Origin of the sequence: Achromobacter insolitus, assembly GCF_002209555.1 — a bacterium.
GTDB classification, from domain to species: domain Bacteria; phylum Pseudomonadota; class Gammaproteobacteria; order Burkholderiales; family Burkholderiaceae_B; genus Achromobacter; species Achromobacter insolitus.
In genome coordinates this window covers 847846-963188 of sequence record NZ_NJIF01000002.1, presented here as the reverse complement: position 1 = coordinate 963188, position 115343 = coordinate 847846, and the positions used below count along the sequence as shown (strand labels likewise).

The following is a 115343-nucleotide window of genomic DNA, read 5'->3' as shown; positions in this document are numbered from 1 at the left end:
GCGTCTGCCTCGATTTCGGCCTCGGACGCGGTCATGCGCGCCAGCATGAAGTCGCGCGAAGACACCGCGTCCAGCAGATTCGACTTGGCCTTGTTCCAATCGCTGTTGATGAAGGGCTGGCCCGCCTTGAGCTGCCAGTCGTCACGCAGCTTCTGCACCCGTGTGGCGAACTCGGGCCGGGTAATGCGGCCGGTGAACTTGAGGTCCACGGACGAGACCGTGGTGCGCTTGCCGGAGACAATGCTGATGTCCCAGGTTTCCCCGCCGATATCGGTGCCGGCCTCGAGCTTCACCGTGGGTGAAAAATAGCCCTGGGTGGCCAGGGCCGCCAGCGTCGCGTCGCGCGCGCGCCGGCGCAGGCGGTTGATTTCACCGCCGTCCTGGTCCTCTGCCAGCCGCGCGATCGCGTCGACCGCCTCGGTGATCGCCTGCAGGGCGGCCGGCGGCACGCCGCCGGGATCCACGATGATCTCCGGGCGTTTGGCCAAGGCCTCGCCCGTCATCATGAAAAGTCCTGCCAAGAAGGCGCGGGCTGCCCACCGCATGCGTCAGGTCGGTTGCTGCACGACGATGGACGGGAATTTCCCGGCCATGTCGCGGGGAAGCGCTGCCACGCCAGCCGCCAGCTTGCGGGCGATGCCGCGGTAGAGGGCGGCGGCTTCGCTGCCCGGGTCGGACACCACGGTCGGCGAGCCCGCGTCGGTCTGTTCGCGGATCGCCAGGGTCAGCGGCAGGCTGCCCAGCCAGGGCGTTTGGTATTGCTCGGCCATGCGCTGGCCCCCGCCCTCGCCGAAGATGTGCTCGGCATGCCCGCACTGCGAGCAGATGTGGATGGCCATGTTCTCGACCACGCCCAGGATCGGCACGTCGACCTTCTGGAACATGCGCAAACCCTTGCGCGCGTCCAGCAACGCCACGTCCTGCGGCGTAGTGACGATGACCGCACCCACGACTGGCACCTTTTGCGCCAACGTCAGGGCCACATCGCCCGTGCCCGGGGGCATATCGACGATCAGGTAGTCGAGATCGCGCCAGTTGGTCTGGCGCAGCAGCTGCTCCAGCGCCTGAGTCACCATGGGGCCGCGCCAGATGGCGGGCGAATCGGCGTCGATGAGAAAGCCGATGGAGTTGGCTTGCAGGCCGTGGCCGGTGAGCGGCTCCATGCTTTTGTTGTCCAGGCTTTCAGGACGACCGGAGATACCCAGCATGGTCGGCACGCTGGGACCGTAGATATCGGCATCCAGCACGCCCACCTTGGCCCCCTCGGCCGCCAGGGCCAAAGCCAGGTTCACGGCCGTGGTGCTCTTGCCCACCCCGCCCTTGCCGGAGGCCACTGCAATAATGTTGCGCACATTGGGCAGCGGCTTCAGGCCTTTCTGCACCGCATGGGCAGCGACCTTCCAGGTTACGTCGACCTGAGCGTCGGCCACGCCAGCCGCGGCCAGCGCCGCCACGGCGGCGTCGCGCACCTGCGCGCGCACGGCGTCGGCCGGATAACCCAGTTCCAGCGACAGCGAAACACGCCCACCGTCCAGCTTGATGTCACGATCTCTTACAGAAACACCCAAATCCATACCGGTCTTCGGGTCTTGCGCGGCGCGCAGCGCGGCGCGAATTTGTTCTATCGTTATACTCATGTCACTATGGTTCCGTAGGCAGCGCGGCTTCTGCGGGCCGCCATCCCCTAAAGGATAGCGGATACCCGGGAACCTTTCGCTGCGTTTTGCATCCGATCTTCATGACCAACACACTTATCCGCTTCTTTCGTGCCGTCCTATTCGCCGCCCTGGCCTTGATCGGCATGGCGATGGCGCTGGTGTTCATGCTTTCCACGGCGATCGCCGTGGCGATCCTGTACGTGGTCGCCAAGGTGCGCGGCAAACCTTTCGGCGTGCGCGCCTATTGGAGCCAGCGCCAAGGCGCCCGCCCGGGACCGTTCCAGCCCGCCACCGCCCCCTTCGCCACGCAGCCGCGCGGCGATGTGATCGACGTCGAAGCCCGCGAAATCCGCTGACGGCGGCTTTCCAGCATGCTTGCGCCGCCCCCGGCGCAGGCGGGCCGGGGTTTGATCCGCCCCCTGGCCGAGCTGCCGCATCCGCCGCAGGTTCCCCTCACATTGCAACCCGCCCGATTCGCCCGCCGCGAAGGGCGGGTTGAGCCATAGCAGGCCCCGGCCGGGCAAGTCCCTGCCGTTGCCCTAAAATGGCCGGCTTACCCCCCTTTTTCCCTCAACCTCCAAAGACAACCATGTCTCGCACCCTCTTTGTCACCACTGCGCTGCCCTACGCCAACGGATCTTTCCACATCGGCCACATCATGGAGTACATCCAGGCTGATATCTGGGTTCGTTCGATGCGAATGGCGGGCCACACGGTGCACTTCGTGGGTGCGGACGACGCGCACGGCGCGCCCATCATGCTGAAGGCGGAAAAGGAAGGCATCACGCCGCAGGCCCTGGTGGCCCGCTACGCCGCCGAACGCCCTCAGTACCTGAACGGCTTCCACATCCGCTTCGACCACTGGCATTCCACCGATTCGGCCGAGAACGTCGCGCTGTCGCAAGACATCTACCGCGCGCTGAAGGCCCAGGACCTGATCGAAACCCGCTCCATCGAGCAGTTCTACGATCCGGTCAAGGGCATGTTCCTGGCAGATCGCTACATCAAGGGCGAATGCCCCAAGTGCCATGCCAAGGACCAATACGGCGACTCCTGCGAGGTCTGTGGCGCGGTCTACGCGCCCACTGAGCTGATCAATCCGTATTCGGCCCTGACCGGCGCCACGCCAGTGCTGAAGTCCTCGGACCACTTCTTCTTCAAGCTGTCCGATCCGCGCTGCGTGGAATTCCTGCAGCAATGGACCACCGGCAGCAACGCAGCCGGCGGCAAGCACCTGCAACCCGAAATGCTGGCCAAGACGCGCGAATGGCTGGGCGCGGACGATGGCGAAGCCAAGCTGGGCGACTGGGACATCTCGCGCGACGCCCCCTACTTCGGCATCGAGATCCCGGACGCGCCGGGCAAGTATTTCTACGTCTGGCTGGACGCCCCCGTGGGCTACCTGGCGTCGCTGAAGTCGTATTGCGCGGTCAAGGGCATGGATTTCGACAAACTGCTCGATCCCGCCGGCCCCACGGAACAGGTCCACTTCATCGGCAAGGACATCGTGTACTTCCACGCGCTGTTCTGGCCCGCGATGCTGCAGTTCGCCGGACGCAAGACGCCTGACGCGGTGAACGTGCACGGCTTCATCACCGTCAGCGGCGAAAAGATGTCCAAGAGCCGCGGCACGGGCATTTCGCCGCTGCGCTACCTGGAACTCGGCATGAATGCCGAATGGATGCGCTACTACATCGCCGCCAAGCTGAACGCGCGGGTCGAAGACATGGACTTCAATCCCGAGGACTTCATCGCGCGCGTCAACAGCGACCTGATCGGCAAGTACGTCAACATCGCCAGCCGCGCCGCCAGCTTCATCACCAAGCATTTCGATGGCGTCCTGGGCTATTCGGGCGACACCTCGGCGCTGGCCGCGGAGTACGCCGAACAGGCTGAGTCCATCCGCGCCGCGTTCGAGGCGCGCGAGTACAACCGCGCCATCCGCGAAATCATGGCCTACGCCGACCGCATCAACCAGGCGTTCGATACGGCCCAGCCGTGGGTACTGGCCAAGGGTATCGCCACGGCCGACGAGGCACAAAAGGCAGCCCTGCAGGACATCTGCTCGCGCTCGCTGGCGGGCTTCAAGGCGTTGTCCGTAATGCTGGCGCCGGTATTGCCCGCGCTGGCCGAACGCGTGGCCCTGGAACTGTTCGGCGCCCAGGCGCCCTTCAGTTGGGCAGATGCCTCGGTGCTGCCGCAACGCGTGGCGCCGTTCAAGCACCTGATGCAGCGTGTCGAACCGCAAATGCTGGAAGACCTGTTCGAACCGCCCGCAGCCCCCGTCGTGGTTCCCGGCGGCGAGCCCATTGCCGACACCATCTCCATCGATGATTTCGCACGCGTCGACCTGCGCATCGCCCAGATCGTCAACTGCGAACACGTGGAAGGCTCGACGAAGCTGCTGCGCCTGACCCTGGACGCGGGCGAAGGCCGCCACCGCAACGTGTTCTCGGGCATCAAGTCGGCCTACAAGCCGGAAGACCTGATCGGCAAGCTGACAGTCCTGGTGGCCAACCTGGCGCCTCGCAAGATGAAGTTCGGCGTCTCGGAAGGTATGGTGCTGGCGGCCAGCCACGCGGATGAGGCGGTCGACGCCGGCATCTACGTGCTGGAACCGTTCCCCGGCGCCAAGCCCGGCATGCGCGTGCGCTGATCCCGCAAAGCCCGCGAAATGCAAAGAGCCCGCCTATAGCGGGCTCTTTTTCATTGATGTCCTGGCTTATGCCTTGCTGGGCGCCAGCGCCGGATCCAGCGAGATGCGCTCGTCAAAGACGAAGCACTTGCCGTCGTAACCCGGACCGCCGGTTTCCTCGAAATACTTGAGGATGCCGCCATCGAGCTGGAAGACGTTTTCGATGCCGGCTTCGTTCATATAGATGGCGGCCTTTTCGCAGCGGATGCCGCCGGTGCAAAAGCTCACGACGGTCTTGCCCTCGAGTTCGGCCCGGTGCGCCTGCACTGCTGCGGGAAACTGCGTAAAGCGTTCAATGCGCCAGTCGATGGCGTTCTTGAAAGTGCCCTCATCGACCTCGAAGGCATTGCGCGTGTCCAGCATGACCACGGGCCGCCCTGCATCGTCCGCCCCCTGCTCCAGCCAGCGCGCCAGCGTGCGCGCGTCCACGCCTGGCGCACGGCCCGCCTCCGGGCGGATCGCAGGGTGATTCATGCGGATGATCTCGCGCTTGATCTTGACCAGCAGCTTGCGGAACGGCACCGTCGCGCTGTGGCTGAACTTCACTTCCAGGTCCGCGAAGCGCGGATCCGCGCGCAGCGTGCGCAGGAAGGCGTCGATGCCATCAGCCGAACCTGCCAGGAACAGGTTGATGCCCTCTTCAGCCAACAGGATGGTGCCCTTGAGTCCGGCCAGGCCAGCCTCGTCCAGGAGGCGGGCGCGCAACTCCGGCAAGGAATCCAGCGAAACGAATTTGTAGGCGGCGATATTGACGACGGAAGTCATGGAAAAGCGGAAAAAAGCGGGCGGCGAAAGGCGTAATAGTAATCGCTGGGCGGTTTTCCCCGCCTGCCGCCCGGCTTGATCCCGCTCAACGATTGACGATTTCCTGCTCGACCACCGCGTCCAGCACCCAGTTCAGGGTGGAAGCGTCGGCGGGCGGATTCGGGTTGCTGACTTCGACCACGCGCAGGCGGTAACGGACGCCCGGCTGGAAATTGAAGCCCGTGATTTCGCCGTACCAAAGCTGCCACGGCTGCGCCGCGCTATCACGCACCTGGTAGCACATGGAGCGGCCCGCGCCCGAGCTGCAGGGAACGCGTTCCGAGTTCACGTAGACCAGTTTGGTGGGCCCTTGCTGACCGCCGGCGATGGGGTCGGCGCGGCGGCCAAAGTCCAGCCTGTCGCCCGAGCTGAGCACCCATGTCATGCGCTGGGGATTGTTGGCGCTGTCCACGGAGGAGGCAGTAATGCTGGTCAGCGCGGCCAGGAAGTCCTGCTCGAGTTTCATGTTCTGCGGCGCGCAGGCCATCATCGTCGACAGCGGGCGCCCCTGCACGATCAACAGGCCATTGGCGACGGTATAGGAACCGTTGTACTGGTTGCAGCCGGAAAACCCAGAGATGCGCGGCGAGCCTCGATCATGGACGAAGCTGGCCGTGAGCGGACGCGAATTGGACGACGGGTGTGGAATCTGCCGCAGGGCTCCGCCGGGCAAGGTCCAGCGCGCCAGATCCCAACTGGTCTGCGCCAACATGTCGGACGCCGAAGCCGGCTGAAAGCGCGGGTCCTGCCCATCCGCGGCGCGCTGGGGCGGCGAAGAGCAAGCGGCCAGTCCGATGGGCAACAGGCAAGGCGCCAGCCAGCGCAGGGATGCGGAAAAGGGCATGAGAGTCTCCCGAAAAAACGTGGAATGCCACGCCCGCGCATGGCGGCGGGCCGGACCGCGCCATTGTAGGCCGGGCCCGGCACCGTTTTTCATGACTTGACACGCTTGGACAGGCGTCAAGCCCTACGGATCAAGGAGTAGGAGGGTCCTGGCGCCGCTCGAATTCCAACACGTCGCCGCCGCGCAGATTGAAGGTCAGGTGCCGCGGCGCTCCGCCGTTATCCAGCGAGAAAGTGTCGATCGACGCCAGGCCGCGCAGATAATCCGCTTCCAGGCGGGCACGCTCCGGCGCCGGGCAGGCCATGCGCGTGGCGGCCGGCGCGTCGATGTAAAGCTTGCCGCTGTCGAGCTTGTAGGTGCCCATGTAGCGGTTGCATCCGGAAAAACCATTGACGCGGTACTGCTTGCCTTGCGCCAGGAACGTCAGGCGCACAGGCTCGCCGTTGTCGCCATGCGGGATGTCGCGCAGCGCGCCGCCCGCTTGCGTCCAGCGCACCAGTTCCCAGCTGGTCTGAGCCAGCGAATCCGCGCTGCTGGCAGCGTTGGCCGCGGCGGCGCCTTGCGGACGCGCGCCACCCGTGGATCCGGCGCAACCGGCCAGGGCCGCGGCAAGCAGAGCCAGGCCAAACAAACGGCTACGCGTGGACAAGAGCTTAGGCATGTACGGAACTCCATCAATTTCCATACCCCGACTGTAACCGGCCTTGCGGCCGCGCATGCATGTCCTAAGCCCATAAGCGGTATCCAAAAGCAGCACGGCATGCGGCCGCCACGCTCCAATTGCATGGCCTTGCTGCATCGAAAGCCCCATGGCGGCGCTGCACGCCGACGCGCAGAATCAGTACAGATCGTCACCCTGGTCAAGCCGGCACGCGGGGCACGGGAACCGATTGCAACGACCGCAGGCGCAGGTGTCCGGCCCCCTCTGGGGCCAAGAAAAAGATCAATCCGGGGAGACACGGCGATGGGCTTTCTGAGAACGTTGTTGGCATTGTCGGTAGTGCTGGACCACTTGGGCGGGGGCAACACAGATCATCTGGTGGGAGGCCGCCTCGCGGTACAACTGTTCTACGTCATTTCGGGATTCCTGATTTCCTACGTGCTCACCGCCACCGATCACTACCAAGGCGCGGTGGGCAAGTTCTACGCGAACCGCTTCCTGCGCCTGTTTCCGATCTACCTGGCCGTTGCGGGGCTGACGCTTGCGGCCCACGTGATGAGCGGCGGCGCGTTCTTCCGCATCTACGACGCCCTGCCCTTCAGCGCCGAGCTGTTCCTGGTGCTTTCCAATATTTTCATCATGGGCCAGGACTGGCTCATGTTCTTCGGCATCGAGCATTCCGCGCTGAAGTTCACGGGCAGCTTCGCGCACAGCGAAGTACCGCTCTATGAGGGCTTGCTGGTGCCTCAGGCCTGGACGCTGGGCGTGGAAATGAGTTTCTACCTGGTTGCGCCCTTCATCCTCGGCTCACCGCGCAGGCTGCTCGCCTTGCTGGCCGCATCGCTGGCGCTGCGCGGCGTGTTGATCGCCAGCGGTGTCGGCTTGAGCGATCCATGGACCTACCGGTTCTTTCCGACGGAGCTGGCGCTGTTCCTGCTTGGTTCGCTGTCGCACCAGGTGCTGTTGCCGCGCTACAAGGCCTGGACGCAGCGCATCACGCGCCTGCCCGAGATCGGCACTGCGGTCCTCGCAGCGTACTGTGTGCTGCATTTCTCGATCGCCATGAACCACAACATACGCGACGGCCTGGCGGTGCTGCTGTTCGCGGCGCTGCTGCCGCTGGCCTTCCTGTTTCAGTCGCGCCACAGGCTGGACAAGGCGATCGGCGAATTGAGCTACCCGATCTATATCTGCCACTCGCTGGTGATCATGTTCTTCACGTGGATGCTTGAAGACGCGCACCTAGACCAGCCGCTGCTGTTCTCGGCCCTGGTTATCACGAGCACCATTGCGTTCTCGGCCCTGCTCAATAGTGTGATCGCCGATCCCGTGGAACGCCTGCGCAGCCGCCTGCGCACCGACGACGAGGCGCTGGCGCCCGCCGCCGACGCCCGGCGGCGTCCCGCCAGCGCGCCCGCGCAACCTCTGGGATCTATTCGCCGCGCGCCTTGATGTAGGCGGCCAGCACTTGTTCGATCTGCCGTTTTTCCTGCGAGCTCAGGCGGGCATAGGTGGCGTAGGAGACGGATTCGAAAGGCCAGGCGGCAGGCAGCCCCGCGTGCTCAGTCCCGGACTGGGCACCGTCGGGACCCGGATTCAGCATCGGCCCTTCGCCGGTGCTGAGCCACATGGGATTAACGCACAAGGCCCGGGTCAGCTTGATAAGCGCATCGCTCGACGGCCTGCGGCGCTGCCCGCTTTCGTAGTTGCCGATAGCGCTTTGCGACAGGTTGCTCGCGGCCGCCAAGTCCTTTTGAGTCCATCCCTGAAGCATTCTTGCGTTGCGCAGACGATGGCTAAACGTGTCCAATCGATCAACCCGAGACATTAATAAGAATTTATTTATTTGATTAAAACATCTCAAGACTGACGCCAAATAAACGGATTACGCCCACGATTGCCGGGCTAATCCTCAAATCGCGTCAACTGGCTGCCAACACATGCGCCGCATGTGGGAAAAGCTCGTGGCGCCGCGCTGCCACGCCACGGAAAAAATCATATCTATCATTGACTTGCATTTCCGCGCCAGCATTGCTGCGCGGCTGTCGGCGCGGGCGCCTGAACGCCCCCCGAGGTGAAAAACCTGCGCAAGTTTATGGCGTTTGAAGTATTCAAAATCGAAAATAATGTATCGGCGATACATAATGGTTCCACGGCGGAAACATCGAAACGGACAAGATTTCAAGTGTTTCCATGGCGCCCTGCCCAGGGTTTCTGTTACTGTCAGAAACTACAGAAACGTATCTTCACAAAAAAACACGCCCGTGTTCAAATGAAACACGGGCGTGACTTCCAAGCAGCATCGAAGCATGGGCGGCCATCGGCGAAGGCATGAACCAGGGGCACAACCCCCGGCCACGCGCCCATCCGAACAACACCGTCCGGCGCTCTCGCGTCATGGCGCGCAGCACGGGGAGAGGGGCATGACACGCAACGCCACGCCTAGGCATCAGGCACAGCGGCCATACCCTGCCCCCCATTGGAAGCATCAATGAACAACACGCTGGATGTCATTTTTCTGGTCCATGACGGCGCCAGGCACGCAGGACTCATCGAAGCCTTGTCGCACCTGGGCTTCAACGTCCGCCGCTGCCACGATCTGGCGGACGTCTATGACAGATACTCCCATCACCCCAGCCCGCTGGTAGTGCTGAAGGCGCCCTTGCCAGACATCCACAACGCCGCGGTCCGTCTGCGCGCGGTGGATCGCAGCCTGGGCATCGTCGCGATCGCCGCCTTCACCGATGCGGAAAGCCGCATCCGCACGCTGCTATGCGGCGCGGACGCGTGCCTGCCGCCGGATGTATCCGGACTGGAACTGGCGGCGGCGCTGCAGGCGCTGGTGCGACGCGCGGTAGGCCTGGATGGCACCGATGCGGCGTCCGACGGGCACTCCGCGGATGACCCCATGCATGAAACCTGGCGCCTGACGAACAAAGGCTGGACGCTCATCAGCCCTTCGGGCCGGACTCTCGGGCTGACCACAGGCGAACGCGACTTCCTGTCGCGGCTGGTGAACGCCCCCGACCGCAAGGTCAGCCGCGATGCCTTTTACGCGGACGGCTCGGACGAGGCCGATAGCGGCATCACGCGGCGTCGCTTCGTGGACGTCATGATCAGCCGCTTGCGGCGCAAGGCGGCGGCCAACCAGATGACGTTGCCGATCCGCGCCGTGCATGGCTGGGGCTACATGTTCGCAGCGGATATCACGCTGGACCTGGATTTTCGGGTAACGGGGGAAGAGAGCCGGCAGGAGGCCCAGGACGACTGGCGCCGCGAGACGGCGGACGCGAGCGCGTCCAATTGACGCCTGGCCCGCAACGGGCCCGGCAGCCGGACGAAAAAAACGCGGCGCTGCCTCGAAAGGTTAAGACGCCGCGCTAAAACAACACGTGAACCTGGAGTCATCAGCCGGCACTGATGCCTACTACCTGGATCACGCGATTCCAACATTCGTGCCTCATACTGCTCACGTACGGTCAGACCGTTGAACCCGAGCGGGGTCTCTAGTCCCTGCACAGGCTGCGACGTGATCAACGCCGAGCGATTCGTCCGCCAGGTAAAACAGCGGGCGTCCCGCCCTTATCAGCGGCGTTCCGTATGGATAGCCGCGTGATGCAAGAAGTTTAGGACCTCGGGCAGGAATGCAGTAATTCTTTGTTGATAGCCTTCCATACATAAATGGTATAGGGCGGCATGCCCCCTACAATGCCGGCAAAGGACTTGGGACGCGTTCCCGCCAAACCTCATGCCCACACTGCCCGTTCCCCTCGCGCGCCGACTCCGGAAGGTGCTGGCACTCTTTCCGCCCAACTGGTGCCTGGCCATCCTGGTGGCCCTGGACGGATATGCTTTCATGCACCCCGTGCTGCGCGAGGTCCGCGCGCGCGAATATGGTTTCTGGCTTGCCATCGACAACTGGCACGAGGTGATGCGCGTGGTCGGCCTGCTGGAAATACCGCGCCTGGTGCTGGGCGTGGGACTGCAGGTCATTGCGCTCGGGCTGATCCTCAAGGCCCGCATCGCGTGGGCGTTTTCGCTGGTGCTGCTTATCGGTGTCGGCACATTCGCCATCATGGGCGACAGCGGCCGCGCCGGCCTGGGGATCTATACGCTGGTTCTCGTCATCGCGCTGATCGCCTATTGGCGCCGCTTCGACCGCGCCAGCGTCACCGCGGGCTCCTTGTTCGCCCTGGTCAGCATGCTTTCCTTGCTGATCTATGCGGTCTTCGGCACGCTCTACCTGGGCAATGAATTCAACCCGCCCATCACGGATGCCACCACCGCGCTGTACTTTTCCATCGTGTCCATGTCCACGGTGGGCTACGGTGACATCACCCCGCACACCGGGACCGCGCGGCTCTTCACCGCGTCGATTATCATTCTCGGCATCACTATCTTCGCCACCTCCATCAGCGCGATCGCCGGACCGGTGATCGGCGGCAATCTGAAACGGCTGGTCAAAGGCAGGTTCTCCACCGCCATGCGCAAAAATCACATCATCATCGCGGGCGCGACGCCCCTGGCCATGAGCGTCTACGACGGTTTGCGCCGGCGCGGCGACGAAGTCACCGTCATCGTGCCTGCCGGCGTGCCGCAGGAATATCCCGCAGCCACAGACTTGATCGAAGGCGACCCCTCCAGCGTGGAAGTGCTGCACAACGCGGGCGTGACGCGCGCCCGTTATGTGCTGGCGCTGCGCGATGACGACGCGGAAAACGCGTTCATCGTGCTGGCCGCGAAGGAAGCGGCCGGAGAAGACGGCGCCAAGACTGTCGCGCTCGTCAACACCAGCAAGCACCTGGAGAAGATCCGCCGGGTCAATCCCGACCTGGTGTTCTCGGTGCAGCTGCTGGGCGCCGAATTGCTGGCCCGCGCCATCAACGGCGAACCCATGGACAGCCAGAGCATCACCGATCTGTTCTTCGCCAAGGCCACCCCGAGCGGAAAAAACGCCTGAAGACTAAGCCGCGGCGCCCGGTTGCTCATGGCCGGCGTACCAGCGCACGAACTCGGCAGACGGCATGGGCCGCGCGAACAGATAGCCCTGGATGAACGCCACGCCGCGCGCCTTGAGGTAGTCGAACTGATACGGCGTTTCCACGCCCTCCGCCACCACCGCCAGTCCCAGGCGGTGCGACAGCGTAATAATGGCGTCCAGCACCGGCGCCTCTTCGCCCGCAGGCCCGATGGCCTGGACGAAACCCTGATCGACTTTCAGGTAATCCACCGGGAACTTCTGCAGATACGACAGCGAACAATGGCCCGTGCCGAAGTCATCGATGGCCACGCGCACGCCCTGGGCGCGCAAGGCGTCGATATTGCGACGCGCCTGGCCATTGTCCGTGATCAGGCTGCGCTCGGTTATTTCCAGCACCACCAGCGGCCGCCTGGCCGCGACCTTGACAGCAAAGGCCTGCACATCGGACAGCAGTTCCACGCTGGACAGATGCTCGGCCGCGATGTTCACGCCGATATGAAAATCCGGCGGCGTGGGCCAGGCGCGCATGTCGCGTTCGATCAACGCCAGCAGATGCTGGGTCAGGGGAATGATCATGCCCTCGGCCTCGGCCGCGGCAATGAAGACGTCCGGGCGCACCGGCCCGATACCTGGCCGCTCCCAGCGCATGAGCGCCTCCACGCCCTCGCAACGGCCCGTGGCCTGCCCATATACGGGTTGGTAGTGCACCAGGAACTCGTCCGCGAGGATGGCGCGACGCAACTGCTCCTTGAATGATCGCCTGCTGACCTGCAAACGATGCGTGCCCACGGCCAGCCCGAACCCGAGCAGCAGGGCGACCGGCAGATACGTCGCCATGGACCGCGACCACGCGAGCACCAGGATCTCCGGCGGAGCCAGGACATTGACCCTGATCCCTCCCGCCCCGGCCTGGTCCGTTTTCTCGTGTCGCAACGGGACGGCGCGCGCTGCCGAGCCGCCCCACGAGTCGCTGCGGATAGGCGCGCCGTTCCTGCCCACGACCAATTCCAGCTGCAGGTCGTCCATGGTGGCAACGGCATTCAACAGGTCCTGCACATAACGGCCGTCCACCACAATGATGCCGCCGCGGCCGTCAGCACCGGACTTGCCCATCAGGATGGCCGGGCGCTCCGGCGCCAGGGACGTGCCGGCCACTGAGATCTCCCAGTACTCCGAGACGACATTGAGTTTCCATTTGCTGAAATCGTCGAGCGAGGCATCCACCGGCCCCACGGCCGATGAACAATAGACGCGCTTGTCGCGGACCAGGACCAGTGAGCGGAAATACGGGTTCAGCGTGCCCCAGCGCTGCAACGCCGGCAGCACCTCGGCGCACGGCTTGCCAGCAAGCTCCGCAACCCGCCCCAGCATGTCCCGCGATTGTGAAAGAATGTTCTGGGTCTGGGCGCGCACGATGCGCGCGGCCGTTTCACCGGCGAGCCGCTGCTCGTTGTGAGCCTGAAGCCAGGTCCAGCCCACACAGGCCAGGATGGGAATAACCAATGCCAGTGCCACTGGCAGATAACGCCAGGGCGATGCGCCGCTCGTCACTCCCGATGTCGCCATGTCACCTCGCCGTGTAGGTCGTGCATGGCCGCCACGCGACCAACCTGGATAGGACACCAAGGCGGGCGCAGCGTCAAGGAACTCTGCGCGCGTGCGTCACGCGGGCCCTGCGCGCAGCAGTTCGCAGATAAGCGCCACATGCGCCTGCCGCCGCTCGGGCAGATCAAGGCGTTCGCCTGGCCCCAGCAGCACGGACATGACCAGGGTATGGACGATGGGCGACAGCAGCAGCCAGGGGTGCTTGAGCGCCACGCAGTCGGCGCATAGGCCGCGAGCCCGCGCGCGCTCCAGAAGCCGCGCGATGTCGGCCTGATGCGCTTCGGCGGTCTCCTGCCGCCAGCGCGCGGCCAGATGGGGGACGCGGCCGCTTTCGGCCAGCAGCAGCCGCATGGTGCTGATCATGGCCGGATTGCCCAGGCTGACGTACAGATGGTTGACGATGCGCTCGGCCAGATGGCGCGGCGACTGCGCGCCATCCACCACGGCCTCGATATCGAGTCGCGAGGGACTCAGGTGGCGCGCCAGCAGGGCTTCGAAGACGGCTTCCTTGCTGTCGAAATGCGCATAGAGTCCGCCCTTGGACAGGCCTGCCCGCAGCGCGATGTCATCCATCCTGGCGCCGGCATAGCCCGCCTGCGAGAACTCCTGGAGCGCGGCGTCGAGGATCTGCCCGACGCGCACTGCCGGAGGAAGACGACGGCGCTGCATGACCATCCCTCTGCTCCTGTGCAATGGGTTTCATTAAAAACCGACCAGTCAGTCGTTACTTTGATCCTGGTCAAGGAATGCTCAGCCGCCGCGCCGCACAATACCTACAAGCATCAACCCGGTATCGGGTGCGCCCCGAAGGCGGCGCCACAAGCCTGCCTGCCCAGGGACGCACCCGGCCCCCCGCGCTGGAGAGACCCCGCATGACATGCCGCCCGTTTCCGGCCACGATCGCCACGCGTTTCGTACCCGCAGCCCTGCTTGCGCTGCTGGCCAGCGGCTGCGTTTCCATGGCGCCCGACTACCACCGCCCCGCCCTGCCCGTGCCGGCCGCCTACTCGGCCCCCAATCCTGAAGCCGCGGCAGCGGGAGCCGCGGCGGCAGCCGAAATCGGCTGGCGGACCTACTTCCCGGACCCGGTGCTGCAAACGCTGATATCCACGGCGCTGGACAACAACCGCGACCTGCGCCGCGCGCTGCTGCGCGTGGAGGAAGCCCGTGCGCTGTATGGCATCCAGCGCGCCGACCAGTTCCCCACCGTGGGCATACAGGCAGACGGTTCCCGCTCGCGCGTGCCGGGCGATCTGAACCTCACCGGGCAACCGCTGGTTTCCAGCCAGTATCAGGTCGGCCTGGGCATGGCCAGTTGGGAACTGGACTTCTGGGGCCGCGTGCGCAGCCTGAAAGACGCCGCGCTGCAGAACTACCTGGCTTCCGACGCAGCCGCCCGTGCCGCCACGCTGAGCCTGGTCGCGGAAGTGGCGGACAGCTATCTGTCCTTGCGGGAGCTGGACGAGCGCCTGGCGCTGACCCGCGAAACCATTGCTTCGCGCGAAGAGTCGTTGCGCATCTTCCGCCGCCGTTTCGAGGAAGGCGCGATCTCGAAACTGGATCTGACCCAGGTCGAAACGCTGTGGCAGCAAGCCAAGGCGCTGGGCGCGGATCTGGAACAGACCCGCGCCGCGCAGGCCAGTGCGCTGGAACTGCTGGTGGGAGCCCCGCTGGACCTGCCCAGGCTGCCCGCTCGCCTGGACGATGGCGCCGTCATGCGTGAACTGCCGGCTGGCCTGCCTTCGGACCTGCTGGTCAACCGCCCCGACATCGTCGCCGCCGAGCACCAGCTCAAGGCCGCCAACGCCAACATCGGCGCGGCTCGCGCTGCCTTTCTGCCCACCATCACCCTGACGGGTGCCTTCGGTACCGCCAGCAGTGAACTGGACGGCCTGTTCTCCGGCGCAAGCCGCGCCTGGAATTTCGCGCCCAGCATCAATCTGCCCATCTTCGACGCCGGCCGTCGCTCATCCAACCTGGAGCTGACCGAAGCGCGTCGCGACCAGGCGGTGGCTGCCTACGAAGAAACCATACAGACGGCGTTCAAGGACGTGTCCGATGCGCTGTCGGCCCGCTATTGGCTGGCCGAGCAGGTCGACGTGCTGCGCGCGACCATGGCGGCGCAGAGCGAACGCGCCCGCCTGGCGCAGCTGCGGTATGACCATGGCGCCTCGCCCTATCTGGAGGTGCTGGACGCGCAACGCGATCTGCTGGCGGCCCAGCAGAAACTCGCGCAGACACGTCGCGCGCTGCTGTCCAGCCGGGTCCGGCTGTATGCGGCGCTGGGCGGCGGAACGCAAGCTCCAGCCGCCGCCCAGACCGCGTCCGTCCCCATCCAGGGCGCCAGCCCCCGATAAACCAAGAACCAAGGATTCCCGATGTCCCTGCCCACCCGAAAACTGATCCCCGTCCTGATCGCCCTGGCGGTTGCCGCCGGCGGCTATTACGGCTGGCGGTTGCTGTCCGACAACGGCCCGGGCGTAGGGTTCGTCAGCGGCAATGGCCGCATCGAAGCCACCGAAATCGACGTGGCCGCCAAGCTGGCGGGACGCGTGCAGGAAGTGTTGGCGGTCGAAGGCGATTTCGTCGCCGCCGGCCAGCCGCTGGCACGCATGCAGATCGACACCTTGCAGGCGCAGCGCGAGGAAGCCCGCGCCCAGCACCAGCAAGCCGTCAATGGCGCAGCCAGCGCCAGCGCGCAGGTCGCGCAGCGCGAGAGCGATAAGCTGGCCGCCGAAGCCGTCGTGGTCCAGCGCGAAAGCGAACTGGACGCCGCGCGCCGCCGCCTGGCACGCTCGGAAACACTATCCAAGGAAGGCGCCTCGTCCATCCAGGAGCTGGACGACGACCGCGCCCGCGTGCGCAGCGCCCAGGCCTCGGTGCATGCCGCCCGCGCGCAGGTGAACGCCGCGCAGGCTGCCATCGACGCCGCCCGTGCCGCCGAGGTCGGCGCGCAATCCGCCGTCACTGCGGCGCTGGCCACCATCGCCCGCATCGAAGCCGACATCGCCGACAGCGAACTGCGCGCGCCGCGCGACGGCCGGGTGCAGTACCGCGTGGCGCAACCCGGCGAAGTGCTGGGGGCTGGCGGCAAGGTGCTGAACATGGTGGATCTGTCCGACGTCTACATGACGTTCTTCCTGCCCGAACAGGCGGCAGGCCGCGTGGCGCTGGGGCAGGACGTGCGCATCGTCCTGGATGCCGCGCCCCAATACGTCATCCCCGCCAAGGTGTCGTTCGTGGCCAGCACCGCGCAGTTCACGCCCAAGACCGTGGAAACGGCCAGCGAACGGCAGAAGCTGATGTTCCGCGTCAAGGCCCAGATCAGCCCCGAACTGCTGCAACGTCACTTGAAGCAGGTCAAGACAGGGCTGCCCGGCGTCGCCTGGCTGAAGCTCGATCCCGATGCGCAATGGCCCGCCAGCCTTGAAGTCAAGGTGCCCTGATGGCCTCCCCGGACACCGCGCCCGTGGTGACGCTGTCCGGCGTCAGCCTGCGCTATGGCAAGACCGTGGCGCTGAATGGCATCACGCTGGACATACCCGCCGGCCGCATGGTCGGGCTGATCGGCCCGGATGGCGTGGGCAAGTCCAGCCTGCTGGCCCTGATCGCGGGGTCGCGCGCGGTGCAGGAAGGCAAGGTGAACGTGCTGGACGGCGACATGGCCAGCCGCCGCCACCGCGACGCCGTCTGCCCACGCATCGCCTACATGCCCCAGGGCTTGGGCAAGAACCTCTATCCCACCCTCTCGGTCGAGGAAAACCTGCAGTTCTTCGGCCGCCTGTTCGGCCACGACGAAGCTGAACGCCGCCGTCGCATCGACAGCCTGACTCGCAGCACCGGTATGTCCGCCTTCCTATCGCGTCCCGCTGGCAAGCTGTCCGGCGGCATGAAGCAGAAGCTGGGGTTGTGCTGCGCGCTGATCCACGACCCCGATCTGCTGATCCTGGACGAGCCGACCACGGGCGTGGATCCGTTGGCGCGCGCGCAATTCTGGGACCTGATCAACGAGATCCGGCGGGAGCGCAGCGGCATGAGCGTGATCGTTGCTACCGCCTACATGGACGAGGCGCAACGCTTCGACTGGCTGATCGCCATGGACGAAGGCCGGGTACTGGCCACGGGCACGCCTGCCGAACTGGAGCAACGCACCGGCGCGGATTCGCTGGAAGCCGCCTTCATCGCGCTGTTGCCGGAAGAAAAGCGGCGTGGCCACAAGCCTGTGGAAATCGTGCCACTGGCGATCGACGAGGACGCCGAGGTCGCCATCGAAGCACGCGACCTGACCATGCGTTTCGGTGACTTCGTTGCGGTGGACCACGTCAACTTCCGCATCCGAAAAGGAGAGATATTCGGCTTCCTGGGATCCAACGGCTGCGGCAAGTCCACTACGATGAAAATGCTGACCGGGCTGCTGCCCGCCAGCGAAGGACAGGCGTGGCTCTTCGGCGCCGAAGTCGATCCCCGCAACATCGATACGCGCCGCCGCGTGGGCTATATGTCGCAGGCGTTCTCGCTGTATGGCGAATTGACGGTGAAACAGAACCTGGTGCTGCATGCGCGCCTGTTCCACGTTCCGGAGTCCGATATCCCGGCGCGCGTGGACGAGATGACGCAGCGCTTCGACCTGGGTGAAGTGCTGGATACCCTGCCCGAGAACCTGCCCATGGGCGTGCGCCAGCGACTATCTCTGGCCGTGGCCATGGTGCACAAGCCGGAACTGCTGATCCTGGACGAACCGACCTCGGGCGTGGACCCCGTGGCCCGCGACAATTTCTGGCGACTGCTGATCGCACTGGCGCGGCAGGACCAGGTCACCATCTTTATCTCCACGCATTTCATGAACGAAGCCCAGCGCTGCGACCGCATGTCGCTGATGCATGCGGGCAAGGTGCTGGTCAGCGCTTCGCCGGATGAGATCACCCGCATGCGCGGCGCTAAGACGCTGGAGGAAGCCTTCATCGCCTACCTGATCGACGCCGGCGCGGGCACCAAGCCGGAAGACACGGCAACCGACACGGCTCCGGCCCTGGCGTCCGCCTCCACTGAAGAGCCAGAACGCCGCGGTTTCAGCCTGCAGCGCATGCTGAGCTATATGTGGCGCGAATCGCTGGAGCTGCGTCGCGACCCGGTGCGCGCCACGCTGGCCCTGGCGGGATCTCTGCTGCTGATGTTCGTGATGGGCTTTGGCATCAGCATGGACGTCGAGGACCTGCGCTACGCGGTCATGGACCGCGACCAGACCGGCCTGAGCCAAAACTACAGCCTTAACCTGGCGGGCTCGCGCTATTTCATCGAACACCCACCGATTTCCAGCTACGAGGAAATGGATGCGCGCATGCGGAGCGGGGAATTGTCCTTGGCCATCGAAATACCACAGGGCTTTGCCCGCGATGCCGAGCGCGGCAACGGCGCCCAGATCGGCGTCTGGATCGACGGCGCCATGCCGCAACGCGCCGAGACCATCCGCGGCTACGTGCTGGGCATGCACCAGGGATGGCTGATGCAACAGGCGCGCGAGCGCCTGGGCACGGGCGCCACCCTGCCCGTCAGTATCGAAACTCGCTTCCGCTATAACCCGGACGTGCGCAGCCTGCCCGCCATGGTACCCGCCGTGATTCCGCTGTTGCTGCTGATGATGCCGGCGATGCTGACGGCGCTGGCGGTCGTGCGCGAGAAAGAGCTGGGCTCGATCATCAACCTGTATGTCACCCCCGTGACGCGGCTGGAGTTCCTGCTGGGCAAGCAGGCGCCCTACGTCGCGCTGGCCATGCTGAATTTCCTGCTGATGGCCCTGCTGGCCGTAACGCTGTTCGGCGTTCCCATAACCGGCAGCTTCCTGACGTTGCTGGCCGCCGCCCTGATCTACAACGTGGTGGCTACCGCCATCGGCCTGCTGGCCTCCACGTTTACTCGCAGCCAGATTGCGGCGCTGTTCTTCACCATGATAGGCACGCTGGTCCCCGCCGTGCAGTTTGCCGGCCTGCTCAACCCGGTCTCGTCGCTGGAAGGCGCCGGCCGCCTGATCGGGCAGATCTACCCGGCCACGCACATGCTGACGATCAGCCGCGGCGTCTTCAGCAAGGCCCTGGACTTCTCCAACCTGCAAAGCTCGTTCTGGCCTCTGCTGATCGCCATACCCGTCATCCTGGGCGCCTCGGCGCTGCTTCTCAAGAAGCAGGAGACCTGAGATGCGGCACCTGGCCAATATCTACCGTCTGGGCGTGAAGGAATTGTGGAGCCTCGCGCGCGACCCGATGATGCTGATCCTGATCCTCGTGTCGTTCACGCTGATGATCTACACGGCGGCCACCGCCGTGCCGGAAACCCTGCACAACGCCCCCATCGCCGTGGTGGACGAAGATGTATCGCCCCTGTCCGCGCGCATCACCTCCGCCTTCTATCCACCCCATTTCACTGCGCCAGAGGTGACGACCTCGGCGCAAGCGGATGCCGGCATGGATGCGGGACGCTACACGTTCTCGGTGAACATTCCGCCCAACTTCCAGCGCGACGTGCTGGCCGGCAGGCCTGCGGAAATCCAGCTCAACGTGGACGCAACCCGCATGAGCCAGGCCTTCACGGGCAGCAGCTACATCCAGCAGATCATCAGCGACGAGATCAACGAGTTCGTCAAACGCTATCGCGCGCCCACCGAGCTGCCGGTGGAGCTGGCCGTGCGCATGCGCTTCAACCCTAATTTGACCCAGGCCTGGTTCGGCGCGCTGATGGAGATCATCAACAACGTCACCATGCTGTCCATCATCCTGACGGGCGCGGCGCTGATCCGCGAACGCGAACACGGCACCATCGAGCACCTGCTGGTGATGCCCGTGACGCCCACCGAAATCATGGTTGCCAAGGTCTGGTCGATGGGGCTGGTGGTTTTGGTGTCTGCTGGGCTATCGTTGACTTTCGTGGTACGCGGCTTGCTGCAAGTGCCGATCGAAGGATCGGTGGCGCTTTTCCTGGTTGGAGCGGCGCTGCACCTGTTCGCGACGACTTCAATGGGCATATTCATGGCCACGCTTGCGCGCAGCATGCCGCAGTTCGGCATGTTGCTGGTACTAGTGCTGCTGCCCCTGCAAATGCTGTCGGGCGGCACCACGCCGCGCGAAAGCATGCCTCAGTTCGTGCAGGACATCATGCTGGCCGCCCCCACCACCCACTTCGTGGAACTTGGCCAGGCGATTCTCTACCGCGGCGCGGGCATCAGCGTCGTGTGGCAACCCTTCCTGGCGCTGGCGCTGATAGGTTCGGTCCTGTTTGCGTTTTCCCTGGCGCGCTTTCGCAAGACCCTCAGCCAGATGGCTTGAGGCCTGTGTGTTCGTTACCCCTTACCACTCTTTTAAAAGGACGGATGATGAAGAAAACCACTGCCTCCACGCCCCAGGGCCTCGCCAGCGCCAACGCCGCCTACTGCCAGCGCATGGCCCAGCTTGCGCAAGAAAGCCAGCAACGCTGGATCGAACTGGGCCGCCGCCTGGCCGGCGGCAGCGCCGAGCAATACCTCTCCACGCTGGCGCCCTTGCAGCAATCCGGAAACTGGCAGGAGATTGCCCCCGCGCTGGGCGAAATGACACGCAAGCAATGGCAGTCCCAGCTTGAAGCCAGCCAGGCCATCACGCACGCCCTGCTCGAAGAACAAGCCACCCTTGCCGCCGGCATGAGCGAGGCCATGCGGGGCTGGTTCAAGCAGGCCACGGGCGGCGACATGGGCATGGACGCCACGCCCATGGCTCAGATCTGGAAGACCCTGTCGAACCAGATGGCGTCGGCTTGCTCGGCCATGCGCGAAGCCAGCCAGCCAGGAGCCCACCATGACGGCTGAACGCAAGGCCCTAGTCACGGGCGGCGCCGGTTGCCTGGGCCAGGCCATTGCCCAGGCGCTGCATCAGGCCGGCCACGACGTGATCATCACCTATCACTCCAACGAGACCGCCGCGCGTGATTGGGTGGAATCCGAAGCAGCCCAAGGGCGTCGCTACGCCATGTACCGGGTGGACGTAGCCGACTACGACTCCTGCCAGGCGTTGGCCCGGCGGCTGGAGGAAGACGGCCACCAGATCGACATCCTGGTCAACAACGCTGGCGTCACCCGCGACGCCAGCCTGCGCAAGATGAGCTACGACAACTGGACGGACGTGCTGCGCAGCAACCTGGATTCCATGTTCAACATGACGCAGCCGCTGTGCGGCGCCATGGCTGATCGAGGCTGGGGCCGCATCGTCAACATATCATCCGTCAACGGTAGCAAGGGCGCGTTCGGCCAGACCAACTACGCGGCGTCCAAGGCCGGCATCCACGGTTTCACCAAATCCCTGGCGCTGGAACTGGCCAGGAAGGGGGTCACGGTAAACACTGTGTCCCCGGGTTACCTCGCGACCCGCATGGTGGAAGCGGTGCCCGAGGATGTGCTGCACGAGAAAATACTGCCCCAGATCCCGCTGGGCCGCCTGGGCCGCCCGGAAGAGATCGGCGCGCTGGTCGCCTTCATTTGCAGCGACGCCGCCGGTTTCATGACGGGCAGCAATGTCGCCATGAACGGCGGCCAGCACATGTATTGATGCGGCATCTGGCCGCCGCGGGCTCACTCCCGCGGCGCGCCCAGTTCTTCCAGCAGGAAATCCACAAAGGCGCGCACCTTGGCGACCATGTGGCGGCGCGACGGATACACCGCGTACGCGTAGGTTTCGTCCGGCTTCCAGTCCCGCAGCACCGCTTGCAGGGCCCCGCTGTCGAGGTCCTGCTGCACATACACGCGCGGCACCAGGCTGACGCCAAAACCCGCCCGCAGCGCGTCGCGCACCGCCAGGCTGGAGCTGACCTTGTAGCGCCCCCGCACGGGCACGCGCTCGGCCTGCTCTCCGCGCTTGAAGGTCCATTCGTCCGCGTGGCCGGACAGCGTGAACTGCACGCATTCCATGTCGCGCAGCGCCAGCGGCGAGGCCGGCACGCCGTGGCGCTCGAAGTAGGCAGGCGCGCCGCAAAGCACGTGATCCAACGTCATCAGCTTGCGCGCCACCAGGCTGGAATCCTCCAAGCGGTCAGTGCCGCGTATGGCAAGGTCGTAGCCCTCCTTGACGATGTCGATGCGGCGATCCTCCAGGTTCAGGTCCAGCGACACCTGCGGATAGCGTTCCAGGAAGCGCGGCATGGCGTTGGACAGCCGCACCAGGCTTAATGACATGGGCGCGCTGACCCGCAAGGTGCCGGAAGGCTCGTGCTGCAAGGGTCCCAGCGATTGCTCGGCTTCGCTCAGGTCGTCCAGGATGCGCGCCACCTGCTCGTAGTAGCGCGCGCCGGCCTCCGTGAGGCTCATGCGGCGAGTGGTGCGGTTGAGCAGCCGCGCCGCCAGGTGGGTCTCCAGTTCGGCAATGTTCTTGCTGACCGCGGCGGGCGACAAACCCATCTGCCGGGATGCGGCCGCAAAGCCGCCGCGCTCCACCACTTGCCGGAATACCTTCAACGCCGTCAGATGATCCACGGATTATTTACCCATAGTGAATGATATTGCCATCCGATTGGATATTATCGCGCCGCATTGATTCAATTAGTCTGTCGCTATCTGAACTTTGCCCGGTTCTTCCGGAGCGCATGACCATGAACCGCGGTTCCGATCTGCTATTGACTGCCCTGGCCCCCGCCATCTGGGGCAGCACTTATGTCGTCACCACCCTGATGCTGCCGCAGGACTATCCGCTGACGGTCGCCATGCTGCGCGCCCTGCCCGCCGGCCTGCTGCTGTTGCTGGCGGTGCGCCAGCTGCCGCGGGGCATCTGGTGGCTGCGCGCCTTCATCCTCGGCGCCCTGAACTTCTCCGTCTTCTGGGCGCTGCTGTTCGTGGCCGCCTACCGCCTACCGGGCGGGGTGGCCGCGACGCTGGGCGCGATCCAGCCCCTGGTGGTGATTCTGCTGGCGCGCAGCCTGCTGGGCACGCCCGTGCGCGGCTTGTCGGTGCTGGCCGCGTTGGGCGGCCTGGGCGGCGTGGCGCTGCTGGTGCTCACGCCCAAGGCCGCGCTGGACCCCGCGGGCATCGCGGCCGGGCTGACCAGCGCGGCCTCGATGGCCCTGGGCACAGTGCTCAGCCGCCGCTGGCAGCCGCCGGTGTCCGCGCTCACTTTCACTTCGTGGCAGCTGACGGCGGGCGGCATCCTGCTGGTGCCGCTGGCGCTCGCCGCCGAGCCCGCCCTGCCGCCGCTGACCGTGCTCAACGTAACCGGCATCGCCTACCTGGGCCTGATCGGAGCGGCGCTGACCTACGTGCTCTGGTTCCGGGGCGTGGCAAGGCTGGAACCCGCCGTGGTGTCCTCGCTGGGTTTTCTCAGTCCCATCACAGCGGTGTTGCTGGGTTGGGGCCTGCTGGGCCAGCACTTGAGCGCCGCGCAGATCGCCGGCATGGCGATCGTGGTCGCCAGCGTGTGGCTGAGCCAGCGCGTGCAGCGCCCGGCTCCGCCCGCGCCAGCCGCGCGGGCGAAGTCGGCGGCCTGATCGACGAAGCGGCGCGCGCCTGCGCCTCGTGAGCGCGCAACAGGCGCCTGGCGGCGGGCGCTTCCAAACGGGCGGATCAGGGGACGCACCCGCCGTTTCTGTGCTGCTTTTTTTGTAACTTTGCAGTCGCTAAAACATCTGCAGCACAGATCACTTCCCTATGAAAAATGGGTGCAGGCACAAAGATGCGCCAAAACTGATCCGCTTTTTTCATCTGCTTCTGAATCTGTACTGATAACGGCCGCGGTTCTAACTTCGTGGTGTAGCTCAAACACCCCGTCAGCGCACGCCGTCTTGTGGCGGTTGAGGCGCGCTGGCGCAGAAGTCAGGAATACCGCCATGGATAGCGACGCGCTATTGCTTGCCCGAATACAGTTCGGCTTTACCATCTCGTTTCACATCATCTTCCCCGCCATTACGATCGGCCTCGCCAGCTACCTCGCTGTGCTGGAGGGCCTGTGGCTGCGCACCCGCAACACCGTCTACCGCGACCTCTATCATTTCTGGACCAAGATCTTCGCCGTCAACTTCGGCATGGGCGTAGTGTCCGGCCTGGTAATGGCGTATCAGTTCGGCACCAACTGGAGCTTCTTCTCCGATTTCGCCGGCAGCGTGACCGGGCCCTTGCTGGCCTATGAAGTGCTGACGGCCTTCTTTTTGGAAGCCGGCTTTCTCGGCGTGATGCTGTTCGGCTGGTCGCGCGTGGGGCCAGGCCTGCATTTCTTCTCGACCGTGATGGTGGCGCTGGGCACCCTGGTGTCGGCCACCTGGATCCTGGCCTCCAACAGCTGGATGCAGACGCCAGCCGGCTATGAAATCCTGGACGGCCGGGTGGTTCCCACGGACTGGCTGGCCGTCATCTTCAACCCTTCGTTCCCCTACCGGCTGGCCCACATGGGCATCGCCGCCTTCCTGGCCACCGCGCTGATGGTGGGGGCCTCGGGGGCCTGGCACATGCTGCGCGGCGACCGCAGCCCCGCCGTCAAGAAGATGTTTGCGATGGCCATGGGCATGCTGCTGCTGGTGGCGCCGCTGCAAGCCGTGGTGGGCGATTTCCATGGATTGAACACGCTGAAGCACCAGCCCGCCAAGATCGCGGCCATCGAGGGCCATTGGGAAAACGAGCCCGGTGCCGGCGTGCCGCTGACACTGTTCGGCATTCCCGACATGGAGCGCGAAGAAACGCGGTATGCAGTCAACATCCCGCGCCTGGGCAGCCTGATCCTGACGCACAGCTGGGACGGCCAGTTCCCCGGCCTGAAGTCTTACCCGCCGGAAGACCGGCCCAACGCCACGGCCGTTTTCTGGTCGTTCCGGGTGATGGCCGGCCTGGGCATGCTGATGATCGCCCTGGCCGTATGGGCCGCGTGGTCGCGCTGGCGCGGCCGGCTGTACGAATCGCGCTGGCTGCACCGCTGTGCGCTATGGATGGGACCCTCCGGACTGATCGCCATCCTTGCCGGCTGGTATGTCACGGAGATCGGCCGCCAGCCCTGGGTGGTGTATGGCGTCATGCGCACTGCCGACGCGGCCACGCCGCATGGCCTGGGCGAACTGACGCTGACGCTCGCGCTATTCGTGGTGGTGTACCTGCTGGTGTTCGGCGCGGGCGTGTCCTACATGCTGCGCCTGATCCGCATGGGCCCCAGCCCCGCGCCTGGCCATGCGCCGCTGTCCGGCGGCCCGGGCGAACCGCGCCAGCCGTCGCGGCCGCTGTCGGCCGCCTCCACCCTGGCGGGCATCGAGCCCGCGCAACGCAAGCACACGGGAGTCTGAGGCCATGGGCATCGACCTAGCATTGGTATGGGCCGTCATCATCCTGTTCGGCGTGATGATGTACGTAATCATGGATGGCTTCGATCTGGGTATCGGCATCCTCTTTCCGCTGATTTCCGACCGCGAAGAGCGCGACGTGATGGTCAACACCGTGGCGCCCGTGTGGGATGGCAACGAGACCTGGCTCGTGCTGGGTGGCGCCGGCCTGATGGCGGCCTTCCCGCTGGCCTACTCGGTGATCCTGAGCGCGCTGCACCTGCCACTGGTGTTCATGCTGCTGGGCCTGATCTTTCGCGGCGTGGCGTTCGAATTCCGCTTCAAGGCGGACGAGCATCACCGTCCGCTGTGGGACCGCGCCTTCGTGGCCGGTTCGGTCTGCGCGACCTTCTTCCAGGGCGTGACGCTAGGCGCCTACATCGAAGGCATCCCCGTGGCGGACCGCGTTTACCAAGGCGGCGCCTGGGACTGGATCAGCCCCTTTTCGCTCTTCACCGGCGCGGGGCTCGTGGTGGCCTATGCGTTGCTCGGCTGCACCTGGCTCATCATGAAGACCGAAGGTCGCCTGCATCGCCACATGTGCGACATCGCGCGGCCGCTCACGCTGGCCCTGCTGGCCGTGATCGCGGCGCTCAGCGTCTGGACGCCCTTGGCCCAGCCGCAGATCGCGCAACGCTGGTTCAGCCTGCCCAATATGTTCTGGTTCCTGCCTGTGCCGCTGCTGGTCGCCGTGGCCGGCTTCGATCTCATCCGCCGCGTCAAGGGCGCGCCCAACGCCGGCCCCTTCGTGCTGTCCCTGGCGCTGCTGTTCCTGGGTTACAGCGGCCTGGGCATCAGCATCTGGCCCGCCATCATCCCGCCTGACGTGTCGATCTGGACGGCGTCCGCGCCGCCGCAAAGCCTGGGCTTCGCGCTGGTGGGAGCGCTGGCGATCATTCCGATTATTCTCATGTACACCGCCTGGTCGTACTACGTGTTCCGGGGCAAGGTGCGTCTCGGCGAGGAGTTCCACTGATGAACGGCTCCCAACCCTCCTTGCCCTCGTGGCGCAGCCGCCTGCTCTGGCTGGCGATGATCTGGGCATGCAGCGTCGCAGCGCTGGGTGTTGCGGCTTATGCGCTGCGCCTGGTGATGAGATCCATCGGCATGTCCACCTGAATACGACCCACGCAAACGGACCCACCCATGAAGCGCTATGAACGGCTGACAGAAGAAATCACCGCCTCGATCCGGTCGGGCCTGCTGCAGGCGGGCGACCGCCTGCCCTCGGTGCGGCAGACCAGCGCCAGCCGAGGGGTCAGCCCCTCGACGGTGTTCAAGGCCTACTATCTGCTGGAAGCGCGCGGCCTGATCCGCGCGCGCGACCGCTCCGGCTACTACGTGCTGCGCGCGCCGCATGCCACCCTGCCTGAACTGGACGGCCTGTCCAGCGCCAGCGCCGGCCGCCATCCTGTGGACGTCAGTGACAACGTGCTGCAGGTGCTCAACGCGACGCTGCGGCGCGACATGCAGCCTTTCGGTTCGGCCTTTCCCAGCCCCTCGCTGCTGCCATACGGGCGGCTGGCGAAGTTCATGGCGGCGACCGTCCAGCGCCTGGACCCCTGGGGTTCCATCGATGACCTGAGCCCGGGCGACGCCGCCCTGCGCCGCGCCATCGCGCTGCGCTACCTGGCCGATGGCATGTCCGTGCCCGTGGACGACATCATTATCACCAACGGCGCGCTGGACGCGCTGAACCTGAGCCTGGCGGCGGTCACGAATCCCGGCGACGCAGTGATCGTGGAATCCCCCACGTTCTACGCGGCGCTGCAATCGCTGGAACGCAACCACCTGCATGCGATCGAAGTCGCCACGCATCCGCGCGAAGGCATAGACCTGCAGGCGCTGGAGCAAGCCATCCTGCGCCATCGGCCGCGCGCCTGCTGGCTCATGACCACCTTCCAGAACCCGCTGGGCAGCCTCATGCCAGACGACAAGAAGGAAGCGCTGGTCCGCCTGTTGGCCAGCCATGATGTCGCCCTGATCGAGGACGACGTCTACGGCGAGCTGTACTTCGGAGAAAACCGCCCCAGGCCGGCCAAGGCCTTTGACCGCGACGGCATCGTGATGCACTGTTCGTCGTTTTCCAAGACCCTGGCCCCGGGCTACCGCGTGGGCTGGGTAGCCGCCGGCCGCTACACGCGACGCATCATGCGCAACAAGCTCACCACCAGCCTGGCGACCGCGGCGCCCACTCAGGCCGCCATCGCCGCGTATCTGGAAAAGGGCGGCTTCGACCGCCACCTGCGGCAGTTCCGTCAGGCGCTGGCCCAGCAGCAAGGGGAACTGCTGCAAGCCATCGCCCGCTACTTTCCCAAGGGGACCCGCGCCACGCGGCCGATGGGCGGCTACTTTGTGTGGGTAGAATTACCCGCGCACATCGACACCCTCAAGGTCCACCGCGCCGCGCTCGGACACGGCATCAGCATCGCGCCGGGTCCGTTGTTTTCGGCATCCGGCGCCTTCGGCAACTTCCTGCGGCTTAACTGCGGACATCCCTGGAACCCGGACATGGAGCAAGGCATGGCGACACTGGGCAAGCTGCTGGCGGGCGGCTAGGCGCGACGACCGGCCGGAAACCTCGATACATAGCGGCCCCGAGGGGCCGCTTGGCTTTTGGTCAGTTCGCCGTCGCGCCAGAATCCTTGACCGCCTTCGCCCAGGCCGCGATCTCGCTCTGAATAAAGGCGCCGAACGCCGCGGTGTTCAGGCTGGACGCCTGGGCGCCTTCTTCCATCAAGCGCTGCTTGACCGCCGGCGCCGCCAGCGCGCTGCTCAAAGCCTGGTTCAGCGTGGCGACCACCGCGTCCGGCGTTCCGGCCGGCGCAACGATGCCGTGCCAGGACACCGCCTGAAAGCCCGGCAGGCCCGCCTCCGCCATGGTGGGCGTGTCCGGCATGGCGGGCGAACGCTGCGGCGAGGTGACTGCCAGCGCGCGCAGCGTACCGGCCTTGACGTGCGGCAGCACGCCGGGGATGGTCGTGAACATGAAGTCGATCTGGCCGCCGATCAGGTCGGTAATGGCCGGACTTCCCCCCTTGTAGGGGATGTGCGTGAACTGGAGCTTGGCTGCGCTCTTGAACATCTCGCCCGCCAGGTGGCCGGGGGTACCCGCGCCGGCCGAGCCCATGTTGGTCTTGTCGCCCTGCGACCTGATGTACGCGACCAGCTCCTGCACGTTGGCGGCCTGCACCTGCTTGCCCACCACCAGTACATTGGGCACCGTGGCCAGCAAGGTCACGGGCGTGAAGTCCTTTACCGCGTCGTAGGAAATGCGCGAATACAAGGAAGGATTGATGCCATGCGTGCTGGCGGTGGCCAGCAGCAGCGTGTAGCCGTCCGGCGCGGAAGTCGCCACCTGCTTGGCGGCGATGGTGCCGTTGGCGCCGCCCTTGTTGTCGATGACGATGGTCTGGCCCAGCGTCTTCGCGGCCTCGGCGGCGACGGTGCGCGCCAGGATGTCCGACGTGCCGCCCGCGGAGTGCGGCACGACGAGCGTGATCGGTTTCACGGGGAAGGACTGGGCATGCGCCAACGGCAGCGCAGGCAACAGACAGGCGGCCAGCGCGGCGCGCGCCAGCGTGGAAATTCGAAACATTGACGTCTCCAGGTTTGTTATCGGTAGCGGCGCCGTCGGCGGGCGCCGTCAAGTCCGCGCGGATGCGCGGTCCCTCAATCCGAGCCCAGTTGCAGCTTGTTGGGCTGGCGCTTCTCGATGGCCCACTTCAATAACGCGGCCGAGCGGTAGATGCCGTGAGCGAACTTGCCGTAAGGCAGCGTCAGGAACAGCGCCATCACGACGCCCAGGTGGATCGCCAGCAACAGCGCCATCGCGCCACCGTCACGGCCCGCCAGCAGGGCCAGGCCCGTGGCGCTGGTCAGGAACAGCAGCGCAATGAAGCCGCGGTCCATCGGCTTTTGCGCCGCGTCGCCCTGTTGTGGATGGCGTTTGAGGTTCAGCCACAGCAGCCCGGCCGGCCCGATCAACAGACCGATGCCGCCCGCCGTGCCCAGCAGAACCGGCGCGCTCCAGAACGGATAGGGCGCCTCCAGGCCGAACGCGTAGTGGTACAGCGTGGCTACGCAGGTGGCCGCGAAGCACAACATGAAGCCGTAGAACGTGAAGTGATGGAAACGCCTGCGCCATAGCGTGAAAGCATCGTCGGCGTTGTTGCAGCCCTTGCCATGGCCACCGTCCAGGTAGCGCAGGCGCAAGGCATCGTGCGCGGCCTCGGCCACCGCCGCGCCGGTGGCGGTCCCCGGGCTCACGTCGCGCCAGAAGCGCGTCACGCCCACGCCCAGGGCCAGCACAGCCAGGCCGAACACCGCGCCAAACATCAGCGCCAGCGTGTTGTGCGGGAAAACCGCGTAGAAGTTGCCGGCCATGGGTTCATGGAACAGCCCGCCTCCCATCAGCGCGGCCAGGGCCAGGAACAGGGCCAGGCCGGCGGCAGTGGCAAGCGACAAGGCCAGGCCATTGCGCTTGTACAGCTTGCCCAATGCGGGTGGCCAGGCATAGTCGGTGTAGGTCTGCACCCGCACGCGCGCCATGGACTGCGGCACGTTCACCGCGAACTCGTGCGGCGGCGCGTACTGGCAGGCGTGCAGACAGGCGCCGCAGTTGTGGCACAGATTGGCCAGGTAATTGATGTCCGCCTTGCCGAACTCCAGGCGGCGGGTCATCGCCGGAAATACGGCACAGAACCCTTCGCAATAGCGACAGGCGTTGCAGATCTGCATGACGCGCGCCACTTCCGCTTCATCATCCGTCAAGGCGCCGGATCTGGGCTTCCCGCCATGCCATTGAATGGTCTGCTCCGTCATCGCCGGGCCGGCGCCGGCGAAAGACTGGGCCTCGCTGGCCAGGGCTTCAAGCTGCTTCATGTTGTGCTTCCGCGTTGTGCCGGCCGCGCGCGGCCGCTGCGGCCCGCGTGCCGGCAATGCGCCCAAAGGCGGTGCCGATGGACATGCCGACTCCGGCCGTGTAACCCTTGCCCAGCACGTTGCCGGCCATCATTTCGCCCGCCACGAACAAGTTGTCGCTGGGCACGTCGTTGAAACGGACCGCGGCGGTGTCGTCGACCTTCAAGCCCAGGTAGGTGAAGGTGATGCCGGGCCGCAAGGCATAGCCGTAGAACGGCGCGGTATCGATAGGCCGCGCCCAGTGCGTCTTGGCCGGCGCCAGGCCCTCGGTATGGCAATCGTCCAACGCGGTATGGTCGAACGTGCCGACGCGGCAAGCCGCGTTGTAGTCGCGTATGGTCGTTTCGAATGTCGCCGGATCCAGCCCCAGCTTCACCGCCAATTCCGGCAAGGTATCGGCCTGCACGCCGGGAAATACCGGCGGCATGAAGCGACCGACGGCCTTGGCATCGATGATGGAATAGGCGATCTGGCCCGGCTGCATGGCAGTCAGGCGGCCCCAGATGGCGTAGCGCTTGGGCCAGAAATCCTCGCCTTCGTCGTAGAAGCGCCTGGCCTCGCGGTTGACCACCACACCCAGCGACACGCAGTCGATGCGCGTACAGATACCGCCGTCGTACAAAGGCGCGCGCGCGTCGATCGCCACACAGTGCGATTGCGACGGGTCGCCGATGCTGTCCGCGCCTGCATCCAGCATGAACTTCAACAGCACGCCCATGTTGTAGCGCGTGCCGCGGATCAGGAAGTTGTCGGCCGGCCACTCGCCGCGCTCGTTCTGGCCCCAGGCCTCGCGCATCCATTCGCGGTTGGACTCGAAGCCTCCGGCCGCCAGCACGCAGGCGCGCGCCTCGATGCGCTCATCGCCGATGCGCGCCGCCACGAAACGCCCTCCATCCAATTCCAGCGAGTCGACCGGCGCGTCGTAGCGGATCCGCACGCCCAGCGCCTCGGCGCTGCGGTAATAGGCATTGACCAGGGCCTTGCCACCGCCCATGAAGAAGGCGTTGGTGCGCGCCACGTGCAGTGCGCCGGACAAGGGTGGCTGAAAATTCACGCCATGGCGGCGCATCCAGTCCCGACAGGTGGAGGATTCACGGATAACCAGGCGCGCCAGATGCTCATTGGTCAGGCCGCCGGTCACCTTGAGCAGGTCCTGCCAATACTCTTCCTCGGGATAGGCATCGACCAGCACGTCTTGCGGCGCGTCGTGCATGCAGCGCAGATTGCGCGTGTGCTGCGAATTGCCACCGCGCCATTCACGTGGCGCCGCTTCCAGCAGCAGCACGCTGGCGCCCGCCTCGCGCGCCATCAGGGCCGCGCACAGCGCCGCGTTACCCCCACCCACCACCAAGACGTCGACCATGCCGTTGTTCCTATTCCAAGGAACGGACTGTAGCGAGCGCGGGCGCCCGCGGATATCAGGCAGGCGTCAACAGGTCTTCATGAATCGTGAAGAGTCACCACCGGCCATTTGCCCTCGCGCACCAGGGTGCGCGAGACGTCCGCCAGCACCAGCCGGGCGGCCAGCGCCGCAGGCGAAAGCTCGTCCTCGGACAGGCTGGCCAGCAGATTGGGGCGGAACAAATGCGCGTCGTCGATGCGCGCCATATGCAGCTGGCCCGGCGCAATGCGGGCCATGGCGGAACTGGGCTGGATGGTCGCCACGTGGCCCAGCTGCACCACGTCCATCAGCACCGGCAGGCCGTCCACTTCCACCGCCACCAGCGGCGTGCGGCCCGACTGCTGATAGGCGTGGTTGACCAGAGCCCGCAACCCGTGGCGCGCGCTGGGCAGGACCAGCGGCAGATGCGCGATGGCCTCGATGCGCGTGGTCTCGCCAGCCGGCAGCCCCGCCATGCCGGGCCGGGCGAGGAGAAACAGCGGTTCATCCAGCAAGGGCGTGACGCTCCAGCGGCGCGCGGACTCGGCCTGAAACACGATCGCCAGATCCAGCAAGCGTCCATTGAGCATGTCGCTCAGGTGCCCTGACAATGCCTCCACCAGGTGCAGGCGAATGTCCGGATAACGCTGGCTCATCGCCTGCACGAACGGCGCGCCCAGGATCGCCGCCGTGGTGGAAGGCAGACCCACGCTGACGTGGCCGGCCAGCCTGGCCTGCTGCGCGGCCTGCACCGCGTCGTCGGCATGCCGCAACGCCAGTTGCGCCTGGCGGAAGAATGCCAAGCCGGCGTCGGTGGGCTCCACGCCGCTGGCGCTGCGCCGCAGCAAGCGGGTGGACAACTCGCCCTCCAGCCGGCTGATCTGCTGGCTGAGCGCCGACGTCACCATGCCTATGGATTGCGCGGCGCGGCCGATGCTGCCCGCCTCCACGACGCGGACGAAGTAACGCAGCTGGCGGAGTTCCATGAGCGGCCCTGGCTTTCGGTGAGGGATGACAGGGCCGATTGTAGAGGCCGGATACGCGTGGCGTTATCCGGGGATCGTCAGGCCCCTGGCCACCGCAGGACGCGCCACGAAGGCTTCCAGCACCCGGGCGACATTCTTGAAGCGCGAGAACTCCACCAGCTCGCCCGCGCCGTAGAAACCCACCAGGTTGCGCACCCAGGGCAGGATGGCGATGTCGGCAATGGTGTACTCGTCGCCCATCACCCAGTCACGGCCTTCCAGGCGCTGGTCCAGCACGTTCAAGAGGCGCCTGGATTCTTCCGCGTAGCGGTCGCGCGGGCGCTTGTCTTCATAGTCCTTGCCCGCGAACTTGTGGAAGAAGCCCAACTGGCCGAACATCGGGCCGATGCCGCCCATCTGGAACATGACCCATTGCAGGGTCTCATAGCGCCCCGCCGTGTCCGCCGGCAGGAACTTGCCCGCCTTGCTGGCCAGGTAGATCAGGATGGCGCCCGACTCGAACAGGCCCAGCGGCTTGCCCTCGGGACCATTGGGATCGAGGATGGCCGGGATCTTGTTGTTCGGGCTGAGCGACAGGAATTCGGGCGAAAACTGGTCTTTGGCGTCGAAGCTGACCCGGTGGACCTCGTAGGGCAGCCCGGTTTCCTCCAGCAGGATCGACACCTTCACGCCATTGGGCGTGGGCAGCGAATACAGCTGGATGCGGTCGGGGTGCCGGGCGGGCCACTTCTTGGTGATGGGAAAGGCGCTGAGGTCGGTCATGCGGGGGCTCCAGGGAGGGGCGGAAAGGTCGGGGTAATCCTAGCGCAAATCCGGTCCGCCGCGCCGCCGGATGAAATCCCCTAGCGCAGGTCTTCGGGATTCATCGACGCATCGCGCACGTACTTGTCGCCCGGCTCAGGTTGCAGCGTGGCCTCAATCTCCGGCGGAAACGCCGGGATCTTGCTGGTCTGCATCACCGCCCAGCGCATGATGGCGTGTAGAAGATTGAACGGCATCATCAGCAGGGACAGGAAGCCCGGACCTTGTGCATCCTCGGCAAAGGCGCGCTGCTTGGATAGGGCGAAGGTCTCCGGCTTGCCGTCCGCCGGCACGCAATGCAAGACCGCGTCCTGCACGGCTTGCGGGCCGTCCTCCATGTAGCGGCGCAGAAACTCCCAATGGGAATACGCGTCTTCGACCCGGTACGTGACCGAGCTGAACGCAAATGTCTCCCTGACCGTCACGCCGTCCGGATCCAGGATCAGCCCGCGGACATCCCAAGTCCGGTGCTGAAACCCGTCGACCCCTCCGCCAAGCGTGAAGTAGAGCTTGTTCCACTTCGCCGTCAGCACCGCTCCGTCCAGCCGGAACACGTGTACCAGCTTGTGCTTGCGGTCCAGGGCGATGGGATAGTACGTCCACCGGAACATCTCCTTGCCCGCGACCCATGCCCCGGCTGCCGCGAGCGCCGCGCCCATCGCCATGCTGATGAAAACCGCCGTCCAGAGCCCGTTCTCATTGGGCAGCCCGTCCACCAGGGCCCAAGCCAGCTCCCGGATAATGCCCACGCCGAAGGCCACGCCTACGAGCCCCATCAGCGCCAGCATGCCCCGGTAGGCGTACCAGCGGTCCGCCAAGACCAGAGCATTGGAATTCATCTTCACCACGCAGGAATCGGCCGCCAGCGGTACGTCCAGCCGTTTCTTCTGCTGCAAGCGGTGTTCGCGGTCGAAGTCCCCAAGCGGCCGGTCGTTGGGGAATTTGCGTATCAACCCCGTGTAATCCATTCAATGCTCCAGAACTCGCCGGCTCGGTTGCGGCGCGGCCGCGTCAGGCCGACGATCCCTCCGCTCGACGTCTGAACATTCATATGTCCCGTCAATATCTGAAGTAGCGCAAACCGTAGTCCCTGCAATCGCCCGGCTTGCGCCTCTTGTTGGACGCCGCCCGCAGATTCAGTTTGCTGGGGCTAGCCCAACCAAATCCACGAAAGACCGACTCTGAGAATCGCGCGAACCCCTCCGTCTTCCGTCCGGCAAGCCAAGCAAAAAAGATACTGACACCGAGCATGCCCGGCAGCATGAAACCAAAGTAGCCGGCATACACCCACGCATGCCCGCTCCAGCTGAAATTCTCTTGCTTCGTGGCCAGGATCAAGTCAAAGATCAGCACAACAATGAACGTGAAACCCATGATGGCCGCCCAAACGCGAAAGGTCGAAAAATAGTGCGACCAACGTCCCTCAAAGCAATGAGGATAGACAGCAACCAATCCGTCCGACTCGCGGCGGGCTCCTAAAGCCGACCAAACCCCGCTTTCGGACGCTTCCGCGACAACCTCCAGGTTGTCTCCATCATTGAAAGGAAACCTCCAGAACCAGCCCCGCAATGGCTTCCCGTCGAGCGTGAACTCCACATAGTCCGCCGTTTCCGCGGTATCCAGCGTCGCAATCGAGATGGCGGCGCCGGCCATCCCGACCAGGCTAGCCGACACCGCGGCGGGGCCAAGCCCGCCGCCAATCTGACTTAGGACGAAGTCATGTCTGCGACGCGACCGCGTCAGCCCCCTGATCTCCCCGCTCAATTTTTGAACGTTCATTTCCGGCATCAGTACCTGAAATAGCGCAGACCATAGTCCTTGCCATCACCCTGCCGACGCTTCGCTTTCGATATTGCACGCAGATTGATCCCAGCGGGATTGCTCCAACCGAATCCCTTGAAGATCATTTCCGCGACATGCGCGAAGCCTTCCGTCTTGCGCCCCGCCCGCCAGGCCAGGAAGCCGAACACGACGAGCAAGGCCGGCAACAGGTACATGGCATAAATGCCATAGGCCTCGAGCTGGCCCGCGATGCTGAACTTGCCTTTGAACAAGGCAAACACCGCATCCAGGCACATCATGAATCCAAAAATCACCGCGACGATGATGCCCCAGAACCGGAACGTGGACAGATAGTGGGATCTGCGCCCTTCAAAGCAGTGGGGATACACCGCCACCAAGGAGTCCGATTCGCGCCTGACGCCATAGGCGCTCCAGGCGCGCTCGCCACGTTCGGCGACCAGTTCCACGTCGTCTCCTTCTTGAAAGGGGAAACGCCAGAACCAACCCTGAACAGGTTCGCCGTTCAGTGAAAACTCCACGAAGTCGGCGCTCTCCGAACTATCGATCGAGGCAATCGCGATACCCGCCCCGCCCATGCCTGCCAGCGCGGCAGATACCGCGGACGCTCCGACATCACCGCCAATCTGGCTCAGGACAAAGTCCCGATTACGACGGGACTTCTTCAGCTCCGTGATCTTTCCGGCGATCTTCCGGACATTTCCATTGAGCTCATTGGTCATTCCATTCCTCACATCAAATCACGTCACGTCAGCAAGAGCAGCGACGAAGCCTTCCTCCTGCTTCTTCGGTTCGTCCTGAGGTTTGCCGAAAGTACGACGGCCAAACGCGCTGGTTTCACACCACTCTTCCAGTGCATTCGGCGTGAAGTACCAGACCAGCAGCTGAATACCCACCAACACTATCGCGATCTCCCAGCCCACCAGGATACCAAGCACACGAGCGAATGAGGCTACCGCCATCCGCGACGCAACGACATCCACAGCCACCACCATCACATTCATACCTGCGCGCCGTCCCACGATCTTCAGCAACGAGGCAGAAGTCGATATTGCCGTGATCACCGCGGCCCCGCCTGCGACAAAGCCTATGGCCGACTTGATGCCGACCAGCACCATCAGTGTGTACTGCTTCTTTTCCCTGCGCTCCATGGCTTCGTTGAAATCTATGGATGCGCCGATAAAGCTCGCGCCGGCACCCAACATTCCCCCGACCAATTTCCATTTCTGGAATCCGTATGCCTTTTTTCCCGCCAATTGATACGGCACGATGGCGATATCAATCACGGCGGCGCTCAAGGTGGCCGTGGACGCGACCAGCTTTGCATAAGTCGTAGCCGTCTTGTCGGTCGCCGAAATGAGCTTCTTGAAGTTCCAAACTTCAATCAATCCCACCACCACCGTAATGCGCATGGTGGTAGCCCCGTTGCGCCCGGTAGCCGGCCGCATCTTGCCCCACATGTCCCGCAGCACTTTGTGGCTGGGTTCCTTGGCGATGGCCTCGTTGGCCTCCAGGAAAGTGCGCGCAGTCCGCAATCGCTGCAGCGCGACCTGACGCGCCACGCCTTCGGACCGGGCCTGTTCTCTCACCAGCGCCAAGGCGTCGGCGTCGCTGATGCCCGTGGACAACAGAAAGAGATTCTGGACGATCTTCTCACCCACGAAATCGCTTACGCGGTTCAGCTGCAACCAGCGGAAAGCCGTATCGCCCACCGTCATCATCAGCTTGTCGATGCCGGCATTTTTCAAAGCGCGCGGCAATGGCCCCAGCTTTTCCACCTTGCTTTCACCAACCAGGGACACCGCCCTCTTGTAATACCCCGAGAAGGTTTTCAGGTTGCTGAGCACCCGTTCGACGACACCGAGACCCGTAGGCAATGGCGTTTCCTTGCCCTTCACGGCTTCATCGAGGGCATTGGTCACCGCGGGCTTCAGTTGCTTCTGGTTTGCGGCGATTGCGCGCCAGAACAGGGACTTCCTGTCCCCTGCATCACGGCGTTCTTCCACCAAGGTTTTGAGATACTGGGCTCCCGCCGCGCTGGATCCGATGCCTTCGATCAGGTCGCCGACCACTTCAATGAACTCGTGGCCGTCATCCTCGACTTCCTCGCTGTAGTCTTCCAGCGTATCGAACAGAAGGCCCCATTCCAGCCATTTGATGAGTTCCACCGTCCTGGTATTCGCCAGCGTAGTCGCCATCTCCTGGAACTTCTCGTAGTTGCTCTTGAAGCGATTCAGCTTGTCCCAATCGACATTGTCGTTGTAGCGATCCCAGGCATGCGCGACCTGGTCCTTCCGATAATTCTCCAGATTCCGTGCGCGAGTCTCGTCCGCCTGAATGATCTCCGCGTCATAGGCGTTGAAATCCGCCTCCGCCTGCGCTCTGTTCGCCTCCGGGACGTACTGGTCCAGCAGCACGCGACGGCGGCTGCGGTATTCGGCGTCCGTTATCACGCCATTGGACCGCTCGTTCTCCAGCCCGGCGAATGCCTGCTTGCCCTTCATGTCCGGCACATGCTGATTGATGACCTGGTTGCGGCGCATCACCTCATAGTGCCGGTTGCCGCCGCGCTGCCCCAGTTGCACGGCCTCGGCGGTGCGCCTTGCGGCCTCGTCGGCCTTGTTCTCCAGCGCCGCCTTGGCGCCTTCGATGTTGCTGGCCGCGGTAATCTGTAGCGCGCGTTCCTCGCCATACCGCGCCATCGCACCCAGCGCGTCATTGCAGTATCCGTTGAGCTCGTCGGCGATTCCGATGGCGTCCCACAGCGCCAAACTCATAGGCCAATAGCTCACGCCCATCGTGGGATCGCCGCATTTATCGAGCATTTGCGCCAGCAACAGCTCAAGCGTTTTATCCACAAGGCCGCCGAGCGGCCGGTTGCGCGGATACCAGGGCGTCTTCGTGAATTGCTCTTTCAGCGTCGCTTCGTCGAAAGACCCGTCGACATTGCTCAACTTGCGCTGGCGATCGAGTCCCGTGTAGGGAAGCCAGGGCGGCTCGCCCGTCAGGCCGCTGAACTGGTGGTCTCCGTATTCCAGGATCTTCTTGAAATTTGATTCGACGGCCAGAATGGATTGATGGTTCTTGGCCTCGCAGCGGCCCTGCGCCCAGACGGCGGGCTCGATCGCCTGCATCCGCGTTGCACGGTGCTCCTGCTTTTCGTAGCGCGCGCGGGTCTGCGCGCTCCATTTGTGTTCGCTATAGGCCAGCCACACCTTGCCGCATTGCTCCGGCTTCTCTATGACGATGTAATGCATGCGCAACCCATTGTGCCCCTGGTTCGCGCATTTCATCGCCGGCTGCAGCCGGGCGCTGTCCACGTCGTCGCAACGCCAGAGCATGCCGTCGGCCGTCACGGAATAGACTTCCCAGTAGTTAGCGCCCTGCGGGCCTTTCTCGTAGAACAGGTAGAGAAAGCCCATGCGCAGCGTACGGGTCACGTACTTGTACTGTTCGCTGTCCAGCGGCACATCCTTCACGCGTTCGCCGCTTACGCCGTCCAGCGCATGCGCCGGAAACCCCGCGGGCACCACGGCGTAACGCGTCGGCAGTATCGGCAGGCCGCCTGCCTTGCACACATTGCAAGCCGTACTCATTCTTCTTCCCTAACTTGGTGATGCGCCGGGCGCGACTGCCGGCAATCGCGGGCAATCGCCGTCCAGTCCGCTTCGGTCAAATCCATGACGAGCCTGGCAAAGCCGACATCCGGCGCGCGGGCGTCCAGTAGCGCGGCCAGCCTGGGATGTTGGTCGAATGCGGGGTGCACCGTCAGCGCCCGAATGGCCATGGCCTCCCAGTCGCGCGGATCCAGCAATCCCCTGGCAGCCCCGCGCCGCACGCATGCCGCGGTCTGCGTCAAGGTTTCATCTGAAATGGCGGCGGCCTGTCCCGCCACCGCGCGCCACGCGCGGTTGATGGCGGCAGAGGACTCGATGCGCTTCCATTGGTCCGAGTCGAACTGAAGCGTGCCGACGGTCCGAGCGCCGCCTGCCTGTTCCGTCCCGCCCCCACAGATTGCCAGGCGCGTCCAGCGGTCGACGGTCACCCATCGGTCCAACGGACCCAGCAACGCCTGGCGCTGCCCAGGCGTTGCCAGATTCCAGACCAGATCCAGGACGGCGGGATCCTGCAGGCGCAACAGGGAGCGGCCTCCATCCGGCCGCGATTGCAGCATGGCCCGGCCCAGGTGGTGCGCCAAGGCCGCGGCATCCGTTGCGCCAAATAGCCAGCCGCCGATGCGGCGCCCCAGGCCTAGCCGCAGGGATTCCGGCGTCCAATCCCGGATCGCCATGCCGGCCGCCACCCGGCTGATATCGGCGTCGCAGGCGCGCGCCAGATCCAGCGAGACGAGCCGAGGCCAAGCCTTGGAATCGACATTCCGATGCGCAAGCCGGACCGAAGTGGTCCGCGCATCGAGTTCATCGGCCAGGCCCCGCCATTCGGAATCTTCCTCAGGCGGCCGCAACAGAGGGTCTAGCAGCAACCAGCAACGCGACTCCCCATGGGATACCGCAAGCCGTTGCAGCGCCTCTCCCAGTTGAATGTCCGATGTGAATGGCCCCATATCTGTCCGCCCTGGCTACAGTTCAACCGCTGCCGCACCTGAAGCCGCGGCGCTCTGCATTCTCAGCTGGCATCCTTCGAAGTCACCCTCCGGCAGCCCCAGTTGCAAGGGCGCGCTTTGCGGCCCCGCCCAGTTATGCACACCCGCCTTCAACTCCACCTTCCCCGGCGCGTGCAGCTGAATCCCGCCACCTTCCACCCGCAAATAGGCGCCGCCGGCGGTCGCCAAAACGCGCTTGGCGGCCTGCACGTTCACGGCAGCCTGCGCCGAAGCGAAAGTCACCGCCTTTTCGGCGGACAGCGTCATCTTGGCGTCCTGGCTCTGCAAACGCAGCTTGCCGCCGGCCGCGTGCAGCAGCAGTCCCTGGCCTTGCACCGGGCTGTCGCCCGGCGCCTTGCGGCCTAGCGTGAATAACACCGCGCCGCCGACTACCCCCACCGCCAGGTTGGCGCTGCTGACCCAGTTGACGTCCGGCGCCACCTGCGACAGCGTCGCGCCGGCTGCCAGGAAGGCGTCCGCCGGGGTGTACTGGCCGATGCCGCTGGGCGCGCTCACCTGCAACTGTGGTTCGCTATAGGCGGCAACGGGCTCGCCCTTGGGCGCGTCCTGCTTCGCGTCGATCACCTCCAGGACGTGCTTCAGGGCGTCCGGCGCCGGCAACGTTTGCGGATCGCCTTCCAGCACCGCCTTCTGGCGCGTTGCCGCCTGGGCCAGTTCCTCCGCTGAACGCGCCGCCCGCGCAATCTGCTTGGCCGCTTCCGAGCTGTCCAGCAGCGCGCCCTCGGCATCCCTGCGCAAGTCCGCGCTGATCAGCAGCCCGGCGCCTGCCCGCAGCGCCACGGCCTCCCGGGTCGACAGCTCGGCGCCGTGGCCCAGGTCCTGCAGTCTTTCGTTGTCTCGCTGCTGCTTGATGTGGCCCAGATGGAGGCGGCTCTCCGCCTGGGTGGTAGACGCGGTCAGACGGGACTGGCCGGGCGTGTCGTCATGCACCAGCTGGTTGTAGCCTCCCGTGCCCTCCGCGCTGCTGCCCAGTGCCTGCGTCTTGAAGCCGGACATCACCACATTGTGCGCGTGGCCGTCGGCCCCCCCCGCGAACCAGGCAGGCGCGTTGCCGGTGGCATTGGCGCCGCCGGCCTGCACCAGATTGTGCGACGCGTCCTCGGCACCTTCACCGTTGTAGAGCGCGCCGACCACCACGGGCCGGTCGATGTCGCCGTGCAGGAACTCGACCAGCACCTCTTGCCCGACGCGCGGCACGAAGTTGCCGCCCCAGTCGCCGCCCGCCACCGGCTCCGCCACTCGCACCCAGGTGCCCAACTCGTCCTTGGCGGGCGCGTTCTCGTCGCCCGAAGGATGCTCCAGGCGGCTGCTGGATGCCTTGCCGCGTTGCCAATGGAACTGCACCTTGACGCGGTGGTCACGGTCGGTGTGCACCGGCGCCTCGGCGCCCACCACCAGCGCCGTCTGCGCGCCGTACACGGTGGGCCGCGGATGCAGGCGTTCGCCATGCCCGTCGCGTGTGGCCTTGCGGAATTCCGTATCGATGCCTATGCAGGTAAAGGTGTTGCGGTAGAAATCGGCCTGGGACGCCTCCATTCCGCCCTCGCCCAGCGTCTCGCGGACGGCGCGCCCCAGGTCCTCGTCGAAATTGTTGCGGGCCTCGTGCCGCACGGCGATCGCCACATAGGCGCCCCCGCCCTGCTGGTAATGCCCGGTCAGTTCAAAGCGCTGGCCCGGCGCCAATGTGCGCACGGTGCCCGCACCCTCGCAACTATCCTGGTTCACGCGCAGCGCGGCCAGCGCAATGTGCGCCAGACGCTCGCCCTGCGCGCTGTCCTCGTAGGCGTACTGGCCGGGATAGTCGTTGACGACCAGATCCATCGCGCCCTTGGCGCCGCCGCCATCGACCTGCGCCGCCACGGGTCTGGCCTGGGCGCTGCGGTAATCCCAGCTCGCCATGCGCACCGCGTTGGTCTGCCAGCGGGCACGGCGGCTCCAAAGCTGGATGCTGTCTTCGGTCTCCGTGACGTCGGCGCGCGCAAAGCGCACGCTGGCCTGCGGGCCCGGCGCGAAGGCGTCGTTATGATCGGCGATGATCAACGTGTGGCTGCCGTCGCCGTCACCGGCCTCATGCTCCACCCAGTAGAACAATCCTTCTTCAGCCAGCAGGCGCTCGACGAAGTCCTGATCGGTCTCCCGGTACTGCACGGTCAGGCTGCGCTTGGGATAGGAAGCGCGATCCTTCACCGCCCAGCGCCACTGCGGCACAAGTCCTCCCTGGCCCTTGTAGTCGCCGAAGACGCTGTCGACGATCTCGAAGACGGTCTTGTCCTGATAGGCAAAGCTGTCGTGCCGGGCGCGCAGGAAAGCCAGCCAGGGCTCCAGCGTCAGGCCGTAGCGCGCCAGGCCGCCATTCGCGCCGCGAAACTCGGCCGCGGTGACATAGCCGTTCCAAATACGCGGCTGCTCGCGGCCCAATGCGGTCTGCATGCGCAACGTCGCAGGCTTGCCCAGCAATTCCGCCAAGGGAATGCCGGCATCGTCGGACAAGGCCGTCAGTTCAAGCCGGAACGCGCCTTCCGACAACGTTTCCGTGGCGGTCAGCGTTTCCGCAACCAGCCGGTTGGCGCCCAGCGGCGTGCGCAAGTTCAGCAGACGGTTGGCCTGGTCGACGGACGCGATCGACATTCGGGAAAGGCCGGCGTTATCCAAGGGCATCTCAGGCTCCGGCGTCAGGCAAGGCGATAGCGGAAGTCGCCGTTCTTGCCGGCGGTTACGCGTATGCGGGCGATGGCCTCTCCTTGCGCCATGCGGCCTAGCACCTGCTCCGCAATCTGCGGCAACAGTGTGCCGTTGAGAATGTGGTCCACGTTGCGCGCGCCGGTATCCACTTCGGTGCAGCGCGCCAGCACCGCCTCCACCAATGCCTCGTCCCACTCGAACGCCGCGCGATGATTGGCTTGCACCCGCTGGGCAATACGCCCGAGCTTCAGCTCGATGATGCGGGCAAGCGCGTCATCGTCCACCGGATAGTAGGCGACAGTCTTCATGCGGCCCAGGAAGGCAGGCTTGAAGGCTTTGTATAGCTGCGGCGCCAGCATTTCCTGCAACGCCTCGGGAGCCGGCCGTTCCTCCGCGCTCTTGTTCAGGCAGGCCTGCATGATGGCCGACGAGCCGACGTTCGAGGTCAGGATGATGAGCGTGTTGCGGAAGTCGATCTCGCGGCCCTCGGCGTCATCCATCACACCCTTGTCGAACACCTGGAAGAACAGCTCCAGCACGTCCGGATGCGCCTTTTCTATTTCGTCCAGCAGCACCACGCTGTAGGGCTGGCGCCGCACAGCCTCTGTCAGCACGCCGCCCTCGCCGTAGCCCACGTAGCCCGGCGGCGAGCCCTTCAGGCCCGATACGCTGTGGGCCTCCTGGTACTCGCTCATGTTGATCGTGACCAGCTTGCGCTCCCCGCCATACAACACGTCCGCCACGGCCAGCGCGGTTTCGGTCTTGCCTACGCCCGAAGGGCCGACGAACAGAAACACGCCCTTGGGCTTGTTCGGATCTTCAAGGCCGGCGCGCGCGGTGCGCACACGCTGCGCGATGGCATGCAGCGCATGGTCCTGTCCGATGACGCGCTCGGCCAGCAAAGGCTGCAATTCGAGCACCGTGCGGATTTCGTCATTGACCATGCGGCCCAGCGGGATTCCGGTCCAGGCCGATACGATCTCGGCGATGACCTGGGCATCCACGAAGGCGGGCACCAGCGGCGCTTCGCCCTGCAAGGCGCGCAACTGCTGCTGCAATTCCGCCAGTTGCGTCTGCCCGGGCGTGGCGGCGGGTTCGGCCACCTTCCCTGAACGGCGCTTGCCGGTGGGTTCCGTCGCGCCGTTGCCGCCGGCCGCTTCCAATTCTTCGCGCAGCGCGTGGATCTGCCTGACCAGTTCGCTTTCCTGCGTCAGTCGCGCCTCCGCTTGCGCAAGCGCGGTGCGCGTTGATTCCATTTCCTGGTCCAGTTCGCGCAGGCGCGCCGATTGCGCCACGCCCGCCGCGGCCTCACGGCGCAGCGCCGCGTGCTCAGTCTCCAGGCGCGCCAGGCGATGGCGGGCGTCGTCGATCAGTGCCGGCGTGGCGCTGCGGCCCAGAGCCACGCGCGCGCATGCCGTATCCAGCACGCTGACGGCCTTGTCCGGCAACTGGCGGCCGGTGATATAGCGGTGCGACAAGCGCGCCGCGGCCACGATGGCCTCGTCCAGGACGCGCACGCCGAAGTGCTGCTCCATCAGTGGCGCCATGCCGCGCAGCATGCTCGCGGCCAGCTCTTCGCTTGGTTCTTCGACCTTCACGACCTGAAAGCGGCGCGCCAGCGCGGCGTCCTTCTCGAAATACTTCTTGTATTCGCTCCAGGTGGTGGCGGCGATGGTGCGCAACTCGCCACGCGCCAGCGCCGGCTTGAGCAGATTGGCCGCGTCGTTCTGGCCTGCCTGTCCGCCCGCGCCGATCATGGTGTGGGCCTCGTCGATGAACAGGATGATGGGCGTGGGACTTTGCTTGACCTCGTCGATCACGTTCTTCAGGCGGTTCTCGAATTCTCCCTTGACGCTGGCGCCGGCCTGCAGCAAGCCCATATCCAGCACCCGCAGCGCCACATTGGCCAGCGCCGGAGGCACGTCGCCCGCCACGATGCGCAGCGCCAGGCCCTCGACGACTGCCGTCTTGCCCACGCCGGCCTCGCCGGTCAGGATGGGGTTGTTCTGGCGGCGGCGAGTCAGGATGTCGATCATCTGGCGGATTTCGGCATCACGTCCGATCACCGGGTCGATCTTGCCTTCGCGCGCGCGCTCGGTCAGGTTGGCGGTGTATTGGTCCAGCGCAGGCGTCTTGGACAGGCCGGCAGCAGGGGCCGCGCCGTCCTGCGCGGCACCGCTCGCCGGGCCGTCGCCCAGCGCCACCGACTGGCCCGCCTCTTCGGAACCCGCCGTCAATGCGGCGAAGTCGTGCTTCAGCTCGTCCAACCTGAAGGATTCGAACAGGCGCGAACCGCGGCGCGCCAGCTGCGCCAGGTCGGGCTCGGTCAGCAGCGCCAGCAACAGATGGCCGGAGCGAATGCGCGTGGTCTGGGTATCCAGCGAAGCGATCAGCCATGCATGCTCGAAGAGCCGCGGCAGATGCGGCGAGAACACTGGCGTGCGCGTGTTGCCGTTCTTGAAACCGCGGATCTCGGCATTCAGGTCCGCTTCCAGCACCGACGCCTCGATGCCGCTGCGGCGCACGACGATGCTGAAGTCGCTGGCGGGTTTCTCCAGCAAGGCCAGGAACAGGTGCTCCAGGTCCACCTCATAGTGTCCCTGGGCCATGCACAGGCTGGCAGCGCGCTCGGCCGCCTGGCGGCAGGTCTGGTTGAGCTTTCCAATCAGGGTCTTCAACGGTGTGGCCATGTTCTCGGTCGTTTTTTCTTAGTGAATGGTGTGCAATTCGTAGCTGGCGTCGTCGCGGTCGGATGCCACGGGTTCGGTGCAGAGAAAGGAGTTCCAGCCCAGGCGCGCGCCGCCCGCTACGCCCAGCACGCTGCCGCCGACGTCCTCTTTCGCCATGATCAGCCGGACTTCATACTCGAAGCTCATGCCGCCGAACATGGTCAGCAGCTTCTCCAGCGCCTGGGCGCGCGCCCCTCCGGGCAGGAAGTCGGTGAACGCTGCCTTGGACAAGGGGCCTATCCACAACCGGATGCGCATGTCGCGCTGCCAGATCCGATCGCCGGCCATCGCCGATACGCCCAGCACCGCGCCGGGCATGCCCAGCTGCGTGCGGTTCTGCGGCGGCACGTGGTACCAGCGTCCCACGAACTGCTCCACGCGCAGCGCTACCTGGAAGTAGTCCGCCAGCACGCGCTGCAGATAGGCCGCCGATACGGGCCGCTGGCGCGCCGCCGCCGCGTAGTGCGCCAGCGATTCGTCGAACACCCGGCCCTGTCCCGATTGCAGGCGGTCACGCAACGCCGGATGCCCGATGCCGCCCAACGCCAGCAGCAACGGCAGGTAGTGATGATCTTGCTCGGTCTCATGCCGCAAAGGCATGCGGTACTTCTTCCAGGCCGCATAGAACAGCGCCGCCGCCCGGTTGGAGAAGATGTCGAAGAAGGCGCGCGCACCGCGGTCACGCCGCGAGCTTTCGCGCGTGCTCAGGATTTCGGTGTAGTGCAACGGCATCGCGCCTTGCGCGCCCAGCAGGCCGAAGAAGGCGGGCTCTATCTCCACTCGCCCCAGGTTGCCGGAAGCCAACGCCGCCAGCCTGGCCTCGGCATCTTCCAGCGCCTGTCCCTGCTTGTCATAGGCCGTCAGCGCCGCGATCTCGCTGGCGGGAAAGCCCAATGACGAAGAATTCAGGAAGCGCAGGTGGGTGGGCACGGCGTTGCGCGCGCGGCTGCCCTCCTGCCTTGCGAACCATGACTCCAGCACCCGCACGGCCTGGAAGAACTTGAAGCGCTGCGGCTCCGCCAGCAGCGACTCGATTACGCTAGGATCGCATCGCCGTTGCATGGAGGGCACCGTAGGATTTCTTCCGCGCCGCGGCGCGACAACACGACCAGCTGCACAAAGCTGTTGGCGTGCACATAAAGGCCAAAGAAGCGGTTGATCACCGCCACGAAGGCATGCAGGCTGGTGCCGACGAAGTTGTCTTCGTTGATGGTCAGCCGGATCTCGATGCCGCGCACGAAGGTTGCGAAGGGTTCACCGGGCATCCAATGCGTGGCGGGCTTGTAGTCCAGCCCGACCAGTCCTTCTATCTGACGCGCCGCCACCGCCGAATGCGACAGGTCATACAGCCGCAGCGTCTCTTTCAGCGCGGGCAGGCCACTGTGCACCAACGACAGATGGTTCAGCGCCAGGTGGGAAATGAGCCGCCAGTGCGCCGCCCGCCCCTGCTGGAAGCGGTGCGTGTGCGTGGGACGTCTCAACATGCGGATCTCGCGCGCAATGGAGCCGCCCTCCAGGAACAGGTCCCCGCCGGGCTGTCCCACCGCCAGATGCGCCGGCAGATCCCGGTTGGTGCAGGTCAGTTCCAGGCTCAAGGTCTCGGTCTGCGGCAGCGAGGGATCGAAATCGATGTCGACGATGGACAGCTCCATTTCGTAGCCAGGACTGCGTTCAGCCACCATGGCGTTGCGCCGCGCCGTCCAGTAATGACCGGCGCCTTCGGGCGTCTCGCCATGATGCAGCGAATAGAAGGGACGGAACTCCACGACCGAATCGCCCTGCGTGTTCTGCCGCACCTGGCGCACGCGGTCGATGGAATAGATCTCGTAGCCGTATGCGCGGCGCGCATCGGCCACTACCGGATAGGATGCCTGCGCGTGCGTGAGCCGGATGGGATCCGCGCGCTGCGCGAACAGATTCACCACGGGCGAGCAGCCAAGTCGGAAATTCTCGGCAGAGGCAGATTCCAGCAGGCGCGCCGTGTTGGAGTCCGCGCGCACGCCCTTGAGCGCCAGATGCAAGGTAATCTCGCGGACCGGGCCCGCAGCGCGCCGCAACGCCGCAAGATCAATGTCCACGAAATTGAATTTCTCGGAAAACGCAAAGTACTCCGCCAACAGCCGGTATGCCGGATGCGAGCTGGCGGGGAAATCGATCAGGGCCTCCTCCTCGGCCAATCCCACCTCTGACAGTGGCACGTCCTGCATGCGGTTCCAGCGGCCGGGCTGCGTTTCCAGATAAGCCGCGGCCGTGCGCAGGAACAGGCAGTCTCGCAGCGCGGCCACGAACGAGGGCTCGCCATGCAGGTAGACACGCAGGCGGTCCACCGCCAGGCTAGAAAAATCCTGCGTTTCGGCCAGGCAGGCCAGCGTCAGCGAGAGCCGGCCCGTGACCCCGGCCGGCAGGCTGGCTGCGGACGGCGCGTTGGCCGTGGCGGCAAACACCGCTTGGCGGATGCTCACCGGCGCCAGCGTTACCTCGTATGCCGTGCGGAAGCGGCAGGCCACGCCGCGCACGGGGTGCGATTTCAATTCCGTGCCCCGCGTCATGCGCACGGGGGCAGTCAGCTGCGAGGCCAAGCCGCCCATGTCGAACTGCGCTATCGAACATGAAGGGAACGGGCGCAGGTAATGCGGATACATCACCTCGAACAGCGCTTCGGTGAACTCCGGATAGTCGTCATCCAGCTTCTTGTTGATGCGCGCGCCCAGGAGGGCGAACGACTCGATCATGCGCTCGACATGCGGGTCTTCGCAGGTTTCGCCGGACAGCCCAAGCCGCGCGGCGATCTTGGGATAGCGCTGCGCAAAATCGCGCGACGAACCGCGCAGAAAGCCCAGTTCGCGTTCGTAGTAAGGCAGCAGTTCTTCCATCTTTCCCTTCTTCGCCGGCGAGATGCCGCCGGCGCCCGCGTCCATGGTTTGTTGTCAGGCGGCCGCCGCGGCCTTGGCCCGGCCTTTGCTCACCGAGTACTGCAAGGTGGACGGCTGCAACGTCGCGTCGAACGTGACGGGCTCATGCGCCGGGCCCACGTCCAGCATGGCGGTAATCGCGAAATACAGCACCGAGGTCGCGCGGCTGTCCACCTGCAGCAATACCCTCACGTGCGTCAGGCGCGGCTCGTGACGGGCTATCGCCTGCTCCAGGGAACGGCAAATGAATTCGCGGTCGTAGTGGCTGGCCAGGCTCAAGCCCGAAAAATCCGACAGGCCATAGGTCAGGATGGACCGCTGGCAGTTCGGATAGCGCTTGAGCGATTCCTCGGTGAAGACCATGCGCGTATTGAGCAGGGCCTCGATGTCGCGCGCGACCGTTTCCTTGATTTCTTCCACCGACAGGCGTCGCAACGCGTGCGGTGTCTGCCCGTCGCTGTCGAACAACTTGTCGAACAGGCTGGGTTCGAATCCTTTCATCGCGGCCTCATTCAGGAAAGGCCCCGGACGACCCGGGGCCTTTACCGTTCATGCGGTCAGGTTCAGACCGAGTACGTCTTGTCGTTCTTGGTGAGGCTCCATGCACCCTGGGCATTGCCGCCCTGGTTGCCACCCACCTTCTGTTGCGTGTACTTCCACTGGACCGCGGCGTACTTCAGCGAGAACGACTCGTGGGGCAGGCCTTCGCTGACGACTTCCGGCGCCACGCGCGAGATGATCACGTACTTGAGCTTGATTTCCAGGTACTTGACGCGATTGCCCTCGCCATCGGCGCGCAGGAAATCGATAGTCACTTCGTCGAACGTGGTGCCGCCGGACGCGTGCTGATACAGCAGAGGGCTGACGACGTCGAGATCCTTGGTGAAGACCATCTCGCCATGCTCGGTGCGCTCGGCGGTATGGCCACCGGAGGTGGAAGCGGTAGCCGAACGCGGCTGGATGATCTCATGGCGCCACGATCCGACTTCGATCCAGTCCGGATGGTCCTTATCCTGCGACTCGCCCTTGAGCGCGGGATTGCCGAATTTGACGTAGATGTCCTTCATTAATAGCCTCTCCAGTTAAAAAACGTCGAATCTGACGTCGTTACGACTTCTGAGCCTGGGCGGGGAGTTCCGCAACCAGGCGCAACGAAATCGAGAGCTCGTCGAGCTGAAAGTGAGGCCGCAAAAACGCCACGGCCCGGAACACGCCGGGACGCCCCGGCACCTCGGCAACCTGCACCGATGCCTCCCGCAAGGGGAACTGTGCCTTCTGCTCCTGGCTGGCGTTGTCGTCCAGCAGCACGTACTGGGACACCCAACGGTTCAGGAAGCTCTCGACAGATTGCGCGGAGGCAAAACTGCCGATCTTGTCTCGCATCATGGCTTTCAGGTAGTGCGCCACGCGCGATACCGAAAAGATGTACTGCAGCTGCGCCGACAACACCGCGTTGGCGTTGGCGCTGTCGGTGTTGTATTTCTTGGCCTTCTGCACGGACTGGGCGCCGAAGAACGCCGCGTAGTCCGAGTTCTTGCAATGCACCAGCGGAATCAGGCCCAGATCGCTGAGTTCCTTCTCGCGCCGATCCGTGATGGCAATTTCGGTCGGGCACTTCAGCGCGATCTCGCCGTCGTCGGTCTTGAAGGTATGGGTCGGCAGGTTCTCGACCAGGCCGCCGCCTTCGACGCCGCGAATCGCCGCGCACCAGCCAAAGTCAGCGAACGCCGCGGTCAGGCGCGCGCCGAATGCCCAGGCGGCATTGCACCAAAGGTACTTGGCGTGGTCGGTCCCATCCACTTCCTCGACGAAGTTGAAGCCCTCCACGGAAGTGCCTTCCTTCGGGTCGTAGGGCAAACGGCCCAGGAAGCGCGGCATGGTCAGGCCGACGTAGCGGGAGTCTTCCGAATCGCGGAAGCTGCGCCACTTGGTGTATTCCACGGTATCGAACACTTTGGCCAGATCGCGCGGACGGCCCAGGTCTGCAAAGCTGTCCAGGCCCAGCAGTTCGGGCGACGCCGAAGCGATGAAGGGCGCGTGCGAGGCAGCCGCCACATGCGACATCTGCTCGATGAAATACATGTCCTCGGGCTGGCGCGTGATCTCGAAGTTGCCCAGCAACGCCCCGAACGGCGAACCGCCGAAGGTGCCGAACTCTTCTTCGTAGACCTTCTTGAACATCAGGCTCTGGTCGAAGTCGATAGCGGTCTGGAAGTCGCGCACCAAATCGCGCTTGGTGACGTTGAGGACCTTGATCTTGAGCATCGGGCCAGTGTTGCTCTCCTGGCAGAGGTAATGCAGGCCGCGCCAGGTGCTCTCCAGCTTCTGGAACTCGGCGCCATGCATCACTTCGCTCAACTGAGCCGAAATCAGGCGGTCCAGCTCGGCCACGCGGGCATCGAGCATGGCGGACAGGTTGTCCGACACGACCACGGTGCCTTTCATGACTTCACGGGCAAGTTCGCCAATCAGGTCCTTGGCGCGATCGTGCTCGGCCGTGGACTTGGCCACGCGGCTCTGTTCGACGATCTGGTCCAGCAGGCCCGAGTCTGCCTCGGCGGCATGCGCGGAGGTGTTCTGCGCGGCGGCGGAATTACTCATTGCTGCCTCCCTTGCCGTTCTTGCCGGCTTCGCTGGTCAGTTGCTGCAGTTTCTCCGTGCTGCTGAGCACTTCGCCCAACAGGTCTTCCAGCTTGTCGTTGCCCGCCAGCTTGTTGCGCAGGTCGGCCAGCTTGGTGCGGATATCCAGCAGCTCCTTGAGCGGCTCGATCTGTTGCACCACGGCCTCCGGCCGGAAATCCTCCACCGAGCGGAACTTCAGGTCCACGCCAAAGGTGCCGCCTTCGTCGGTCAGGCGGTTCTTCACGCGATACGCGGCGCGCGGCTCCAGGCCTCGCATCACATCGTCGAAGTTGTCGACGTCGATGTTGACGAACTTGCGGTCCTTCAGGCGCGGCAGCTCGGCTTCCGACTGCGCACTGAAGTCGCCAACCACACCCACGACAAAGGGCAGTTCCTTCTGCTCGATCGCGTCGCCCTTCTCGACGTCATAGGTCAGCTGCACGCGCGGAGGACGTACTTTCTGGAGTCTTTTCTGAACGCTTTCTTTCTTAGCCATGGGGGCTCCAAGCGAAGTGCATAGTGAAGAGGCCGTGGGCCCGATCAGGGTTTGAGGAGGTTGCCGAACGGATCCGGCGCGCGGCCGGCCGCAGCAGCGCCAGATGCCGCAGGGGCCGTGGACGGCGTTGCGGCTGGCGCCGCCGGGGTATTAGCCGCGGGGGTTGCCGCAGAAGTCGCGGCAGGCGCGGCCGGCGTGGCTGCGGATGTTGCCGCGGTATTGGCGGCAGGCTTGGCCTGTTGCCCGGCGGCCGCGCCTTGGGCGTCCGAACGCCGCGGCTGGCGCGGGCGGGGCGGCTTATAGCCTTCGGGAAACAGCACGTCCTGGCCCAGGGTTTCACGCATGGCGGCAGCCAGCGCGACCGCATCGGTGCGGGCGTTGCCGGCAAGCAGCGCGTTGGCGCGCAAATCGGCCAAGGACTGCATCGCCACGCGCAGGCCACCCACGGCGCGCACGGTCTTGGCCGTGAAGTCCTCGGGGTCGCGGTTCAGCGCCTCGTCGGCCGCGACGATGGCCTCGCCGTACTTCTGTTCGTCGAAACGGATCTTCGCGATGTACGACCAGGGCTCCCCGCGCGCGGGGTTCAACACGGCAATCTCCTGGAATTCGGCGACGGCCTGATCGTTGCCCTTGGAGGCCAGCGTCTGCGTGGCGTGCGTCATCGACTGCTTGTATTCCGCGTCGGTCTGCGGCTTGGGAGAAGTGGCGCAACCCGCGAGGAAGGCCAGCATTCCGCTGATGAGGAGAACCCGGGATATGTGCATATTTTTGGTGTGTAGGAGGGTGTAACCAAGGCCGCGTATTTCAACAACCTTTTGTTAGCACCACACTACAGTGCATTACTTCATGTAACTCACCACCAAATTTCGCGCATCGTGCTGCGATCTGTATGTTGTCGCAGCCTTCCGGTATAAAGAGCCATGTCAAAACATCTCTATTTTTCTCGGTGCATGGCAGCGGCGGTAGCCGTCGCGGCAAGCGCCGTAATCAGCGGTTGCGCAGCGGTTTCAGCGATTGGAGCGGTGGCGGGAATGACCGGCGGCGTGATGGATATGGCGGGCCTGAAAAAGGACCCGAATGCGCCTGTCGACGTGAAATTGGCGATACACGCCGGAGAAAATTTGAATGCGAGTAGCGGCCAGCCCATGGCTGTGGTTACGAAAATATACTATTTGAAGAATGCCGAGGCATTTCAACGCGCACCGCTCACGCAATTGGTTGATACTGACGCCGAAAAGGCGGCGTTGGGTGACAGCATCATCGCTGCGCGCGAAGTCACCCTGACGCCGGGACAGCGTTACGAGCACCTGGAAAAAGTGCCTAAAACCGCTGCCTACATCGCTGTCGCGGGTTTGTTCTACGCGCCCGCGCCACAGCGTTGGAAATACGTATTCGAAGTAAAAGCCGCCGAGGACACCGGCATCGTCATGGGCGCCCATGCCTGCGCGATGACCGTGGTCACCGGAAAAACCGTGTTGCCACCGGGCGTGCCCGGCTTCGACCCGGCCCGCCTCGGCTCGGTGCAATGCCCGAGCTGAACGCGAGCCGCCCCCGTCGACCCGCCGTCATGGACGCCCTCTATATATAAGAAGCAAGAGCCAGCAAACGTGAGCCATTCAGCGAAGATATTGTGGGGAGAGGGGCTGTTCCTGCGGCCCCAGCATTTTCAACGCCAAGACGCGTACCACGAGGCCCGCCTCGCGGAAATGAGCCGCGCGCTGCACCCCTATTCCTGGGGCTTGCGCGCCGCACGCTTCGACGCAGCCGCCCTCGCCAACGGCATGCTGCGCGCGACCGAGCTCTCCGCGATCTTTCCCGATGGCGAAATCTACAGCGCGCCCCACAACGATGACCTGCCGCCCGCCGTGGCGCTGGACGGACTGGATGGGGCCAGCACGGCGGTTTTCTACCTGGCGCTGCATCCGATGAAAGACATCGGCGGCAACTACCGGGACACGCGCCAGGAGCAAGGCTTCGATGCGCGCTATGCGCACCAGGACAGCCCCGCCCCGGATCTCTACACCAACGCCAGCACGGCCGAACTCGCGTTCCTGCGCAAGAACGTGCGCCTGCTTTCGGAACACGAACCGCGCGACGCGCTGCTGACCATTCCCGTCGCGCGCGTGCGCCGTACCGCCAGCGCGGGCTATGAACTGGACACCAGCTTCATCGCCCCCAGCGTCACCGTACAGGCATGCAGCGCGCTCTTCGAACAGCTGCGCCGCCTGCTCGACGCGCTGCAGGCGAAGGTCAATGCGCTCTATGGCTTTCACCGCGAGCCGAACAAGAACATCATCGAGTTCCGCTCGGGCGACGTGGCCTCCTTCTGGCTGCTGCACACCTGCAACGAGGCCTACTCCGCGCTGTCGCACCTGTTCCACAACCCGCAACTGCATCCCGAGCGCCTGTTCCAGGAAATGCTGAGGTTGGCGGGTGCGCTCATGACCTTCTCCAAGGTCCATACGCTGGCGGACCTGCCGGCCTATCAGCACGACGCGCCTGGCGCGGCCTTTGCCCAACTGGACGAGATCCTGCGCGACCTGCTCGACACGGTCATCTCCACCCGCTACTTCTCCATCGTGCTGGAAGAGCTGCGCCCCTCATTCCATGTGGGCCGATTGGACTCCGGCAAGCTCGACGAGACCACTGCGCTCTATTTGTCGGTCTCTGCCGCCACGCCTGCCAGCGAACTGGCCGAAACCGTGCCGCTGCGCTTCAAAGTGGGCGCGCCCGACGACGTGGAAAAACTGGTGCTGTCGGCGATGCCGGGCGTGCAGCTTGTGTACACGCCGCAGGTTCCCCCCGCCGTGCCCGTCAAACCCGGTGCCTGCTACTTCACCTTGCAGACCCGCGGCTCGCTGTACGACCGCATGCTGCAAGCGCGCAGCATCGCCATCTATGCCCCTTCGGGCATCCCCGAACTGAAACTGGACCTCATCGCCGTCACCCGCTAGAGCTTGCCCATGACCGCCGACGCGCCTTCCCTGATGCCCGGAGCCTCGCTCCCTCCCCGAGCCGCGGACTTTTACGGTTCGCGCCCCGCGAAGTCCTTATTGGACCTGCTGTACGACGGGTTCCTGATGCTGTTCCTGCTGAAAAGCGGCCAGGAGCCCGTAGACGCCGCCTCATTCTCGGCGCGCGTCCAGCAGTTCCTGGCGGACTTCGAACGCAGCGCCAAGAAAATGGACATTCCCGCCGAGGACGTCTACGCCACCAAGTACGCGTTCTGCGCGGCAGTGGACGAAACCGTGCTGAACTCCGGCTTTTCCATCCGCGACGCCTGGATGCTGCAGCCGCTGCAACTGACGCTATTCGGCGAGCAGCTCGCTGGCGAGAACTTCTTTGCCCGCCTGGAAGACCTGCGCGCACAAGGCGCGCCGCGCCTGCAATCGCTGGAAGTGTTCTACATGTGCCTGTTGCTGGGCTTCCAGGGCAAGTACATGATCGAAGGCCAGGAAAAGCTGGGCTATCTCACCGCGCGGCTGGGCGACGAAATCACGCTGCTGCGCGGCAAGCGCGCGGGCTTCGCTCCTCACTGGCCCCTGCCCGACAAGATCGCCCACACCCTCAAGCGCGACGTGCCGCTATGGAGCATCGGAGCACTGTTCGCGCTGCTGGCACTCCTGGCCTATCTGGGCATGAGCCATTTCCTCAACCGCGACATGCAGACCGCGATGGCTCCGTACCATGACATCGTCAAGATCGGGCCGCGCGCCGCGCACTTGACCATCTCGCTCCCCTGAAGGCCGCAGGCCGACCGCCCAGCACCATGACCGACCGCTTCCATGCGTCCGCCGGCTTCAGCAGCCTGGATACCGCCGCCCTCTCCCAGAACGCCCGCCTCCTGCAAGTGCGCACGCCCCTGGACGCAGCGCTCGCCGTCGAGCGCATGAGCCTGCGTGAAGGTGTTTCCGAACTGCATGCGTTGACGCTGGATTGCCTGGCATCCAACGCAGAACTGGACGTGCAGGCGCTGTTGGGCCGCGAGATCACCGTCAGCCTGCTGCTGGCCGATGGCGGCAGACGGCAGTGGCATGCCGTGGTGGAAGGCGTGGACGCGCTGGGCGCGGACGGCGGCCTGGCGCGCTACCGGCTGCACGCCGGGCCCTGGTTGGCGTCGCTGGGCCTGCGCCGCGACAGCTTTGTGTTCCAGGACAAGTCGGTCACGGACATCTTGACCGAGATCTTCGCCGACTATCCCATGGCGGCCTACTCGTTCGACATCGCCGAGCCGCCCGCACCGAGACCATTGCGCACGCAGTACCGCGAAACCGATCTGGCCTTTGTGTTGCGCATCATGGCCGAAGCCGGCCTCAGCTTCCGTTTCGATCATCAGCAGGATGAACAGGACGGCGACGCCTCCGGCGGCGCGCGCCACCGCCTGGTGGTGTTCGACACACGCGCCGCGCGGCCGGCCTGCCCCGACGCCACGCTGCGCTTTCACCGTAGCGACGCCACCGAAACCCAGGACAGCATTACGCGCTTTGGGGCATCCCGCGCGGTACGGCCCAACGCCGTCACCCGTCTGGCCTGGGACGAGCGCAAGCTGCTCGCGCACGCGGCCCATGCGCAGTCCGATGTGCAGGCCGGCGCCTTGCCTCTCCTGGAAGACTACGACTACGACGGCCATGGCCGCTATGCCGACAGCGACGACGCGGAACTTGCCGTCGCGCGCCGCTTGCAGGCGCATGAAGCCCGGATGGTGCGTTTCGACGGCAGCGGGACGGCCCGGCAGATGATGCCGGGCCATGATTTCGCCCTGACCCAGCACAGCCGTTACGCCGCGGGCTCGGGTCAAGCGCTCGATGAAATGGGCGGAAACCGCTATACCCTGTTGAGCGTACTGCACCAAGCCGCCAATAACCTGGGTAGCCAGGCCGCCCAGGTGCTGGGCGCGTCGGATCTGGAGCACGGTTCGTACCGCAATGACTTTGACGCGCTGCCCGCGGCCGCGCCGCTGATGCCGGAATGGCGCGCCAAGCCCACGGCGCCCGAAGGCCTGGTGGCCGTGGTGGTGGCGGCGCAGGACGCGCCCATTTCCTCGGGCCGCGATCTGCGCATCAAGGTGCAATTTCCCTGGCAACGTGGCGCGCGTCCGCTGGCTGGCGGTCTTGCGCACCGCAGTCATGGCGACGACACCGGCAACGCGCCAGGCGACGACAGTTCCGGCACCTGGCTACGCGTGGCGGGCGCACAGGCAGGCCCCAACTGGGGCGCGCACCATCTGCCGCGCAAGGACACCGAGATCCTCGTCGAGTTCCTGGACGGCGACATAGACCGGCCCGTGGCCTCGGCGCAGCTGTATAACGATGCAGACCTGCCGCCCTGGTCTGCCGGCGAGGACGCCGGGGCAAACCATCCCGGCACGCTCAGCGGCTGGCACAGCAAGGGCTTGGACAACGACGGCCACAGCCAATGGCTGTTCGACGACACGCCCCGGCAGATGCGCACGCGCCTGTCCAGTTCCGTCGGCGCCACGCAACTGGGCCTGGGCTATCTGGTCCAGCAGGCGGCGGATGAATCCAGTCGCGGCGCATGGCGCGGCACCGGCTTCGAACTACGCTCCGACGCCTGGACCGTGGTGCGCTCAGGACAGGGCATGCTCGTGTCCGCCAATGCGCGCGAAGACGCCCGCTCCACCCAGGCCGACGCCCGGGAAGCGCTGGCGCTGCTGCGCGGCGCGCAGAACGCGGCCCAGCGCCTGGATGCTGCCGGCACGCAGCGCCAGGCGCGCCCGCTCGCAGCCACCAGCCAATATGACGCGCTGACTCGCGCCATCGACCCCAAGGGCGACGGCCGCTATCCCGGCAGCGTGGGCGGTCAGCAGGCGGTCAAGGCCAACGGCGCCGAGCGTACGGGCACAGAGGCGGTGGAGCGCATCGACGGCGCCCGCATGCTGATCGACGCGCCGTCCTCTCTCAACTTTGCAACGCCGGCCTCGGCGATCCTGCACGCCAGCGAGAACCTGCACGTCACCGCGCAGGCCGACGGCCACGTGGCAGCGCGCCAGACCTTTGCCACTGCCTCCGGCCGCTCCACCAGCCTGTTTGTGCAGGACGGCGGCATCCGCGCCGTCGCCGCCGAGTCGCCGGTGTCGATCCATGCGCATACCGACATGCTGGAGATGCTGGCCGGTCAGGACATCACCGTCACTTCCACCACCGACAGCATCGAGATCCTGGCGAACCAGAGCATCACTCTGCAGGCGGCGGGCGCCAGCATCGTCATGAACGGCGGCGATATCCTGTTCAAGGGGCCGGGCATGTTCTCGGTCAAGGGCGCGTCGCACAATCTGATCGGGCCTGCCAGCGATGCCGCCACGTTGCCCGCGCTGCCCTCCACCCAGGTTGGCGATCCGATGCTGGTGACGGCCGAACTGGTACACCGGCCCAAGGCCAGGCTGCAGGCGGAAGCCGGCTCCGGCCAGGCGCTGAATGCAGCTGGGGCGACCGGCGCTGTCGCCGCGGCTCCAGCGGCGACCGCCCCCACGGCGGCAGCGGCCGCTGGATCGCAAAGCACCCTGCTGGGCAGCGCCGGCGCGGCACTTGCGAGCGGCGCGACTGGCGTCTCCAAGAGCCTGTCGGCGGCGGCCGATGGCGCGTCCGGCATGCTGGACCAGGCCAAGAGCATGGCGGGCGATGCGCTCAAGCCGGTGCAGGACTTGGGCGCGATAGCCGGCAAGACCATGCAGGCAGCGAGCAAGGCGGGCTCGGAGCTGATGTCGGGCGCCATGGCCAAAGCCGGCGGCATGGCGAAGACGGCCATGCAGAATGTGGCTCCGTCGCCGACCAGCGGCGCCACGCAATCCTTGGCCGGCATGGCAACGCCGTCGCTAATGGATGGCGGCCTCTCCACCATGAACATGGCACAAGGCGCTGGCGACGCGCTGGCCGGCGCGGTATCCATGTCCCAGGCGCTGACTGACGCGGCAGGCGCCGTGTCCAAGGTCGGCGGCATGGCCACGCAGGCGTCGGCCCTGGCCTCGCAGGCATCCACCCTCGCCTCGCCGGCCGCAGGCGCCGGCCCATCCGCCTCGGGCATGCTGTCGGGCGCTTCCAGCGCCGCCACGGCAATGGGCAACGCCACGGCAGCATCCGCCCTGGGCGCCGCCTCCAACCTGACCGCAGCCGGCAGCGGCGGCGTGGGGGCCGCCATCGGCCCGGTCATGACCCAGGCCATGGGCGCCATGGGCGGCCGCCCCGCCGCGCTGAGCTCGGCGGTGAACTCGCTGCTGACCATGCCCGACGTCAACCAGGGCAATCTGCCCGCGGTAGCGGGCGCGATACTCAGCACGCCCGGCCTGACGGACTCCGCGATTCCGTCCGTGGTCGGCGCCATCCTGCACTCGCCCACGATTTCCAGCGTCACGCTGCCGAAGGTAGCGGAGGCGATCATGAACATCCCCGCGGTGGCGAATTCGCCTTATCCGGCGATGGCCAAGCGAGTCATGGAGATGGCCGGCATCAGCCTGCCCGGCCCTGTGGCGAGGCCCGCGGGCGCGCCCGGCGGCCAGGACGCGGGCGGCTCCGCGGCGGCCGGGACGCCAGATGCCGGCACGCCCACGCCGTCCGCCTACCGGGCCCGGAGCGGCGCCAAGCTCCAGTACGTCAACCTGAAGGAAGAGGACGAGGTCTGGAACGACGGCCAGGCGCTGGACAGCCTGGACCGCCAGACCAACAAGCCCAGGATCCGCGTGCGCTTCAACAAGGCCGGCCAGCATCGCTTCAGCGTCAAGGTCAGCCCGCGTCCAGGCAATGCGGTGTACTCCGCGCGCGAACAAAGCCGCCAGCCGCTGTATCGAGAGCCCAACCAGCGCTCTTACAGCTACGTGACCGACGCCGACGGCACCAAGGTGGTCGACAACATCACCCTGCCGGCCGCGGGCCTGAACACCTATACCTTCGAGGTGGTCAACGACAAGAACCAGACCATCTCCACCGAACAGGTCGAGACTGCAAGGCGGCTGTATCTCCAGGAGATCATGCTGCCCGGCCCCGAGACCCTGGCACGCCGCCACGGCTTCCAGCCGACCGCGACGGAATACGCGCGGCATGGTGTGGACGTCGTGCAATTGCCGCCGGTCAGCGCACGCGGGGACGCCAACATGGACGTGTTCACGGACGACGGTTATGAACGCCTGCGCCAGCTGGCGGCCTCCGTCTACCCCGGATCGCAGGGCCCGGATCACGAGCCCTATACGCTCGTCGTCTGCCATATCGACCGGTTGGCCTCGATGCTGCCCGTCCAGCCCATTTACGTGCAAGCCTCGGCCGGCCCCGGCGCGGGCGACAAGCAGGTGCAATTCGTCAACGCCGACGGCACCCTCAGCTTCCTGTGGCATCACATCGAGCCTGGCGTGGACTGGTACGTCGAATGCCTGTTCGAATACACCGACCCTGCGGCCGGCATCAGGCAGGTGACGATACCCAAGGACCGCATGACCCCGGTGCCTTACGACCCTGCGAATCCCAAAGCCTGCCACGCCCTGAACATCCGCATGGCGGGCCTGGTGCCCGTGCCGACCTCGGGCAAGATCATCCTGAAGGTCCGGTTGCTGGAAAGCTCCGCAGGCGGCGTGGCGTTCCCTGGCACCAACCTCCTCGGCGTGGCGGCAATGAGCCCCTGGGAGCCCAACACACTGGATTATCTGCAGCAGACGCTGGTGCACGAGATCGGCCATCTGATCGGCATGACGCCCAGCGGACCCGAGTGGGCGCGGGCTCACCCGGACGAGGCCGACATGGACTCGTCCAAGCTCGACAAGGGTCCGTATTTCTATTCCCAGTTCGGCAACCATTGCCACTTCGGCCTGCCCGCCAGCCAGGCCGACCCCAGCCACGTCGGCTCCTGCGTCATGTTCGGCGGCGACTGCGTCAGCATCCGCTTCTGCGCCAGTTGCGCCCAGGCCGTGCGCAAGACGGATATGTCCAATGGCTGGCCCTCGTTCTAACGCGCGGCGCCGCATGGCGCCGGTGCTGGCTCTGCTGCTTGCGGCCGCGATGGCCCTGGCCGCGCCTGGCGCCGCCACCGCCGCGCGCCCCACCCCTCATACCCAGAAGACCACGATGAACACCGACTGGATCGACCCGCCCTCGTTCGCTACCGCGCCCATCGGCACGGTGCGTGACCACGCCTGCATTCCGCCCAACCATGGCAGCGACGACCAGCTCAACATCGCCGCGCCCGCCCGCGTGCGCCCGCAGGCTTCCGGCGCGCTGGTCATCCCGGTCTGCGCGCAGGGCATCATCCCCGTCTCGCAAAACCAGAAGCTGCCGCGTTTCGTCGCCATCAATACGCAGACCAAGGCGGTCTATGAAGGGGTGGCCTACGAATACAAGCCGCGCAAGCGCCCCGGCATGGAAGTGGACGAGATCCCCAGCTCGCGTCCCCCCAAGGGCATTCCCATCAGCCCCGGCATCAGCGTCGGGACGCAGTTCAGCACCGATCTGGCGGCGCAGGTGCAGCTGCCCAAGGATCCGGCGGTCTACGAGGTGTATATCGAATCGAACGGCGTGCGCTCGAATACGGTGAAGATCGAAGTGCAGGCGGCGAAGTAAGCGCCCTGCTTGCAGTGGCCGCTAAGACGCGCGGGCCCCCATCATGCGCAGCACCCGGTCCCGGATCGACCGCCCATAGGCCCAGCACCAGACGGCCAGCGCCAGCATCGCAACGGTGAAGTAGGCCCTGGCCTCGATCGGCACCGGGTTCATCGCCGAGATCGTCAGAAAGGGCTCATAGCCCACGAAATCGCTGGCGGCCAGCGTACTGAAGATCAACGCCAGGACCGGACCCGTGAAATGCGGGCGCTCGCCGCGTGTGGTTTTGTCGGCCCAGAAGGACCAATGGATGAAACGGCTTAGCTGGATCGTCACCGCGAACAGCGGGATGACGACGGCGAGCATCAGGACGATAAGGGCGACGAGGACTTGAGGCGGAAGCATGGCGGAATTTTAGCGGCACATCAGGCATTGCCCTTCACCCCTTGCACAACCGGTACCGGACCCACAAGCCGATCACGGACAAAATCAGCGCGGGTCCCAGATAGTAGGGAAGAAAGAACAGGAAATACCCATACCCGCGGTCATAGTTCCGGGCGACGTAGTAGGCGAGCAGAGCAGCCACGGCAGCAAACGCCCAGACGGCTACCATGGCCACGGCAAACCACTTGCGCGACGCCTCGGATCCCAAGGCTCCGAAACGGTTTGGGCGCACGTGGACTGCGATCCCGAGGAGATAGAGTAGGGGCAGCGCAAAACCCAAGGCTTTTGTGGCGTACAGGATCATGTCGGTGGACCACATGACGAATTCACGCAAAACCGTCTCCCACGGATCAAGCTCTCCGATGACCCGCTTCATCAAGGTTTATCTCTATCCGGACTTCTGACGTGATCATCGATTCGACACCCAATCGCTTCCCGGAAGCTCAGGGGCCACGTTGCTGGAATCCGATACAAGCGGCGACTTGGCATAGCGCACCGCCGCTTTCCCCTCGGGATAAATACGCAACTCCACTACGATCTCGCCAGCGGGACGCTGAGGCTGGGAAAGCGTCACCTGAAACGGAAAGCGGCCCTCCCCGGCTGCATCTGGCCCGGATTCATAGCGCCACGATATGCTCATCGGCGCGTCAGGCGCTTTCGCATCTCTAAGCTCATTCCTTGATGGCCAGTTCCGACGCCTGCCCGCCGACGACTAGAACGGCAATCCCAATAGCAGCGGATTCGGTGTCGCCATATTGGAGAAGGTTGCGTCGGCCGCTTTCTTCAATTTTTCCGTAAATGTGGGCTGCCGCGTATCGTCGCCATCGTCGATGTAGCGGGACCGGAAAAGCCGTGCATTGTTGGGCAAGCGTTGAATCGCCCAACCATCATCAGGAGGGTCCACCGGATCATGCATATAGCCCGAGAAAATCCGCATAATCGCCGGCCCCAAACGCGGACGCTCGTTATCCGGTAACGACGACACCTCCATGCAGGCGCGTTGATAGCCGTCGGGAGGCGAGATGCGGGATCCCCCGAAGAATGTCACCTTGCCGGGGTGCTTATGCATGATCTCCAGGCGCGCAAAGTCGATCGCGGCCTGCATCGCCGTGATGTACAAATACCCCGGAGCAGCGCCGGTTCGCGCGTCATTGAGCAGCATCCGCAACCAGACCACGTAAACCATGCGATGAAGGTAGAGTTGCCGCGCAAGCGTCTTGTCGCCTTCCATGCCATCGATAGCATCCCGGGCATGCCGCAGTTCCAGCAGTTGCTTGGAAGGCCTCGCCAGCTGTTGCACGTAGCTTCGCAGATCATTACGCACCGTCGAGGTCGCAGCAATATCGAAATCAGCGCCCAAGGCTCTTGCGTTCGTCTTGGTTTTTTCCAGTCCTTCGAAGGGCACGCCGGAAAGTCTGGCTATGCGCCACATTTCCTGTAGCGTGACGCGGCCTATTCCTGGATCCCGCTGCTGAAACCCAGGCGGATAGCATCCCGACACATCGGCACCCAAACCTGGGTACACACGCTCCTGACGCGCGGGAGGCGACATTGGCGTATCGGTTAAGGCACGCAGTGTCGCACCGCCCAGCGTATGCACCCGCCATCTCAGCTCATGCCCCGCAATGAAATGCGCGGCCTTCGCGAGCGCACGCGGCAGTTCCTGGTCGTCTGCAGCGGTGTTGCGCAAGAAGCCAAATGGAGTTTTTGAAGCCAGGAAGCCGACGACAGAATTGTCGCGATACCCCACTGCATCGTAGAACCCGGCAAACACCATCTTGAGCGGGACCTTGCGCTTATCCTCGAGCGTCCATTCAAGCGTATCGCTATTGGCATCGCCGTCGCATTCCTTGCACAGCTCATTAAGAAAAGCCCGAGCCAGCGCCGCCCCCCAATCGCAACCAAAAACCGAAACCTGGATTTCCTCGATCTTGATCGCCTGCGAGGAAATAGCGTTCTTGAAGTAGGAAACTCCTTGAGAAATACGCGGAGCAACACCGGAGTTGATCGCCTCGAACATGAATCGGGAATCACGAACCGGATCAAGCTGATCCAAAATGGCGCGTGTAATGTTTCCGGCAGCATCCTTGACAATCTTGACACCAGTCCTGCCTGGATTTCGTATCGCATCTCCCACATCCTTGCGCACTTTGCCGGGCAGCCCCTTCATTGCGTCACTGGCAGCTTCACCCACGCGCCTGCCTTTGAGGATGTCGAGACCGATGTCCTTGGCAGTATCCTTGGGAAGATCCTTGGCAGGATCCACGGTGACGCTTTTAAGCATATCTCCCGCGATCGATCCCGCTTGATTCTTGGCGAACTCGTAGGCATCCAAATTCATTTCGGTACCCAGGCCGGCCACGTAGTACCCAGCTCTGGCTATCGATCCAACGGCGTCCCTTCCAAACGCCCTGAACAAGCGCCCAACATTGGATGGCGGCAGTACCGGATCCGCTACGTTCAGGCCTATGCCATCAAAGAAAAGCGCGACATGCAATTTCCCATGGCATTTGACGCTACTGCTCGGCTCACATGCGACGGCGCGCATGACTTCGCGTTCCTCATCCAGCGATATTTCTTTCCAACTATCCGCGGCGCTCATCGATTCGACACCCAATCGTTCCCTGGAAGTTCAGGATCCACGTTGCCTGACGCAACTCCGAGAGGCGTCTTGGCATAACGCGCCGCCACTTTTCCCTCTGGATAGAGACGCAGCTCCAGAACCACTTCACCTGCGGGACGTTTTGGCTGAGGGAGCGTCACGTGAAAGGGATAGTTTCCCTCCTCGGTTGCCTGCGGACCAGAGTCATATCGCCAGGACACCTCGAAAGGAGCCTCGGAGGAGGTCGGCTTGTAGCCGAACCCGTATGCATTTTTCCCAGTAGCGTCATTGGCATCGGCAAACCATCGCTGTCCGGTCGTAGTCGAGTACGCGATGTCATAGGGTGTGAAGTTATAGGCATAGACAGTCACTGCCCCTTCCAGAGCGCTTCGTGGAACATTTTGAGTCTGGCTTCGCTCCACGTAGACATAAGTCCCCGCCACCACGGCCATCACCGCCAGTACGCCCAGTGCGACCCACCGCCCGAGTTTCGAACGCCCCGACTTTCCCTGACCTCGCTCAGACATCCCCGACATCCCTCTATCCCTTGTTGATCATTGACTGACCCAGTCGCCGCTGTTCCACACCGATTCCGGCGCGCCCATAGGCTCTGGCATTTCTGTTTGCGTCGCAAAGCGGGCCTGCACCCGGTCCGGCGCGGTAAAGCGCAGCAATAACGCCGCGGCATTTCCCGGACGTGGCACCTTCAATTCAGCGCTATGCGGATACTGCTTATCGCTGCCGTTGATGGCCCCCCACACGACCTGCACAGGCTTGCTACGGCTGTCCGGACCATAAATGCAGGCGCCCGAAAGCGGGCCGCCCGGCGCTCCCGATGCTTTCGCTACCCGATCGCCCGGGAATGCGCCGGATGAGTCCTCCAGGCGATAGCCGATATCGACCTCTGTGTCGTTGCGGGCTTCGCAGATCAGCAATGGAGGCAAGAGCGCGGCGTAGGCCCAGCGGTAGACGGGCGGACCTGCGATGGCGCCAACGGCAACCAAGGCCAGTATCAGCACCGTCCAGAGCCACAGACGTTTGGACTTCATGCAACTCTCCTGTGCGCAGATTCCGTGGGCAGCGGTTCGATGGCATAGCCTGCCGGGGCCTCAAACTCTATCGCGCCATCCTGCATCGCCAACTCGGCCCTGACGGCGGCGCGTTCTTCGGACGCAAGGCGCTCCAACACGCCATCCAGCGCTTCCCCATTTCGTAAACGCGCCTGGACCACCGAGCTGCGGTGCGCCATCGGATGCAGATCCAACGCATCCAGCGCGTAGCAGAACTGGCGCTCGAAGGTCGTCAGCCCATGTGCCGCCGCCACCCGCGAAAGATGACAAGCCAGAGCGTACGGCGTGGGGCGCGTCCAGCGGGCCAGCATGGCTGGGACCCGCTGCATCAGCGCGTCGAGCAGAGGGCCGGGTTCGCATAAGCGCATCACGGCTTCCGTCTGCGGCGGGGTCAGGATCCAGAGCGGAGAGTCCGGTCTTGCCACCGGCCCGCCCGACGCCAACGTCAGGGAGCAGACCCGGTTCCAGGGATCGACCCAGGACCAACTTTCGCCCGGCTTCAACATGCCGCGCAGCACGTCTACTCCCATCAGCATCAGCATGGGTTCCGCGTGGCGGGGATCGTAGTAGCGCAGCAGGAAGTCCAGGCCATCGTCGGTCCGCGCATCCAGCCAACACGCCAGATGCCGGGCCATCTCTTCAAGAGGCCGTTCGGTCCATATCCAGGATACGGCATGATGCGCCTGCCCGACCCGCCACAGCCACTCGGCCTGCGCGAGATCCGGCTGCGCCAGCATCGGGCCGATGGATGCCGCCACGACCTCGTGCCGCCGCGCGTATAGCGATGCATCGCCAGGATCCCCGAAATGGCGCAACAACTCGGCGGGCGCGGGGTCCCGACAACCGTCCAGCATGCCGGGCTCGACCAGGGCAAAGAGATTGAGGTCCGATACTTGGACGCGAGCGCTGGCCTGGACCTTGGCGTGCAGGCTCTTGAGATCGGAATGCAGGACCAGCGGACGAACCTGATTGCTCATGTGCGAAACACCGCTGGCAGTGCCTGCTTCATGGCGTTCTTCAGGCATTCGACGCAAACCTGGCCAGGCATGGCCGGAAACTGATAAGGCATCTGGTCAGGCCCGGCAAACTGCTTGTTCCCTGTCTTCACATCGATCCGCCCCGGCGCCGTCACCGTGATGTTGCCGCCTTCCAGCACGATGCTGGCGCCGGCCGCGGTGGCGATGCGGATGCGCTTGGGCGCGGCATACTCGACATTGGTCTGCGCGCTGCCGATGGTGATGTCCTTCTGCGCCTGCATGCGCAGGATGTCGTGCTGGGCCTGGACGTGCACGTCGCCGGTGGCGGAAATCAGGTCCAGGCCAGAGTCCGCGCCGCCCTGCTGCAACCCGGCGACGATGCCCAGCCCCTGCCCCGTATGCACGCGCAGCGCGCCCATCACGGCCAGGTTCTGGTCCTTGCCGGCCGACCAGTGCACGGTCTCGCCGGCGGTGTATTGCATGTGTTGGCCGGCGACCTGCGCCAGGCCTGCGCGCGCGGCCATGAACACGACCGGATCGGTCAGGTGCGGCACCTTGCCCTCGGCCGCCTGAGTGTGTTTGGCCGAGGCGTCACTGCGCGCGCCATCCAGGCTTTCGCCTGCGACGGTACCGGATACCGCGCGATGCATGGCGGCCAAGGGCGCCTTGCCGTCGTCCAGCACGCTCGCTTCAGTTCCCTTGGAGCCCAGCGCGCTCGCCAGCCGCAGGCCCTGGTGCGCGCCGACCACGCCATCCAGCGAACGCGCCATCTGGTCGGCCTGGTTCGCCAGCGCTTGCAGCCCTGCGGCCTCGCCTGCGGGGCCGGCGCTGGCGCCGGTGCCGGCGTAGGTGCTGAGCAGCACGCCCGCGCCGCCGCGCACGGCGCCGTAGGCGTCGGTGCGCAGTTCGGCGCCCAGGCCGCGCAGGCCGCCGCGGTAGTTGCCAGCCTGATGGATCAGATGGCCCAGGTTCAGCTCGCTGGCTTCCTGGCTGCTCTTGATTTGCAGGCGCAGTTGGCCGTCGCTGTCGTCGAACACGATCTGGTTGTAGCCCGAGCCGCCGAACTCCTTGCTCTTGAAGCCACTTAACGCGGCAGCGTTGCGGTGGTTATCCTCGCCGCCTCCGGCGCCATGCCAGGCAGGCGCATTGCCTCCGGCGAGGTTAGCCTGCGCGCTGGGCGCTGCGTCGCGGGCCGCGGCGTAGACCTGCGTGTCTGCCTGCCCTCCATCGCGGCCGCCCGGCGTAGCCGGCGTGCCGCCTTCGCCCCGGCCGTTGTACAGCGCGCCCACCACGATGGGCTGGTCCACATCGTCGTCCAGGAAACGCACCAGCACCTCCTGACCGATACGCGGCACGAAGCTCATCCCCATGCCGGCTCCGGATTGGCGTTGCGCCACGCGGGCCCAACGGCTTTTCGCCAGGCCCTCTTCGCCCTCGGCCTGCCAATGGAAACGGATGCGCACGTCGCCACGCTTGTTGCGCAGAATTTCGTCCTGGCCCCGCGCCTGCACGGCGCCATCCGCGTCCGTCACAAGGGCCGTGTGCACGCCATGGACGGACGGCGCTCCATTCAGGCGCGCGCCACGCGCTTGCGCAAGTGCAGGCCGCCACGGACGATCGCAGCGCACCGCCTGGAAACGGTTGGCGTAGCCCACTTCATGCGCCTTGGCCAGGACGGCGCCGTCGGCCCTCGACGGATCGGCATCCTGGCGCCCGGCGCCGGGAGGCTCGGGCGCCTCGGCGTCCAGCGTCAAATGCGCATCCAGGCCGCCAAGGCGCTGCGCCAGCGAGGCGCGCGTCTCGGGTGGCAGGTTGTTGATGCCGACGTGCTCGATCCGGTCCAGCGCGAAGACCGGCTCAAAGCCCTCTTCACCGGAAGGCCCGAGCGGGGACATGTTCTGCAGGGTGAATCGCGTGCCCGATCGGAAGGTGCGCACACCGCCCAGGCCGGCAAAGGTCTCCGCGCCGGCCTGCACGGCTTCCATTGCCAATCTGGCCTGGCGCCGCGCCTGCGCCTCGTCGGCGAAGCTGCCGTGACCGGCCACCTCATACCATTCGAGGCCGTCCTCTTCGCCGCCGTCGGCCGGGCGCGCCAGCGCCTCTGCCGCCACCGCGCGCTTGCCGCCCGCGTGCCAGCCCAGGACCGTGACGCGGTCCGGACCGCGCCGCCACTGGCGTGCCATGGCCTGCACGGTATCGCTGGACTCGGTCGCGCCCGCGCGGTGAAAGCGCACGCCGCGGCCCGCTGATTCCGCGTCCTCGGCAAGGCCCCGGCTGTCGGCAAACACCAGCACTACGTGCCGCGCGGGCACCTCGGGATCTTCGACCATCGTCCAGCCCAGTCCTGCTTCGGCCAGCAACCGGCTGATGAAGGCATAGTCGGTTTCGCGGTACTGCGTGGTGTAAGGCCGCGGCGCCACGTCGGCCAGCGCTTCGGTGGCATCCGCCGCCACGCGATGCACATAGCCTTCGTACGCGCCCAATACATGGCCGATGATGTCCAGCACCGGCCGCGCTTCGAACACGCGGCTGTTGCGCTGTTGGGTGGCGAGCCACAGCCACGGCACGACCGTCAGGCGGTAACGCGCCAGGCCGGCATCGCCGGACAGCAGTTCGGCTTCACGGACCAGGCCGCTGCGGCCCGCGCGGCTACCATCCGCGCGCGTCGTCCACAACGTCACAGGCCGCCCAACCATGTCCCCCAGATCCAGGCTGGCGCTCTCGGCCAGCGCAACCAGCCGTATCTGCGCGATGCCGGACAGGGCTTCGCGTGCAACCCAACCTTCAATCTGCAGCGAGGCGAGCGCGCCTTCGCCTTCCAGGGTGTAGAGGCGAGCGTCGGAGCTGAACAGGCCGGGCGTTGCAGTCGGATCCATTGCGGAAAAAAAACCTTCTCTGAAGACTCAGGGCTCGACGTGGGCTTGCGGATTGGGGCATTCGGGCGCGGTGCCCCAATAGCCCGCGCATACCCGCAAGCGGCATTGTTCGCTTTCCAGGAAGCCCAGCTTGCGGCATTGCTCCAGGCGCGCCGTCAAGGGCGAGCCCGGCAATTCGCGGATGAAGACACCGTCGCTCTTGTAGACCTTGGTCCCGGGCGGCGAAGCTGGCGGCAGGCCGTAGGACATCAGCGCCGCAAGCAACGCGGCGTCGGAATCGTTGTTCGGCGGCTTCGCGCGCTTCGCCGTGGCTGGCGACGCAGTTGAGCGCGCGCTATTGGCAGCATGCTCCGCATGCTGCACCGTGGGTCCGCCGGCCTTGGGCGCGGCGGACGGCGCGGGCGGCTGAGCCTGCAACGCGGCGCGGGGCTGCGGCGCAGTGGCGGTGACGGCCAATGCCGACAAGGGATTCTCCGGCACGCGGTCCGCGTCGTCATCCGGGCGCGTCAACTGCGCCAGCGGGTGGTCTTCGATAATGGCCGCAGCGGACGGTGGCGCTACGGTTTCGGCGGCGCGCGCAGTGGCCGCCGGCGCGGGAACCGGAGCTGAAGCAAGCACCGGAGCAGTGGGTTGTTGCGCTGGCGCCGGCGCGCCGGCCTCCGCCACCACAGGCAAGGCAGGCGCATCGAACACGCTATACAGCACCCCGCTCGCGGCGCCCGTCAGCAGTAGCAGCAACAGCGCGAGCGGCAGGCGGGAACGGCGCTTGGGCGCCAGGTGCTTGACCTCCGCGTCCGGCACACGGCCCTCCAGCGCGGCAAGGATGCGCGACGCCGCGCGTTCATCCGGTGACGGTGAGCGTCCTGCGAGCAAGCTGGGAACAGAGGTCGGTGATCGCGATCTTTTTTCGTCTTCTGCCATGCGAAGTCCCGTGTCTGCAGAGGTCGTCTAAACCCCTGTAACCAAGGGGTTCGAGAATACCTGATGACTTCTTTCGCATCATCGTTTCTTGTTACGAGTTCTAAGCCACAGACGCGTTTTGCAACGTCCAGGCGCTTGCCTGAATCCCGAATAGAACAAAAGATTACGCCTTCGTAACTGAGGGACCTCTTTGCTTCTCCTCCTGCCTTTCTACTTTCTGCTCGTCATAGGCGTATCCGCGCTGCTCGTCTTCCCATCTTGGCGGGAGGCCGCCGCGCGGGGCGCACGCGCGCTCGCACAGGGAATTCGCCAGGGCATGGCCCGTGGCGCGGGACATGCGGGAGGGGCCGTCGGCGGATCGGCCCATGCGCTGCGCACGGGCTTCGGAAAGGCCGGCGGCGCGTTTTCGGCGTACCGCTGGCACATCGCCGCTGGCCTGCTGGTTGTGTTGCTTCCGTCACTTTTTGCTTTCGTCATGCGACACAATCACACATTTGTTTACGAGGATCGAACCGCTGGCCCCGACCCTCGCATCCAGGCTCTGCTGACCGGCGAAAGGCTGGTGCCTCCTCCTCCGCTGCCGCCTGAAGCCTTCACGACCCGCGAAGTGGAAATGGTGCGTCCCAACCTGGGCGGGGCGAGCCGCGACTGGAACCTGCTGGATGCCGATTACCGCCAACGCCTGCTGGCTGCGTACCGCGTGATGCGCGAAGAACACGGCTACGAGATGGTGCTGATAGAGGGTTATCGCAGCCCCGACCGCCAGGCGGAACTCGCAAAGATGGGCTCGCACGTGACCAATGCCGGCGCCTATCAGAGCTATCACCAGTTCGGACTGGCCGCCGACAGCGCCTTCTTGCGGGACGGCAAGGTGGTCGTGTCCGAGAAGGACCCCTGGGCAATGCGGGGCTACGAACTGTTCGGCGAGACCGCCGAACGCGTTGGCCTGACCTGGGGCGGCCGCTGGAAGATGATGGACTTCGGCCACACCGAGCTGCGCCGCCCAGGCGTCATGCAACGCAATGGCGGGGCCGCGCGATGACCAACACCGGATACGTCGGATCGCATTCATGACCCGCATTTTCAAAACCGGACTGCTGCTGGCCCTCGTCTTTGGCGTGGTCTGGCTCGCCGTCATCATCTGGTGGCAGGAATCGCATACCTTGCCCACCGGAGTGGACATCGGCCTCTATCTGTTCGCCCTGCCGCTGGCGCTGATCGCCACGGCATGGGGCGGCATGCGCATCGTGCGCGCGCGCCGCGAAGCGCGGACCGCGCCGACGCAGCCCGCGCAGGACGGCGGCGCCCAGACAGCCGAAGCCCCGCCCCAGGCCGCGCGCCTGCGCGTTCTGGCCAGCGCGGCCAGCGCCGCCATGGGCAGCGAGCCCGCAGCCATCCACGCAGCGCTGGCCGCGCAGAAGCGTCCGGACCTGGATCCCTCATTCAAAAACACGCACGGATTTCCAGTCTTCAGCGCCCGGGCGCCGCAACTCGATACCGATGCGCTGCGCGCGACCGCGCGCGAGGCCGGCGCCCCGGCCGCCGCGCTCGATGAAGAACGCGTGCGCGCAACCGCCCTGTTGGCAGAGGTCGTGGAGACGCTGTCGCAGGAAGCGCGCGCCGTCGTTCTGAATCAGGGCGAGCCGCAACGCGACGACGCATGGCCCCTCTTGCAGCTGGAATTGCTGCTGCCGTCACCATGGCCCGACGCCGTCCGCGACTACACCGCGGACCATCTGCGCGCGTTGACAGCCTGGCCGGCCAGCCGCGTCGTCGTGCACCAGCATGCCGCGCAAGACGCGCTTGCCTGCGACGGCCTGTTGCGCCAACTGGCGCACGACTCCCAGGTCGCTCGCGGTGCAACACTGTGCCTGGTCGCCGTCACCGACTCCTACATCGATCCCGCTCGCGTCGAGCAATGGGACGCCGCCGGCCGGCTTATGTCCAACGTCAATCCGCAGGGCCAGGTGCCCGGCGAAGCCGCGGCGGGCCTGCTGCTGGACCTGGCCTCGCACGCGCCCGGCAGCGAGCCGGCGCGCACCGACGGCGCGCTGAACCTGACCCTGTCCGCGCACGTCAGGCGCGCCGTCGGCGCCGACGCGCGCGGCGCGTTGCATGAACCCCGACTGACCGAATTGGCCACGCAGTTCCTGGCCGAGCAAGGCCAGTCCGCCGACGGCGTCGCCGCGCTGATCAGTGACGCCGACCACCGCGGCAGCCGCCCGCTGGAGGCCGCGGGCCTCGCATCGGCCCTGTTTCCCGCGCTGGATCCCAACCAGGACTGCCTTGCGGTGGGCTCCGGCTGCGGCCACACCGGCGCGGCAGCGCATTTGCTGACCGTGGCGGTGGCCGGCGTCGCCTGCGCGCAGGCAGACGCCCCCGTGCTCGCCCTCATGACCCAGGATCCCGCGCTGCGGACGCTGGTGCTGGTGTCATCTTCCGAACCCCTTCCCGCCTGACCCACAAGAACAAAGCTCAAACCATGCGCAGCCCCTCCGATCTGCTATCCGGCACCTCCCGCGCCATCAGCGAAGGCCGACACTGGTCCTCGCGAGCGCTGGCCAACCCACGCACCTTCATGGCGCTCGGACTGCTGGCCCTGGTGGTGTTTCTTTTCCTGTTCGCCGACACCGTGGAAATCGGCCTGGTGTGGGCCGGCATCGCCCTGGGCGTTTGCGTGCTGCTGTGGCTGTGCGCCTACCTGTGGCGCCGGCGGCGCGCGCGCAATGCCAATAAAAACCTGGGCGACATGCTGGAACAGCAGGTCCAGACTGGCGCGGCCGCCAACCGCAACGACGTGGAAGCGCTGCGCTCGCGGCTGATCCAGGCGGTGCGCACGATCAAGACCTCGAAGATCGGCCAGACCTCCGGCAACGAGGCCTTGTACGAACTGCCCTGGTACATCGTCATCGGCAATCCCGCGGCGGGCAAGAGCAGCGCCGTGATCAATTCCGGCCTGCAGTTTCCCTTCGCGGACAAGAACGGCGCCGCCGTGCGCGGCGTAGGGGGCACGCGCAACTGCGATTGGTTCTTCACCACCGAAGGCATCCTGCTCGACACCGCGGGGCGCTACTCGGTGCACGAAGAGGACCGCAACGAATGGATGGGGTTCCTGGACCTGCTCAAGCGGCACCGTCCCAAGGCCCCTATCAACGGCATCATCGTAGCCGCGAGCATCGACGAGCTGACGGGCGCGGGCCCCGAGTTCGCGATCAACCTGGCCAAGAACCTGCGGCAGCGCGTGCAGGAACTGACCGATCGCCTGGAAGTGTTCGCGCCGGTCTACATCATCTTCACCAAGGCGGACCTGATCTCGGGCTTCAGCGAGTTCTTCTCCGACAGCGACCAGAGCGAGCGCGACCGCGTCTGGGGCGCGACCCTGCCCTACGGCGCCGAGGAAAACCGCGACGTGCTGGCGCTGTTCGACAGCCGCTTCGATGAGCTGTACGAAGGCCTGAAGGAAATGGGCACGGCGCAGATATCGCTGCGCAATAGCCGCGACCTGCCGCCTGGCCTGCTCACGTTCCCGCTGGAGTTCGCCGGCATCAAGCCCGCGCTGCGCACGTTCCTGTCGACGCTGTTCGAGACCAATCCGTTCCAGTACAAGCCGGTGTTCCGCGGCTTTTACTTCACCAGCGCGCTACAGGAAGGCGTCACGCAAAGTACCTCTACCGAACGCCTGGCTGAACGCTTCGAACTGCGGCCGGCATCACGCGCCCAATCGCGCAGCGTGACGTCCAACAACGGCTTCTTCCTGCGTGACCTGTTCTCCAGCGTGATCTTCGCGGACAAGAAGCTGGTTCGCCAACACGCCAGCCCCGCCAAGACCCGTATGCGCTACCTGGCCTTCTTCGGCCTGGTACTGGCGCTGGGCCTGGTGCTGGGCGGCTGGAGCTGGTCCTACCTGGGCAACCGCCAGTTGGCGCAGAACGTGCAGGCCGACCTGGACAAGGTGGTGCGCCTGCAAAGCGAACGTACCGATCTGCAAAGCCGGCTGGAAGCGATGGAAATCCTTCAGGACCGCATCGAGCAGCTGGACCGCTATTCCTCCAGCCGCCCGTGGTCGCTGGGGCTGGGCCTGTACCAGGGCGACGTGCTCAAGGAACGCCTGCTGGCCGAGTATTACAACGGCGCGCGCCAGTTCATGCTGGCACCGGTAAAGGCCAGCCTGGAGGATTTCCTGGCCAAGGTCGACACATCCGCCGCAGCGGCCAACGGCGCCGCGCCCCAACCCGCGCCGCAACAGGCCCGCCCCGCCCACGCTGGCGGCGGCGACACCCTGTTCCAGGATGCCTCGCCCACCAACGCGGACGACGCCTACAACGCGCTCAAGACGTACCTGATGATGGCGAATCACCAGCACGTCGACCCCACGCACCTGTCCGACCAGATCACGCGCTACTGGCGCGGCTGGCTGGAGACCAACCGGGGCGCCATGCCTCGCGACCAGTTGATCCGCAGCGCGGAACGCCTGATCTCGTTCTACGTCGCCCGGGCGCAGGACGAGGGCTGGCCGCAGATCGACACGAATCTTGCGCTGGTCGAAAAGACCCGCGGCAGCCTGCGCGCCGTGATGCAGGGCATGCCGGCGCGTGAACGCGCCTATGCCACGCTCAAAGCGCGCGCCGCCACCCGCTTCCAGGCCATGACGGTAGCGCGCATCGTGGGCGAGAACGACGCGGGCGTGGTCGCCGGCAGCTACGCCATCCCCGGCACGTTCACGCGTGAAGCCTGGGAGCAGTACATCCAGCCTGCCATCGGCGAGGCCGCCAAGAAGGAAGTGCAAACCAGCGACTGGGTGCTGGGCGTAAATGCGCGCGACGACCTGACGCTGGAAGGCAGCCCGGAGCAGATCCAGAAGAGCCTGGCGACGATGTACAAGACCGAGTACGCCGAGGAATGGCAGAAGTTCCTGCGCGGCGTGACGATCAAGCCCTTCACGAGCTTCGAACAATCGGTGGGCGCGATGAACCGCCTGGGCGATCCGCAGACTTCGCCCATCGCCAAGCTCATCAACACCACCTATGAGCAGACCTCGTGGGACAACCCGTCGCTGATCAACGCCGGGCTGCAACAGGCCCAAAGCGGCGTGGTCGGCTGGTTCAAGCGTGTCATCCTGCGCCAGACGCCGCCGTCCGCCGCGCCCGCCACCGCCGCCAATGGCGAAGCAATTCCGATGGGCCCGGTAGGACGTGAATTCTCTGACGTGGCGCGCCTGGTCGTCACCCGAGACAACCAGTCGCTGCTGGGCAATTACATGGGCGCGCTGTCGAAGATCCGCACCCGCTTCAACCTGCTGAACAACCAGGGCGATCCTGGCCCGGGCGCACTGACGCTGATGCGCCAGACGCTGGAGGGTAAGGACTCAGAACTGGCCGATGCGCTGAAACTGGTGGACGAGCAAATGCTGGCCGGCATGTCGGCGACGCAGCGCGAGACCCTGCGTCCGCTGCTGGTGCGCCCGCTGATCCAGGCCTATGCCGTCACCATGCAGCCGGCGGAGTCGGAACTGAACAAGGTCTGGAACGCACAGGTCTACCGGCCGTTCAACCAGACGCTGGCGGAGAAGTATCCGTTCACCAGCCGCGCCAGCGTGGAGGCCAGCAGCGACGAGATCGGCCAGGTGTTCGGCCCGCAAGGCAGCATTGCCAAGTACGTCAACGACACGCTGGGCCCGCTGACCGTGCGCCGCGGCGACATCCTCACGGCGCGCACGTGGGGCGACATGGGCGTGAGCCTGCAACCCACCTTCACCGCCAACTTCGCGCAATGGGTGGCGCCGCTCTCGGGCGGCGCGGCGGGCAGCGGCGCAACCAGCCAGCCGCAGACGCTGTTCCAGATCCAGCCCAAGCCCGCGGCCGGCGTGACGGAGTACACGATCGAGATCGACGGCCAACAGCTGCGCTACCGCAACACGCCTCCGCAGTGGGTCAATTTCGTGTGGCCCAATGCCCAGGGCGCCCCCGGCGCACGCATCACCGCCACTACTTTTGACGGCAGCGTGGTCGAGATCGTGAACGAGCCGGGCCGCTTCGGCCTGGAGCGCCTGATCTCCACTGCCCAGCGCACCGCCAATGCCGACGGCAGCTTCAACATGAGCTGGGGCAAATCCAACGTAACGGTGCCGGTGAAGCTGCGCATCATCAGCAACGCCCAGGCGCCCGGCGCCGGCGGCAGCGAGCCCGGCGGCAGCCAGGGCCTGCGCAACCTGCGCCTGCCCTCGTCCGTGATCGGCGCCTCTCCCGAATCCTCCGCCCAGACGCAACCCGGAGCGCCGCAATGAGCAACCCGCAGTCCCCCTTGTTCCGCACGGCCTACTTCGGCAAGATCCCCAGCCGCGGCGATTTCGTGAAGAACACTTCGCACCCGCAGTTGATGGCCACGCTGGACGCATGGGTGGCCACCACCATGGAGATGCTGGCGCAGGAACCTCATTGGAAGGCGCTGTACGACGAAGCCGAGCCCATGCCCTTCGCCATCCTGGGATCTCGCGGCAAGCTGGCCATCGCGGGGCACCTGCAGCCTAGCCAGGACCTGTCCGGCCGCCGGTACCCCTTCCTGTCCGCTACCTCGGTGGAAGTCCAGAAGCCACTGGCCTTCATCGCCCGCAGCCCCATCGCCTTCAGCCGCATGTGGAACCGCATGAGCGGCACCGCGGCCGTATTAATGCAAGACAGCGATCCCGCCGCCGCCCTGCAGACGCTCAACGAACTGGAAGGCGAGATCCGCACCGCGGCCGACGACGGCTTCGACGCCTTCGTCGACCTGCAGACGCTTGAGCGGCTGGAGGCGATGCTCCGCGGCAACGGCCACGCGGCGCGCGTGCACGACATCATCCTGGCGCTAGGCATCCTGCTGGAACCTGTGATGTCCAGCGGTTCCTCGCAGCTGGACAAGGGGTTGTCGCTGCCCCTGCCGGACGATCCGCTTTACATCAATCTGGTGGCCGCCTACTGGATGACACTGATTTCGCCCTTCCTGTCCCGTGCGGACTTCGAGATCACGATCTTCATCGGCCGCATTGCCGGCAAGCACCGGCTGGCCGTGGACTTCCGGGGCGCCTCGCCGCAGACGCTGGCCAGCCTGCTGTCCACGCCGCAGGCTTACGCTGAACAGCACATCGTGCTGGAGGACGCGCCCTGGGTTCGCAACCACGTGTCGGCCAGCCACGGCCTGGCCAAGCTTTCCAGCTACCTGGACCAGCCGCGCCTGTCCCTGCGCCTGGCGCTCGACACCTTTCTTGAAGTCTTTACCGGAGCCTGACCATGCGCCTTTCCTTTCTGCTCATGGCAGCGCTGTACGCCTGCGCCGCCACGGCTCAGGACGCGGCCACCGTGGTGCCCGCCAACGTCATCCCCCAGCCCGGCCAGGTCGTGGCCAGCGGCGCGGTGCCTGACGAAGCCACCAAGGCCAACGTGCTGGCCCGGCTGCAGCAGGTGTACGGCGTGGGCAATGTGATCGACCAGATCGACGTGGGCGGCGTGGTTGCGCCCCCAAACTGGTCTGAGCATGTCGGCAAGCTCATCGGCCAGCCGTTAAAACAAATCAACCGCGGCCAGCTGGAAATCGACGGCACGCAGATCCGCCTGCGCGGCGAAGTCCAGAACGAGGCTTCGCGCCAGCAGATCGCCAGCGCCTTCGCGACGTCGCTCAATCCCACCTACAAGATCGTCAACGGGCTGCGCGTATCCGCCAGCAAGGACGAACAGGGTCTGCTCGACCAGGTGCTGACCAATCGCGTGGTGGAATTCGAGACCGGCAGCGCCACGCTGACCGCGCGCGGCCGCGAGCTGCTGGACAAGGTGGCGGACGTGGTGCCCAAGCTGCACAGTGACAAAGTGCAGATCATCGGCCACACCGACAGCTCCGGCAGCCGTAGCACCAATCTGGCGCTGAGCCAGGCACGTGCCGATGCGGTCCGTGCCTACCTGGTGGACAAAGGCCTGCCGCCCGCCCGCTTCGAAACGCTGGGGGCCGGACCTGACCAGCCCGTCGCCACCAACGCCACCGCGGAAGGCCGGGCGAAGAACCGCCGAATCGAGTTCCGGGCCAGCCGCTAGCCGCCGGGCCGGCCCGCAGAGGCCGGCTCACGCATGCCCACGACCATGTTCAGCCGTTGTGATCCGGCGGTTTGGGCACGCCTAGCAGCTCTTCCAGGCCGGATAGCGCATCGTCGTTCTTGAGGACGGTGCGCAACCACAGGTGCAGCGACATCTCGCCCCAGCTGGCGGCTTTGTCGGCCAAATAGGCCACCGGGCTGTGAGGCTCGGTGCGGCGGAAGAACTCCGCCACTTCGCGCAACTGCGCCAGCGCCTGGTCGCGCGTTTGCAGCGGGCCGCGCGCGGCTGCGGGCGCGGCGGGGACGGGATCGGCTGCGGACAAGGTCGGCTCCATCCGGGTCGCTGCGGACGCAGCGGTGGGTGCGGCAGGCGCCGCGGCGGCGGCGCTATCCGCGCGCACCAGCAATCCAGCGTCGCGGGCGAAGCGGCGCGCCAGCTCGGTTACGTCCTTCAATGCCTCTCGCACCGGCGAGAAGGCGGGGCCTTCGTCGCCCAGCCGCGCCGCCAGGGTCTGTTCAAGCGTGTCCACCGCGGTGAAGCAGCTTTGCAGATTGCTTTCCAGTTCCGAATAAAAGGCCGGCGGCGTGTCGCGGCGCGCAGCATCGAACTGGTCCAGCGTAAGCTTGCCGCGGGTGATCTCGGCTGCGTTCTGCGGCGCGCGCTTGACCGCGTTGGCCAGCTGCGAGGCGCTCTCCCACAGGGCCGCTCCATAGCGTCCGCCCTCGGACTGCGTCAATGGCAATTCACGGATCAGTTGTTGCGACCGCGCCAGCAGCCACGCCAGGTTGCCCACGCGCTGCTGCACATCGCCCTCGTCCGGCACCGGATGCAAGCCGTCCCAGTAATGGCGGCACAGCCCATCCACCAGCAAGTAGCCGTCTCGCAAGCCGGCAAATCCGCGCGTCTTGGCCCAGGCCTCGGCCAGCCAGGCGGCGACACGCACGTCCTTGCTTTGTTCGCGCAGCACGGTCGTGCAGATGCGGATGACCTCGGGCCAATCGGCCTCCTTGATGTCGATGACCCAGTCGCCCTGGTCCAGGTTGGGGTCATCATGGCGGCGGGCTTCGCGTATGGCATCGAACTCGGCGGAAAACACCATGTCGACGCCGCAGGGCGCTTCGCCCTCAATGGGCTGCAGCAGTGTGTCGATATCGCTCATATAGGTCTTGTCGGATGGCTGGATCTCGGCCACCGGGCCTGCGGCGGGTGGCGAGAAGAGGACCGATCCTCCCATATCTGTAACGACGTTGCGTTTGAAGATGACACGTCCTATTACAAAACGCATCACGGACCATGGATATCATGCGGGTTCTCCACGACGAGGAACCACGATGGACAAGTCATTCCACATGATGCCCGACGGCCACTTCATCAATGGCAAGCCACGCCGCTGCCCGGATGGCACCTATGTGGGCGACGGCGGTCCCATCACGCGCGCGCCCGACGGCACATACGTGGCCGGCAAGCCGCAGCGCGCGCCTGACGGCCGTTACCTCGGCGGAGATGGTCCGGTCCGCATGGCGCCCGACGGCACGTTCGTCGTCGGCACGCCGCGGCAGGCTCCGGATGGCACCTATCTGTAAGCACACATAACCAATCTGACAAAGCAACAGGCAGCCATGGCGCAGCTATCGGTGATACGCAAGGGCGATCGCACCTCGCATGGCGGGGTGGTCGTCACGGGCGACGAAACAGTCATGATCTTCGGCCAGCCCATGGCCCGCCTGGGTGATCGCGTAACCTGCCCCAAGTGCAGCGGCACCCACACCATCGTCGAAGGAGCGGCCGCCGTCAGTTCGGACCGGCGCACCGCGCTGGAAGGCATGAAGACCTCCTGCGGCGCGACACTGATTGCCAGTCAACAGTTCTACCGCTTGGAACAGGGCTAAGGCGCGGATTGCGCGCATGATGTACACGCCATCCAGGCTCTACCCCTTGTTGTTGTCGGGCGCCCTCGCGCTCGCCCCCATCGCCCTGCCGGCGCAAGCCGCCGATGGCGCCGCGACCCGGAAGGCCTCCTCCCGCAGCACGCCCGCGGCACCGCCACGGGACATGCCCCAGTATGGCAAGGGCGAGCATGGGCGCTATCTGGTCCTCAGGCTGGAAAACAGCCGGGGCGCCGCGGTGGCTCCGGGCACGCCCTACCGGCTGTTCCTGACCGCGAAGGGCCAGTCCATCGAGAACACACCCAGCCAGGACGGCATACTGGAGGGCGTCACCGACGCGCTGGGGCGCAGCGCCTGGGTCTGGACCCGCGAGGCGCACCCCGCGGAAGATTTCACCCTGGTCCGGATGATCGGCGACGGTGCTTGGGGCCATTTCTTCCAACTGCAATCGGGCTCGGGCAGCAAGCCGCTGGCGGGTTGGCCTTACATCACGACCATGCATGTACGCTGGGGCGAGCAATGGGTGGATCTGGGCTACAGCACCGCCCAGGGCAATACTGCCTACTTCAGCCACGACCGGCCCGCTGCAGCCTTGTCGATAGCAGTCGAGGCCGAGGCGGCGCAGGACCGCCGCTGTTTCGACGAACTGGACGCCATCAACCGCAAGTTCAGCCAGAACGATGACGAAGGCGCCCTGCAGTTGGTGGACGCGACAGGCTGCGGCACGCGGCCGCAACAACAACTGGATATGGCCAACCTGCTGCTGATGGCCGGCCATGCCGACCTGGCGCGGCAATGGCTGGAACGCGCCCGCTCGGCGTCCGAACCGGGCAAGCCCCTGGATCAGGATGTGCTGCGCTCGCGCTACAAGCTGGAACGCTTACTGGGCATGCCCGAGCTGGCGCTTGAGGATGCCCTGGAGTTGCAGCGCCAGCACGCCGAAGTGCCGCTGCCGGACGCGCCCGACTGGACCAACGACATCGCGTACTACCTGGCGGACTTTCCGGATCATCTGGCCGAAGCCGAAGCCCAGGCGCGCAAGTCTATCGAAACCGCCGGCCCCCTTCCGTACAACCAGGGAACCCTGGGCTGGATCCTGACGCTCAGGGGCGACATCGACGGCGGGCTGGAACTGCTGAAGCGATCCTACCGTGAGATTCCTCGCGATGAGGAAATCGTGGCGGATTATGGCCTGGCGCTGTGGCGCCATGGCCAGCCCGCGATGGCCGCGCGGCTCTGGGACCAGGCGGAGATGCAATGCGTATGGGGCGGACGCATGCACGACGCACTACAGGAAGCCGGCCATCCCCACCCCTACTTCCAGGCTGCGAATTCCCCCGCGGTGCAGGCCTATCAGCACCGCTGTGCCGCCCCGCAAACCAAGCGCAAGACCAAAGCCGGCGAACAGCATGGCGCCGGCGCCCGGGCGTAAAATAGGCGCGATAGACAAGCCGCGCGCGCCGCTACCCAGACCGGGAAGACGCGCAGGAGACCATCATGAAATCCGCCCTGATCCGCCTGTTTTCCCTTTTGGCCACGGCCCTCGTCGTGGCTGGCTGCGCGCCGGGCAAAGGCGGTCCGCCCCACCCCGGCGCGGTCAATCCGTATAGCAGCGGCGGGTTCAGCGACGCTGGCCCCAACTATCCCGACACCGGCCCCTGAGGGCAACAGCCCTCAGGCCGCGCGCAATGCCCCCGATTTCAGTAGCGGGGCCAGGATTCCGGCGGTGTAGACGCGTGCCAGATTCATCAGAAAATCGGTGAAATCCGCCTTGGCGGCATGGTCGGCCTGGTCCGAAATCACTCGGAGCACCGCATAAGGCACGCCGAATTCATAGCAGACCTGTGCCATCGCACCGCCTTCCATTTCCAGGCAAAGCGCTTCGGGCAGACGCTGGCGCAGTTGATGCGCGTAGTCATTGCTGTTGACGAAGACGTCGCCAGTGGCGATGAGCCCGTGATGCACACGTGGCGGCTGCAAGCCCGCGGCGTCGGGCAGCCCGGCATGGGTGCGCGCAAACTGCCTGGCGCTCTCCAGCAGGCTTGCGCTCAAAACCGGGTCAGCCTCGAAACGCTCGCGCCCCAGCAAGGGGATCTCGTGCTGCTCGAACAACGGCCGTGCATCCATGTCGTGCTGCATCAACGCAGTGGCGACAACCACGTCGCCCACTGCCACATCCTCATGCAGGCCGCCCGCCAGTCCCGTGAAGATCACGCGCGTGGCCTTGAACTCGTGGATCACGATGGACGCGGTGGCCGCCGCGGCCACTTTGCCAATCCGGCTCAGCGCGATCACGCAGGGGGTGCCCCACAGGGTGCCAACGTGAAAATCGCGCATCGCGATGCGGTGGATGGTGGCGCCCGGATCCATCGCCGCGAGCAGGTCGGCGATCTCTTCGTGCAAGGCGCCCAAAATGGCTAAACGTCCCATGGTTTTCTTCTCGGTTCATGCGCGGCGGGAAGCCGCCAAGCCCGCAACATACCCCAAGCCCGGCGCGGCCGCCAACGCAAGGCGCGGCGCCCGGCGGCAAAGTTCGGATTGCGACTTTTGATGTAGTGAGATTTTCCTCGTGCGTGTGTGCCTCCCGGCAAATCGCCCACTTGCGTCGGATTGCCACCAATTAGCTAGTCACAAATACGGTGTACGTCCAATCAGCAGGGAAACCACGCACCCGGCGCGCACCGCCCGCCGTGCTAGCGTACGTCGCGCAGGACGCGAGCCATGCCAACAAGCGGATTCATCGCAGACCCAATCTGTGGAGAACGATCATGGTGAAGAATCTAGCCGTATTCTTCGACGGGACCTGGAACGAACCGAACGACCGCACCAACGTCTACGAACTCTACAAGGCGGCGCCCGAGACCTCCACGCAGGAAACGTTCTACATCGAAGGCGTGGGCACCCAGGGCCAGGGCCTGTGGGCGGCGATCGACAAGTTCGCCGGCGGCGCCTTCGGCGCCGGGCTGTCGGCCAACATCCGCACCGGCTATCGTTGGCTTTGCCAGCGCCACGAACCGCGGGACCGCATTTTCCTGTTCGGCTTCAGCCGTGGCGCCTACTCGGCGCGCAGCCTGGCCGGCATGGTCCGCAAGTGTGGCCTGCTCAATAATCCCTCCGACAACAATGTGGCCGAAGCCTATGCGCTTTATCGCGACGACTGCATTCCCTCGTCGCTGGAGGCCACGGCTTTCCGAACCAATTTCTCGCGCGAGACCGATGTGCATTTCGTTGGCGTGTGGGACACGGTAGGCAGCCTGGGCATACCGGTGGGCGGCATACCCTTCCCCGGCTTTTCCAAGTTCTACAACTTCCACGACACCGAACTCAGCAACCACGTGCATCACGCTTATCACGCCATTGCCACCAATGAATTCCGCGAGCCTTACTTTCCAACCTTGTGGACGCGCCAGGCCAATTCCGAGCCGCGTCCCACCGACCGCCCCGTCGAGCAGCGCTGGTTCATCGGCGCGCACTCCGATGTCGGCGGCGGCTATCGCGACGGCAGCCTGCAAACGCTGCCGGCAGCGTGGCTGCAGGACAAGGCGCGGCAAGCAGGATTGGAAGCCGGATTGGCGCAGCGCATCGCCACGGACTACGAACAATGCGAGCCGCATGATTCCTACCGGGAGTTCACCGACAAGGTGTTGATCCATGTAAGGAAGCGGCCAAGGCTATGGGACGGCGGGACCGTGCTCAACCTGACGGTGGACGAGCGTTTGCTCAAGCGGTTCGGACGCAGCCAGGAATTCCTGAAGGAGTATCCGGATTTCAAGGACGCGCTGGAGAAACTGCCCATCGCCTCGCCCTGAACCACGGAGTCGCGCAAGGGTTCGGAATGACGTGAAAACGCGCGAAATAGAGTGATGTAATGCGCTTAAAAATGAGACTTTGCGACTTAATGCGATACAAACCTTGAGCGGTCAAACAGTCGCCGGAAAACACTGCAGTCCGAGGTCCATTTCAAGTAAACTCCGGCCACCAGTCATTGTTCCGAGCCGATGTTTTCGCATGTTCCGCAATGTCTTTGCTCTCAAATCCCTTGAAAGGTATTTCCTGACACTGGCAGCCGGCGTGGCGCTGCCAGTCTCCATGCTGACCGTGATCGTGGTGCAGCAGAACTGGCGGTCGCTTACCGCCACCGACGACGCCATGCGCGGGTTCGTTGTCGTTCGCACGACCCTGATGACCATGGAGGCCGTGTCAGCCGAGCGCGGCCCCATGAACGCGGCGCTGGGCTCCGACCTGCCCGTTCCCGAGAACATCCTGCACTTGCTGGACGAAGCCCGCCAGCGCACCAACGCGCAGATGGCCGATCTGCTCGCCTTGTACCGCGCGCCCCTCAATCCCAACGGCGCCCGCGAATTCACCAACATCCAACGGATCCGGCAGTCCCTGCTCGACGCCCGCGCCAGCGCCGACAATGCCATCGCCGCGCCGCGCGCAAACGTCTCCGGCCACAACCTGTGGACAGTGGTCGGAGACATGGTCGCGCTGGTGCCCGAGCTGCGCGCGGCGATGTCCGACGGGATAGGCCTGGTGGCACGAAACCAGGGCGAAGACTTCGACCTGCTTTCATTGGCGCTGCTTGCCGGAGAGTTGCGCGAACAGGCGGGACTGGTGGGCTCCACATTTGCGCCGGCCTTGAGCAAACGCCGCACCCTCACCACCAGCGACCAACTGAGAATCGAACGCGTGATCGGCCGCATCGACGAGCTGCGCGCCCTGATCGAGGCCAATATCGCGAGCATGCCGCAACATGCCGCGTCGCCTGCCTACCGTGAACTGCAGCAGCGGTACTTCGGCGCCGGCATGAATTACCTCGACAGCGTGCGAGCCATTGCCGAACGCGCTCCGGAAGACTCTCTGGTGTCGATGTACGAGCTGGGCGCGAACTACGTCCCGCAGATGAAGTCCATCGTCCAGTTCCGCGATCTCATGCTCGACGCCGTGGAACAGCGCATCGGAGAAAACCGCAAGGCGGCGATCCGCGTCCTGCTGACGACGCTGGCGGCCGCAGCGATGCTCACCGCCGCGCTGGTGCTCGGCCTGGCCATGTTCCGCAAGCGCGTCATCCGTCCTTTCGTCAGGGCCACGAACATCATCGGCGCGATCGCGCGGGGCGGCGAAATTCCGCCCATCCCCGCCGACCAATACCGGGGCGAAGTGAACAGCATGTTCAAGGCATTGAATGTGCTCAACGAGAATGCCACCGCGGTGCGCAAGCTGGAACTCGAACGAGACCGACTGATCCAGGATCTCGCCATCATGGCCGAAACGGATTTTCTCACCGGCCTATTGAACCGGCGCGCCTTCGAAAAGCGCCTGGAGGCCGCGTTGGGCGATGTGCGCCACAGCGACGGCGAAGGCTTGGCCTTCATCCTGTTCGACATCGACCACTTCAAGTCCATCAATGACACGCACGGCCATGCCACCGGCGACGAAGCGCTCAGGACCGTGGCCGACCTTTGTCGCAAGACCTTCCGCGAATCCGACGTGGTTGCGCGTGTGGGCGGCGAAGAGTTCGCGGTCCTGTGCCGCAGCCGCAGCCCTGCCCGCGTCTACGACGTTGCAGAACGCATGCGGATCAACATTTCGAACACGCAGATCAACGCTGGCAACGGCGCGCGCTTTGGCATGACCGCAAGCTTCGGCGTCGCCCATGCCCGGGGCGGCGACGCGGCAGCCTTGGATAGCCTGTCGCGCCGCGCGGATGAGCTGCTGTACAAGGCAAAGCTGAACGGCCGCAACTGCGTGCTGCTGGAACATATGGCGTAAAGCGCCGGCCGTCTCAGGCCGCCAGCGTTTCCCGACGTAGCCCACGGTAGCGCTCCCACAGCGCGGCTTCCTGCCCGCGCGCCCGTTCAACGCTTTTCTCCTTGACGTGGCCGTAACCTCGGATAGCCTCCGGCAACGCGGCAAGTTCCAGGGCCGCGCCGCGGTTGCTCTCGTCCAGGGTGCGCGAGAATTCCTCCGCCAACGCCAGGTAATCGGCCGCCAGTTGTCGCTCCATGCGGCGCTCGGCCGTTTTACCGAACACGTCCAGCCACGTCCCCCGCCACCGCTTCATAGGGGCAAGCGCGCGGAATGCCAGCGCCATCCAGGGACCGTACACGCGCTTTTGCAGCCGCCCGCGCGCATCGCGGCGCGCAAGCGCGGGTGGCGCCAGGTGGTAGCGCAGGCGGTAGTCGCGGCCGGGTTCACCTTCGAACTGTTCGCGCAGCCGAGCCTTGAACGCCGGGTCCACGTACAGCCGCGCCACCTCGTACTCATCCTTGTAGGTCATGAGCTTGGCAAGATTGCGCGCGACCGACAGCGTCACCTCGAAACGTTGCGGGTCCGCCAGCAAGGCTTCCCTGGCGCGCACCGCCGCGACGGCCTTCATGTAGCGCGCGGCGTACGCCTCATCCTGATAGGCGCGCACGTGTTGTGCCAGCCGCTCGATCTGGCCGTCCAGGGATTCTGGCATCGCCAGGACCTGAGCCCGCGGCGCGGGCTTGAGCGCATCCGCGCCGTGATACGCGGCCTGCCGGCCCAGTTCAAAAGCTGCCAGATTTTTTTCCACCGATACGCCGTTCAGTTCGATGGCGCGCCGCAGGCTGTCCAGCGACAGCGGCAATCCGCCTTGCTGCCAGGCATAACCCAGCAGCAAGGGATTGGCATAGATGGTGTCGCCAAGCAAGGCCTCGGCCAGCGGACCGGCATCGATGAAATCGCAATGGCCGCCGGTGCTGCGCGCCAACGCGGCTTCCGCCTGCGCGCCCGGAAAACGCCAGCTGGGCTGCGACAGAAAGGCCGCCGTGGGCGCGGCGCTGCTGTTCACCACCGCGCGGCCGTGGTCCGGACGCAGGCGCGACAGCACCTCTGGCGACGCCGAGACCAGCGCATCGCAGCCTATGACCAGATCCGCCTCTCCCAGCGCCACACGCGTGGCATGCAGGTCTTCGGGACGGCTGGCCAATTGCACGTGGCTGAGCACGGCGCCGCCTTTCTGCGCCAGACCCGCCATGTCCAGCACCGTCACGCCCTTGCCTTCCAGGTGCGCTGCCGCCCCCAGCAACGCGCCTATGGTCACGACGCCGGTGCCGCCCACGCCCGCGATCACCACGCGATAGGCGGCGCGGTGGCCGATTGCGGCCAAGACCGGTTGCGGCGGCTCCAGCAACACGGGCGTGTTCCTGTCCGCGGCCGGTTTGCGCAGGGTCGCGCCTTCCGCCGTGACGAAGCTGGGGCAAAAGCCCTCCACGCAGGAGAAATCCTTGTTGCAGGAAGATTGGTTGATGCGCCGCTTGGTACCGAGCGGCGTGTCCAGCGGCTCAACGGACAGGCAATTGGATTGCACCGAACAGTCGCCGCAGCCTTCGCAGACCGCCTCATTGATGACCGCGCGGCGCGGCGGGTCGGGATATTCCCCACGCTTGCGGCGCCGGCGCTTCTCGGTGGCGCAGGTCTGGTCATAAATCAGCACCGTGGTGCCTTCGATGTCCCGCAGCGCGCGCTGCACGTCGTCGAGCGCCTTGCGGTGATGCACCTCCACATCTTTCGGCAACGCCGCGCCGCCGGCGTACTTCTCCGGCTCGTCGGTCACCACCACGGTCTTGCGCACGCCTTCGGCCTGCATCTGCGCGGCGATCTGCGGCACCGTCAGCACGCCGTCCACCGGCTGCCCGCCCGTCATCGCCACGGCGTCGTTGTAGAGGATCTTGTAGGTGATGCTGGCACGCGCCGCCACCGCGGCACGGATCGCCAACAGTCCCGAATGGAAATAGGTGCCGTCGCCCAGGTTGGCAAAAATATGGCGTTCGGACGTGAAATCCTTCTGGCCCAACCATGCGACGCCCTCGCCGCCCATCTGGCTGAACGTGTCGGTCTTGCGATCCATCCACATCGCCATGTAATGGCAGCCTATGCCGGCCACGGCACGCGAGCCCTCCGGCACGCGGGTGGAGGTATTGTGCGGGCAGCCCGAGCAGAACCAGGGTTTGCGTTCTTCCACCAGCATGGGGCGCGCGGCCTCGCGTTCTTTGGCGGCGATGACGGCGAGCCTCGCCGCGATCCTCGCCCGCAACGCCTCCGACAGGTCCGCCTTCTCCAGACGCGCGGCGATGGCGCGCGCGATCACGGCCGGCGACAGCTCATGGCGCGCAGGCAACAGCCAGGCGCCGCGCGGTGTGGACCACTCCCCGCCGCCGTGCTCGCGCTCGTCGAACTTGCCGTAGACGCGGGGCCGCACATCGTCGCGCCAGTTGTAGAGCTCTTCCTTCAGCGCATACTCCAGGATCTGTCGCTTTTCCTCCACGACCAGGATCTCTTTCAGCCCGGTGGCGAACTCGCGTGCATCCTGCGCATCCAGTGGCCAGATGCAGCCCACCTTCAACACGCGAATGCCGGCCTCGCTACAGGCTGCCTCGTCCAGGCCCAGGTCATTCAGTGCCTGTCGCACGTCCAGATAGGCCTTGCCGGCGGTCATGATGCCAAAGTGCGCCCGCGGCGAATCCAGCACCACGCGGTTCAGCTTGTTGGCGCGCACATAGGCCAGCGCCGCATACCACTTGTGGTCCAGCAGCCGTGCCTCCTGGGCCAGGGGCGTATCAGGCCAGCGGATATTCAAACCGCCCTCCGGCAGGGCATCCTGGGGCAGCACCACCTGCACCCGATCGGGGTCCACCTCCACCGATGCGCTGGACTCGACCACGTCTGTCACGCATTTCATTGCCACCCAAAGCCCGGTATAGCGGCTCATGGCCCAGCCGTGCAGGCCATAGTCCAGGTACTCCTGCACGTTGGAGGGGTACAGCACGGGGATGCCGCTGGCAATCAGCACATGCTCCGACTGGTGCGCCACCGACGAAGATTTGGCGGCGTGGTCGTCGCCCGCAAGCATCAGCACTCCGCCATGCGCGGAACTGCCGGCGGAATTGGCGTGCTTGAGCACGTCCACCGACCTGTCCACGCCCGGGCCCTTGCCGTACCACATACCGAACACGCCATCGCGCGCCGCGCCCGGAAACAGGTTGAGCTGCTGCGAGCCCCAGACTGCGGTGGCGGCCAGGTCCTCGTTCACGCCCGGCTGGAACACGACGTCGTTCGCCTGCAGGTGGCGCTTGGCCTTCCATAGCGCCTGGTCCAGCCCGCCCAGCGGAGAACCGCGATAGCCCGAGATATAGCCGCCCGTATTCAAGCCGGCCTGCATGTCGCGCTGCTTTTGCAGGAGCGGCAGCCGCACCAGGGCCTGGGTGCCGCTCAGATAGATGCGCCCGTGGGTACGGGTGTACTTGTCGTCCAGCGACAGGCCATGGGTATCGGCTGCGCCTGCGGGGTGTGGGGCGTTCACGCTTGTCTCCTGCGGTCCGGGTTTTGGTGTTTTGCCGCAGTGTAGGAAGCCCGCCCGTTATCGTATATTCATATATTCAGGTATCAGGTATGTGCTAATCAGATGGCTAACGACGTCACCTTGCGCCAGTTGCGGTACTTCGCAGCAGCCGCCCGTACCGGGCGGTTTTCCATGGCCGCCGCGGACGAGCACGTCTCGCAATCCGCCGTCACCAACGCGGTCCTCGCGCTGGAAGCGCAGTTGGGCGTGCGCCTTTTCGACCGCCACCCGCACGGCGTCACCCTGACTCCCGAAGGACACAACTTCCACCAGCGCGCGCGCGAAGTGCTCGACTCCCTGGACGACGCCCTGCGCGAGCCCGGCTTCCAGCGCTACGCGCTGCGCGGCGCCGTGCGCATCGCGGCGTCCTACACCGTCCTGGGCTACTTCCTGCCCGACCTGCTGGCGCGCTTCAGGCGGCGCTATCCCGACGTGGAGCTGGACCTCGTCGACCTGGACCGGCCCGACATCGAAGCCGCCGTGGCCCGCGGCGAGGTGGAACTTGGTGTAGCGCTGCTCTCCAACGTAGAACGGCGCGAACGTTTCGGACACCAGGTGCTGGTGCGGTCGCGGCGGCAACTATGGACCGCGTCCGGCCACCCGCTGGCGCAAGCGTCGGCCCCGTCGCTGGCCGACATCGCCGGCCATCCCTACATCCTGCTTGAAATGGACGAAGGAGAACGTTCCGCGCTCGCCTATTGGCACGCCCATGGCTTGCAGCCCGACATCGCCTTCCGCACGCGTTCGATGGAGGCCTTGCGTGGCTTGGTCGCGCATGGCTTCGGCGTCACGATGCTGTCGGACATGGTTTACCGCCCCTGGTCGCTGGAAGGCCGCAAGATCGAAGCCGTGCCCATTACCGACGCCGTTCCGCCCATGGAAGCCGGCCTGCTATGGCATCCGCAGGCACGCCTGGCCAAGCCCGCCGAGGCCTTCCGCCAATTCATGATCTACGCCTGCGGAGTTTGACGCCGCCGCTATACCAGGATCGCGCCCTTGCGACGCGTGAACTGGGACAACGACCGCAGGGCCAATTCATGCATTGCGGCCACTGAGGGCAGCAGCGTTTCTTCCTTGCGGGTTAACACGCCGACGATGCGTTCCACGGTGGGTTCTGCCAGCGGAACAAAGGCCAGCCCGCTGGCTGCCGTGGGCCGCGCCAGCACCGGCAGCACAGTCACGCCTAGCCCGCTGACCACGCTGGCCAAGAGCGACGCGCGGTTGGACACCACCATGAAAGGGTCCTCGATGGCGGCGCCCAACCGCCGGTTCTTCAACGTGTCGAAGGTGGCGTTGCCTATCAGGCGTTCTCCTTCCAGCGCCGACCAGGGCACGGGCCCTCGTCGCCGCGCCAACGGATGACTCTTGCGGCATACCAGTCCAAAAGCGTCGCGCGCCACCGGCGCGAAGGCCACCTCCGCCGTGCGCGGCACTTGTCCCGCCACGCCCACCTGTACCTCGCCGCTCAGCACCAGTCGATGCACATCCTGCGACGATTCATCAATGGCCCGGATGCGGATCGCCGGGTGGCTGCGCGCATAGCGCTCCAGCAGGCGTGGCAGCCATTCGTCGGCCAGCGAGGGCATCACCGCCAGCGACACCGGCCCCTGGCTGCCCAGGCCAAACTGGCGCGCCGCATCCAGCACGCGGTCATGGGTGGCAAGCAGTTCCCGGAAAAGCGGCGCCACGGCGATACCCAGGGGCGTGAGCTGCGCGCGCTTGCCGGGCTCGAACAGCGGCGCGCCCAACTGCTGCTCCAGGTCCTGCATGGCCGCCGATACGGCCGCCTGGGAGCGGAACGTACCTTCGGCCGCGAGGCGGAAGCTGCCGTTGTCGGCCGCCAGCAGGAACTGGCGCAGGTGCTGGATCTTCAAAGGTGGCGGCATCGGGAAGGGCGGCTATTAATTCGGATTTTCCGAAATTAACTTGAGTTAATTTGGATTGTCAAAACTGCTTGCCGCCCCCAACAATGGCCGCGTCTTTCATCCAACCGGTACTGGAGCAGCGGTATGTCTTTGCAAGTGCGCAAGGTAGTCAGCTATGTGGAAAAAACCCTGATCGAAGGCGGCCGCGCGGCCGAGCGGCCGCTGGTGATGATCATCGCGGCGGCCGTGATCCGCAATCCTTGGGCTGGCCTGCCCTTCCAGGAAGACCTGCGGCCGAAGATCCTGGAAGCCGCGCCGCCTTTGGGTGAGCTGCTGGTTGCGGAAATCCTGCGCCAGGCCGGCTCCGCCGATCAGGTCGAGGCCTACGGCAAGGCCGCGGTCGTCGGCACGGCCGGCGAGATCGAGCATGCGTCGGCGTTGATCCACACGCTGCGGTTCGGCAACGCCTATCGTGGGGCGGTGGGCGGCACCAGCTACCTGAGCTTCACCAACATGCGGGGCGGTCCCGGCTGCGTGATCACCGTGCCGTTAATGCACAAACTCGACGAAGGCCTGCGCTCGCACTATTTGACGGTGCAAACCACCATCAACGACGCGCCGGCGCCGGACGAGATCGTGGTCGCCCTGGGCGCGGCCACGTCCGGACGACCACAACACCGGATCGGCAACCGCTATTCCGACCTGCAGGAACTCGAGCGCGAGGCGCAGTCCAAATGAGCGCGCATTTTCGGCGTTCGGGTCGCGGCGAGCCATTGGTGCTGCTGCATGGCGTAGGCCTGGACCACACGCTATGGGACGATCTGGCGCCCCTGCTGGAGCCGGACTTCGAGGTGCTGCGCTATGACATGCTGGGCCACGGCCACGCTCGCGCCATCGACGAGAGCGTGACGGTGCAGGACTTCATTGCCCAGCTGGACACGGAACTGGATCGCGCCGGCTGGAAAAGCGCCAACGTGCTGGGCTATTCCATGGGCGGCCTGATCGCCGGCGCCTATGCCGCCGCCCGACCGCAGCGCGTCACCCGGCTGGCCCTGTTGAGCACCGTTTTCCAACGCAACCCCGACGAAGCCCGTGCCGTCCTGGCACGCCTGGACGCGGCTGCGACGCAGGACCGCCAAGCCGCCGCCGAGGTCTCGCTGCAACGCTGGTTCACGCCAGCCTTCCAGGCCCGGTGTCCCGAGCGCGTAACTCGCATCGGCCAGCGCCTGCTGCATAACAACCGCGCCAGCTTCCTGGCCGCCTATCGCATCTTCGCGCTGGGCGACACGATATTGGCGCAAGCGGCGTCCGGTATCGCCTGCCCTGCCCTGGTGATGACGGGTGAGCTGGATGTCGGATCAACCCCGCGCATGACGCGGGAGTTGGCCAGCGCGCTACCGCAAGCCCAGGCCCAGGTGGTGCCAGGTCAACGGCACATGCTGCCAGTGGAAGAGCCCGCCATCGTGGCGGCGGCGCTGCAGGGATTCCTGCTGCAGGCGTCCGGGGCGCCCATCGTGCCCTAGCCCGCGTAGAGTGGATACGGAGACAAACAATATGAATCGCAGAACCCTCCTGAAGAACATGGCGGCCCTGGCCATCACGCCGCTGGGCGCCGCCCTCGGTGGCACGGCCAATGCGCGCGAAGCCCCCTTGCGCGTCATCGTCCCTTTTCCGCCGGGCGGCGGCACCGACGTGCTGGGCCGCGTCATCGCGGCAAGCCTGGAAGGCGCGCTGGACCGCTCCGTGGTGGTTGAGAACAAGCCCGGCGCCAGCGGCATGCTGGGCGCCGACTACACCGCCAACGGCGCCAAGGATGGCAGCGTGCTGCTGTTTGCCGGGCTGGTGCCCTCGGTGCGCTACTACGCCCGGCCGCCCGAGGACGTGCTCAAGCAACTGGCGCCCGTCTGCCCCATCGCGCGGTCGCCCTACATGGTCGCGGTGAACGCCGGCCTGCCGGCCAAGACGCTGGGCGAACTCATCGCCCAGGCCAAACGCGAGCCCAAGGCGCTGACCTTCGGCTCCCCGGGCAATGCCACCCCGCAGCACCTCGCTACCGAGCTGCTACAGGCCGCCTGCGGCATCGACATGCTGCACGTGCCGTACCGCGGCACGGGTCCGATGATGACCGACCTGTTGGGCGGACAGATCCAGGTGGTGGTGGCCACCGTGGCGGCGGTGGAGCCCTATCTGCAAAGCGGACGCCTGCGCGTCCTGGCGGTGACCAGCCCGGAGCGCCTGCCCAAGTATCCGGACATTCCGACGGTGGCGGAGAGCGGCCCCGCCGGATTCTCCGCGCAGATCCAGTTCGGCACGTATTGCGCGGCCGGCACTCCGGAAGCCGCCATCGCCGCGCTGAACCAGGGCATCAACCGCGCGCTGCAGACCGACGCCGTGCGCGCCAAGCTGAGCGAACAGGGCTTCCAGCCCACCGGCGGCACGCCTGCCCAGTTGCAGCAGGCGCTGCTGGCGGAAATACGCGACGTCGCCGGGCTGGTACAAGCCGGCAAGGTAAAGGTCGACCTGTAACTTCCCACCGCCCCATGCTGGATAACCAGCATTTACAGGCGTGTCGTCCTCTGTGCATGCTGGCCGTTGATCCGGCGCAGATCGGGCACCATGGAGACGACATGCCTAGCCAGGAATCCCTGCACTCGGCCCATATCCGCGAGATCGAGCAAGTCGGCCTCGGCCGGCCCACCCAGCGCGACGCCCACGTGGTGAGCAGCTGGCTGCGCTGCCTGGACCAATACCGGCTGGATCCGGCCCAGGCCTGCGAGGCCTATATCGTGCCCGACGGCCGGCTGCGCGAGCACCGCCAGCAATCCGAAGCCCTGATCTCGATCGCGCGATCGGGCCTGGACCACCTGTTCCGCCAGGTCGCCGGCCAGAACTATGTGTTACTGCTGGCGGACCGCCAGGGCGTGACGGTGGAGTTCCTGGGCGACGCGCAGCAGACCGCCAGCCTGCGCAAGGCCGGGCTCTATCTGGGGTCGGAATGGTCGGAGCGGCGCGCCGGCACCTGCGCCGTCGGCGCCTGCCTGGAAAGCGGCGAAGCCCTCACCATCCACCAGACCGATCACTTCGACAACACCCACACGCCGCTGTCCTGCACCGCCGCGCCGATCTACAGCGCCGATGGCGAGCTGGCGGCCGTGCTGGACATCTCGCTGCTCAGCTCGCCCATTCTGAAGGCCAGCCAGAACCTGGCGCTGCACCTGGTCACCAGCACCACGCGGCGCATCGAAATGGCCAACCTGATGGCGCGCACCAGCAATGAGTGGGTGCTGCGCTTCGCGCGTTCGCCCGAATTCCTGGACGTGGATCCGGAGGCTGCGATATCGCTGGATGGTTCCGGTCGCATCCTCGGCATGACGCATACGGGCGCCAAGCTGCTGGCCCGTGCCGCCGGACTGGACTGGCGCAATCCCGCCAGCCTGATGGGCCAGCCCGTCACCCGTTTCTTCGATGTGCAGCTCGACGACCTGCCGCGCTACACCCGCGCCCACGCGCCGCAGCAGCGCCTGATCGTGGCGCGCGATGGCAATGCGTTGTTTGCGCATGCCATCGAACCCAACCGGCACACCCGCGGCGCGAGCGTATCGGTGCGCGGCACGCCGTCCGCGCTGCGCGGCCTGGACGGCGGCGACGCCCGCATGGCGGCCATGCTGACACGCGCCGCCAAGCTTGCCCGGCAGAGGCTGCCCATCCTGCTGCAAGGCGAAACCGGCGTCGGCAAGGAGTACCTGGCCCGCGCCATCCACGACGGCAGCCAGCGCGCGGGCCGTTTCGTCGCGGTGAACTGCGCGGCGATCCCCGAATCTCTGATCGAAAGCGAACTCTTCGGCTATCTGCCCGGCGCCTACACGGGCGCGGCGACCAAGGGCCGCAAGGGCTTGATCGAAGAATCCGACGGCGGCACCCTGTTCCTCGATGAAATCGGCGACATGCCCTTGGCGCTGCAAAGCCGCCTGCTGCGCGTGCTGGCCGAATCGGAGGTGACTCCCATCGGCGCCAACGCGCCGCGCCCGCTGCGCCTGAGTCTGGTGTCTGCCTCGCACCGCGACCTTGCCACGCTGGTGCGTGAGGGGCGGTTTCGCGAAGACCTCTATTACCGCATCAACGCCGCCACGCTCACCGTGCCACCGCTGCGCGAACGCGACGACCTCGAATGGCTTATCGCGCGCCTGCTGGCGCGCCACCAGGACGAGTCCGGCGCCCCGGTGCTGGCGCCCGCCGCGCTGATGGCATTGAAGGCGCATGCCTGGCCCGGCAACATCCGCGAACTCGCCAACGCCATCGCAGTGGCCGCGGCATTGTGCGAGAACGGCGTTATCGAACCTGGCGACCTGCCCGACGCGCTGGCGCCGGCCGCGGCGGCCGCCAGCCCTGAAGAGGCGGCCTTGCGCGCCATGCTGGCCAGTTGCGGCGGCAACGTGTCCGAAGCCGCCCGGCGCCTGGGCGTAGACCGCTCCACCGTCCATCGCCAGATGCGGCGCCACGGGCTCGCCTCGCGCTCCTGAGGCATAACGCCCCGGTGCCACACCCGGGCGCCACAGGTGTGGCGCGGCGCCACGGGATCCGGCCCCGGCCCCCAGGACAACGGGGTTGGCATGCCAATTGCTTGATCGTTATCGACGCTCACCGGCCGGCACAGGCTGGGGCGCCGGCGGACCGCAACCCGGCCCGCCATGACAACGACGCCCGCCAAGGGCAAGGAGACAAGTCATGCAGACCGATCAAGCCGGCGCCACCCTGGGCGCCGTGCTCGCGCGCCTGAATACGGCGCTGGGCAACAAAGACATCGATGGCGTCGCCGCACTGTTCCAGGATGACTGCTATTGGCGCGACCTGGTGCTGTTCACCTGGAACCTCCGCACACTGGAGGGACAGGATCAAATTCGCGACATGCTGCGGCAGCAACTGTCGCATGTGGAGCCGGTGCGCTTCAGCCTGGACCAGAAAGAAGCCGTCTCCGACGACGCCGGCCTCCTGCAAGGCTGGATCGAAATCGAGACCAACCGCGCGCGTGGCTACGGCCACATCCGCGTCCGGGATGGCAAGATCTGGACTCTGCTGACCACCATGTCGGAACTCAAGGGGCACGAAGAACCCAGCGGCCTGCGCCGTCCCAAGGGCGCCGAGCACGGCAGCAGCCGCACCCGCAAAACCTGGCTGGAAAAACGCGAACAGGAAGCGGCCGAGCTGGGCTACGAGACACAGCCCTATGTGCTCATCATCGGCGGCGGCCAAGGGGGAATCGCGCTGGGCGCGCGCCTGCGCCAGCTGGACGTGCCCACCATCATCATCGAAAAGAACGAGCGCGCCGGCGACAGCTGGAGAAAGCGCTACAAGTCGCTGTGCCTGCACGATCCGGTCTGGTACGACCACCTGCCCTACATCCCCTTCCCCGAGAACTGGCCGATCTTTGCTCCCAAGGACAAGATCGGCGACTGGCTGGAGATGTACACCAAGATCATGGAGCTCACTTACTGGACCTCCACCGTCTGCCAGTCGGCGCGCTATGACGAGCAAAAGCAGGAATGGGAAGTCAACGTGCTGCGCGAAGGCAAGCCAGTCGTGCTGCGGCCAAAGCAACTGGTGCTGGCCACCGGCATGTCCGGCAAACCCAACATTCCCACCTTCCCCGGCCAGGACGAATTCCAGGGCGAGCAGCAGCACTCTTCACGCCACCCCGGCCCCGACGCCTACCGCGGCAAGAACGTGGTGGTCATCGGCGCCAACAACTCCGCGCACGATATCTGCGCGGCGCTATGGGAAGCCGGCGCCAACGTCACCATGGTGCAGCGTTCGTCCACCCACATCGTGCGTTCCGACACGCTGATGGACATCGGCCTGGGCGGCCTGTATTCGGAGCAGGCGCTGGCCAACGGCATGACCACACGCAAGGCCGACCTGACATTCGCGTCCCTGCCCTACAAGATCATGGCGCAATTCCAGATCCCGCTCTACGACCAGATGCGCGAGCGCGATGCCGAGTTCTACGCCAAGCTCGAGAAGGCCGGTTTCATGCTGGACTGGGGCGACGACGGCTCCGGCCTGTTCATGAAATACCTGCGACGCGGATCCGGCTATTACATCGACGTCGGCGCCTGCGACCTGATCATCGACGGCAGCATCAAGCTGCAGTCGCGCACCGACGTCAGCCACCTGACGCGCGACGCCGTGGTCCTGAAGTCAGGCGTCAAACTCCCTGCGGACCTGGTGGTCTACGCAACCGGCTACGGCTCGATGAACGGCTGGGCCGCGGACCTGATCAGCCGCGAAGTCGCGGACAAGGTCGGCAAGTGCTGGGGCCTGGGCTCCGACACCACCAAGGACCCCGGCCCCTGGGAAGGCGAGCAACGCAATATGTGGAAGCCCACGCAACAGGAAGCCCTCTGGTTCCACGGCGGCAACCTGCACCAGTCACGGCATTATTCGCAATATCTGTCGCTGCAATTAAAGGCCAGGCAAGTGGGGATGCCGGTGCAGGTCTATGGGTTGCAGGAGGTGCATCACAAGCAGTAGGTGCCCGGCGTCTCATGCTATTGGCGGGCCGCGGGGATGGGAGGGCTGCGGCCTAAGGGGAAGGTGCCGGAAGGGGATTGCTTTTTTTGGAGGTGTAGGCCGGTCGACACCCTCTTCCAACCCCGGCCTACAGCAGACAAGCGCGGTTAATCCGCGAGCGCTGCCTACTTCTCTGCGACTTGATCCGGGAAATGAAAAATCTCGGTGTAAAGCGGCTCGCTCCAGAAGTTCAGTCTAGCGCCTAGCTCGTCGCGAGCCCCCTTGTGGTCTTCAAGCAAACTCGCGTACGTGAGAAAAGTCTTTTCGGACTCACCGTACATGCGGTCGAAAGAACGAGACATAAGTATCTTTCCATCTTCGTCCTTGAGCGCGCATCTTCCAACCGTCCGGAACATTATTCGCGAGAGTGTCAGGATATTTTTTTTGGAAAATATAGCCTGACGCCTTTTTTTCCAGAAAGATCGTTGGCTCAGCTACGAGACCGACGGTCCATCGATAATTAGTCCTAGATGCTGTTGCCAACAGCCGTACGATATCGACACCCTCAACGCGCGCTGATCCATTCAGATCAACGCACTCAGCATGGCAGTGATACATGGCGGCGTTTCTGCAAATCATCTGGAGCGGAGCATAAGCAGGCGGGGAAACTGTTGGGACAACGCTGTAGCCGAGTCCTTCTTCGGTAGCCTGAAGAAGGAGCACATCAAGAAGCACATTTACTCGGACCGAGATGCTGCCGCTTTAAGCTTGGCCGGGCACATTGGTGATTTCCACAATTCAGTGCGACGACGCAGCTATCTCGGTGGTGGTAGTCCGAATGAATTTGAAGCTGCGCATAGCAAGCGGAAATTAGGTGTCCACTGAACCCTGGCAACTCCAGTCCGAGACCTTTCTTTTTTTACACCTTTCCTTTTTGGCGAAAGGCGGCTTTTTTCACTCGCATCAACAACCTACATTTAATCTGAAGAGCAATGTCATCCACTACCTCTTTGGGTCCGGAAACAGTGACCCGATAAAGATCTCTGCCTCAATCGATATTATTGCACCACCAAGCGCGACGATCTGACGCTCGACTTCTTGAGTCCCGCCCACCCTCCAAGATTTATCAATTTCAATGGCACCACCGTTACGAGAACAGCGCGAATTGCCTCTCTGAGAGCATCGTCGTACTCATCCCCTAGAACGATGACCGCTACTTCATTTCCCATCTTTCGAGTCCTAAATCTTTTCCGCCAGGACGACTTGCAGAATCAACACCCCCCCTGAAATTTAATTATTTCTTAGAAAATTTCATTTGACACAATTTTCCTTATGCCGGCACGGAACCCTTAGTCTTTACCCGTCACATAATAGACTACGTATAAAAAACAATCCATCTGAATTTCTTATTGCATAGACTTCTTCATATTGGAAAGACAACACAAAGCGAAACCTCTTAACCTCAGCGAAATTCTCAACAAACCGCTGAATATCGCACCAACTCGCGACTAGATTGGCACCTCGACAATGAAATGCTCCTCGCAAACCAACCTTCCAATCGACATCGCTCATCTCTTCAGCGACCACGCTCTCCGGCTCGCTGAGATAACGAATGGAAAATTGACAACCCGATTCGGTGAAAAGTGAATCGAGCCTTCCACCGCCCAACTCATAGTTACCACCCATTTTTAGGAAGATGTCGGCAATATCTTCGAGCGCCGCACCATTTTCGACCTCCAATGTCATCACTATACTCATTTAGAAACCTCGATAATTTTTAACTTCCCACCCTTAAGGACATATACACTTCTCAAACCTTCAACTGGCGTTGCTTTCAGCGCGCCCTCTATCTGGCTAAACGTCAAAGGCGAGTCCGCCAAATTGACAACAATGTTTCTCGCCTGCCTATCCACTTTCTCAGCCATTGTTTTCAAAACCGATATCAGGCTATTAGTTTTTGGAGAATAAACGTCCGCAAATTCACCATTTATTTTCAAGTCTGGATTAGCGGAATTTTTATTTATATTTGGCAACTGCTCAACTTGATATCCGGCCTTTGCCAGATCTATCGCAGCCTCATTCTGCCGTTCAATAGAACGTACCATGTCCGGACTCGCATTCTTAGGTGGAAGCTCAGGATCGCCCTTTAGAGAACCAATCTTCGGCAAGCTTCCGTTTTCTAATGTAGTGCTGGATGATTTAGGCTTACCGCTAACCCCGCCGTCACTATCTAGAGGTGACAATCCTTTCACCGCCGCAAAAACTACCGGCGATGCCATCATTGTCTCAACTACAAAACGGTCCACTCCGTTTGCGTAGTCGGGCGTGCCAATCTGGAAGCGCACCAGCGCATCCTTCAACGCCAACCGATCATAGGTATTGTCACGATTGGCCGTATCCAGCAAATCCATCCCAGCGATCAGCGGATCACTCAATCGACCGATAGCAGTGGCACGCCCCGCAACATATATCTCCCTCTCAAGCAACTTGTCCTGAACACACGGGTCGTTGTCCCCGCAAGCTGGTAGATCCTGCTCGTCAATAACCTTGATCCACCCGTCGAAATGACCAACTGCGCTTTGACATCCGCGATCGCCCACACATTCCGCCAACTCCTTAACCTTGGATTCGAACTTGGCGGTGTGGACGCTCGCATGGTCCTTCAGCGTGTTGTTCTCAACTTCAATACGAGCGGCCGTCGCACTTGCCAACATTTGCTCTGAAGAGAGCCCACTGGAAATAGCAGCCACGATGGAAACAATTAGATTCGAACGCTGCTCCTTTTCTTCAGCCCGAAGCCCGGCAGCACTGGGACCAAATGCCTTCTCCAAAAGGCTGTTCAGAACAATGCTTGCCGACGCGCCAACAGCCCCGGCGCCGCAGTTTGCACCCTGAACCACAGCTCCACCGCATGCCAATACAGCATGAAGCGCTACATGTCCTGGCGACCCCTCTCCACCGAGGGAGGCGGCAAGATCTTTGATCTGAGCTGCGCCCATGCTGTGCAGATAGTTCACTGCTGCTGATTGGGCGAATTGCCCTGCCCCTCCAGTCACGTTACCGCCTGCCGCCGCGCTCACGGCGGTAATGAGCAAACGATATCCGCCGTTGGGCCCCCACTTCGCGGCTTCCGCATATTGAGCGGCGAGTTGCTCCTTGCGAGCCCCTTCAGGCTCGGCATCCATCGCTTTCTTCAGCGCGTCCGCTTCCTTCGCCCGATTTTCTAAGAACTGCCCCGCCTGCCGTTGCGCCTCCGACGCAATCTCAAACCCCGCCTCGATCTTCTCCTTATCAAAAATCGGCTTCAGCGCATTCAAGGTGTCCGAGGCGTCCCGGTTCAACGCCGCGATCGTTTCCGCCGCCGTCATCCCCGTCCGATCCTGCTGCGCCGCCTCATCGCGGATTACGACCGTGCCGCCGCTGATGGCGCTTTGCGTGGTCGAGCTGCTGCTGCCCTTGGCGCCCACGACGATGGGTGTGCCCATGCCAAAGCCGCCGCTGCCAGTGGCGACGGACGAGCCATGCTCCTTGCTGGCGCCGCCCGCCACCTGGCCGCCTTTGGTCGTGCCCAGGCCTGAGTCTGCGCCCTTGCCGCCTCCGAAGCCGAAGCCCCCACCGATGGACACCTGGCCGCCGCTGTATTTGGCGCGGTTCTTGATGTCCTCGGTGATCAACGTGCCGGTGTCGAGCGTGTTCAGCCCTTGCGCCACGGCTTGGTCGCTGCTGGCGATGACGCTGCCGGCGAGCTTGGTCTCTTTCTTGACGTCGATCTGGAAGCCGCCGTCGCCGGCCCGCAAGCCCGTCTGTTCCATGACGGACTTGAAGTCGCTTTGCAATTTGCCGGCGCTGGCGTTGGCCGAGAAGCTGCTGGCGCCCTGGCAGTACGGCGGGATGCATAGACTCAGCCCGAAGCCTGCGCTCTGGTTCTTGGAGTCGTACTTGCTGCTGTCCTGCAAACTCTCCAGCAGCAGGTTGCCGCCGACGGATGCGATGATGCGATCAGCCTCTCCCGTCGCGCCTTTGAGGGTGGTGTCCCCGCCGGCTTGAATGGCCAGCACGTTGCCCGCGGTGATGAGGCTGTTGGTCCAGCTTTCGTCCTTGCCGTTGGCCTTGCCCCGGCCCAGCGACGCGCCCAGCTCCAGCGTGAAGCCATTCTGCTTGCCGCCCGTGGAGTAGCCGATGCCGATGCTGGCGCTGCTGCTCTTGCTGTCGGTCTGCTGCTCGAAGGCGTTGCGCGCGGCCTGCAGGATGACATCGCCTTCGGCCTTGAGCGCCACCTTGTCGCCTGCCGACAAGGTGGAACCGGTGACGGTGATGTCGGAGTCCTTGCCCGCGCCTTGGGCAACAATGGTCAGGTCCCTGCCCGCGGTGATCGTCGAACCATGGGCGCTGGACGAACTGCGATCCGTGGTGCTGGAACTCTTGCTGGTACCCAGGCTGAGCTTGATGCTCACGCCGCCCACTTGATCGATCTTGTTGCTCGACCCGGCCTTGGCGAGTTCGGCGGCCTCGGCCGCCTTGGCGGAGGCGCGCACGGCGTCGTAGGCGTTGACGGCAGCGACGCCGGCGGTTGCCCCGGCCAGGCCCTTCATGACGGTGTTATCCGTCTTGCCCGCGGCTTCTGCCATGCGTATCCCGGTCTGCACGGCACTCACGATGGGGTTGCTGGCGGTAAGCGTCAGCCCCGTCTGCTTGATCTCATGGAATTCCTTCTCCCGCGTGGTATCGAGCGCCGCGCCGATGTTCACCTCCTGGCCGATCAGCGTGATGTCGCCCTGGCGCGCGAGGACATTGCTGCCGGTAATGTCCAGCGCTTCACCGGCCTTGATGAGCGCATCGCCTTCGACGCTGCCGACGGTGCTGGCGGTGTTGAAGACTTTCTCGCCATCGATCCAGTCGGTCTGCTTGCGGGTGCCATAACTGAAGCCGCCCATTGCGCCGAAGCCGGACTTCTTGACCATCTTGTAGTCGTAGCGGTCCTCGGTGTTCTGGCCGGGCAGGAGGTTCACGTCGCGCTCGGCGGACAGGACCAGGTCCTTCTGCGCGCCGACATTCGACCCGGCCACGTTCAGGTCGCGCCCGGCCATCAGCACGGCCGTATCGCCCGTGAAGGTCGAGGCCTTGGCCTGTTCCCAGTCGCTGGAGGTGATGGTGTGCGTGGTCTTGGACGAGAGGAAGCGCTTGGTCTTGTAGCGGACCTCGTCGTAGGCCGAGCCGGTTTCTACCCCGGCGACCAGGTTGATGTCGCGCCCCGCGCCCACCGCCAGCTGCTTGCCAGCAGTGACTTCGGCCGCGCGCGCGTTGACGTCCTGGCCCGCGACCAACGTGAGGTTGCCGCCTGCAGCGAGGGTCGAGCCGACTTCGGAACTGGTGCTCAGGTCGTGGCGGTTGTTCTTGTTCAGAACCAGCGTTTCGCCATGGTTCTCCGTAAGCGTTTCCAGCGCGATATCCCGCCCAGCCTGCAGCCGCGCATCATCCTTGACCGAGACTTGCGCCGCGGTCAGCGTGATATCGCGGCCGGCCTGCATGTTGAGGTTGCCGGCATCGACGCGGGCCTCGCCGCTGACGTGCGTGCCCCAGGTGCTGCCGAAGTTCTCGGACGCCGCGGTGGACGTCAGCGCGATGTCGCGCCCCGCCTTCAGGGCGATGTTGTCGCCCTTGATCAGCGATACCAGGTTGGTCAGGTCCTCGCGCGCGGCCAGGTCGACGGTAGCGCCCTGGATCAGGCCGCCGCCCTGGTTGAGGATGTTGCCAGCGGTCATGACGGTGGCTGCGCGCGCGCCGATGGTGCCGCTGTCGGTGACATCGCCCTCGGCCGCCAGCTTGACGTTGCGTCCGGCCATGAGGGTGCCGTCGCCCTTGAGGTCGCCTTCGCGCACCAGCAGGTAGACCTGCGGGACCAGCACGGTCTCGGTGGTGCCGTCGGGCAGCGTGACGGTCTGTTCGACCAGCCAGACCAAATCGGTGGTGAGCTGGCGCTGTTGCGCCTCGGTCAGCGCGACGCCGAGCTGGATGCCGTTGCCGCGGGCGAACTGGGCGCCAGCGGCAAGCAGGGCCTTGTACTGGCTGTCGTTGTCGCTGTACGTGTCGAGGAAGCGCTGGCCGGTGGCGGCCAGGATCTGGTCGGACACGAGCTTCTGCTCGTAGAAGCCGTCGCCCAGGCGCTTGGGCTGGCCCGAAGGCGTCAGGAACATGGCGCCTGCGGGCACCTGGGTATCCCAATCACCCCACTGCACACCCAGTTGCGCGCCCGGCTTGACCAGCAGGTTGAGCAGGTAGTCGCTGGAGACGACCGGACGCTGCCCCACGAAATGCGGATCGGTCGCGACGAGGTAAGGGGCGTCCGCCCGGCCGTTGACCGCGAATAATTGGTTATCCGGGACGGCGGCCGGGTTGGAGACACTGCGCACCACGGTGGCGCCGGGCAGGCTGACGCTGGCGACCTGCACGGGCCCGGGCGCGATGCCGCCATGGCTGGCGCCGGGGCGGGAGCCGTTGAGCGGGACGGTGAGATTGCCGCCGGAAGTGCCGACCGGTAGCTCGATAGGCTGGCCCGCCAGGGTATTGCGATAGGCGCTGGTGTATTCCTGGCGGTCGCGCGAACGCGCCTGGGTGACCGTGGCGGTCCCGACCCGGGAGATGATGCGTTCGCCGCCCGCGCCGATATTGTGGATGGCCGGGCCGGCCACCGTGAGCGCGCCGCCCGCGGCGATCTGGCTCTTGTCGTTGGCGACGGCACCGGTGAGCATCATGGCCCCGCCCGACAGTATCTTGCCGGGGTCGGAGGACAGGGTGCGGGTCTCGCTGACGGTCTCCTGGACCTGGTAATAGGTAAACGTGCCGACCAGGCGGTTGTTGAAGTCGGCGTTGAACTCCCGGATGCGCGCGTCCAACGCCATATGCGGCGCTTTGTACGCGGCATAGGCTTCTTCGTAGACTTTGCGGCGCGCGGCTTCGGCGTCGCAGGTGGCGTGGTTGTAGCAAGCCCGCTCAGGCGCCGTCCAGACGGGCATGGGGCCAGACGGCGGCGTCACCCCGAAAACGGACCAGATGCGTTCGTGGGCGCCGTACCGGAATTTTTCCGGTACGTCCGAGCAGATCGCGCCCGCATCGCCGCCGGTGCCGTCACATACCGTGGTGACAGGCGTATAGGTTGGCGTGATCGGCGACGTCTTACCGCCCTTGCCCTTCAAGCTGGGCGCGTAGTCGAAGGGCGGCCCATAGCGCGACTCGGGGTACTTCGCGGACGGCAACAGGAACATGCGCTCCGGGTCGTCATTCAGCCAGGCCGGATCCTTGCTGCACATGGGCGTCACTTCGTCGCACAACCAGTGGCTTGCGGCGTCGTACATGTCGGTGGTGCCGGCCGGGGTGAAGTACACCTTGGGCGTGCTGGACACCTGTACCGTTACGCTGGCGTACCGGTCGTTCTGGTTGCGGAGGGACGCGGCAGAAATGTCGGCATTGCCGGCCGCCTCGATGGTGGCGGAGGCGTTCACAAGCGAGGCGGTCTGGCCGATGGCGTGGCCGCTGCCATCCAGCGCGCCGCCGATCCGCAGGTCGGCATCCGCGTGGATCAGCGCATGGTCGCGGTTGACCAACGACGCCACCCCCAGGTCCAGGTCGGCACGCGAGGCGATGACCGCCCCGCCGCTGCCTCCCCCATCCGCGCCGTTGACCAGCGCGCCCGCCTGGATCGACACGGCATCGCCGTAGATGCGGCCGGTATTGTCGACGTGGCCTGCGGTGATGCGGGTCGAGCCGCCGTCGATGAGGCCGGCGTTGGTCAGGCCCTGCGCCACCGCGATGGTGTTCACGCCCGCAGCCAGCAAGGCTCCCGAGGCCTGGTTGTTCAGCGAATCCGCCGTAATGCTCAAGTCGCGGCCGGCAGTGACGCGGGCGCGGTTATCCAGGGCCCCGCCGATCACGAGGCTCAGGTCGCGGCCACTGGAGATATCCCCGTCCTGGTCCAGGGATCCCGCGTGTTGCAACCCCAGGTCGCCCGCGGATTGCAGCGATCCGAGTCCTTGCAGCGCTTGCACGATGACAGTCAGGGTCCGGTTCGCGTGCAGCTGGCCGCGGGAGTTCCTGAGCGTGTCGGCGACGATGCGCGAATCGCCCAGGGAGGCGATCTGGCCGCCGGTGTTGTCCAAGTGGGAGGAGGTCAGGTTCAGGGCTTCAACGGCCTGGATATCCCCCGACCGGTTGTCGATGCGGTCCGCCATGAGGGAGACCACCTTGCCGAGCACGCCTGTCGGCGGCCTGGCGGCGTCCGGGATGCTGCGGCTGCCAAGACCGGCGGCGCCTGGGCCGCGGTTGTCGAGGCTGGCCGCGTTCAGGGCCAGCGTGTTGTCGGCCTGGATCAGGCCGCCGCGGTTGTCCAGCGCGCCGGTGGCGGTGATGGCAAGGTCATGGGCGGCGAGCGTGCCCTCGCGGTTGACGAGACGCGCCGCCTCGATGCGCGCATTGCCGGCGGCGGCGATCACTCCGCCGGAGGTGTCCAGCTCGTCATCGACCTTGATCGCGGCGCCGGCCGTTGTGGTCAGTTTGCCGCGCTGGTTGTAGAGATTGGCGGCAGCGATGTCCAAGGCTCCGCCCTGAACGACCGCATCACGGCTGTCCACGTCGCCCGGCGTCGACAGGGCGACCTTCCCTATCGCGGACAGCTTGCCGTCCGCCAGATTCAATCCACCCGCGGACAGGCTCAGGTCCGTGCCGGCGAGGCTGGCGCCGCCATGAACGATGGCGTCCGCAGTCAGCGTGATGCTGCCCGGCTGGTTGAGCGCGCCATCGGCGCCCATCCCTGCCACGAAACGGCCCGCGTTGGAAAGTGAGCCCGAGGCGGTGGCGATCAGGTCACCGCCTGCCAGCACCGAGCCGGCGTTGTCCAGCGCGGATCCAGCCCGCAGCTTGGCGCGCGTGTCCGCGGAAGCAATGCCCGCGTTAAGCAGCGCGCCGCCCGCGCTCAGATCCAGCGCCGCGCCGGCCTGCAGGCGGCTGTCCGCCGTGACGGCGAGCTTGTCCGCGGCGCTGACGACAAGGTTGCCCGCCTGCGTGGCGGTGATGCCGCCCAGCGTGGCGTCGGTGCCGGCCCGCAAGGTCATGCCTTGTTCGGCGGCAGCCGAGCCGAGCGCGGTCAACGCGCCTGCCGCTTGCGCGGTCAGCGCGCCCCCTGCCTGCAAGCGCGACGCCGCGCCCAGTGCGATATCGCCGCGCTGTGCGGTGAGCGACAGGTCGCCTTGCAAAGCGGCGACCGTGCCGTCAACCGTGAGGCTATCGCCCGCATCCAGCGATTGCGAACCCCCCGCCAGCAGGCGTCCGGCTGCCTGCAACACGCCTTGCGCGTTGGCGGTCAGCTTGCCGCCGGCCTGCGCCACCCCACTCGGCCCGACCGTCACGTCGCGGCCCGTCAGCGTCAGATTGGCGTGGGTGGCGGCGAAGCCGTCCGTGCGCGCGTCGCGCGCGGCGTCCAGCAGCATGTCGCCCACCGAACTAAGGACACCCGCTGCGTACAGGTCGCGATCGACGCGGGCAGTGAGCGTGCCCGCGGCTTGCAATTGACCGTTCTGCTTGACGATGAAATCGCGTGCGGCCGTGACTGAGGCATTGCCCAACGCGCGTTCGCCCAGCGCCGCCACGACGCCGCCCAGCAGGATGTCTCCCCTTGCGGCAAGCGCCAGGCCACCGCCCGCGGCAATGACGCCATCGGAATCCAGGTCTGCGCCTGCGCGGGCATTCAGGCTGTCCGAGGCCTGCAACCTGCCCGCCGCGCCGACTCGCAGGTTCGCGCCGGCGTCGGCCGTCAGCCCGCCTTCCAGCGCCGTGGCGATGCCGTCGAGGCGAATGTCGCGCTGCGCGCCCAGGACGATGGGCGAGCCGGCGGTCGCCGTGCCGGTGATGAAGAGGTCGCGGCCCGCCTGGGCCTGCAAAATGCCGCCCGCCGTGCGGGCACCCTGGAGAGCTCCGCCCACAGTGCGGGCACCACCCCCGGCACCCGCGGCGGTGCCTGCGGTACCTGCGATGCGCAAGTCCTGGCCCGCGCCCAGCTGCAGCCGCGAGCTGCCTTGCGCGAGCCCCGCTTCGCCTATGGTCAGGTTCCCTGCCGCGTCCGCGCGCAGGGTGCCGTTGGCGACCGCCTTGCCGTTGGCGTGGAGATTGCGCCGTGCGCGCAGGTCCGCGTCGGCCGTGGAGGCGAGGACGCCATCCAGAACCAGATCGCGCCCGGCGTCAGTGCGCACGCCCGGGCCTTGCAGTTGGCCACCCGCGCCCAGGCGCAGGTCACCCCCGCTTTTAAGGTCCAGGGGACCGGCATGGGCCAGCGCGCTGCCGTCCACGCGCAAGCCGCGCGCCGCCTCGATGCGCACCGCGCCATCGGCCACGGCCGCACCGGCCAGCGCCACGTCTTCGCCGGCGTGTACCGTCAGGCTACCGCCGGCCCGCAACTGCGCGCCGGCGTCGGAGACGGCGTCCGCGCCAGCCAGCATCTGCACCGTGCCCGAGGCGTATACCTGACGCGGCAAGCGCAAGTCGCGCCCCGCCAGCAGCGTGATGCCGTCCTTGGCGGACACCACGCCCCCCGCCACGGAAGCGCCGCCGTCTCGATCGCCAGGAGCCGCCGGCTCGGGGGGCTTGCCGGATTCCCCGCCGACATGGGTGCTGGAGCCGGTGCCCGAGCTCGCGCCCGAGGTCGTGCCCGAACCCGAACCCGACCCCGACCCCGAACCCGCATCCTCGCCGGCTCCTCCACCCGCGATGGCCCCCTGGCCGATAGGCGGCACTGCCGCGCCGCCCACCACCATCAGGTTGCGCCCAGATTGCACGCGCACGTTTTGATCCGAAGTCAGCAGGTCCGACGACAAGGCGAGATCCTTGCCGGCCGTCACGCGCAAGGCGCCTCGCGTGCGCAAGCTGCCCTGCGCCCCGACCGACGCGTCGCCACCGGCCTCCATGCTCAAGGACGCGCCCGCGCCGACAGCGCCTTGAACGGAGGCATCGCGCGCGGCAGCGAGCGCGACGGCCCCGCCCGCCTGCGCCGTGCCTTGCACGGTCAGGTCGCGGCCGCTATCCAGGCGCAGATTGCCGGCCGCCTGCGTGGCGCCGCGCGGCGCGATGCGCACGTCGCCCGCGGCAGTGAGCTGCAGGTCGCCCGTCAGCGCCACCAGATTGCCGCCGATATTCACGCCCACCCCGGCCTCGGTGCCGATCAGGCGCACGCTGTTGGCGTACATGCCGCCCAGCGCCGCGGTGTCCAGGGCGAGCTCGGGCGCCGCGCCTTGCCCAGCCTGGGCTGAGACATCCCCCGATGCGTAGTCGACCCGCGCCGCGCCCGCGCTTATGTTGAGCCGGTCTGCCCAGACGTCCGCATTGATTTGCAGCGTGCGCGCCAAGAGGTCTACCTGGCTGAGATTGGCGCCATTCAAGCCCGCGCCGTCGACGTGGATCTTGCCCGCCGCGATATCGAAGCCGATGCCGCCCTCGGCGCCCACCCGGGGCTTACCCGTGGTCAGCGTGGCACGGTCCGCGTTCAGGAAGCCGCAGCCGTTGCACGTGATGCCCGCGGGGTTGGCGACGATCACGTTGGCGCGGTTGCCGGCCACTTCCAGCGTGCCCAGCAGCTGCGAAGGATTGGGCGCGGTGACCTGGTTGAGGATGGTGCGGGCGCGCTGGTTGCCCAGCATGGGGTTGCCACCCACCTGGCCGGCCAGTTGCGTCTGGCTGGGCCCGCCGCTGTTGTTGAGCACCGCGCCGGACGGGCCGACGTTGAATTGCGTGTAGCGGTTATTGGAAACACCGCCCGCGGAAGGCGGCGCAATATTGATGACGGGCACGCCGTTGCTGACGCCCACCGAAGGCTTTGCGCCAGACACGTTCCTGTCCACCGAAATCGGCAGCGTCTGCGCCAGCACAGGCGAGCAGACTTGCGTGAAGACGACGGACCAGATGATCAGGGAGCGAAGCTTGGACATCATGCGCAGTGGGAGGAAATGCAGGCGCGCGGCGGCGGCATCAGGGTTCGAACAACGGACCTCCTGTTGTATGTGAGCCCCCGAAAAGGGGAAATAGGAGGAGTCCGATAAAGGCTTGCGCCCTACCGCATTGCGGGTCGCACCCCGGGGTCATGCCGCTTGCGGGCACATCCCCAAAACCGTGGAGGGGCGGCTGCCTATCCGTCGCTCCCCCCGCACCTGGACGAAAGCCGCAAAAGCATCATCCAACCCTTGCGCCGGGCGACGAGTCCAAGTAAATTGTTGACAATCCAAAGGACGACGGGACTTGAACGTCCATTTTTTGAATAATTTCAGGCAAGATTGTCAACACAATGAGCAAAGTGCTGACGCTGCCCGCGGCTGCCCCCGGCGATAACGAGACGCTCGCGGAACATATCTTCCGCAAGATCCAGTCCGCCATCGTCAAAGGCGAAATCGCCCCCGGCAGCAAGATTTCCGAACCTGAGCTTGCCCGTATCCACGGTGTCAGCCGCGGCCCGCTGCGCGAAGCCCTGCACCGCCTCGAAGGCCAGAAGCTGCTGGTCCGCGTGCCGCATGCCGGCGCCCGCGTCGTGTCGCTGTCGCAGCAGGAACTCTCCGAACTCTACGAAATCCGGGAATCGCTGGAAGGCATGGCCTGCCGCCTGGCGGCCGAGCGCATGCCGCCCTCGGAGATCGCCGAGCTGCGAGCCGTGCTGGAAGCGCACGAGCGCGACGAGGCGTTCCAGGCCGGGCTGGGCTACTACCAGCAGGAAGGCGATTACGATTTCCACTACCGCATCGTCAAGGGCAGCGGCAACCAGATGCTGTTCCGCATGCTGTGCGACGAGCTCTACCAGCTGGCGCGCATGTACCGCATCCAGTATTCGACAACGCCCAACCGCCCCCGGCAGGCTTATGCCGAGCATCACCGCATTCTGGACGCCATTGCCGACGGCGATGGCGAGTTGGCTGAAATCCTGATGCGCCGCCACATCCGCGCATCCCGTCTCAACATCGAACAGCAGATCGCGCAGGGCAACCTGCAGCGCACCGAGGCATGAACCAAAACTACCGCAAGCCCCTGCCTGGCACTCGCCTGGACTACTTCGACACCCGCGCCGCCGTCGAGGCGATTTCGCCCGGGGCCTATGACCGCCTGCCCTACACCTCGCGGGTATTGGCGGAAAACCTCGTGCGCCGCTGCGATCCGGCCATGCTGACGGACGCGTTGAAGCAGTTGATCGAGCGCCGCCGCGACCTGGACTTCCCGTGGTTCCCCGCACGGGTCGTCTGTCACGACATCCTGGGCCAGACCGCGCTGGTGGACCTGGCCGGCCTGCGCGACGCCATCGCCGACAAGGGCGGCGATCCCGCCAAGGTCAATCCGGTAGTGCCGGTGCAGTTGATCGTCGACCACTCTTTGGCCGTGGAATATGGTGGCGACGACCCCGATGCCTTCGCCAAGAACCGCGCCGTGGAAGACCGCCGCAACGAAGACCGCTTCCATTTCATTGACTGGACCAAGCAGGCCTTCCGCAACATCGAAGTCGTGCCTCCGGGCAACGGGATCATGCACCAGATCAACCTGGAGCGTATGTCCCCCGTCATCTACACGCAAGACGGCGTGGCCTTCCCCGACACGCTGGTCGGCACCGACAGCCACACCCCGCACGTGGATGCGCTGGGCGTGATCGCTATCGGCGTGGGCGGCCTGGAAGCCGAGAACGTCATGCTGGGCCGCGCCTCCTGGATGCGCCTGCCCGACATCATTGGCGTGGAACTTACTGGCCGCGCGCAACCGGGCATCACCGCCACCGACATCGTGCTGACCCTGACCGAATTCCTGCGCAAGGAGAAGGTCGTGGGCGCCTACCTGGAGTTCTACGGTGAAGGCGCCGCCAGCCTGACGCTGGGCGACCGCGCCACCATTTCGAACATGGCGCCCGAGTATGGCGCGACGGCTGCCATGTTCTCCATCGATCAGCAGACCATCGACTATCTGCGCCTGACCGGCCGCGAGGACGAACAGATCGCCCTGGTGGAAACCTACGCCAAGACCGCGGGCCTCTGGTCCGACAGCCTCAAGAACGCCGAATACGAACGCGTGCTGCGCTTTGATCTCTCCAGCGTGGTGCGCACCCTGGCCGGCCCGTCCAATCCGCACCGCCGTCTGCCGGTCAGCGACCTGGCAGAGCGCGGCATCTCTGGCGTGGTGGAAAACAATCCCGGCCAGATGCCCGATGGCGCCGTGATCATCGCCGCCATCACCAGCTGCACCAACACCAGCAATCCACGCAACGTCATCGCCGCCGGCCTGCTGGCGCGCAACGCCAACCGTGCCGGGCTGACCCGCAAGCCCTGGGTGAAGAGCTCGCTGGCGCCGGGATCCAAGGCGGTGTCGCTGTACCTGGACGAAGCCGGCCTGACGCCGGAACTGGAAAAACTGGGCTTCGGCGTGGTCGCCTTTGCCTGTACCACGTGTAACGGCATGTCCGGCGCGCTGGACCCCGTCATCCAGCAGGAAATCATCGACCGCGACCTTTACGCGACCGCAGTCCTGTCCGGCAACCGCAACTTCGACGGCCGCATCCACCCCTATGCCAAGCAGGCCTTCCTGGCCTCGCCGCCGCTGGTGGTGGCCTATGCCATCGCCGGCACCATCCGCTTCGACATCGAGCGCGACGTGCTGGGCCATGACGCCAGCGGCCGCGAGATCCGCCTGAAGGACATCTGGCCCAGCGACGAAGAGATCGACGCCGTGGTCAAGTCGGCGGTCAAACCCGAGCAATTCCGCAAGGTCTACGCCCCCATGTTCGGCATCCAGGACGACCGCAAGGCCGCGGTCAGCCCGCTGTATGCATGGCGCGCGCAGAGCACCTACATCCGCCGCCCGCCGTACTGGGAAGGCGCGCTGGCCGGTGAACGCACGCTGCGCGGCATGCTGCCGCTGGCCGTGCTGGGCGACAACATCACCACCGACCACCTGTCGCCCTCCAACGCCATCCTGATGGACAGCGCCGCGGGCGAATACCTGCACAAGATGGGCCTGCCCGAAGAAGACTTCAACTCCTACGCCACCCACCGCGGCGACCACCTCACCGCGCAACGCGCCACTTTCGCCAATCCCAAGCTCTTCAACGAAATGGTGAAGAACGAAGACGGCACGGTAAAGCAGGGCTCGCTGGCGCGCGTGGAACCCGAAGGCAAGGTCATGCGCATGTGGGAAGCCATCGAGACTTACATGGACCGCAAACAGCCGCTGATCATTGTGGCCGGCGCCGACTACGGCCAAGGCTCGTCGCGCGACTGGGCCGCCAAGGGCGTGCGCCTGGCCGGCGTGGAAGCCATCGTCGCCGAAGGCTTCGAACGCATTCACCGCACCAACCTGATCGGCATGGGCGTGCTGCCGCTGGAATTCAAGCCCGGCGTCAACCGCAAAACCCTGGGCCTGGACGGCACGGAAAGCTATGACGTGATCGGCGAACGCACCCCGCGCGCCGACCTCACGCTGGTGGTCCACCGCCGCAATGGCGAAACCGTGCAGGTTCCCGTGACCTGCCGCCTGGACACCGCCGAGGAAGTCTCGATCTACGAAGCCGGCGGCGTGCTGCAGCGCTTCGCCCAGGATTTCCTGGAGGCCTCCGGCGCCGACAAGAAGGCCGGCTGATACGCCATCGGCAAGGCGGGCGCTGTGGCGTCCGCCACATCCCCCCATCATCAGGACTGCCCCATGACCCATGCTCCCCAGACCAAGATAACCGCCACCTACATGCGCGGCGGCACCAGCAAAGGCGTGTTCTTCAAGCTTGACGACCTACCCGAATCCGCGCGCGTGCCAGGCGCCGCGCGCGACGCGCTGCTGATGCGCGTGATAGGCAGCCCCGATCCGTACGGCAAGCAGATCGACGGCATGGGCGCGGCCACCTCTAGCACCAGCAAGACCGTCATCATCGGCAAGAGCACGCGTCCCGATCATGACGTGGACTACCTGTTCGGCCAGGTGTCGATCGACAAGCCCTTCGTGGATTGGAGCGGCAACTGCGGCAACCTGTCGGCCGCCGTGGGCCCGTTCGCCATCACCAATGGCCTGGTCGATGCGGCCCGCGTGCCGCAGAACGGCATTGCCGTTGTCCGCATCTGGCAGGCCAACATCCAGAAAACCATCATCGCTCATGTGCCCATGACCGATGGCGCCGTGCAGGAAACCGGTGACTTCGAACTGGACGGGGTGACCTTCCCCGCCGCAGAGCTGCGCCTGGAGTTCATGGATCCGGCGGAAGAAGGCGAAGGCGGCTCCATGTTTCCCACCGGGCGCCTGGTGGACGACCTGGAAGTGCCCGGCGTCGGCACCTTCAAGGCCACAATGATCAACTCGGGCATCCCCACGATCTTCCTGGATGCCGAAGCGCTGGGCTACACCGGTACCGAACTGCAGGACGACATCAATGGCGACGCCGCCGCGCTGGCGCGCTTCGAGACCATCCGCGCCCACGGCGCGCTGCGCATGGGCCTGATCAAGACGCTGGAAGAGGCCGCCGGTCGCCAGCACACGCCCAAGGTCGCGTTCGTGGCCAAGCCTAGGGAATACGTGTCGTCCAGCGGAAAGAAAATCGGCGCGGGCGACATCGACGTGCTGGTGCGCGCGCTCTCCATGGGCAAACTGCATCACGCGATGATGGGCACGGCCTCCGTCGCCATCGCCACCGCCGCGGCCGTGCCAGGCACGCTGGTCAATCTGGCGGCGGGCGGCGGCGAACGCGACAACGTCTGCTTCGGCCATCCGTCCGGCACCCTGCGCGTCGGCGCCGAGGCCAAGCTCGTGGACGGCGAATGGAAGGTCACCAAGGCCATCATGAGCCGCAGCGCCCGTGTGCTGATGGAAGGCCGGGTGCACGTGCCTCGCGTCGGCTTCTAAACCGGGGGCAAGCTTGCCTGCATGAAAAACGGGGCGATATGCCCCGTTTTTTTTCGGCCTGCGCTGGCGTCTCAGCCCTTCGCCCCTGCTGCCTCCAGCAGGCGCGCAATCTCGGCCTGTCCACGCTCGCGCGCATGCCGCAGCGGCGTCACCCCTTTGCCGTCAGCCAGGTTGACGTCCGCACCGGCTTCGATCAGCCGCTTGACGATCGCCTGGTGGCGCGCGCCGCCGTCGCCCAGGATCACGGCTTCGAGCAGGCCGGTCCAGCCGAGGTTGTTCACGTGATCCGGATCCACGCCCGCGCGCAACAGCATGTCCACCACCTCGACGTGCCCGCGTTCGCAGGCGGGAATCAGGGCGGTTCCGCCGTAGCGATTGGTGCTTTTCAGGTCTGCGCCATGCGCCAGCGTCAGCGCCAGGACTTCGCGATAGCCTCGGGCGCCGGCCAGCAGGTAGGCGCTGTCATGGATAGCGTTCTGCGCGTTAACGTTGGCGCCGGCCTCGATCAGGGCGCGCGCCGCCTCGACGTGGTTGCCCTGGGTGGCGCGCAGCAACGGCGTATTGCCTTGCGCATCCCGAGTCTCTATGGCGGCGCCCTGTTCCAACAGCTGCTTGACGCGGGCAACGTCGCCATCGCCCGCGGCGGTCAGCAGCGACGTATCCGGGCTCGCGGCGCCGGCCGCGCCTCCCATGCTCAACAGGAATGCGGCTAGCCAGATGCGGCCTGCGCGAAAAATAGGCATTGATGTTTCCTCCAGATCAACAGCAGGGGTCCCGCCGGGTCGGCGGGACGCCACACGAAACACTTAGTATGGCGACCGGCCCAAGTATTATGAAA

The 115343-nt window shown here is 65.4% G+C and carries 85 protein-coding genes (1 of these 85 running past the window's edge); 42 read left to right on the top strand and 43 right to left on the bottom strand.

Annotation, left to right across the window (positions count from 1 at the left end; genetic code table 11):
• Positions 1-545 carry the 5' portion of an autotransporter assembly complex protein TamA gene (locus CEY08_RS09855; RefSeq protein WP_076815537.1) on the bottom strand. It extends 1348 nt beyond the left edge of the window, so only the first 545 of its 1893 coding nucleotides appear in the window; it begins with the start codon at positions 543-545; the stop codon falls past the left edge of the window.
• Positions 546-548: 3 nt separating this feature from the next.
• Positions 549-1637: an iron-sulfur cluster carrier protein ApbC gene (gene apbC / locus CEY08_RS09850; protein WP_076815539.1), complete on the bottom strand. Its 1089-nt coding sequence runs from the start codon at positions 1635-1637 to the stop codon at positions 549-551.
• 101 nt (positions 1638-1738) lie between these two features.
• Between apbC and CEY08_RS09845 the strand changes: the two genes are divergently transcribed.
• Positions 1739-2014, top strand: a complete 276-nt coding sequence (locus CEY08_RS09845) for a hypothetical protein (protein WP_042797363.1) — start codon at positions 1739-1741, stop codon at positions 2012-2014.
• A gap of 233 nt (positions 2015-2247) precedes the next feature.
• A complete protein-coding gene (gene metG / locus CEY08_RS09840; protein ID WP_076815541.1) occupies positions 2248-4314 on the top strand; it encodes a methionine--tRNA ligase in 2067 nt (688 codons plus the stop codon).
• 66 nt (positions 4315-4380) lie between these two features.
• Here metG and CEY08_RS09835 read toward each other — a convergent pair whose 3' ends face one another.
• The 3 genes from CEY08_RS09835 to CEY08_RS09825 all read right to left on the bottom strand — a co-directional run bounded on the left by CEY08_RS09835 (position 4381) and on the right by CEY08_RS09825 (position 6662).
• On the bottom strand, positions 4381-5118 hold the full coding sequence (locus tag CEY08_RS09835; protein ID WP_063642864.1) for a sulfurtransferase: 738 nt from the start codon (positions 5116-5118) through the stop codon (positions 4381-4383).
• An 85-nt stretch (positions 5119-5203) separates the two neighbouring features.
• Entirely contained in the window at positions 5204-6001 is a 798-nt protein-coding gene (locus CEY08_RS09830; protein WP_076815543.1) for an META and DUF4377 domain-containing protein, read from the bottom strand.
• A 130-nt stretch (positions 6002-6131) separates the two neighbouring features.
• On the bottom strand, positions 6132-6662 hold the full coding sequence (locus CEY08_RS09825) for an META domain-containing protein (RefSeq protein WP_076815594.1): 531 nt from the start codon (positions 6660-6662) through the stop codon (positions 6132-6134).
• Between the two features lie 303 nt (positions 6663-6965).
• Here CEY08_RS09825 and CEY08_RS09820 point away from each other — a divergent pair, with 303 nt between their 5' ends.
• The gene (locus CEY08_RS09820) at positions 6966-8114 is read left to right on the top strand and encodes an acyltransferase family protein (protein WP_042795194.1); all 1149 of its coding nucleotides are present in this window, start codon (positions 6966-6968) and stop codon (positions 8112-8114) included.
• Here CEY08_RS09820 and CEY08_RS09815 read toward each other — a convergent pair.
• Positions 8095-8490: a helix-turn-helix domain-containing protein gene (locus CEY08_RS09815; protein ID WP_082884769.1), complete on the bottom strand. Its 396-nt coding sequence runs from the start codon at positions 8488-8490 to the stop codon at positions 8095-8097. The genes CEY08_RS09820 and CEY08_RS09815 overlap by 20 nt on opposite strands.
• A 663-nt stretch (positions 8491-9153) precedes the next feature.
• Between CEY08_RS09815 and CEY08_RS09805 the strand changes: the two genes are divergently transcribed.
• A complete protein-coding gene (locus tag CEY08_RS09805) occupies positions 9154-9969 on the top strand; it encodes a response regulator transcription factor (RefSeq protein ID WP_063959985.1) in 816 nt (271 codons plus the stop codon).
• Between the two features lie 441 nt (positions 9970-10410).
• On the top strand, positions 10411-11622 hold the full coding sequence (gene kch, locus CEY08_RS09800) for a voltage-gated potassium channel protein (RefSeq protein ID WP_076815598.1): 1212 nt from the start codon (positions 10411-10413) through the stop codon (positions 11620-11622).
• Between the two features lie 3 nt (positions 11623-11625).
• Here the strand turns inward: kch and CEY08_RS09795 are convergent, their stop codons facing one another.
• Together CEY08_RS09795 and CEY08_RS09790 are read right to left on the bottom strand one after the other, a co-directional pair.
• Positions 11626-13209 (bottom strand): EAL domain-containing protein, encoded by a 1584-nt coding sequence (locus CEY08_RS09795; protein WP_063642871.1) that lies wholly within the window; start codon positions 13207-13209, stop codon positions 11626-11628.
• A gap of 96 nt (positions 13210-13305) precedes the next feature.
• Positions 13306-13923, bottom strand: coding sequence for a TetR/AcrR family transcriptional regulator (locus CEY08_RS09790; RefSeq protein WP_063959986.1), 618 nt, complete (start codon positions 13921-13923; stop codon positions 13306-13308).
• Positions 13924-14120: 197 nt separating this feature from the next.
• Here CEY08_RS09790 and CEY08_RS09785 point away from each other — a divergent pair, with 197 nt between their 5' ends.
• Genes CEY08_RS09785 through phbB form a run of 6 tightly spaced genes read left to right on the top strand, consistent with a single transcriptional unit; the run spans position 14121 to position 21815 of the window.
• Positions 14121-15605 carry an efflux transporter outer membrane subunit gene (locus tag CEY08_RS09785; protein WP_076815600.1) on the top strand — a complete coding sequence of 495 codons (1485 nt, stop codon included), beginning with the start codon at positions 14121-14123 and terminating at the stop codon, positions 15603-15605.
• 21 nt (positions 15606-15626) lie between these two features.
• Complete coding sequence (locus tag CEY08_RS09780) at positions 15627-16694, top strand: HlyD family secretion protein (protein ID WP_076815602.1); 1068 nt, start codon at positions 15627-15629, stop codon at positions 16692-16694.
• Positions 16694-19438 (top strand): ribosome-associated ATPase/putative transporter RbbA, encoded by a 2745-nt coding sequence (gene rbbA / locus CEY08_RS09775; protein WP_076815604.1) that lies wholly within the window; start codon positions 16694-16696, stop codon positions 19436-19438. The genes CEY08_RS09780 and rbbA overlap by 1 nt, the downstream gene beginning before the upstream one ends.
• Before the next feature lies 1 nt (position 19439).
• Positions 19440-20564, top strand: coding sequence for an ABC transporter permease (locus CEY08_RS09770; RefSeq protein ID WP_063642876.1), 1125 nt, complete (start codon positions 19440-19442; stop codon positions 20562-20564).
• Between the two features lie 44 nt (positions 20565-20608).
• A complete protein-coding gene (locus tag CEY08_RS09765) occupies positions 20609-21079 on the top strand; it encodes a hypothetical protein (RefSeq protein ID WP_165611754.1) in 471 nt (156 codons plus the stop codon).
• The gene (gene phbB / locus CEY08_RS09760; RefSeq protein ID WP_076815606.1) at positions 21069-21815 is read left to right on the top strand and encodes an acetoacetyl-CoA reductase; all 747 of its coding nucleotides are present in this window, start codon (positions 21069-21071) and stop codon (positions 21813-21815) included. Before CEY08_RS09765 ends, phbB begins: the two co-directional genes overlap by 11 nt.
• A gap of 23 nt (positions 21816-21838) precedes the next feature.
• Here phbB and CEY08_RS09755 read toward each other — a convergent pair whose 3' ends face one another.
• Positions 21839-22735, bottom strand: coding sequence for a LysR family transcriptional regulator (locus CEY08_RS09755; protein WP_076815608.1), 897 nt, complete (start codon positions 22733-22735; stop codon positions 21839-21841).
• Between the two features lie 116 nt (positions 22736-22851).
• On the opposite strand from CEY08_RS09755, the gene CEY08_RS09750 reads away from it, so the two are divergent.
• From CEY08_RS09750 to CEY08_RS09730, 5 genes are all read left to right on the top strand, one after another.
• Positions 22852-23739 (top strand): EamA family transporter, encoded by an 888-nt coding sequence (locus CEY08_RS09750; protein ID WP_076817927.1) that lies wholly within the window; start codon positions 22852-22854, stop codon positions 23737-23739.
• A gap of 339 nt (positions 23740-24078) precedes the next feature.
• On the top strand, positions 24079-25515 hold the full coding sequence (locus tag CEY08_RS09745; protein ID WP_063960591.1) for a cytochrome ubiquinol oxidase subunit I: 1437 nt from the start codon (positions 24079-24081) through the stop codon (positions 25513-25515).
• 4 nt (positions 25516-25519) lie between these two features.
• Positions 25520-26527 carry a cytochrome d ubiquinol oxidase subunit II gene (gene cydB, locus CEY08_RS09740; RefSeq protein ID WP_063642880.1) on the top strand — a complete coding sequence of 336 codons (1008 nt, stop codon included), beginning with the start codon at positions 25520-25522 and terminating at the stop codon, positions 26525-26527.
• Positions 26527-26670 carry a DUF2474 domain-containing protein gene (locus tag CEY08_RS09735; protein ID WP_076815610.1) on the top strand — a complete coding sequence of 48 codons (144 nt, stop codon included), beginning with the start codon at positions 26527-26529 and terminating at the stop codon, positions 26668-26670. Before cydB ends, CEY08_RS09735 begins: the two co-directional genes overlap by 1 nt.
• Before the next feature lie 27 nt (positions 26671-26697).
• The gene (locus CEY08_RS09730) at positions 26698-28110 is read left to right on the top strand and encodes an aminotransferase-like domain-containing protein (protein ID WP_063642881.1); all 1413 of its coding nucleotides are present in this window, start codon (positions 26698-26700) and stop codon (positions 28108-28110) included.
• A gap of 61 nt (positions 28111-28171) precedes the next feature.
• Here the strand turns inward: CEY08_RS09730 and CEY08_RS09725 are convergent, their stop codons facing one another.
• The 19 genes from CEY08_RS09725 to CEY08_RS09635 form a co-directional block, all read right to left on the bottom strand.
• Entirely contained in the window at positions 28172-29149 is a 978-nt protein-coding gene (locus tag CEY08_RS09725) for a Bug family tripartite tricarboxylate transporter substrate binding protein (protein WP_063642882.1), read from the bottom strand.
• A 74-nt stretch (positions 29150-29223) separates the two neighbouring features.
• On the bottom strand, positions 29224-30435 hold the full coding sequence (tcuB, locus tag CEY08_RS09720) for a tricarballylate utilization 4Fe-4S protein TcuB (RefSeq protein ID WP_076817550.1): 1212 nt from the start codon (positions 30433-30435) through the stop codon (positions 29224-29226).
• Positions 30422-31837, bottom strand: a complete 1416-nt coding sequence (gene tcuA, locus CEY08_RS09715; RefSeq protein WP_042795210.1) for an FAD-dependent tricarballylate dehydrogenase TcuA — start codon at positions 31835-31837, stop codon at positions 30422-30424. The genes tcuB and tcuA overlap by 14 nt, the downstream gene beginning before the upstream one ends.
• 77 nt (positions 31838-31914) lie before the next feature.
• On the bottom strand, positions 31915-32841 hold the full coding sequence (locus CEY08_RS09710) for a LysR family transcriptional regulator (RefSeq protein WP_076817548.1): 927 nt from the start codon (positions 32839-32841) through the stop codon (positions 31915-31917).
• Between the two features lie 63 nt (positions 32842-32904).
• On the bottom strand, positions 32905-33603 hold the full coding sequence (locus CEY08_RS09705) for a glutathione S-transferase N-terminal domain-containing protein (RefSeq protein ID WP_076817546.1): 699 nt from the start codon (positions 33601-33603) through the stop codon (positions 32905-32907).
• An 80-nt stretch (positions 33604-33683) separates the two neighbouring features.
• A complete protein-coding gene (locus tag CEY08_RS09700) occupies positions 33684-34610 on the bottom strand; it encodes a DUF6708 domain-containing protein (protein WP_042795213.1) in 927 nt (308 codons plus the stop codon).
• Between the two features lie 91 nt (positions 34611-34701).
• Positions 34702-35421 (bottom strand): putative type VI secretion system effector, encoded by a 720-nt coding sequence (locus CEY08_RS09695; RefSeq protein WP_126389546.1) that lies wholly within the window; start codon positions 35419-35421, stop codon positions 34702-34704.
• An 8-nt stretch (positions 35422-35429) separates the two neighbouring features.
• Positions 35430-36164, bottom strand: coding sequence for a putative type VI secretion system effector (locus CEY08_RS09690; RefSeq protein ID WP_042795216.1), 735 nt, complete (start codon positions 36162-36164; stop codon positions 35430-35432).
• An 18-nt stretch (positions 36165-36182) separates the two neighbouring features.
• A complete protein-coding gene (locus CEY08_RS09685; protein WP_076817543.1) occupies positions 36183-39038 on the bottom strand; it encodes a T6SS effector BTH_I2691 family protein in 2856 nt (951 codons plus the stop codon).
• Entirely contained in the window at positions 39035-39925 is an 891-nt protein-coding gene (locus tag CEY08_RS09680; RefSeq protein WP_162726393.1) for a DUF4123 domain-containing protein, read from the bottom strand. The genes CEY08_RS09685 and CEY08_RS09680 overlap by 4 nt, the downstream gene beginning before the upstream one ends.
• Before the next feature lie 96 nt (positions 39926-40021).
• Entirely contained in the window at positions 40022-42724 is a 2703-nt protein-coding gene (locus CEY08_RS09675) for a type VI secretion system Vgr family protein (RefSeq protein ID WP_088607639.1), read from the bottom strand.
• A gap of 14 nt (positions 42725-42738) precedes the next feature.
• The gene (tssH, locus tag CEY08_RS09670; protein ID WP_076817541.1) at positions 42739-45438 is read right to left on the bottom strand and encodes a type VI secretion system ATPase TssH; all 2700 of its coding nucleotides are present in this window, start codon (positions 45436-45438) and stop codon (positions 42739-42741) included.
• Between the two features lie 18 nt (positions 45439-45456).
• A complete protein-coding gene (gene tssG, locus CEY08_RS09665) occupies positions 45457-46548 on the bottom strand; it encodes a type VI secretion system baseplate subunit TssG (protein WP_076818153.1) in 1092 nt (363 codons plus the stop codon).
• Entirely contained in the window at positions 46512-48350 is a 1839-nt protein-coding gene (gene tssF / locus CEY08_RS09660) for a type VI secretion system baseplate subunit TssF (RefSeq protein ID WP_076818151.1), read from the bottom strand. Before tssF ends, tssG begins: the two co-directional genes overlap by 37 nt.
• 54 nt (positions 48351-48404) lie before the next feature.
• Complete coding sequence (tssE, locus tag CEY08_RS09655; protein WP_042795222.1) at positions 48405-48890, bottom strand: type VI secretion system baseplate subunit TssE; 486 nt, start codon at positions 48888-48890, stop codon at positions 48405-48407.
• 62 nt (positions 48891-48952) lie between these two features.
• Positions 48953-49456, bottom strand: coding sequence for an Hcp family type VI secretion system effector (locus CEY08_RS09650; RefSeq protein ID WP_006395404.1), 504 nt, complete (start codon positions 49454-49456; stop codon positions 48953-48955).
• A 40-nt stretch (positions 49457-49496) separates the two neighbouring features.
• Entirely contained in the window at positions 49497-50990 is a 1494-nt protein-coding gene (gene tssC, locus CEY08_RS09645; protein ID WP_042795223.1) for a type VI secretion system contractile sheath large subunit, read from the bottom strand.
• On the bottom strand, positions 50983-51507 hold the full coding sequence (tssB, locus tag CEY08_RS09640; protein ID WP_013396290.1) for a type VI secretion system contractile sheath small subunit: 525 nt from the start codon (positions 51505-51507) through the stop codon (positions 50983-50985). Before tssB ends, tssC begins: the two co-directional genes overlap by 8 nt.
• Before the next feature lie 44 nt (positions 51508-51551).
• Entirely contained in the window at positions 51552-52238 is a 687-nt protein-coding gene (locus CEY08_RS09635) for a hypothetical protein (RefSeq protein WP_042795224.1), read from the bottom strand.
• Positions 52239-52427: 189 nt separating this feature from the next.
• Between CEY08_RS09635 and tssJ the strand changes: the two genes are divergently transcribed.
• The 5 genes from tssJ (at position 52428) to CEY08_RS09610 (ending at position 61064) form a co-directional block, all read left to right on the top strand.
• Complete coding sequence (gene tssJ, locus CEY08_RS09630) at positions 52428-53045, top strand: type VI secretion system lipoprotein TssJ (RefSeq protein WP_232033792.1); 618 nt, start codon at positions 52428-52430, stop codon at positions 53043-53045.
• Positions 53046-53114: 69 nt separating this feature from the next.
• Positions 53115-54461, top strand: a complete 1347-nt coding sequence (gene tssK / locus CEY08_RS09625; RefSeq protein ID WP_063642889.1) for a type VI secretion system baseplate subunit TssK — start codon at positions 53115-53117, stop codon at positions 54459-54461.
• Positions 54462-54470: 9 nt separating this feature from the next.
• On the top strand, positions 54471-55250 hold the full coding sequence (gene icmH, locus CEY08_RS09620) for a type IVB secretion system protein IcmH/DotU (RefSeq protein WP_076817537.1): 780 nt from the start codon (positions 54471-54473) through the stop codon (positions 55248-55250).
• Positions 55251-55276: 26 nt separating this feature from the next.
• Positions 55277-60457, top strand: coding sequence for a type VI secretion system Vgr family protein (gene tssI / locus CEY08_RS09615; RefSeq protein ID WP_084738659.1), 5181 nt, complete (start codon positions 55277-55279; stop codon positions 60455-60457).
• Entirely contained in the window at positions 60438-61064 is a 627-nt protein-coding gene (locus tag CEY08_RS09610) for a hypothetical protein (RefSeq protein WP_076817535.1), read from the top strand. Before tssI ends, CEY08_RS09610 begins: the two co-directional genes overlap by 20 nt.
• 21 nt (positions 61065-61085) lie before the next feature.
• Here the strand turns inward: CEY08_RS09610 and CEY08_RS09605 are convergent, their stop codons facing one another.
• The 8 genes from CEY08_RS09605 to CEY08_RS09575 form a co-directional block, all read right to left on the bottom strand.
• Complete coding sequence (locus CEY08_RS09605; protein WP_063642891.1) at positions 61086-61448, bottom strand: hypothetical protein; 363 nt, start codon at positions 61446-61448, stop codon at positions 61086-61088.
• Positions 61449-61482: 34 nt separating this feature from the next.
• Entirely contained in the window at positions 61483-61863 is a 381-nt protein-coding gene (locus CEY08_RS09600) for a hypothetical protein (RefSeq protein ID WP_076817533.1), read from the bottom strand.
• A gap of 336 nt (positions 61864-62199) precedes the next feature.
• Complete coding sequence (locus tag CEY08_RS09595) at positions 62200-64089, bottom strand: hypothetical protein (protein ID WP_126389542.1); 1890 nt, start codon at positions 64087-64089, stop codon at positions 62200-62202.
• Entirely contained in the window at positions 64086-64616 is a 531-nt protein-coding gene (locus CEY08_RS29805; RefSeq protein ID WP_126389539.1) for a hypothetical protein, read from the bottom strand. The genes CEY08_RS09595 and CEY08_RS29805 overlap by 4 nt, the downstream gene beginning before the upstream one ends.
• Before the next feature lie 27 nt (positions 64617-64643).
• The gene (locus tag CEY08_RS09590; protein ID WP_063960581.1) at positions 64644-65138 is read right to left on the bottom strand and encodes a hypothetical protein; all 495 of its coding nucleotides are present in this window, start codon (positions 65136-65138) and stop codon (positions 64644-64646) included.
• Positions 65135-66136 (bottom strand): DUF4123 domain-containing protein, encoded by a 1002-nt coding sequence (locus CEY08_RS09585; protein ID WP_042795230.1) that lies wholly within the window; start codon positions 66134-66136, stop codon positions 65135-65137. The genes CEY08_RS09590 and CEY08_RS09585 overlap by 4 nt, the downstream gene beginning before the upstream one ends.
• Complete coding sequence (locus tag CEY08_RS09580; protein ID WP_076817527.1) at positions 66133-69012, bottom strand: type VI secretion system Vgr family protein; 2880 nt, start codon at positions 69010-69012, stop codon at positions 66133-66135. Before CEY08_RS09580 ends, CEY08_RS09585 begins: the two co-directional genes overlap by 4 nt.
• Positions 69013-69039: 27 nt before the next feature.
• A complete protein-coding gene (locus CEY08_RS09575; protein ID WP_076817525.1) occupies positions 69040-69813 on the bottom strand; it encodes a hypothetical protein in 774 nt (257 codons plus the stop codon).
• A 310-nt stretch (positions 69814-70123) separates the two neighbouring features.
• Here CEY08_RS09575 and CEY08_RS09570 point away from each other — a divergent pair, with 310 nt between their 5' ends.
• From CEY08_RS09570 to CEY08_RS09550, 5 genes are all read left to right on the top strand, one after another.
• Positions 70124-70975, top strand: a complete 852-nt coding sequence (locus CEY08_RS09570; protein WP_042795233.1) for a M15 family metallopeptidase — start codon at positions 70124-70126, stop codon at positions 70973-70975.
• Positions 70976-71003: 28 nt separating this feature from the next.
• Positions 71004-72392, top strand: coding sequence for a hypothetical protein (locus tag CEY08_RS09565; protein ID WP_076818147.1), 1389 nt, complete (start codon positions 71004-71006; stop codon positions 72390-72392).
• A 119-nt stretch (positions 72393-72511) separates the two neighbouring features.
• On the top strand, positions 72512-76216 hold the full coding sequence (gene tssM / locus CEY08_RS09560) for a type VI secretion system membrane subunit TssM (protein ID WP_076818144.1): 3705 nt from the start codon (positions 72512-72514) through the stop codon (positions 76214-76216).
• A complete protein-coding gene (gene tagF, locus CEY08_RS09555) occupies positions 76213-77196 on the top strand; it encodes a type VI secretion system-associated protein TagF (protein WP_042795234.1) in 984 nt (327 codons plus the stop codon). Before tssM ends, tagF begins: the two co-directional genes overlap by 4 nt.
• Positions 77197-77198: 2 nt before the next feature.
• Positions 77199-77993, top strand: coding sequence for an OmpA family protein (locus CEY08_RS09550; RefSeq protein WP_042795235.1), 795 nt, complete (start codon positions 77199-77201; stop codon positions 77991-77993).
• A 49-nt stretch (positions 77994-78042) separates the two neighbouring features.
• Here the strand turns inward: CEY08_RS09550 and tssA are convergent, their stop codons facing one another.
• Positions 78043-79152: a type VI secretion system protein TssA gene (tssA, locus tag CEY08_RS09545; protein WP_076818142.1), complete on the bottom strand. Its 1110-nt coding sequence runs from the start codon at positions 79150-79152 to the stop codon at positions 78043-78045.
• A 172-nt stretch (positions 79153-79324) separates the two neighbouring features.
• On the opposite strand from tssA, the gene CEY08_RS09540 reads away from it, so the two are divergent.
• The 4 genes from CEY08_RS09540 (at position 79325) to CEY08_RS29940 (ending at position 81541) form a co-directional block, all read left to right on the top strand.
• Positions 79325-79576 carry a hypothetical protein gene (locus CEY08_RS09540; protein ID WP_076817523.1) on the top strand — a complete coding sequence of 84 codons (252 nt, stop codon included), beginning with the start codon at positions 79325-79327 and terminating at the stop codon, positions 79574-79576.
• 36 nt (positions 79577-79612) lie between these two features.
• The gene (locus CEY08_RS09535) at positions 79613-79882 is read left to right on the top strand and encodes a PAAR domain-containing protein (protein ID WP_042795237.1); all 270 of its coding nucleotides are present in this window, start codon (positions 79613-79615) and stop codon (positions 79880-79882) included.
• Positions 79883-79898: 16 nt separating this feature from the next.
• Positions 79899-81311 (top strand): tetratricopeptide repeat protein, encoded by a 1413-nt coding sequence (locus CEY08_RS09530; RefSeq protein WP_232033791.1) that lies wholly within the window; start codon positions 79899-79901, stop codon positions 81309-81311.
• 65 nt (positions 81312-81376) lie between these two features.
• The gene (locus tag CEY08_RS29940) at positions 81377-81541 is read left to right on the top strand and encodes a hypothetical protein (protein WP_088607638.1); all 165 of its coding nucleotides are present in this window, start codon (positions 81377-81379) and stop codon (positions 81539-81541) included.
• A gap of 12 nt (positions 81542-81553) precedes the next feature.
• Here the strand turns inward: CEY08_RS29940 and CEY08_RS09520 are convergent, their stop codons facing one another.
• Positions 81554-82309 (bottom strand): 5'-methylthioadenosine/adenosylhomocysteine nucleosidase, encoded by a 756-nt coding sequence (locus CEY08_RS09520; protein WP_076817520.1) that lies wholly within the window; start codon positions 82307-82309, stop codon positions 81554-81556.
• 338 nt (positions 82310-82647) lie between these two features.
• On the opposite strand from CEY08_RS09520, the gene CEY08_RS09515 reads away from it, so the two are divergent.
• Both CEY08_RS09515 and CEY08_RS09510 read left to right on the top strand, forming a co-directional pair.
• Complete coding sequence (locus CEY08_RS09515) at positions 82648-83688, top strand: T6SS phospholipase effector Tle1-like catalytic domain-containing protein (RefSeq protein WP_076817518.1); 1041 nt, start codon at positions 82648-82650, stop codon at positions 83686-83688.
• Positions 83689-83887: 199 nt separating this feature from the next.
• Positions 83888-85654, top strand: a complete 1767-nt coding sequence (locus tag CEY08_RS09510; RefSeq protein WP_076817515.1) for a GGDEF domain-containing protein — start codon at positions 83888-83890, stop codon at positions 85652-85654.
• 13 nt (positions 85655-85667) lie between these two features.
• On the opposite strand, the gene CEY08_RS09505 is transcribed toward CEY08_RS09510, so the two are convergent.
• Positions 85668-89210, bottom strand: a complete 3543-nt coding sequence (locus tag CEY08_RS09505) for an indolepyruvate ferredoxin oxidoreductase family protein (protein ID WP_076817513.1) — start codon at positions 89208-89210, stop codon at positions 85668-85670.
• A 102-nt stretch (positions 89211-89312) separates the two neighbouring features.
• On the opposite strand from CEY08_RS09505, the gene CEY08_RS09500 reads away from it, so the two are divergent.
• Positions 89313-90218 (top strand): LysR substrate-binding domain-containing protein, encoded by a 906-nt coding sequence (locus CEY08_RS09500; protein ID WP_076817511.1) that lies wholly within the window; start codon positions 89313-89315, stop codon positions 90216-90218.
• A gap of 8 nt (positions 90219-90226) precedes the next feature.
• On the opposite strand, the gene CEY08_RS09495 is transcribed toward CEY08_RS09500, so the two are convergent.
• Positions 90227-91135 (bottom strand): LysR family transcriptional regulator, encoded by a 909-nt coding sequence (locus CEY08_RS09495; protein ID WP_042795242.1) that lies wholly within the window; start codon positions 91133-91135, stop codon positions 90227-90229.
• 123 nt (positions 91136-91258) lie between these two features.
• Here CEY08_RS09495 and CEY08_RS09490 point away from each other — a divergent pair, with 123 nt between their 5' ends.
• The 6 genes from CEY08_RS09490 to CEY08_RS30330 all read left to right on the top strand — a co-directional run bounded on the left by CEY08_RS09490 (position 91259) and on the right by CEY08_RS30330 (position 98506).
• On the top strand, positions 91259-91852 hold the full coding sequence (locus tag CEY08_RS09490; protein WP_042795243.1) for an amino acid synthesis family protein: 594 nt from the start codon (positions 91259-91261) through the stop codon (positions 91850-91852).
• Complete coding sequence (locus CEY08_RS09485; protein ID WP_063960578.1) at positions 91849-92637, top strand: alpha/beta fold hydrolase; 789 nt, start codon at positions 91849-91851, stop codon at positions 92635-92637. Before CEY08_RS09490 ends, CEY08_RS09485 begins: the two co-directional genes overlap by 4 nt.
• Before the next feature lie 31 nt (positions 92638-92668).
• Positions 92669-93640 (top strand): Bug family tripartite tricarboxylate transporter substrate binding protein, encoded by a 972-nt coding sequence (locus CEY08_RS09480; protein ID WP_076817509.1) that lies wholly within the window; start codon positions 92669-92671, stop codon positions 93638-93640.
• Between the two features lie 101 nt (positions 93641-93741).
• Positions 93742-95634 carry a sigma-54-dependent Fis family transcriptional regulator gene (locus CEY08_RS09475; RefSeq protein WP_076818138.1) on the top strand — a complete coding sequence of 631 codons (1893 nt, stop codon included), beginning with the start codon at positions 93742-93744 and terminating at the stop codon, positions 95632-95634.
• Between the two features lie 205 nt (positions 95635-95839).
• The gene (locus tag CEY08_RS09470; protein ID WP_076817507.1) at positions 95840-97642 is read left to right on the top strand and encodes an NAD(P)/FAD-dependent oxidoreductase; all 1803 of its coding nucleotides are present in this window, start codon (positions 95840-95842) and stop codon (positions 97640-97642) included.
• Positions 97643-98224: 582 nt separating this feature from the next.
• Positions 98225-98506 (top strand): integrase core domain-containing protein, encoded by a 282-nt coding sequence (locus CEY08_RS30330; protein ID WP_076817505.1) that lies wholly within the window; start codon positions 98225-98227, stop codon positions 98504-98506.
• A 471-nt stretch (positions 98507-98977) separates the two neighbouring features.
• Here the strand turns inward: CEY08_RS30330 and CEY08_RS29800 are convergent, their stop codons facing one another.
• Both CEY08_RS29800 and CEY08_RS09455 read right to left on the bottom strand, forming a co-directional pair.
• Entirely contained in the window at positions 98978-99367 is a 390-nt protein-coding gene (locus CEY08_RS29800; RefSeq protein WP_126389536.1) for a hypothetical protein, read from the bottom strand.
• An 8-nt stretch (positions 99368-99375) separates the two neighbouring features.
• Entirely contained in the window at positions 99376-109590 is a 10215-nt protein-coding gene (locus CEY08_RS09455) for a hemagglutinin repeat-containing protein (protein WP_076817503.1), read from the bottom strand.
• A 350-nt stretch (positions 109591-109940) separates the two neighbouring features.
• Between CEY08_RS09455 and CEY08_RS09450 the strand changes: the two genes are divergently transcribed.
• The 3 genes from CEY08_RS09450 to prpF all read left to right on the top strand — a co-directional run bounded on the left by CEY08_RS09450 (position 109941) and on the right by prpF (position 114505).
• On the top strand, positions 109941-110651 hold the full coding sequence (locus CEY08_RS09450; protein WP_063639530.1) for a GntR family transcriptional regulator: 711 nt from the start codon (positions 109941-109943) through the stop codon (positions 110649-110651).
• Positions 110648-113257 (top strand): Fe/S-dependent 2-methylisocitrate dehydratase AcnD, encoded by a 2610-nt coding sequence (gene acnD / locus CEY08_RS09445; protein ID WP_076817501.1) that lies wholly within the window; start codon positions 110648-110650, stop codon positions 113255-113257. The genes CEY08_RS09450 and acnD overlap by 4 nt, the downstream gene beginning before the upstream one ends.
• Before the next feature lie 63 nt (positions 113258-113320).
• Positions 113321-114505, top strand: a complete 1185-nt coding sequence (gene prpF, locus CEY08_RS09440) for a 2-methylaconitate cis-trans isomerase PrpF (RefSeq protein WP_076817499.1) — start codon at positions 113321-113323, stop codon at positions 114503-114505.
• A gap of 71 nt (positions 114506-114576) precedes the next feature.
• Here prpF and CEY08_RS09435 read toward each other — a convergent pair whose 3' ends face one another.
• A complete protein-coding gene (locus CEY08_RS09435; RefSeq protein WP_076817497.1) occupies positions 114577-115248 on the bottom strand; it encodes an ankyrin repeat domain-containing protein in 672 nt (223 codons plus the stop codon).
• Between the last annotated feature and the right edge of the window lie 95 nt (positions 115249-115343).

Excerpts from the sequence above, each read along its gene's own strand:
- apbC (WP_076815539.1), bottom strand. The coding sequence starts at position 1,637 with ATGAGTATAACGATAGAACAAATTCGCGCCGCGCTGCGCGCCGCGCAA.
- CEY08_RS09845 (WP_042797363.1), top strand. The coding sequence starts at position 1,739 with ATGACCAACACACTTATCCGCTTCTTTCGTGCCGTCCTATTCGCCGCC.
- metG (WP_076815541.1), top strand. The coding sequence starts at position 2,248 with ATGTCTCGCACCCTCTTTGTCACCACTGCGCTGCCCTACGCCAACGGA.
- CEY08_RS09835 (WP_063642864.1), bottom strand. The coding sequence starts at position 5,118 with ATGACTTCCGTCGTCAATATCGCCGCCTACAAATTCGTTTCGCTGGAT.
- CEY08_RS09830 (WP_076815543.1), bottom strand. The coding sequence starts at position 6,001 with ATGCCCTTTTCCGCATCCCTGCGCTGGCTGGCGCCTTGCCTGTTGCCC.
- CEY08_RS09825 (WP_076815594.1), bottom strand. The coding sequence starts at position 6,662 with ATGCCTAAGCTCTTGTCCACGCGTAGCCGTTTGTTTGGCCTGGCTCTG.
- CEY08_RS09820 (WP_042795194.1), top strand. The coding sequence starts at position 6,966 with ATGGGCTTTCTGAGAACGTTGTTGGCATTGTCGGTAGTGCTGGACCAC.
- CEY08_RS09815 (WP_082884769.1), bottom strand. The coding sequence starts at position 8,490 with ATGTCTCGGGTTGATCGATTGGACACGTTTAGCCATCGTCTGCGCAAC.
- CEY08_RS09805 (WP_063959985.1), top strand. The coding sequence starts at position 9,154 with ATGAACAACACGCTGGATGTCATTTTTCTGGTCCATGACGGCGCCAGG.
- kch (WP_076815598.1), top strand. The coding sequence starts at position 10,411 with ATGCCCACACTGCCCGTTCCCCTCGCGCGCCGACTCCGGAAGGTGCTG.
- CEY08_RS09795 (WP_063642871.1), bottom strand. The coding sequence starts at position 13,209 with ATGGCGACATCGGGAGTGACGAGCGGCGCATCGCCCTGGCGTTATCTG.
- CEY08_RS09790 (WP_063959986.1), bottom strand. The coding sequence starts at position 13,923 with ATGGTCATGCAGCGCCGTCGTCTTCCTCCGGCAGTGCGCGTCGGGCAG.
- CEY08_RS09785 (WP_076815600.1), top strand. The coding sequence starts at position 14,121 with ATGACATGCCGCCCGTTTCCGGCCACGATCGCCACGCGTTTCGTACCC.
- CEY08_RS09780 (WP_076815602.1), top strand. The coding sequence starts at position 15,627 with ATGTCCCTGCCCACCCGAAAACTGATCCCCGTCCTGATCGCCCTGGCG.
- rbbA (WP_076815604.1), top strand. The coding sequence starts at position 16,694 with ATGGCCTCCCCGGACACCGCGCCCGTGGTGACGCTGTCCGGCGTCAGC.
- CEY08_RS09770 (WP_063642876.1), top strand. The coding sequence starts at position 19,440 with ATGCGGCACCTGGCCAATATCTACCGTCTGGGCGTGAAGGAATTGTGG.
- CEY08_RS09765 (WP_165611754.1), top strand. The coding sequence starts at position 20,609 with ATGATGAAGAAAACCACTGCCTCCACGCCCCAGGGCCTCGCCAGCGCC.
- phbB (WP_076815606.1), top strand. The coding sequence starts at position 21,069 with ATGACGGCTGAACGCAAGGCCCTAGTCACGGGCGGCGCCGGTTGCCTG.
- CEY08_RS09750 (WP_076817927.1), top strand. The coding sequence starts at position 22,852 with ATGAACCGCGGTTCCGATCTGCTATTGACTGCCCTGGCCCCCGCCATC.
- CEY08_RS09745 (WP_063960591.1), top strand. The coding sequence starts at position 24,079 with ATGGATAGCGACGCGCTATTGCTTGCCCGAATACAGTTCGGCTTTACC.
- cydB (WP_063642880.1), top strand. The coding sequence starts at position 25,520 with ATGGGCATCGACCTAGCATTGGTATGGGCCGTCATCATCCTGTTCGGC.
- CEY08_RS09735 (WP_076815610.1), top strand. The coding sequence starts at position 26,527 with ATGAACGGCTCCCAACCCTCCTTGCCCTCGTGGCGCAGCCGCCTGCTC.
- CEY08_RS09730 (WP_063642881.1), top strand. The coding sequence starts at position 26,698 with ATGAAGCGCTATGAACGGCTGACAGAAGAAATCACCGCCTCGATCCGG.
- CEY08_RS09725 (WP_063642882.1), bottom strand. The coding sequence starts at position 29,149 with ATGTTTCGAATTTCCACGCTGGCGCGCGCCGCGCTGGCCGCCTGTCTG.
- tcuB (WP_076817550.1), bottom strand. The coding sequence starts at position 30,435 with ATGAAGCAGCTTGAAGCCCTGGCCAGCGAGGCCCAGTCTTTCGCCGGC.
- tcuA (WP_042795210.1), bottom strand. The coding sequence starts at position 31,837 with ATGGTCGACGTCTTGGTGGTGGGTGGGGGTAACGCGGCGCTGTGCGCG.
- CEY08_RS09710 (WP_076817548.1), bottom strand. The coding sequence starts at position 32,841 with ATGGAACTCCGCCAGCTGCGTTACTTCGTCCGCGTCGTGGAGGCGGGC.
- CEY08_RS09705 (WP_076817546.1), bottom strand. The coding sequence starts at position 33,603 with ATGACCGACCTCAGCGCCTTTCCCATCACCAAGAAGTGGCCCGCCCGG.
- CEY08_RS09700 (WP_042795213.1), bottom strand. The coding sequence starts at position 34,610 with ATGGATTACACGGGGTTGATACGCAAATTCCCCAACGACCGGCCGCTT.
- CEY08_RS09695 (WP_126389546.1), bottom strand. The coding sequence starts at position 35,421 with ATGAACGTTCAAAAATTGAGCGGGGAGATCAGGGGGCTGACGCGGTCG.
- CEY08_RS09690 (WP_042795216.1), bottom strand. The coding sequence starts at position 36,164 with ATGACCAATGAGCTCAATGGAAATGTCCGGAAGATCGCCGGAAAGATC.
- CEY08_RS09685 (WP_076817543.1), bottom strand. The coding sequence starts at position 39,038 with ATGAGTACGGCTTGCAATGTGTGCAAGGCAGGCGGCCTGCCGATACTG.
- CEY08_RS09675 (WP_088607639.1), bottom strand. The coding sequence starts at position 42,724 with ATGCCCTTGGATAACGCCGGCCTTTCCCGAATGTCGATCGCGTCCGTC.
- tssH (WP_076817541.1), bottom strand. The coding sequence starts at position 45,438 with ATGGCCACACCGTTGAAGACCCTGATTGGAAAGCTCAACCAGACCTGC.
- tssF (WP_076818151.1), bottom strand. The coding sequence starts at position 48,350 with ATGGAAGAACTGCTGCCTTACTACGAACGCGAACTGGGCTTTCTGCGC.
- tssE (WP_042795222.1), bottom strand. The coding sequence starts at position 48,890 with ATGAAAGGATTCGAACCCAGCCTGTTCGACAAGTTGTTCGACAGCGAC.
- CEY08_RS09650 (WP_006395404.1), bottom strand. The coding sequence starts at position 49,456 with ATGAAGGACATCTACGTCAAATTCGGCAATCCCGCGCTCAAGGGCGAG.
- tssC (WP_042795223.1), bottom strand. The coding sequence starts at position 50,990 with ATGAGTAATTCCGCCGCCGCGCAGAACACCTCCGCGCATGCCGCCGAG.
- tssB (WP_013396290.1), bottom strand. The coding sequence starts at position 51,507 with ATGGCTAAGAAAGAAAGCGTTCAGAAAAGACTCCAGAAAGTACGTCCT.
- CEY08_RS09635 (WP_042795224.1), bottom strand. The coding sequence starts at position 52,238 with ATGCTGGCCTTCCTCGCGGGTTGCGCCACTTCTCCCAAGCCGCAGACC.
- tssJ (WP_232033792.1), top strand. The coding sequence starts at position 52,428 with ATGTCAAAACATCTCTATTTTTCTCGGTGCATGGCAGCGGCGGTAGCC.
- icmH (WP_076817537.1), top strand. The coding sequence starts at position 54,471 with ATGACCGCCGACGCGCCTTCCCTGATGCCCGGAGCCTCGCTCCCTCCC.
- tssI (WP_084738659.1), top strand. The coding sequence starts at position 55,277 with ATGACCGACCGCTTCCATGCGTCCGCCGGCTTCAGCAGCCTGGATACC.
- CEY08_RS09610 (WP_076817535.1), top strand. The coding sequence starts at position 60,438 with ATGGCTGGCCCTCGTTCTAACGCGCGGCGCCGCATGGCGCCGGTGCTG.
- CEY08_RS09605 (WP_063642891.1), bottom strand. The coding sequence starts at position 61,448 with ATGCTTCCGCCTCAAGTCCTCGTCGCCCTTATCGTCCTGATGCTCGCC.
- CEY08_RS09600 (WP_076817533.1), bottom strand. The coding sequence starts at position 61,863 with ATGAAGCGGGTCATCGGAGAGCTTGATCCGTGGGAGACGGTTTTGCGT.
- CEY08_RS09595 (WP_126389542.1), bottom strand. The coding sequence starts at position 64,089 with ATGAGCGCCGCGGATAGTTGGAAAGAAATATCGCTGGATGAGGAACGC.
- CEY08_RS29805 (WP_126389539.1), bottom strand. The coding sequence starts at position 64,616 with ATGTCTGAGCGAGGTCAGGGAAAGTCGGGGCGTTCGAAACTCGGGCGG.
- CEY08_RS09590 (WP_063960581.1), bottom strand. The coding sequence starts at position 65,138 with ATGAAGTCCAAACGTCTGTGGCTCTGGACGGTGCTGATACTGGCCTTG.
- CEY08_RS09585 (WP_042795230.1), bottom strand. The coding sequence starts at position 66,136 with ATGAGCAATCAGGTTCGTCCGCTGGTCCTGCATTCCGATCTCAAGAGC.
- CEY08_RS09580 (WP_076817527.1), bottom strand. The coding sequence starts at position 69,012 with ATGGATCCGACTGCAACGCCCGGCCTGTTCAGCTCCGACGCTCGCCTC.
- CEY08_RS09565 (WP_076818147.1), top strand. The coding sequence starts at position 71,004 with ATGACCCGCATTTTCAAAACCGGACTGCTGCTGGCCCTCGTCTTTGGC.
- tssM (WP_076818144.1), top strand. The coding sequence starts at position 72,512 with ATGGCGCTCGGACTGCTGGCCCTGGTGGTGTTTCTTTTCCTGTTCGCC.
- tagF (WP_042795234.1), top strand. The coding sequence starts at position 76,213 with ATGAGCAACCCGCAGTCCCCCTTGTTCCGCACGGCCTACTTCGGCAAG.
- CEY08_RS09550 (WP_042795235.1), top strand. The coding sequence starts at position 77,199 with ATGCGCCTTTCCTTTCTGCTCATGGCAGCGCTGTACGCCTGCGCCGCC.
- tssA (WP_076818142.1), bottom strand. The coding sequence starts at position 79,152 with ATGAGCGATATCGACACACTGCTGCAGCCCATTGAGGGCGAAGCGCCC.
- CEY08_RS09540 (WP_076817523.1), top strand. The coding sequence starts at position 79,325 with ATGGACAAGTCATTCCACATGATGCCCGACGGCCACTTCATCAATGGC.
- CEY08_RS09535 (WP_042795237.1), top strand. The coding sequence starts at position 79,613 with ATGGCGCAGCTATCGGTGATACGCAAGGGCGATCGCACCTCGCATGGC.
- CEY08_RS09530 (WP_232033791.1), top strand. The coding sequence starts at position 79,899 with ATGATGTACACGCCATCCAGGCTCTACCCCTTGTTGTTGTCGGGCGCC.
- CEY08_RS29940 (WP_088607638.1), top strand. The coding sequence starts at position 81,377 with ATGAAATCCGCCCTGATCCGCCTGTTTTCCCTTTTGGCCACGGCCCTC.
- CEY08_RS09520 (WP_076817520.1), bottom strand. The coding sequence starts at position 82,309 with ATGGGACGTTTAGCCATTTTGGGCGCCTTGCACGAAGAGATCGCCGAC.
- CEY08_RS09515 (WP_076817518.1), top strand. The coding sequence starts at position 82,648 with ATGGTGAAGAATCTAGCCGTATTCTTCGACGGGACCTGGAACGAACCG.
- CEY08_RS09510 (WP_076817515.1), top strand. The coding sequence starts at position 83,888 with ATGTTCCGCAATGTCTTTGCTCTCAAATCCCTTGAAAGGTATTTCCTG.
- CEY08_RS09500 (WP_076817511.1), top strand. The coding sequence starts at position 89,313 with ATGGCTAACGACGTCACCTTGCGCCAGTTGCGGTACTTCGCAGCAGCC.
- CEY08_RS09495 (WP_042795242.1), bottom strand. The coding sequence starts at position 91,135 with ATGCCGCCACCTTTGAAGATCCAGCACCTGCGCCAGTTCCTGCTGGCG.
- CEY08_RS09490 (WP_042795243.1), top strand. The coding sequence starts at position 91,259 with ATGTCTTTGCAAGTGCGCAAGGTAGTCAGCTATGTGGAAAAAACCCTG.
- CEY08_RS09485 (WP_063960578.1), top strand. The coding sequence starts at position 91,849 with ATGAGCGCGCATTTTCGGCGTTCGGGTCGCGGCGAGCCATTGGTGCTG.
- CEY08_RS09480 (WP_076817509.1), top strand. The coding sequence starts at position 92,669 with ATGAATCGCAGAACCCTCCTGAAGAACATGGCGGCCCTGGCCATCACG.
- CEY08_RS09475 (WP_076818138.1), top strand. The coding sequence starts at position 93,742 with ATGCCTAGCCAGGAATCCCTGCACTCGGCCCATATCCGCGAGATCGAG.
- CEY08_RS09470 (WP_076817507.1), top strand. The coding sequence starts at position 95,840 with ATGCAGACCGATCAAGCCGGCGCCACCCTGGGCGCCGTGCTCGCGCGC.
- CEY08_RS30330 (WP_076817505.1), top strand. The coding sequence starts at position 98,225 with ATGGCAGTGATACATGGCGGCGTTTCTGCAAATCATCTGGAGCGGAGC.
- CEY08_RS29800 (WP_126389536.1), bottom strand. The coding sequence starts at position 99,367 with ATGACATTGGAGGTCGAAAATGGTGCGGCGCTCGAAGATATTGCCGAC.
- CEY08_RS09455 (WP_076817503.1), bottom strand. The coding sequence starts at position 109,590 with ATGATGTCCAAGCTTCGCTCCCTGATCATCTGGTCCGTCGTCTTCACG.
- CEY08_RS09450 (WP_063639530.1), top strand. The coding sequence starts at position 109,941 with ATGAGCAAAGTGCTGACGCTGCCCGCGGCTGCCCCCGGCGATAACGAG.
- acnD (WP_076817501.1), top strand. The coding sequence starts at position 110,648 with ATGAACCAAAACTACCGCAAGCCCCTGCCTGGCACTCGCCTGGACTAC.
- prpF (WP_076817499.1), top strand. The coding sequence starts at position 113,321 with ATGACCCATGCTCCCCAGACCAAGATAACCGCCACCTACATGCGCGGC.
- CEY08_RS09435 (WP_076817497.1), bottom strand. The coding sequence starts at position 115,248 with ATGCCTATTTTTCGCGCAGGCCGCATCTGGCTAGCCGCATTCCTGTTG.